We start from the raw sequence: 104,136 nt of genomic DNA on the forward strand, positions 1-104,136 counted from the left end.
ATTTTGTTTCTAACGATATTTAATTTCGATTAGAACGGGCTTATGTATACCAAAATTAAAAAACTCAATAAGTGAGTCACCTTGTTAGGAATAATCCATTTCTAGCAAATTTATTATTTTAAATGTCTTCGTCCTTTATATTTCAGGAAACAAAAAGATGAAATTAAATAAATTAGCATTAGTTCTAGGTTTAGGTTTATCTGTTGCTGCTGGTTCTACTTTCGCTGCTGATCCAGTAAAAGACCAAGGTCATGGTACAGTCAAATTTGTTGGTTCTATTATTGACGCTCCATGTTCAATTACTCCTGATACAGAAAATCAAACTGTTCCATTAGGACAAGTTGCTACTTCTGCATTAAAAGACGGTGGTCGTAGTAATTCTCGTGATTTTAAAATTTCTTTAACTAACTGTACAACTGAAACTTATAAATCAGTTCAAACAACTTTCACTGGTTCTGAAGCTACTGACATTTTAGCAGGTTCTTTAGGCATTGAAGGTATTGCTAAAAATGCTGCAGTTGTTATCACCGATGCTGGTGGTCAACAAATCAAATTAGGCACACCAAGTGCTGCTCAAACTTTACGTGATGGTAACAACGACCTGAACTTCGCTGCTTACTTACAAGGTTCTACAGCAGAAGCAGCTGTTCCAGGTGACTTTACTGCTATTGCAACTTTCGCACTGACTTATCAGTAAGAAAAAGCAGCTCTGTATAGGGACATACAGAGCTTTATTTCCTGTGTCTATTTTTTAACGATTTTTCTTACGGAGAAAAATATGAATCGCAAGATGACACCACTGTTGCTATGTCTTGCCGTCAGTTTATTCACTGAACAAGCATTAGCAAGTGATGTAAAACAAGATAAGAAAATGCATCAGCGATTTGGGGCACTCAATCTTCAGGGGACCATTTTAGAACCAACATGCGCTATTTCGGCAGGAAGTCGTTATCAGGTGATCCCGCTAACTACGGTATCTATTCCTACCTTAGTGACTCAAGGTAGTGGGCCGATTGATTATTTTTCTATCAGACTAACCGAATGCACACTTGTAGAACAAAAAGGTAAAGAAGCAGATAACCCTCGTTTTATTGCAACATTTGAGGGGCCTTCTCAAAGTGGCAATTTTCAGCTTTTTGGTGATGCCAAAGGTGCTTCATTAATGATAGCAGACCGTTATGGTCGGCAAGCAATTCCGGGGCAGCCTTTACCCGCAGTTGGCATCGACTCTAAATCGATGGCCTTACTTTATCAGGCGCGAATAGTAAAAAATAACGACATACCAAAGGCAGGAAACTACCAAACAACGCTGCGCTTTAAGCTGGAATATTATTAAATGGGTCGGGTTGGATTATTTATGGCTAAATCATTCAAAACCGTTTGTTTAGGGACGGAAAAAAAGAAAAAACAATATGCTATTCGGCCTGTTGCTGCACTGATCTATTTAATTATTTCTGGTATTTCAAGTTCAGCTTTAGCAAATAGCGACATTGAATTTAATGCCGATATTTTGGATCTCAAAGACAAACAAAATATTGATTTATCGGATTTCTCTCGTGCTGGCTATATTATGCCCGGCAAATATGAATTTATTGTTCGAGTTAATAACAATGAACTGGCTGATATCTATAACATCGAATATATCGTTCCAGAAAACGATCCTAAAGCCAGTGAACCTTGTCTTCCTCCTGAGTTAGTCCATCAATTAGGCTTAAAACCTGAATGGGCTGAAAAAGTTAAATTTAACGATGATGGGACTTGTCTTGATATTTCATCATTACCAGGAATGACAGTCAGTGCGAGTTTAGGTAGCGGTAATTTATTACTGACCATTCCTCAGGCTTATCTTGAATATTCAGCACCGAATTGGGATCCACCTTCTCGCTGGGATAACGGTATTTCAGGGCTTATTTTTGACTATAACGTTAATGCCAATGTGACAAATCCAGCCAATGGTAAGCAACAACAACAGCTTACGGGTATGGGGACGATGGGGGCTAACCTTGGTGTATGGCGTTTTCGTGCCGATTGGCAGGGAAGTTACCGTCATGTAACCGGCGTTCCTGATAGTACCGAAAATAACTGGAAATGGAGCCAATATTACCTTTATAGAGCAATCACCGAATGGGGTGCTCGTTTGGTCATGGGGGAAACATTCTCTCGCTCTGATATTTTCGATAACTTCCGTTTTACTGGGATTAACTTGGCAACGGACGACAATATGTTGCCACCTAACTTACGGGGTTATGCGCCAGAGGTAACAGGTGTCGCTAAAACGAACGCTAAAGTAACTATTAGTCAGCAAGGCCGGGTCATTTATGAAACGCAAGTAGCACCGGGGCCTTTCCGTATTCAAGATATTAATGATGCTGTTAGCGGTAAACTTGATGTTCGTGTTGAAGAACAAGATGGCTCGGTTCAAGAGTTCCAAATGGATACAGCAAGTATCCCGTATTTAACTAGACCTGGCAGAGTGCAATATAAGATCTCGGCAGGTAAACCGTCTGACATTGACCATAATACAGAAGGCCCTGTTTTTGGTATGGGTGAGTTCTCATGGGGGATCAGTAACGGTTGGTCTCTTTATGGTGGTTCGCTAGTTTCTGGTGACTATAACTCTGCGGCCATTGGTATTGGTCGAGATCTGATGGCGTTAGGTGCTATCTCTTTTGATGCCACGCACTCATGGGCAAGAATTCCAAGTGATGATAAACGTTATCACGGTGGCTCATATCGACTGAGCTACTCAAAACGTTTTGAAGCCATTAATGGACAGGTGACATTTGCGGGTTATCGCTTCTCTGAACGTGACTTTATGAGCATGAATCAGTACTTAGATCGTCGTTATCGCGATGGTACTGAAGATCACAATAAAGAGCTGTATACCATTATGTTTAGTAAGCAGTTTCCTGAATGGGGGCTGAGTGCTTACTTAAACTATAGTCATCAAACTTATTGGAACAAGCCAAACAACGACAGCTATAACTTATCGTTAGCAAAAACAATGGATATTGGTAGTTATAAAAACATCAATATCAGCATGTCGGCTTTCCGTAATAAATTCAACGGCACAAATGACAACGGCTTATATATGAACGTTAGTATGCCTTGGAGTGATCGCGCCACAATCAGTTACAACACAGTCATTAATAGACATGGTAACTCTCATAATGTGAGTTATTACGACCGTCTTGATGAAAACAATAGTTATCGTTTAGGTACAGGTATTAGCAGTAACGGTAAAGCTTCGGCCGATGGCTATTATTTACACTATGCCGATGCGGCATTAGTGACTGCAAGTGCAAGTTATATTGATGGTGAACATACGTCAGCGGCATTGTCATTACAAGGTGGTGCAACGCTAACACCTGAAGGCGGCGCTTTACACCGCATAAACAGAACCGGTAGTACGCGTTTGTTAGTTGATACCGATGGTATAGCCGATGTTCCAGTTAAAAGCATCGGTGCTATCTCACGCAGTAACTATTTTGGTAAGGCCGTTCTGCCAGATATTAATGATTATTATCGCAGTAGCGCCAGTATCGACCTTGAACAATTACCCGACAACGTTGAAGCACTGCGTTCGATTCAACAATTAACGCTGACTGAAGGCTCAATAGGTTATCGCCGCTTTGATGTTGTAACGGGGCAAAAAGCGATGGCAGTTATTCGCCTAAAAGACGGAACTTATCCACCATTTGGTGCTTCGGTGACTACCGAAAAAGGCCGTGAGTTAGGAATTGTCAATGACGGCGGTAATGTTTATCTCAGCGGTATTAATACAGATGAACGCTTACTTGTGCGCTGGAATGGACAAGAACAGTGTCAGATCCGCATTCCTACACTGGTTGATGGGCAATTTATGACTTCACTGTTGCTCACTTGTGGTGATGGTACAGCGTCATCCGGCACAGTAGATAAAAAAGCAGAACCATTATTATCTCAACCTCAATTGACCACAATTGAGAGCAAGTAAGACAAGATTAAAACAACTTCAGACAAAAAGAGTAATTAAAGATGATTTTATCAAAGCGCTCATTGATTGTAGCAACCACATTATTGGCTGGAATAGCATTTACTAGTCAGGCAATGGCAGCAATTGCACTGGATAGAACTCGCGTTATTTTTAATGGTGCAGATAAATCTGTCAGCTTAAATGTGAGTAATCAAAACAAAGAATTACCTTATTTGGCTCAAGGCTGGATGGAAAATGAAAATGGCGAACGTATTGAAAGCCCATTAATCGTATTGCCACCAATCCAACGTATTGAACCTGGTGACAAAAGCCAAGTAAAAGTACAGTCATTACCTGCTATTGCTCAACTCCCTCAAGATAGAGAAAGCGTGTTTTATTTTAACTTACGAGAAATTCCGCCTCGTAGTGATAAACCTAATGTGTTGCAAATAGCATTGCAAACTCGCATTAAATTGTTCTACCGCCCTGCATCTATTTATGCGACTCAAACAGATTTAACGAATCCGTGGCAGGAAAAAATCACCTTAACTAAGAAAGGTGATCGTTATGAAGTGAATAATCCAACACCTTATTACGTCACATTAGTTGATGGGTTAACGGCGCTAAAAGGACAAAGTCTTGATGGTTTTCAGCCATTAATGATTGCACCTAAAAGCACAGGTACATTGAATTTAAATGCTGCTGTATTTGGTGCTTCCCCTGTGCTGAGTTACATCAATGATTATGGTGGTCGTCCTCAACTGAAATTTAGCTGTAATGGCAATGAATGTAAGGTTACAGAAACATCAGCTGGAAACTAAATAGGTCTATTTTATGGTTATGGAACAGCGGTTTAACACAAGCAAAGCAGTGTTGATTTTTATTCTGGCAACATTTACTGGTGGCCTGAGTTCTACTGCTGTTGCGGATCTACCTGCAAGGGCGGCTGCAAAGGATGTTATTCCCGGCATTGTTTATATCAATATTACTGGAAATGTTATTGCGCCACCGCCGTGTGTGATTAACGGTGGGAAAATGATTGAAGTAAATTTTGGTGAAGTCATGAGTACACGCATTGATGGTGTTAATTATAAAAAACCAATCCAATACAGTGCTACTTGCGAAAAAATGCCAACAAATGCCATGAAAGTCTCAGTAGCCGGCAATGCCACTGGTTTTGATAATAATGCTTTACAGACCAATATCACTGGATTAGGTGTTCGTATTCTTTATCAAGGGAAGTTACTCAACTTAGGAAAAACAGTTGATTTTACTTATCCTAATTTTCCTGTGTTAGAGGCAATTCCGGTACGTGATCAGGCAGAAACACTGGTGGGAGGCGATTTTGTCGCTAATGCCACTCTAAGAGTGGAATACCAATAAGGAGCTAACGCCGTGTTTATTAAATTAACGAAAATATGTCTGATTACCTTACTCGGTGGTGCTTCTCTGGCTGCAAATGCAGATGATCCAAATATGAAATTATTTGGCACTTTATTAGTGCCACCACCTTGTGTGATCAGTGACGACGGCGTTATTGATGTTTATTTCGGTCATAACGTCGGGATCCACAAAGTTGATGGTATTAATTACACCGAAGCGGTGAATTATAAATTGGTGTGCGATCCCAATTTAAAGGGATGGGATCTAGGACTCTCTATTATTGGGCCTAAAAGCCAGTTCGATGAGGCGGCATTACAAACCAATATTACAGATTTGGCTATTCATCTTACGCAAAATGGACAACCTTTTATTTTAAATAAGCGGATTGCAATATCGCCAGACAGTCCCCCTGTTATTCAAGCTGTACCTGTAAAAAGACCTGGTAGTACTTTGCCTGAAGGTGCGTTTGAGGTGTCTGCCACTTTATTAGCTGAGTACCAATAGGAGCGTATTAATGAACATAAAAAGCGTATCGCTTCCTTTTATTTTTGGGTTAGCTACTTTTGTTGGATTAAGTGCGACAGCGCTTAGTGCGAAAGACAATATGTATTTTCACGGAATATTAGTTGATGAGCCTTGCACGATTAAACCGGGAGATGAAACGGTTGAACTAGATTTCGGTAATATTCCCGATAAAAACCTGTATGCCTATCAAAGAACACCAAGTAAGCCATTTCAAATACGCTTATCTGAATGTGATCTCACTATTGGTAAAAATGTCAGGATCACGTTTAAAGGTGATGAAAATCAGGCGATGGCAGGGCAAGGTTTTTTAGCGATAAGCCCTGCAAGTCAAGCATCAGGTATTGCTGTTGGATTGGAATCTGAAAATGGCAATGCGTTACCTGTTAATAAAGAAACAGACAAACTTTCATTGAACGCGAATGACACTATTTTGCATTTTTATGCCTTTATTCAAGGAGAGCCGGATGCTATTGCCAATCAGGCGATTAAACGAGGGCCGTTTAGTGCAATAGCTACATTCCATTTGAATTATGACTGATTATTAGAATTGAGGTTTTACATGTTCATATTGAAACGATTCCCGGCTCTATTTATCACGATAGGCTTGCTATTTTCAGCGCCTGCAATGGCGTCTATCTTCTCTTATATTACGCATTCTGAAGGTGAACCTGCTCACGCAACTTATACCTATGTTATTCAACGCTGGGATCCGGAACCAGACAACACACCAAACCCTTGTTATGGATGGAGTCAATGCTGGATCACAATCAACCATAAGCATGATGCCAATGGTTCTCCGGGGTCTGCTGTAAGAAGTATTGTACGAGTTGAAAAAGAACGCTATTTATCTGGTGTACGTGCAGCAGTGATGAGTGTTGAAAGTTTTCCCATTCAAGGTACAGCACGACACGATGGTGATCCTCTTACCTCTAACCAAGAGTGTGTAGGGTTATTTTATGAATCTAAAGAAGGGGGATGGTCACCTAATGGTCGCTTATTGCCAGGATCATTATGTGGTATTGCACCACCACCAGTTGGTGCCTGCAAAATAACAGAAGGCGCTGTAAATCTTAATTACGGTGATATTGATGAAGTGAGTTTAGAAAATGCCGCACGAGCACAAAACATCAACATTACTTGTAATTTAGCAATGAAAGTATTGGTGATTGCATCTGGTTCTGATAGTGGACGAGTACCATTACGAACAGATAATAGCTTATACGCCGATTTATTTCTCGATGGCAACCCAGGTGAAAAAGGCTCAGTAATAAATGTTCCTAAAAATGGCACTATACCTGTAGAGGTTAAATCAATTCTACATACTAATGGTCGTGTAGCCCCAGGGCATTTTTCTGGTTCGGGTTCAATTATTTTAACAATGCCTTAATCATGATAATGGTGAATATTATGATGAATTACGATTTTATAGATAATATTGATGTTAACGCGTTAGTAGGTAAACGGATCCAGAAAAAGCGTAAAGAATTGGGTTATACCGGTATGCAAATTGCTGAGAAAATAGGGGTTAGCCAACAGCAATTCTCTCGCTATGAACGAGGCATGAATAAAATCGATTTAAGTTATTTAGTTACTCTAGCGGTGCATTTAAATACACCTATTTATTGGTTTTTTGAGGACTGTTTTATTCCTAAAAAATCGTCAGAAAGTAAACGTCTTGATAAATGCAACCGTGTTATTGCAGATGCAACGCCTGATATATTTTCATATTAATAAATATATCAGGCACTAAATTCGCTTTTTGAATATACATTGCATATTTTTGATTGATTACCTTGTTGGTAGGGCAAAGGAAACTTTGCCTTTTTTTTATTCTATTTTTTACATTTTAGTTTTTATTCTCTTTTTCTATTTCTTGATTTCGTTATTTTTTACGTTGATTCATTTCAAATATTTCACCTCTTTTTAAGATTACATGTAATGAAAATGACACGTGTAAATTTTTTATTTCTTATTTTTCACAGATAAATAGTAATTTCATCTGTGATTATCAGGTTTAGCAGAGTATTTAATAGCTCTTATTCGGTTTTCAAAGAGAGTTTTAAACTAGTAAAGGTTAAAAAAAAGGCGACAATTTGTTAAAAAATGTTAACTTATACACACTTTTTGATTTTAGATATTATAAATTAATTTTAATGTTAGTTGGTTATAATTATATTATATCAATATAACACTATGATTTATAATGGTAATTATATATTTAAAATTATTCTTATGTTCTTTGTTCGTTAAAAATGAGTAAAAAGAAGTGGTATTTACAGATAGTAAAAACAAATTTGGTTGTGTAATGTGCATTTTCTGTTTTTTTTTATAAAAAGGATAAATGATGCAAACAAAAAAACAGGGAGGAAGTCGCTTTCTACGTACTGTAGAATGGCTAGGTAATGCACTACCACATCCCGTTATTTTATTTATTATTTTAATTGCTATATTACTTGTCTCTTCAGCAGTTGGTGAATACTTCGGCGTCACTGTTCAAGATCCTCGTCCAGAAGGTGCAAAAGGGCGGGCAGAAGATGGTTATATACATATCATCAGTTTATTAGATGCCGATGGTATTCGTCGCATTCTGGCAAATATCGTGACTAACTTTACTGGTTTCGCACCTTTAGGGACGGTGCTGGTGGCGTTATTAGGTGTCGGTATTGCGGAGCGAGCAGGGCTGTTATCTGCGGTAATGCGTTTAGTGGTTATGAAAGCACCTCGCAAAATGACCACGATGGCCATTGTTTTTGCTGGTATTATGTCTAATACGGCTGCTGAATTAGGCTATGTAGTGTTAATACCATTATCAGCAATTATTTTCCACTCATTAGGTCGACATCCATTAGCGGGACTTGCAGCGGCGTTTGCAGGGGTATCTGGGGGTTATTCTGCTAACTTACTACTTGGAACTATCGATCCACTGTTATCTGGTATTACTCAACAAGCTGCGCGTATTATTGATCCAACCTATGTCGTAGGTGCTGAGGCAAACTGGTATTTTATGTTTGTTAGTACCTTCTTAATTACATTCTTAGGTTACATCATCACAGAAAAGATCGTTGAGCCGCAACTTGGGCCTTACAACAGTGATCATCTCGATGAGGAAGAAAATGATTTAAAGAACGCAGCAGAAGTGACGCCTATTGAACGAAAAGCGTTATGGGCTGCAACGGCAACCTTTGCTGTCATGGCGGCTATTTTAGCGTTAACCGTTATTCCTGAAAATGGCATGCTAAGAAACCAAGAAACAGGATTAATTGGTAATTCACCGTTCTTGAAATCGATAGTTGTCTTTATTTTTCTGTTCTTTGCTATTCCTGGTATTGTTTATGGCTGGGTGGCAAAAACAATGCGTACAGATAAAGATATTGTTGATGCTATGGCAAACTCAATGAGTACGCTGGGGCTTTATTTAGTTATTATTTTCTTTGCTGCACAATTTGTCGCTTTTTTTGGCTGGACGAATATTGGGCAAGTTATTGCGGTTAAAGGTGCAGCATTATTAAATAGTATTGATATGCCAGGTGGTGTGTTATTTTTTGTCTTCATACTCATTTGTGCCTTTATTAACTTAATGATTGGTTCTGCATCTGCGCAGTGGGCTGTAACTGCGCCTATTTTTGTACCAATGTTAATGTTGGCAGGTTATGCTCCAGAGACAATTCAAGCGGCTTATCGTATCGGAGATTCTGTAACAAACATTATCACACCGATGATGAGTTACTTTGGCCTAATATTAGCGGTTGCCACCAAATATAAGAAAGACACAGGTATAGGAACCATGATTTCAATGATGTTGCCATACTCTGTTATTTTCTTAATTGGTTGGTCATTACTATTTTATTTTTGGGTATTTGTATTTCAGCTGCCTGTTGGCCCTGGTTCTCCTATTTATTACACTCCAACAGCAGGATAAATTCTCTTGTAGTTACCCAGTGTAGTTATTTAGTGTAGTTATTTAGTATAGTTATCCAATATTGTCATCCAAGCTCATACAGGGATGTATGGGCTTTATTTATTTAATCTTTATACCGTATTAGCACAATTTTATTTTTCATGTTTAGCTAATTTTTCAGTCAACTGAATAGCATAATCAGTATGTAAAAACTGGGTATCCATACCAGCTTGTTGTAGTTTTAATTCCAATAAATTTAGGCGTTTTTTCAATTGTTCATTTTCAATGCCAGTTTCAGAAAATGAGCCTAAGATTTCAGCTAAAGATAATGCTTCTTTTCTCTGTTGCATTTCTGGCGGTAAAAATCCGGCATTTTTAAGTAAGTGATAACTTGCTCTAAGCACTTCGGGAACATGACTATTATCATCAAGTATTAAAGGTTTGCCTTCTCCTTTTAAAGATGAAAGTTCGCCCTCTTTTAGTGCTTTTTCAATATGGCGTTCAGCCCACTCATCCAAAATTGACATTTTGACTCCTGACTATTACATCGAAATATTTTTACAGAAATAATTAGACTTGATCAAACTACATTATTTGATATTATGTTTTTATATTATATAAAAACATATATTGTTGAGGTGTAGCATGGGCAAGTATCAAGAAATAGTAGCAGATATTGCAGGTAATATGGGGGCGGTATCACAGAATATCCCTGAAGTTATGAAGTCATTTATGAGTACGACTAAAGCAGCTTCAAAAGATGGTGCACTAGATGCTAAAACTAAAGAATTAATTGCTATTGCTATTGCTGTAGCAAATCGTTGTGATGGATGTATTGGTTTTCACACAAAAACATTAGTTGAATTAGGAACTACAGAGCAAGAATTAGCAGAAACACTGGGTGTTGCTATCTATATGGGGGGTGGGCCTTCAGTAATGTACGCAGCTAACACTATGGGTGCTTTTAAAGAGTTTAATAAATAATTAATTTTAATAAAAAATATTTTTTAATGATCAAAACCAGAAGCTATTATTCTGGTTTTTTTGATTCTCATTATCAAAAAATCTTGCTTAACTTTATTTTTGTTTTTCTGACTATAGGAATAAAGCTAATATTTTTATCTAAATTACAATTAATTTATTCTTAATAAACCTTAACTTCTATAAATTATAAATAAAAATAAAATAACTAAAGGTAAGTAAAAAATATTTTCATTTTATCTTATAGTTATGATTTATATAAACTTTTATTCCGATAATATTATTTTCGTCTATTGAAATTTAAAGTGATATGCTTTTTTAGTTAAGAATAAATTAATCAATAATAATTGAATTTTTTATAAGATCACTTTTCTAATTGATGCGATAGAGCATTATTTTAAAATTGGGAAATTTATGAACGCTGAAGTAACAGAAAAATACAAATGGTTATTACTTTTTCTTTTTGTGTTATTAACTTATTTTATTCCCTTAGAATCTAGGCTGCTCTGGCAACCAGATGAAATTCGCTATGCTGAAATTAGCCGAGAAATGTTAGTATCAGGTAATTGGTCTGTGCCTTATTTACTTGATGTTCGCTATTTTGAAAAACCCGTATTAGGTTATTGGCTTAATAGTATTGCTCAATGGCTTTTTGGTGATGGGCATTTTGCTGTTCGTATTGTTGTCGTTAGCTCGACTTTACTAACGGGGATGTATATTTACCGCGCCGCAATGCTTGCTTGGAATAATAGTAATATCGCATTTAATGCGGTTATGGTGTTTCTTTCTACTTTTCTTGTTTTTGCTATAGGTGCTTATAATATTCTTGATCCTATCGTGACATTTTTTGTCACTGCATCAATGTATTATTTTCTCTTAGCATTATCTGCAAATAATAATAAGGTGAAAGTTAAAGCCTATATCCTTATTGGTGTTTTCTGTGCGTTAGGTTTTTTAACAAAAGGGTTTATTGCTATTGTATTACCAGCTTTAGTTTTCTTTGTTACCGCGATTAGCAAGTCACGATTTAAAGAGACGTTATATTATTTTCCTATCACACTTTTATCGATGGTTGCTGTTGCGGGTCCGTGGGTATTTTCTGTTGCAACACAAGCTCCTGATTACTGGAATTACTTTTTTTGGGTAGAACATGTTCAGCGTTTTATTGCCAAAAACTCCGCAAGAGCACAACCCATGTGGTTTTATGTACCTATTATTATTGTTGGGCTTGTTCCTTGGTTAGGATTTCTCTTTGGTGCTTTAAAATCAGCACTTAGCTTAAAAAAAGGAACACTCTATTTTCTTTTTTGGTTTACTATCTTTTTTAGTTTTTTTTCGGCATCTAAAGGAAAATTATTAACATATATGTTCCCTTGCTTTGTGCCATTATCCCTATTAATTGCACATTATATGGAAGAATTAAATATTCAAAATAATGAACGAGTACATAAAATTAATGCAATTATTAATACAGTTTTCGGATTGATAGGCCTCTTAGCGCTTATTTATTCACTCTATTCTTATAAACAGATACTGTATCAAGCGGAAGAAAAAGCCAAAATACTTTTGGCATTTATAGGATTTTCATTTTGGTGCTTAGTCAGTATTAGATCGTTTTTTACGCAAAATAAATATCTAACGATGTTTTGTTCTGTGGGACTAAGTTTACTTATAGGTTTTGCAATTCCTAATAAAGTAGAAAGCAAAAATACACCAGAAAATGTATTAAGCTACTATTCTGAGCAGCTAAAAAATACGCCCTATATACTGACCGACGAAGTAGGAATTGGTACTTCACTTGCATGGGTGCTAAAACGAACGGATATTCGCTTAACAGAAACAAAAGGGGAGTTAGCTTACGGATTGGAATACCCTGATGTTAAGAATAAATACTATAGTCTTACTCAGTTAATTTCGCTTATTGAACAAAATCAATATCAAGGTGTTGCGATAGTTTTAGTAAGACCTGAAAGAAAAGAAATATTGTCGTTATTGCAGAACTTAAAAATTAAGCCAATAGTCGAAAAACAAGGCGATTTAACGTTTGTTTTCTTCAATTAGCTGATTGTTATTATATTTTTAACTTGAGCAAAAGAACGAGACCAAATATATTGAGTATTTTGTAAGATGAAAATTTGATTTTTTGTGTTGTTTTTATGTGATCTAGATTAAAAAATAGATTATGTGAATAAATTTATTTTGCTCTTTTTCTTTTTAATGGTAGGTTTAAATTGTGTCCATTAAATCGGAGTTAGTTAAGCGCTATATGACAAGTCACTTTACTTTATCAGAACCCCCACCCACACGAAATGTACTTATGATTGGGGGTAATTTATGCTGATTTTCTTAGTCGAATGTTTTATCGGTCTAGCATCAATTGCTCTTACTCACCGTGTATTAATGTTGTACGGTAAAAAGAAGTGATATGAAGAGCTTGCTAAAAAAGTATTTTAATCAAGATTGATTTATATAAGCCCTGTTAGTGAAATGCTAACAGGGCTTAATTATATAAATTTTTTTATTATTTCTCTTTAGCCTTATTGAAAATAACTCTCTATCACTTTTATTTTTTCAATATCCAATGTATTAGTATATTGATGTAATAGTGCCCATGCTTGAAGATAATCATATTTAGCTTTTATTAAATCTTGTTGAGCTCGATAAAGTAACTCTTCAGCGTTCAATACATCTACCATAGTTCTTTGCCCACCAATATAGCTTTTTTGCGTTGCTTTTAATTGTAGCTGAGCTGAAGCAAGAGATTGTTCGTAGGCTTTTAATTTAATATTACTGGTAGTACAGATTTGATATTGATGACGCAATTCTTGCATAATTGTCTGGATAATTGCATCTCTTTCAAAGGCACTCATTTGATATAATGCAGTTGATTGGCGCATTGATGCAGTTGTTCTTCCGCCATTAAATAATGGTAAACTTACATAAAAGCCAATATTTGCAGCTTGATATTGCTGGTTTACGGTATTGTTGCTATCAGAATCACTATTTGAATAAGAAGCATAAAGCTGTACTGTAGGGAAAAATTCCGCCCGTTGTTTTTCAACTTCATGTTTTGCTATAGCCATTTCATAACGCGCAGTCTGTATATTTATATTATCTTGAATAACACTTTTTTCCCATGAATCGTAATCATTGGGAATAATAGCTTGTAAAATAAATTTATTATCACTAAGTTTAGCAATATGTTCCGTATAAGGGAGTGGGGTTCCAATCATAGAACTTAATTTATTTTTAGCATTTTCTAATTCTAGATAAATATCGGTATATTGTGATTGAGTTAAATAAAGTCGAGTTTCAATTTCTGATATATCGGTTTTTGTACCTTCACCTAGTTCAAATAAACGTTGGCTAGAAATTAATTGCTTATTATAAATATCTTGTTGTGAAATATTTAATTGTAACTTATCTTGTGCATATGCTAATTGTATATAATTATCTATTAATCTAATAACTAATTCAGAAAACTTTGCTTGATAACGACTATCAGATAACAATGTTTCAATAACAGATGATTTATATTCACTAAATGCAGCGTAATCAAATAATGGCTGGCTTATGATAACATTAACTGAATGACTTTGATAATTTTGATATTCAGTTCTTTTTGTTTCACCTTGATAAGTGTTAATAGGATAGACTTTTCGTTGCCAATTTCTTGGTGAATTTTGATAATTTACATGAATACTGGGTAATAATTGAGATAAGCCTATATTCTCAAATTCTTTTCCTGCTATTTGCTCTTTTATTGCGGCATTAAAAGTTGGATCATTTTTAACTGCTAAATAATAGAGATCTGACAGCGTAATGGCAAATGCTGTGCAACTAAGCATCCAAATAAATATAATGGCAGAGAGTTTTCTTATTAGCATAATTATTCTTCCGTCAATGAAGTGTGGATCCTATCTAATACAGGCTTAAATAAATAATTTAATAAAGAACGATCCCCTGTGTTAATAAAAACATCAACAGGCATTCCAGCTTTTAAAGTGTTTTTCTTTTCTGTTAATAAAGTCGTGTCAGTAACATTAATAAATACTTGATAATAAGGTTCAGAACTTCTTTCATCAATTAATCTATCCGCAGAAATTAAGGCAACTTCACCAGGAATTTTTGGCGTTGTATTTTGGTTAAAAGCACTAAACATCAAATCAACAGGAAGACCAAGTGTGACTTTATCAATAAGATGTGGTGCTAAACGTGCTTCTATGACTAATTGATGATCATTAGGTACAATTTCCATAAGTGTTTGCCCGGTTCTGACAACACCACCTTGAGTAAATATAGATAAATCCATTACAGTGCCAGAAATAGGTGCCATAACTTGCATTTTAGTCAATTTATCTTTCTCAATAATAAGTTGTTTTTCAGTTTCACTTAGTTTTAGTTGAACTTGATTTAGCTCTGTACGAGTCTCTTGAAAAAAACGAGCACTACGTTGCAGTATGCGTTGCTCATATTCTAATTTTTGTTTTTCTAATGTACTGATTTGCCCCAAAGCTTCATTTAATTGATGGTCGTTTTCAGCTAATTCACGTTCAACCTCTTGATAACGATGGCGTGGTATATAACCTTCATTAGCTAATATTTGTAAGTCTTTTATTTGTGATTGTAAGCTATTGATTTGTGCTTTTTTATTTAGTAATGATTTTCTAAGATGGATTAAACGATTTGAAATACCATCAATAACAGCATGGTAACCTTTTATTTCACTATTTAATTCAGCGTTTTTTTCATTAAGTAATTGATTTTGTAGTAGCGTAATTTTCTTTATATTCTCAACAGGAGAATAATAAACCTCGTGAGGATCTAATATAAATTCTGTAGCAGAATTTAGTTCTGCATTTAATCTTTGCTGTGTGATGACTAAGTTGTCATATTGTTCTGATAATGATTTTACTAATGCTTCAGATTGTATCGGGCTTAATTTAACAAGCGTTTGTCCAGCATTAATCTGATCACCATTATTAACTAATATTTCAGTAATAACGCCTTCTGTAGGTGATTGAATGCTTTTCTTATTTCCAGATATAGAAACATTGCCTGTAGCAGCAACACCTTTATCAAGTGGAGCAAAAGCAGCCCAAAAAATAAAAATAGAGAGCCCAAATAAAATGACTAACCACCCAATAATTAAATAGCGTTTAGGATCATCTGAGATATTTTCTAATAAATTATCGCTGTTTTTATCTTTAGTCATGATTATTTTCCAAGATATTATGCATTGCTACCAGCAACAGGTGCTGTAGATGGAACATGAGTATTCGGTGTTGCCGATGATTTATTTAATTCATTAATAACTGCGGTGGTAGAACCAAATAACTTGGTATTTCCATCAACTAAGACTAAAAGTTTGTTAGTAACAGAAAGCAACTGTTTTTGATGTGTGATTAAAATAACTGTTTTTTTATTTTGTTTTAGCGTTTGGATAGCATGTACTAACGCCTTAATACCTATATCATCTAAATTTGAATTAGGTTCATCTAAAACAATAAGAGATGGATTGCCATATAAGGCTCTAGCTAATGCAATTCTTTGTCGTTGACCACCAGAAAGACCTTCACCATGCGCACCAATTAATGTTTCATAACCTTGAGGAAAACGTAGGATCATTTCATGTACATGAGCCATAGTTGCTGCTTGAATAACTTTTTGCGGATCTACTTTTGAGAATCGTGCAATATTTTCAGCAATAGTACCTGGAAATAATGCTATTTCTTGTGGCAAATAACCAATATATGGCCCAACTTCATTTTTGTCCCATTGGAATATATCGGCATTATCTAATCGAACAGTTCCTTTTTTAACTTGCCATATACCAACAATAAATTTAGCCAAAGAAGATTTCCCTGATGCACTTGGGCCTATAATACCTAGCACATCGCCAGAATTGAGTGAAAAATGAATATCACTTAATAATATTTTTTCACTTTGTGGATATTGTGCTTGTTGAATATCAATGGATAACTGGCCTATAGGGGCAGGTAATGCCATTTTTTTATTTTCTTCAGGATAACTTTTTAATAATAGTATTAGTCGGTTATATGCGGCTTTACTACTATCCCAACTTTTCCATGCTCCAATAACTTGTTCGATAGGTGCTAAAGCTCGACCTAATAATATTGAGCCGGCGATCATCATTCCGGGACTAATAATATTATCGATAGCTAACCATCCACCTAAACCTAGCATTAAAGATTGGAGGGCCATTCGTGTTACTTTTGTTACTGCGTTAATACCTGCGGCATTATCACTTGCATGTGTTTGTGCTTGTAAATACTGTAAATGAGATAATTGCCATTGTTTACGTAATTGGCTTAGCATTCCCATCGCTTCAATAGGCTGAGTATGCTCAAAATGATGTCCTTGCGTTATTTGAGCTTGATTAGCAAATTCATTTGCTTTTTTTAAAGGGCTTCTCGATAAATATTCATTAACAAAAGCGAGAATAAATAAAACTATGGCACCACATAATGCAAATAATCCTAACCAAGGATTAAATAATGTGATGACTAAAAGATAAATAGGAAACCAAGGGAGATCAAAAAAAGCGAATAGGGCATGACTGGTGATAAATTGACGTATGGTTATTAAATCATTTAATGCCAAAGAAGGGTTAATACCAGGTGTTTTATTGAGCTTTGCTTGATATGCAGCAGTATAAACACGTGAATTAAGCGATAAATCGAACTTATTACTCATTCTAATGACAATAATGCTTCTTAAATATTCTAATCCTCCCATAAAAACAAAAAGAGCTAGCATAATCAGTGATAACATTAATAATGTCATTTCGTTTCCAGAAGGTAAAACGCGATCATAAACTTGTAGCATATAAATGGAAGGGACTAACATTAGAATATTTATTAAAGCTGTAAATATACCAATAGAAAAAAAAACACGTTTTCTCTCTTTGATAATATTCGTTACTTCATTATTATATTTATCTGTTGGCATGGTATTATCCTGAGTTATTACTTATTTTACTAATACTTACTGTTTTTATAAAATATAATTTATATTAATAAGCTGTTTAATTTATCATTATCAAATAATAGCGATATAAAAAAACAGCTTAATAAATCTCAACTGAAAAATAGGAGAAGAGAACTACTCCTATTAACAATTAATTAAACAATAAAATCAGTTTCGTAATTTACCGTACCAACAATATCAATTTTGAATTCAGGATTATATCCATTATAAATATTGATTAGAAGTTCACTAGATTTTGTCGATTGATCATAGTTAATTGTTGCTTCACCCGCTTTACCTGTCAGTTTATCAACAAAATTAATAAACTTCTGACCAAAACTATTTTCAATTAATTCAGACAAATCAATTTTATCTATTCCAGTTTCAAAATCCATGATTTTATCTGGGGAATGTGAATAAGAGTCGGAGGCTTCTTTATAAACAAAAGTATTACTACCTGATCCGCCGTATAAAATATCTTGGCCACCGCCACCTATAATAATATTATCTGCATTATTACCATGGATAATATCATCACCAGAACCACCAATGGCATTTTCTATTATTACACCTTTTGCGATAGAAACATTCTTCTGTAATCCGCCGACATCTGAAAAATAACCATCGCGTAAATCAATAACTTGATTTTGGTGAAATCCAGAGAAATCGAATGTATCGTTACCACCGCTATCCCAAACTGAGAATATTAATTTGTCATTACTACTTGTTGCCGTGTAATAATCAATGCCAGTATTTGAATTAAAGCCATAAACATCATCGCCTGTTCTTGTTTCAGTATTTGCACCGTAGAGATATTGAATGGCTGAAATATCATGAAGTAAAGGTGCACCCGCATAAGCACCTTGGAAATGAGCACCTGTTTCATACTCTTCCCAGTAACTCATCACAGTATATTGGCGACTGTCTTCAGCATAATCAGATTTTAAGTATCCAGGTACATTTTGACCTGCATTATAATCACCAGGATGCATTAAACCAAGTGTATGACCAATTTCGTGGATTAATGTTAAACGGCCATAATTACCTAATTCAGGTGTTGTATTACCAGCATAATAGTTGTCACTAAACCATGCTTGACCTGAAAGATCACGACCATAATGGTAAGTATTTGGTAATGTGGCATAAGCTTGGAATTTACCATTTGGGTCAGTAATATTTCCAAAGGTAAGATCTGATTGAGCATTCGGGCCAACTTCAATAAATTTAATATTGGCGACATCCGCCCATGCATCTAAAGATAATTTTGCATGTTCTTTCTGTGCTGAATTAAACTGGTAGGGGTTTTTATCACCAAAGTCATTAAACTTCTTACCTTCCCAAGTAGGAAACGAATAAGTAACGGTTGCGCTTTGACCAATAACATATTTACCATTCCATGTGGAGTCTTCACGGGCAATATGTTTTCCTGCTTTATCATAATCAAAAGATAGCAAGTTATTTGCCGAATAGTTATAGAAAACGCCACTCTTATCTAATAAGTCAGATATATTTGATAATCCAGCTGTTTTTTTAAATAAAGAAGAACTCATAATATCCTCCGGATATTAAATTTAATTTAAGTTATTTTCATATTGAAAATAGTTTTTTCTGGCGAGTGCCAGACTTAATAAAGATAGACATTTATCTGTTTTAATCCAGAGGCGAAAATATGATTTTAAATAATTGTGAAGTAAGGTGTGTTTTAAATACTAATAGTTTAATAAAGTAAATAAACTAGAATGTTATCTTAACGGAGGAGATCTTTTTTAGTGTGATTATTTATGGTTGATATTTAAAATATATTTAAGTTTTGTTTTGCTTAAATTAAATTTTATTAGAGTGTTATTAGACCTAAATTTTAATTTAGGCCATGTTATAGTCTACTCGCTTTATCTTTTCATTGGGGATTTTTACTATAATAATTAATTAAATAAGTCCTCGTAATTAAATTCTCCTAAAATCTCTACTTTTAAAATAGACAAACTCAAGTTTTTTTTGTTGTTTAATACTATCGTTGTTATATTATCTATCTCTTGATAATTCATTGATAAATAAATTTCATTATTTGATATTAATTTATCAATATTTAAGTTAATTCCATCCTCATCAACAAATACAATAAAATCGTCATTTTTTTCAAAATCTCTAATTATATTTTGGCTATTGCTTTTATTATAAAAATTGAATATAAATATATCACGACCTTCTCCACCACTGAGTTCATTAATACCATTACCACCACAAAGTATATCATTACCACTATTACCATAAAGAAAGTCATTATCTTCACCGCCATAAAGCGCATCACCACCATTTCCTCCATACAGTGTGTCGTTTCCATTATGACCAAAAAGAATGTTGTTACCTTCGCCCCCATAAAGACAGTTATTTATTTCATTACCATAAATTGTATCATCTCCCATTCCTCCTATCGCATTTTCAATAATAGAATCGTATGCAATTGAAATATTACCTCGTAATCCTCCTATGTCAGAAAATGCACCTTGATTAAGATCTATTTTTTGTACATGGTTATATTGAGAAAAATTTAAGGTATCAATACCACCAGCATCCCAGATGCAAGAAACTAATTCATCTTTAGGTGATTTTAAAGTATAAAAATCTCTTTGAGTATTTGAAAAAAAACCATAAATAGTATCATCTATTCTTGTTGACATATTTTTACCATAAAATTTTTGGATAACATAAATATCAACTAACATTGGGCTCATAGGATAATTAAAGTTAAAATTGGCATCTTTTTCTTTTGGATAGTTATAGGCCATAACAGAATATTTTAAGCTATTTTGCTCAGAATATTTAAACTCTTCTCCAGATTTAAATGTATGTGGTAGGCCAAGTGCATGACCTAATTCATGCCTATATGTACATTCTTTATAGCTACCTTTTTGGGGCGCCAATATATCGTTATTAATGTGTGCATTACTATTTTTATTTATATATAGAATAATTCTGTCATTAATTTCTTCAAAATAAGTAGTTATATCATCTGAGTTTTCTTTAAATTTATTTATTTTTATTCTTTGATGTTCAGTCATCTCTGATTTTTTTATTATTTTTAATAAATAAGTTTCAGAGATATTTAGCCAAATTTGCCCTCCTTTACTATAATCTTCAACTTTAGCTATTTTTTTATTTTTATTGATATTGTTTTGAGGAAAAAAAGTGGCTCCACCAATGGAATGATGAGTATCATTCGTTAGTTCATTTATATTATTATAAACGCCAAATTTAATATTAGTATCATGGCTATTATTCTTTTCAATGAATTTTATATTAGCGATATCTGACCATTGTTGTAAAACATACTTTGCCAGATCCTGTTGAGATTTATTCAATGTTGTTATTGTTTTATATTTATTCTCTCTTAAAACACTCCAATTTGGAAAGCTGAATGTGATTTCTGTAAAATCATCTTGAGATTCATATTTAATCCATCTTTTAAGTGGCTTAAAACTTTTAATTAAATTAATAATATTATCAAATTCTAATGGTTTCTTTTTATGATTATCACTCATAATATATAATATCCTTATTATATTATTATAAAATAATTAACTAGCTATGTTTTGATTTGTATTTTAAAGATAATTATTCTTTAAATAAAGAAAAAACATTGTTTTAATTTTGAGGTTATTAATTTTATTTATATAAAAGATATTCAAATAAAAAATGATAATAAATCTTTTATGGATTTATTATCATTTAAATTTAAACAACGAAAGTATCAATATTTACGATTGTATCGTTTATGCATAAGTTTTATTTTCTTTCTCTTTAAATGCAAATGTAAATATAATTGCTAATATTAATGTATATGAAGCAAAAATTAACCATATGGATTGCCAATCTTTTACACCATTTATAGTGAAGTGGTCAATAATCATCCCGCTAATAATTGCACCAGCATAAGCACCCACACCATTTACCATGGTCATAAATAGTCCTTGAGCACTTGCTCTTATTTCTGGTTTAACTTCATTTTCAATATAGATAGAGCCTGAAATATTAAAGAAGTCAAAAGCACATCCATAAACAATCATTGAGAGCATTAATAGAACAAAGCCCCAAGGTGATGGGTCGCCATAGGCAAAGAAACCAAAACGTAGAGTCCAGGCAATCATACTAATTAGCATGACTTTTTTAATACCAAAACGTTTAAGGAAAAAAGGAATTGCCAGAATAAAGGCAACTTCAGCCATTTGTGAAACAGATAATAAAATAGAAGGGTATTGAACAATTAAACTATCTGCGAATTCCGGATTTTTAGCAAAATCATGAATAAATGGACTACCAAAAGTATTGGTAATTTGAAGAACGGCACCTAATAACATGGCAAATAAGAAAAATACTGCCATAACTGGTTTTTTAAATAATACAAATGCATCTAAGCCTAAACGTGAAGCCCAAGATGTTGATTGTTTATGTTGTGCTGTAGGAATTTTAGGTAAACACAATGAGTAGAGAGCTAAACATAATGATGCAAAAGCAGCAATATATAATTGTATATTACTTAATTCGAGTTTGAATAAACTCACACACCACATTGCAATAATAAAACCTATAGTGCCAAAAACGCGAATAGGTGGAAAATTAGCAATAGAATCAAGATTATGTTTATTTAAACAAAAATAACCAATTGAATTAGATAAAGCAATAGTAGGCATAAATGCCATTGCATTAATTAACATTACCCAAAACATGATAGAAGGATCTGTAACAGAAGCAGCATAGAATAAAGCAACAGCACAAATAAGATGACAAATTATATATAAGCGATTAGCAGGAATAAATTTGTCGGCAATTATACCTAATAAACCGGGCATAATAAGGGCTGCAATGCCTTTAGAGCCATAAACTAATCCAACTTCTACACCCGTAAATTTTAGAGTTTGCATCATGTATGCACCTAGGGTTATTAACCAACTTCCCCAGATAAAATATTGCATAAACATCATGCCTTTAAGCTGTAATTTTATTCCCATAACAATCTCCACTGTTGGGGATATAGAGTTAAGAAAATCTCAGGCAGCTATCTGAGATCTTCTTTTTCTTTTATTGATATAAAGTTATAGGCGGGCAATGACTTCAGTAATTAATTTTAAAAATGTCGATTTTACTCGTTCTGCGGTTTCAATAACTTCATCATGGCTAAGAGGTTGTTCTAAAATACCACATGCCATATTGGTTAAACATGAAATACCAATAGTATCAATACCTGAATGGCGAGCGATCAAAGCTTCAGGTACAGTAGACATACCAACAGCGTCAGCACCCAGTGTTCTAATCATGCGGATTTCGGCAGGCGTTTCATAAGTAGGGCCTGTCCACCATGCATAAACGCCTTGGCGCAATGTGATCTCTTGTTCTTTGGCGATATTGATTACAGTTTGTCTCATAGCCTTGTTATAAACTTCACTTACATCAAGAAAGCGAACACCTAATTCTGAATTGTTTGGCCCCATTAATGGGTTGTTAGCAGTAAGGTTGATATGATCAGTTATTAACATCAGATCACCTGGGTTAAAATCTGTATTAACCGCTCCACAAGCATTGGTAATAATTAATTTTTCTACGCCAAGTGCTTTCATTACTCGCACAGGAAAAGTAACATCATCTAGTGATACACCTTCGTAGTAATGAAAACGTCCTTTCATTGCTACAACCGTTTTACCTGCAATTTTTCCTATCACTAATTCATTAGCATGACCAACAGCACCTGAAGCGGCAAAGTGTGGAATGTTGTTGTAAGGAATATGTACAGCGTCTTCTAATGTGTCAGCAAATGGCCCTAAACCCGATCCTAAAATAATGCCAATTGTTGGTTTGTGTGAAGTATGGGATTGAACATAGGCTTTAGCTTCATTGATATCTGTAATCTGGTGCATGTTATTTCCTCAGGGTAAATAGTCATTAATTCTTTAAGTCAGTATTAACGATACTTTGCCTGATAAATAGAAATGGACAACTTACTTTTTCTCATTTTGAGATTAAGATCATGTTGCTGCTTTAGATTAAGGAACTATTGCTTTTTTTACAGTAAGATAGCGACATCTCTTGAGTTTTATATTTGATAATTTTATAAAGGAAATAGTTATGCTATTGAAAAACTTAAAGGAACTTCAATCTTCGAAGCAATCAAAAGCATTAAAATTAAAGATCCTTTATAAACTTATCGCAGAAAATGGCCCGATAAAAACAGAAACATTAACCGAATTAGCGCAAATGAAACCAGCAACATGCGCACGACTACTTGATGAGCTTTGCCATTTGGAATTAATTACTACTGCAGAATTAGGCGAATCCACCGGTGGAAGAAAACCTATTTTATATAATATTAATACTGAAGGGGTGTTTTTAATTGGTATTGAGTTAAGTAAAGTTTATTCCACTCTTGTGTTGATGGATCTAAAACTTAATATGTTAGATAAAATAAAGTTAGCACCAGAGCCTTATTTGTCTGCATCCGAGATGACCCAGCGACTTCTGCCACAAATAGATAGCTTATTACTAAAAAATAATACGAGTTATCACCAAGTATTAGGATTAGGTATTTCAATTGAACATGTTGTTGAACATCGACTTGCATTTAAATCATTAGATGAAGAGTTTCGCGAGTTTGAAACATTATTACGTAAAGAAATTCCAACTTACGTTACTGTTGGCAGTGGTGTTAATTTTGCTGCACTAGCTGAATATCGTTTATATTATCGTCAAAAAACTCAACGTTTTTTATTTACCTCTTGTGATACGGAAGTAAGAGGATGCGCTATTATTGGTAATCAGTTTTTAACAGATACTTCTCGTGCAATAAATTGCTTTGGACATATGACTATTGATGTGAAAGGCTCTCTTTGTGAATGTGGCTCGTATGGTTGTTTAAATACACTTTGTTCTTTAGATGCAATAAAAGATAATGTTACACATCAAATACGTCGTGGAAAAGATTCAGTATTAACATCATTAATTGATAAAGACGAAGAAATAACTTATCACGCAATATTTCAAGCGATAGAAATGTGTGACCCACTTTGTATTGATGTATTAGAAGAGGCGGCTTATTTTTATGGGCTTGCTATTGCAAATTCAATTTTAATGCTTCAGCCTGATATTGTTGTTTGTGGTGGTACTTTGATCCCTAAACACAATTTCTTTTCTACTGTTAAAAAAACAATTGAAAATAAATTAACGCTATTTCCAGAGATTAAAACACAAATTTATCCTGCAAATCATGCTTATGAAATTGTATCGCAAGGTGCAGGAGCAATGGTATTAGAGCATTTAGTTAATTAATTAGAAAAGGCGTTGTAAATTGATCACAACGCCTTTCTAGTTTTTTATTATCGTATTTTTTATAGCATAAACCCTGGTGGTTTTGCCCCTGAGGAGGCATTTTCTGTTGTATTGACAATATTTAGGATTAAAACTCCTTTAATTTATCTCATTGTGAAGAAGATGATTCTTTTTATTTTTTGTTTAATTTAAACTACTCAAATCAACATACTGTTATGTTCGTTCCTTTACCCCGATGCCTCTGAGCATTTTGGAGCAGATGAAAACATGCCTTATATTCCCAGAGAAAAAATTGATTACCAAGCTATTGGTTATCGACTTCGCGCTTATCGCATTGCATCTTCACTAAAAGCTGAAGATATCGCAGAAAATTTAGGTATTTCTCGCGCTGCTGTTTATCGGTTAGAAAAAGGCGAAATTGTTAAAATTGAAACTCTCGATAACCTTGCTCGATTATTAAATACCTCTTTGAGTAGTTTATTGGGTATTAATACAGAGTATTACTCTAGTGCTAATGGTTTTTTTGAGCGAATGCGTCAATTAGAGTCTCAATCTTCACATATTTATACCCACTTCGAACCTTTTTCTTATTTATTAACATCAGATACTTATGATAAAACATTAGTTGAAATGCTGACCGAAGCTTCACCTTTAAATTTGTTATCAGAAAAACAAGAAGAAGTTTTATCTATCTTAAAAGAGCGAAAAAAGCACCAGTCATTACATTCTCCACATATTTATAACCTAATTAGCCAACAGCAAATTGAAAAGTTTCTTTATGTCGGCATGTTGGGTTCGGTTAATTTAACTAAATCTGTGCAGTACGAAAGAAAGCAACGAGCAAAAAATGAAATTATCCATTTAATTGAAAAATTAGAGCAAAAAAATAGTTATCTTAATATTGCGATAATTTCAGATACGATGCCGTCTCTTACATTCCAACTTTTTTATCAGGATAAATCGCCACTTTCGTTAGCCGTCAGCCCGTTCCGTTTAGGTGAATTTCCTAATGTTAGTACGGGCATTGCGACGGTAACTTCATCAACCGAAGCCATCTCTCAATATCAATCTCTCTTTGATAAGTTATGGTTAAAGGCAACAAAAGGGAATGATGCAATTAACTTATTAAAAGAGATTGTAAAAGATTACTGATTAGCCAAAGTACCTAAGGTTTCAGCTAATAAATCAGCGGCTACAGCGATATCTTTAAATTCAGTAAATTCATCTGGATGATGGCTAATGCCAGCAACAGATGGTGTAAAGATCATCGCTGTTGGATAAAGTGATGCCATGTTCATTGAGTCATGTCCTGCGCCACTTAGCATGGTCATATAGCTGATTTCATTTTTCTGACATAAGCTTTCGATAACTTGGCAAATTGAATCATCTAATTTAACTGGGGATTCAGCAGAAACGGGTTGAACATCAATAGATACACCAAAGTCTTTTACTGCTTTTTCTACGCTATTATTTAAACGTTCGACTACACGCTGAATACTTTCTGTATCGATACCACGTATATCAACAGAGAATTTAACTTGCCCAGGAATAACGTTCATGGAGTTAGGAACAACGTTGAGTTTGCCCACCGTTCCTACCGTGCCATATACCGCTTCTGTACAGGCCGCGTGATTAAGGTCAGTGATAATGCCAGCACTTGCTACTAACGCATCTTGACGTTGATACATTGGTGTTGCACCAGAGTGATCAGCATGGCCGTTTACAGTAACTGAAAAGCGAGTAGGGGCAGCAATACCGTTGACAATGCCCACTGTTTTTTTATCGTTTTCTAAACGTTTACCTTGCTCAATATGAAGTTCAACAAAAGCACTATAGCGGTCTGGTTTCACTAAACAACTTGTTAAATCATCATGCTGATAACCTAATGATTTTAAAACTTCAAAATAGTTATTACCGTCGTCATCTTTGTTATTTTCCCAACGTGCACGGTCAATTTTACCTGTTAATACTTTGCTGCCAATGCAGGAAAAACCGAATCGACTGGACTCTTCAGCACGAAAAACAACTAATTCAAGGTCGCGATTAAGTTGTTGCGGCTTGTATTGCATTAAAGCATAAAAGCCCGCAATAACACCTAATGCGCCATCGTAAGCACCACCTTGTGGCACTGTATCAAGGTGTGAGCCTGTACCAACAGCAGGAAGTGAACGATCTTTTCCTGGTAAGCGCGCATAAAGCGTACCAATACCATCACGATAAACTTCCAGTCCTGCTTCTTTCATTAAACTAGCAAGATAAAGGTGAGCGGCTTCGTCCTCTTCGCCATAGGCAATTCGAGTTATTCCTTTGCCACTGTTATCTTTTTTGTAGATTTTCATTGATTCAATCAATGCTTTCATGTCATCAATTGAATAGTTATTTGCTGTATTTTGTTGAGTCATAATCGGCTCTCCCGTGGTTTTTTTAAAATTTAGTCTAAAAAATGAGACAGTTTTAAGATTAAAAAAGCCATCTTTAGAGATGGTCACTATTTTTATAATCAATGCCTATTATATTTACTGATTAGTTTTTATTTCGTCAATGATAAATAATGTGAATTTTATATTATGTGAGGTAGGTTTTAATTAAAAAGCTATATATAGCTAGGTTATTTCTTAAATGAACTTAAATTGTATGATAAATGTTATAAAAGCGATCTCTTTTTTTATTTTAAATATATTTAAAGCTATGCTTTTGATTTGTAAATAAAATAACAATTAATAATGATGGCTGTTTTATAATTTTAATTACAGTTTTTTCTTAATAAAAAAGAGCACTTAAGGATATTTTAATATAAAATTTTATTTATATAATTAAGTTTTTAATTATTAAAAAATATGCTCTGTATTATATATTCGAACTTATAGTCTTTTTTTATTTTTATTTTTATTTTAGCTTGATGGGATTTTGTTTTTCTACTAAGTAGAAAATTAACTTTACGCTATTGATGTGAACTTTTAAATATTACGCTATAATGTCCAATAAATAGGGTGGGGATTTATTAAAATTATTATATTAAATAAGGATATTAAATAAGGATATTAAAAAGATGTCCGAGCTTGAACTAGACTATAGTTACAGTGATATATATAGAGATATATTAAAAAGAGAATCTATTTATTTAAGAAAAACAGCAACGAAATTTTCCTATCAATATATTGGTGATGCTTCAGTAAGAATGGTGTTTTTAAATTAAATAGAACAACTTATTGCTAGAACATAGTTAGAGGTAAATAGTTACTGCTTAATTTTATCAACAGGGTTAGATAATATTTCTGATGAATTTGAAAGATTAGAATTACAGGATAACTTACTAAAAAAGCGAAGTGTAATGCAATATACCGTTCTTGAAACAATACGTGAAAAGAAGAAAGCGAAAAAACAGTAAGTTAGTACTAAAACAAGTGGGCTTTGTAAGTGGGGTCTATTGAGGCATTATGCCAGTATTTTAGAAGTTGGAATGGTCTCTCAGTATGATTGAAAATGGATATTATTTATTATTCAGAGAAGATTATAACGCCCCTGTAAGAAAGGCATATAGAGCAGCTGCTAAAACGGTAGGTTATGGTGAGAATGAGTAGTGGCATAGATTTATCAAAATGTTTGGTTATAGAAAGAGGAGCATGGCTTAAATTTTTTCTTCTCGATATATCAAATGTAGATGCTATAACTAATATTTCATTTAAGTGAGAGCTTTGGTGTTTATTGCCTAGTGTGTGTATGAAGAATATTCGGCTGAAATATTTCTTTGAACATTTCCATTTATTCTTAAATAAATATTATTAGACATTAATTTTTCCATTTTTATATAATTAAACTTCATGTTTATCTAAAGCTAAATTTATTTTAAGTTACTCTTATTAGATTAATTTAAAAAATCATTATATTAAAAAGAGGATGGGTTACTATCTAAATACTGTAGCCACTCATAGGATGTAATCACCATAACATTTAAATAACTTAAAGGAAAAATGACATTTTGAGTGAGTAAGCTAAAAAGTAATGTGATAAAAGAGATTTTGAGTTCTAGGAAGGCGCGGAGATTAATCATTGAAAATGATGAAACTCCAAAAGCAAAAAACCAGCCCTAAGGCTGGTTCTTCTAAATAGTGGTGCCCGGACTCGGAATCGAACCAAGGACACGGGGATTTTCAATCCCCTGCTCTACCGACTGAGCTATCCGGGCAACGGGGCGTATTAAACCCGATAACAGCTTGCTCGTCAACGTTATTTATCACAAAATCGTTTGATTGCTGTTTTTTTAAACTTATTGATTAATAAAACGCTAGTTTTATTAAAAAAAGATAAAAAATAGAGCTAAAAATATTTTTTGTATGATAAGAAAATCGCAAAATAGAAGTTTAGTGAGAAAATAATTATGTATCAGTTATAAAAAAGCTTACCCAAATTACGTTGGGTAAGCTTTATAAGTAGTTATTGAGTAGCAATTAACGGTAATTTCGTTGTGCTGTACTCACTTTTTCTAAGTAACGACGAGATTGATCAGCAGGGTGCTTATTACGTAATGTTGTATAAACTTCAGTAGGCTCTAGTTTGTTAATTATTACAGCCGCTTGTTTTTTATCACTATGGAAGACACGTAATACACTTCCTGCACCGCCATTATAAGCCTGTATGACTGCGTAACGACGCGATACGGGATCTTTGATATCACCAAGGTAACTATTTTGTAATATCGAAATATAAGCAGCACCAGCATCGATATTATTAGCGGGGTCAAACAAATAACTACGGCTTGGTTGCCCTGATTTACCTTGCATACGGAAAACATCACGACCTGCCGTTGCTGGCATAATCTGCATTAATCCCAATGCATCAGAGCTACTGACAGCGTAAGGGTTAAAACTAGACTCAATTTGCATAATAGCGAGGATCAGTGAAGGCTCTACGCCATATTTTGCCGCCGCTTGTTGAACTAGAGGTAAATATTTATGAGCACGTTGGTCAAGGTGATTTGGGACTAAATTCAGGGTAACAAACCAAATGGTATTACCGCCTGATTGGCGTTTTTGTAATTTATTAGCAATAAGATAATCTGCAAACTTACTCGCCCGCCATTCCCAACGTATAGATTGCCCCGTATTATCAAGTACCTGACCTAATAAGAAAGGCTCTGTACTATGAGGAATATTATTAACGTCGGAATAGAGATCGATAGAGCCGGGGTCTTCACCCATAAGTAGAGTAGTTACAATAGCTTTATGTAATTGGTATTGAGGCGCATCATTACCTAATGTTTCAATAGTAATAGTTCCCGCTTCAAAATTAATATGACTACGAGTTTTATAAGCATCCGTATATTTGACGTAGTCTTTAGGCCCTGCGATTAAAACTTCCTTCATACCCCAAATCATTTCGATATTATTAGCAAATTGGCCCATTAGAATATCAAAAGCATTAGTGTCTTTGGTGTAATCTGGCTCAAATGTTTTTGTCGGCTTACTACTACATGAAATGAGTAGCGGGGCGATAATGAGCAAGAGAAGGATTTTTTTCATAGTCAATTACATCGCTCTGGTGAATAAAAGACCAGAGCCTTAGAGGCTCTGGAAAAGTGATTATTATTTTTCAGGAGGGGTGTAGCCGTCAATCTGAATATCATGGCCTTCGAATAAAAATCGCACCATTTCTTGTTCTAATAATTTACGATCTTCAGGGTTCATGGTGTTAAGTTTTTTTTCATTAATAAGCATGGTTTGCTTGGTCATCCATTGTGTCCATGCTTCTTTTGATATTTCATTGAAAATGCGCTTTCCAATTTCTCCTGGGTACAACTGAAAATCAAGTCCATCAGCTTCTTTGTTTAGGAAAGTACAAAAAATAGTTCTGCTCATAATAAATCCTCAATATCGCAGGGATTAGCTTAGGCTAATTGTCTAAGTAAATTCTCTACAGGTGCTGCAAGCCCTACGGTTGCAGGTGTCTGTAAGTTATACCAAAGTCCTTTTTGCGCCTCCATCATAGAAGTCAACGTTGAGAGTTTTACGCAAATTGGCACAATATCTAAATGAAAGTGGCTAAAGGTATGTCGAAATGAAATCAGTTGTTCAGTTTCATTATTATCGAGCCCATGTTCGGTTAACCACTGTTCTAAAAGCATTTTTGTTTCAAACTGAGGAAATGCAAAAAGCCCTCCCCATATACCCATTGGTGGTCTTTTATCCAGCCAGACAAGGTTATCATACTGTAAAATAAGAAAATAAGTTGTTTTCTCAGGGATGGTTTTTTTCGGTTTTTTCCCCGGAAAATCAGCCCAATTACTTTTAGCATAAGCAATACAACCGGTATTTAATGGACATAATTCACATTTAGGTTTGCTACGAGTACAGACCATAGCCCCTAAATCCATCATTGCCTGATTAAAATATTGTACACCTTCAGCTGGTGTGACTTGTTCGCTAATTTTCCATAACTGGTTTTCAACTTCTTTCTTACCTGGCCAGCCTTCTACGGCATAGCATCGAGCTAAAACGCGTTTAACATTACCATCAAGAATAGGATAGTGCTTATTAAGTGATAACGATAAAATCGCGCCAGCAGTAGAGCGACCAACTCCGGGTAATGCACAAACGTCATCAAAGGTATCAGGAAACAGCCCTTGGTGTTTATCTACAATGTGTTGTGCTGCTTTATGTAAGTTTCTTGCTCTCGCGTAATAGCCAAGGCCGGTCCATAGATGTAGGACTTCATCAAGAGGTGCTTGTGCTAATGCTTGAATATCAGGAAAGCGTGCAATAAAACGCTCAAAGTAAGGGATAACAGTCGCAACTTGTGTCTGTTGCAACATAACTTCTGATAACCAGACATGGTAGGGCGTTTTTTCTTGCTGCCACGGTAACGTTTTACGCCCGTATTTATGATACCAATCCAGTACGACGTGCGAAAATTGCAGTGCTTCCATCATATTTTGTTTTATTAACTCATCTTCTAATTAAGGGTAAGATTGCACCACAGAGTGAATAAACTGTAAACACTCTTAATATTTATCTTATAGAGTGGTGCTTATAAAGGCGACTCTTGCTAAACTTAGGGATCTTTGGATAATGTCGGCTAAGTTTATTGTGCAACGACATTATAACGGTATTAAGTAAACAATTGGCCTAACGACTGACAGTATTAGACATGATCAATAATGTAATTTCTCCGGAATTCAATGAAGAGGGCCGTGCTTTACGGCGTGTGCGTAGCTTTGTTCGTCGCCAAGGGCGACTAACACCTCGTCAACAGCAGGCTTTAGATACACAATTACCTATTTTTGGCATTGAATATCAACCGGAGCCCATCGACTTCAGTCAGGTTTTTGGACGCGAAGCTCCCGTTATATTAGAAATTGGCTTTGGCATGGGCGCTTCGCTTGTGACAATGGCAAAAAATTCGGCTGAAAATAATTATCTCGGTATTGAGGTTCATGCCCCGGGGGTGGGAGCATGTCTTGCAACTGCGCAAGAAGAACAAGTCAGTAATCTGCGAGTTATGTGTCATGATGCTATTGAAGTGCTCAATAACATGATCCCAGATAACAGCTTAAAAATGGTTCAGTTGTTTTTCCCTGATCCGTGGCACAAAGCGCGTCATAATAAACGACGCATTGTTCAAGTGCCGTTTGCAGAATTAATTTTAAGAAAACTAACATCAGAAGGTGTTTTTCATATGGCAACAGATTGGCAGCCGTATGCAAAACACATGCTTGAAGTGATGACAAGTGTTGATGGTTATCAGAATTTGTCAGAAACTCAGGATTATGTACCGCGCCCAGAAACCCGTCCTGTGACCAAGTTTGAAAAACGTGGTCATCGCTTAGGGCATGGGGTATGGGATCTTATGTTTAAGAGGGTAAAATAATGGCTAAACAACGTAGTCGCCGTTTACGCAAAAAGTTGCGTATCGATGAATTTCAGGAATTAGGTTTTTCAGTTAAATGGAGTTTTCCAGAAAATACCCCAATTGACGAAGTCGATAGCTTTGTTGATGAGCTGATCCTCAATGTCATTGAGCCTAATGGGCTAGCATTTGATGCAAGTGGCTACCTGAGTTGGGAAGGTTTAATTTGTTTACAACAAATTGGTAAATGTACAGAAGAGCATCGCCAACTTGTTGAAAAATTCCTCAAAGAGAAAAATATGCAAGATGTACAAACATCTGAATTATTCGATGTTTGGTGGGATTGATTTAATTTTATAAATTTAGAAATAATAACAAGGGCATCCAATTGGGTGCCCTTGTCTGTATAGGGATGGGATTGTGATTACAACGTTATCTAACGCATTACTGTCAGATATACTGCAACAAATTCGGCCATTAATAGGACAAGGAAAAGTAGCAAATTATATTCCTGCCCTTGCTCAGGTGCCTCCCGAACAGTTAGCAATGGCGGTATATACCGTTGATGGCGAGCTTTATCAGTCGGGTATGGCGGATAAACGTTTTTCTATTCAATCCATTTCTAAAGTATTAAGTCTTACATTGGCATTAACTCGTTATGAAGAAAATGAAATTTGGCAGCGAGTAGGTAAAGAACCTTCTGGCTTACCTTTTAATTCATTAATACAGTTAGAAATGGAAAAAGGTATTCCTCGAAATCCCTTTATTAATGCGGGTGCGATTATTATCACAGATATGTTGCAATCACGTTTAAGTGCGCCTAAGCAAAGAATGCTAGAGGTTATTCGTTTTCTTACTGATACACAGGATATTTGCTATAACTCCGTTGTGGCTAAATCAGAAATGGAACATCTTAGTCGTAATGCTTCTATTGCTTATTTAATGAAATCTTTTGGTAATTTCGATAACGATGTTATTACTGTATTAGAAACTTATTTTCATTATTGTTCTATTGAGATGAGTTGTATTGAATTAGCACGCTGTTTTAGTTATTTGGCAAATCAAGGCGTGAGTGTGGTTAATAAAAATCAGATTATTACGCCAAGACAAACTCGCCAAATAAATGCGTTAATGTTGACGTGTGGAATGTATGATGGTGCAGGTGAGTTTGCATTTCGTATTGGTATTCCCGGTAAATCGGGTGTGGGCGGTGGTATTATCGCGGTTGTACCTGATGCTTTTACGGTTGCGGTGTGGTCACCAGAGCTGGATAAGTCAGGTAATTCCTTAGCAGGTTGTGCTGCGCTTGAGTTATTAGCCAACAAAGTAGGGCGGTCTATATTTTAACCGTTATTTACAGCTATAAATAAAACGTTTTTAGATACGCTTTTCAGGAGAGTTGTTATGGGTTTTAAAAAATTAGTTGTTGCACTGACTTTTGTTGCAACTTCGGCAACAGCTGCACCCAGTTTTGATTGTGCGGTTACACCAAAAGATGATTTACGTATTACCCCTGAGTTTGTCGAAGTTGCGGGTTCTAGTGGATTACTGGTGATTTACCCTGATGGAACGCTACTGCAAAATGAAAAAAGCAAAACACTAACAGCACAACAACAAGCATTAGCAAAAAAATTCCAAGCGACAGTAAGACAAGATATCCCTTGGTTAAGAACAGAAACTGGCGCTAAATTACAAGAGTCTCGTAAAGTATTAGATCAAGTGGTTATTGAGGCCTTTGGTAAAGAAAGTAATATTCTTAATCGATTAAAAACATTAGAAAAAAATCTTAATCAACAAATGGATACAGTGATAACAATAGAGCCAAACAATATTACTTTCCATTCTCAAGCAATTAAACAGGTTGAATTAAAAGGCCGTGAAATAATTGAAAGTAGTCTTGGTGGAATGTTGCAAGATAGCATCAATGAGCTTGGGAAAAAGCAACTGTTAGCCGCCACTAGTGGTGATAGTAAGAAAGCATTGGGTGGGTTATTAGGAAACCTTGAAGGCTTTCAAAAAATTATAGATAAAGAATGGAAACAACAAGAAGCGGCATTTTCTCAGTTTGGTCAGCAAGCTTGTAGCAAAATAACGCAAATGGAAAATCAACGTGTTGAATTAATTAACTCGTTAAAAAAATAGCAATAACACGCTAATAAAAAAGGAAAATAAGGATGATAAGAGCACGAAAATATTATCCTTATAATCAATAAGCTTTATAAATTGATAATTCACATTAATTGAAAATAACAATGAAAATCATTCTTATTCAATTGACTTGTGAGCATAGCCGTTTAGAATGCCCTGTTTGAGTATTCCACTTAAACAGGGCTAAGTTAATGAAAAAGATCCTTCCTTTAGTTATCGCATCTATTTTTTCAGTAACCAGTTTTTCTGCACTCAGTAAAACACCTATCGAATATCAACCTAACCAAATTGTTAACCAACAGAATGACAAATTAGTGATCAAACATGTGTTAGGCGAAACAGCAGTAAATAAAAATCCATCTAAAGTTGTGTTATTTGATTTCGGTTTGTATGACACCTTAGTTCAACTTGGCTTAGCCGATAAAGTAATAGGATTACCATTAGGTAATGCACCTGCTTATATTAAAGGAAGTATTGCAAATAATGTAGTCAATGTAGGTGGCATGAAAGCACCTGACTTAGAAAAGCTGGCTGAAATTAAACCTGATTTAATTATTATCACTGGTCGCCAAGGTGCTTCTTATGAAGCATTAGCTAAAATTGCACCTACAGTTAATTTAGGGACTAATAGCGAGAACTATCTTAATTCTGTCGAAGCTAATATTAAGCTAATGGGTGAGTTATTTAATAAAGAAGAAGCAACTAAAGAGCAAATTTCAAAACTAAATACAGTTATTGAACAAGCTCAAAAGAAAGCAGCAGAGTCTGATAAAAAAGTATTAGTTTTACTGCATAACGCTGGTAATCTAATGCAGAATAATCAAAATGTTGTTTATGATGTAGTAAAAGTGAAAAGAGCAGAATTACCACCTGTTTCTGAAGAAGAAAAAGGTAAACGTCGTGTAGTCACATCTGAAATGATTGCTAAAGCTAATCCTGATGTAATTTTAATTATAGATCGCAGTGAAGCTATCGGTGCTGACAAATTAGAAAAAGCAACATTTGAAAATGATGTAATTAAATCAACATCAGCCTATAAAAAGGGTGGAATTGTTTATCTACAAGCCGACCTTTGGTATCTCTCTGGTGGTGGATTAGATAGCTTAACAAAACAAATTGAAGCGGTAGAAAACGCTCTTTAAGATTAATATTATCAATTACAAAAACACCCATATTGTTTATCTCAGTATGGGTGTTTTTATTTGTCAGTAATTAACTTATTTTACAATAGCGATTATAAAAATAGCTCTAACAGTGAATTAAGGAAAAGCTTACCATGGGGGGTAATTTGCCAATGTGTCTCTGTTTCGCTGATATAACCTAATGCTAAAGCTTCATCAATTTGATGGCGGATAGTGCTTTCTGAAAGCCCCGTATAATCACTAAAATCTTGTCTTGGAAATGCTTCTAATAACCTAAAACGGTTCATAAAAAATTCAAATGGACGGTCATCATTATCAACAAAGTTTTGTTGGTCGAGATAACGTCCTTCCATAAAACCTTTTGGGTGCTTAGTTTTTACTGTTCGCATAATGCGACCATCTTCAAAACTGATTTTGCCATGAGCTCCACAGCCAATACCTAAATAATCGCCAAAACGCCAATAATTAAGGTTGTGTTGACATTGAAAACCGGGCTTACAATAAGCCGAGGTTTCATATTGTTGGTATCCTGCTGCTGTAAGTAATTTATCTCCTTCAGAGAAAATATTCCACAACATATCATCATCAGGTAATTTAGGTGGGCGAGATCCAAATTGAGTATTAGGCTCAATGGTCAATTGATACCAAGAAAGATGAGGTGGTGATAACTCAATAGCTTGCTGTAAATCCGAAAGTGCCTGAGGTAATGATTGATCGGGTAACCCATGCATTAAATCGAGATTAAAGCTACGTAGCCCCAATTGTTTTGCAAGTCGCGCTGCATTTTTAGCTTCTTCTGCGCCATGAATACGGCCTAAGCGAATAAGTTTGTCATCGCCAAAGCTTTGAACACCAATAGAAATACGATTAACACCAGCACGTTGAAAGCCAGCAAAACGCTCGGCTTCAACTGTACCTGGATTCGCTTCCATAGTAATTTCAGCATTAGGGTGAACAGCAATGCGCTGTTTTACGCCATAAAGCAGGTCTGCCATTGATTCGGCACTTAACAAACTGGGAGTACCACCACCAATAAAGATAGTTTGTACTTCACGAGAGCCAATATGAATAAGATCAGCATCTAAATCATTTAATAAATGCTGCACATATTCCTTATGTGGTACTTCACCTTTTAACGTATGTGAATTGAAATCACAATAAGGACATTTTTGTACACACCAAGGAATATGAATATACAAACTAAGTGGTGGCAGCTTAAGCATTCTTAAGGGCATCCAACAGTAATTTTAAGGCTTTTCCACGATGTGAAAATTGATTTTTTTGCTCTCTGGTTAATTGCGCGGCAGTACAGTTTAACTCAGGTAAAAAGAAAATAGGATCATAACCAAAGCCACCTTCACCATGCATTTCTGTAGTTAATACACCATGCCAAATACCATGAAAAATTAATGGAATTGGGTCATTCTCATGGCGCATATAAACTAAAACACAGTTAAATTGCGCTTGGCGTTTTTCCGCTGGAATATCTTTCATTGCTTCAAGCAATTTATCAAGATTTTGCTGATCTGTTGCATCAGAGCCAGAATAACGTGCCGAATAAATACCCGGAGCACCACCTAATGCATCAACAGAAATACCTGAATCATCGGCAATAGCTGGTAACCCAGTAACTTTGGCTGCATGACGCGCTTTAATCAGTGCATTTTCAACAAAAGTTAAACCTGTTTCTTCAACAGAATCAACACCAAGATCAGTCTGAGCAACGATATCTAAGCCAAAATCGGCAAGTAAAGATGCTAATTCTTTTACTTTTCCGGGATTTCCCGTGGCAAGAACAACTTTTTGCATTTGTTTTTCCTTAATAAAGGGTGACACTAAGTAGCCACTGCAAAACATCTACACGTAAATAGTTCAGGGCATAAAGAATAAGAATAACGATCATTGCTGAGAAATCTAATCCACCCATTGCTGGGATTACTCGGCGGATTGGTGCCATTAATGGCTCAGTTAATTGAAATAACAAACTATCAATAGGATTACGTCCTTGGCTTACCCAGCTAAGAATTGCACGAACGATAATTAACCAGAATAGGATTTTACCTACCGCTGTTAATAATTCGATAAATGCGAAAGGCAAGACTAAGGTGAAAGGTATTGCTCCACCAGCGCCAGATAAATAAGATGGAAGAATTATTTCTAAAATAATTAAGATATATGCTAATACTACAGAGGCTGTATCAATAGGCCCTATAGAAGGGATCACTTTTCTTAATGGGCGAATAACTGGCTGTGTAACTTTCACGACAAATTGTGAAAAAGGATTATAAAAATCAGCTCTAACGCACTGCATCCAAACACGTAATAGCAGCACTGCGGTATAGAGTTGAATAATAGTCAGAATGACAAAATTTAAAAAATTCATTAGTTAGCCCTGATGAAATTAAAACTGTTTTTCCATTTCTTGCGCTCGTTGTATCGCAGCCTGCATAGCAGAGGCGACATTTTCGGGCAATTTACCTTCATAAAAACTTGCTAGTGCAGCAGCGGTTGTTCCACCTTTTGACGTTACCTGCTCACGCAGTGTTGAAAAAGGTAATGTGCTTTGTTTTTCAGCTAACGCGGTTGAACCACTCGCAGCTTGTTGCACTATTGCTCTTGCAACTTCAGGAGCAAAGCCAAGACGTTCAGCTTCTTTTTGCATCGACTCCATAAACAAGAAAAAATAAGCCGGTGCACTACCAGCAACGGCGATAATATCATTGATAGCCGATTCTTTCTCTACCCAAACGGTTGAGCCAACACTTTTCATTAGCTCGTCAGCAAATTGTTTATCTTGGGATGAAATAGTGACTTGTGCAAACATACCACTTAAGCCTTTACCTACTAATGCAGGTGTATTTGGCATAATACGGATGAGTTGTAAGGTTGTAGCCAAATAATCATTATAGCGAGCAGCGGGTATACCTGCTGCAATAGTCAGTACTAATTTTTTACTAAAATCGATATTTTGTAATGGCTTACAGACATCCGCCATCATTTGGGGCTTCACTGCGAGTACGATAACATCAGCTTCTTGAACTGCTTTTATATTGTTATCAGTACTATGAATACCAAACTCTTTTTCTAACGGTTCTCGCCTCGTTGCAGAAGGTGCTGTAACAGTGATTTTTTTTGCCGGATATCCACCATTAATAAGTCCTGCAATAATGGCATGAGCCATATTTCCAGCGCCAATAAAGGCGATGCTGCGATGTTCCATATTAACCTCTAGTTTTTACTTGTTGGCGTAATCTCTTGCGCCAAAAATAGCAGTTCCAATACGAACTAATGTTGAACCACAAGCGATTGCGGCTTCCATATCATCAGTCATACCCATAGATAATGTATCAATATTGGGATACTGCATTTGTAACTGTTTGAAAGCGATATTCATTTGTTCTAATACAGCAACTTGTTTGTTGTAATCGCTTTCAGGTGCAGGTATCGCCATTAAACCACGTAATTTTATGCCAGGTAGGATTGAAATTTGTGCTGCTAACCCATCAAGCTCAGTCAATGTAATACCCGATTTACTATTTTCATCACTGATATTAATTTGAATTAATACATTTAATGGTGGTAACGAGCTTGGGCGTTGATCACTTAATCGCTGTGCGATTTTTAATCTGTCGATGGTGTGACACCAGTGAAAATGTTCAGCCACAAGGCGTGTTTTGTTTGACTGTAAAGGACCGATAAAGTGCCAAATAAGTGTGCTGTTATTAGCAAAATAATTGATTTTATCAACACCTTCCTGAACATAGTTTTCACCAAACTCAGTTTGCCCACAGGCAATAGCTTCTTCAATGGCGCTCGTAGGTTTAGTTTTACTTACTGCAAGTAGAGTAACTTCTTTTGGAGATCGGCCGCATTTTTGGATAGCTGCGTCAATGTGTGACCTGACATTGACGAGATTCTGTTTAATAGTATTCATGGCAACTCAGGAGATAATAAGATGAATATGGAAAATTTAATAACCTATAGTGTAAAGCATAACGCTTCCGATCTGCATCTTTGTTGTGGCGATGTTCCGCGATTACGTATTAATGGGATACTTTACCAACAAAATCAATGTAAACCTATTACCTCAGAGATGCTATTAGTGTGGATAATGCCATACCTTAATTCTTCTCAAAAACAGGGCTTCGATGATGAAGGTCAAATAGATATTGGCATTATGCTCTCTGATGGGCAACGATTGCGTGTTAATTTGTTTAGGCAGCAGCAAGGGGTTTCTGCTGTATTCAGAATTATTAATCAACAGATACCAACATTAAATTCACTTCGTGTGCCAGACTCTGTTTCAGCACTGTTAGAGAAATGCCCTCATGGACTGATCCTTGTCACGGGTTCAACCGGAAGTGGTAAGTCATCAACGCTTGCGGCGATGATCAATTATCTTAATCAATATAAACGTCAGCATATTTTAACGTTAGAAGATCCTATTGAGTTTATTCATAGCAATAAACAAAGCGTTATTCATCAACGTGAAGTTGGGCGTGATGTTAGCGATATTCTTAGCGCTATTAAAGCCGCATTACGCCAAGATCCTGATGTCATTATGTTAGGTGAGTTAAGAGATGCACAAAGTATTAAAATGGCATTAATGGCGGCAGAAACAGGGCATTTAGTATTAGCCACATTGCATACACAAGGCGCAGCACAAACGCTTGAACGAGTCACCAATGTATTTAGTGCAACTGAGCGGCAATGGATATCATCTCAACTTGCATGTTGTTTAAAAGCGATTATTTCGCAAGAATTAGTTCCGGCAACAGAAGGTGGGCGCGTAGCACTTTTTGAAATAATGCAAGTTACACAAGGAATTTCTCACCTCATTAGAGAAGGAAAATATCATCAAGTAACAACATTAATACAAACAGGGAGTGAATATGGTATGCAGACCTTCACATTAAGCCGCCAAAGACGGCAACATGAAGGCTTAATAAGCGGATAATACGTTGGTTTATTTAAAGGTAAGCAAGTTTAATATTGTTGCTCAAACCAGCTTTCGAGAATAATAACGGCAGATGTTGCATCGACACTGCCTTTGTCTAACGAGCGATAACCACCGCGCTCGAATAAATGGGCACGAGCTTCTACAGTACTAAGGCGTTCATCATGTAGTGCAATTTGTACACCAAAACGTCCATGAAGCCGATTAGCAAATTTTTTGGCTTGGGTTGTAACCAGTTGCTCTGTGCCATCCATATTTAAAGGAAGGCCAACTACAACTAAATCCGGCAGCCATTCTTTAATGATTTTTTCAATTTGAGTCCAGTCAGGAATACCATCTTTTGCTTTAAATGAAGCTAAGGCTCTGGCTGTTCCTGTGACTTCTTGACCAATGGCGGCACCTATACTTTTGGTACCAAAATCAAAGGCCATAACGGTTCTGTTAGACATTATGCGTGGCCAGCAGTAGGAGAAATGGTATGGATATTGATGCCTATTAATCCAGCTGCTTTATGCCAACGTTCAGCAACAGGGGTATCAAAAATAATTTGAGGTGAGGCTTCAACTGTTAGCCAGCTATTTTCTAAAATTTCTTGTTCTAATTGGCCTTTTTCCCAACTTGAGTAACCTAAAGATACTAAGGTTTTTTCGGGTTGTCTGGCTGTTCCTAAGGTTTCTAGCACATCTTTTGAGGTTGTTATCATCGTGCTATCACTAATTTTGATACTTGAGCTAAAGCCTGAAACGGGAGTGTGTAAAATAAAACCGTGCTCTTCGGCAATAGGACCACCTGACATAACAGGTTTTTGTAGGCTAATTGCTTCATCTCGGTCTGTAGAAAAGATCTCAAGTTGATCTAATACACTCTCAATTGAGATATCTTCAATAGGTTTATTAATAACTAAGCCCATCGCACCGTTTTCATTATGTTCGCATACATAGACGACCGAACGCTGAAATAACGGATCGCTTAATGAAGGCATAGCAATAAGAAAATGGTTAAGTAAATTCATAATAATAATACTATTCCCTGATTATTTTTATTAAAACACCTAGCCCTATCTATGTATTTAAACGCTATATTTCAATTATACAGATTAAATAAAGAGGGGCTAGGTAGATGCTTTTAAACCCTTAAGCAATGATGTTTAAAGGTTAGTTTTTCTTGTTAAGGCGCACTTCAATGGCATCCATCAACATACCTGTCACTGAAACATCAGGGTATGCTGCTTCAATCTCTCGCGCACAAGTTGGGCTAGTAACATTAATTTCAGTTAGTCTGTCGCCAATAACATCTAATCCAACAAAAATAAGACCCTTTTGTTTTAAAATAGGTGCTACTTGACGAGCAATAGCCCAATCACTTTCTGTTAATGGACGAGCTTCACCACGACCACCTGCGGCTAAATTACCACGAGTTTCGCCTTTTGCTGGAATTCGAGCTAAGCAATAAGGAACGGGTTCACCATCCACGACTAAAATACGTTTGTCACCATCAACAATTTCTGGCAAAAAGTTTTGAGCCATACAGAAACGGTGACCATGATCGGTTAAGGTTTCAATAATAACACCCACATTAGGGTCATCTTTCTTCAAACGAAAAATAGACGCTCCCCCCATACCATCTAATGGTTTAAAAATAACATCGCCATGTTTTTGATGGAAGGTTCGCAGGTGTTTAGCTTCGCGGGTCACTAGCGTATCTGGTGTTAACGCTGGGAACCATGCAGTAAATAGCTTTTCATTACAGTCACGTAAACTTTGTGGTTTATTTACAATTAACGTGCCCATATCTTCAGCGCGCTCAAGAATATAGGTGGCATAGATAAATTCAGTATCAAACGGAGGATCTTTTCGCATTAAAATAGTATCAAGTGATCCTAATGCAATATCTTGTTCTTGACTAAATTCAAACCATTTTTCTGGATTTTCTTCAACACTCAGTAAACGAGTACGAGCACGTGCTTCACCTTGTTGCAGGTAAAGATCGTTCATTTCCATATAATGAATTTCCCACCCACGACGCTGTGCTTCTAATAGCATGGCAAAGCTGGTGTCTTTTTTGATTTTGATGGATGAAATAGGATCCATCACAATACCTAATTTAATCATTATTTCTCCTTTATCCCAGATCGCCGAACCGAACCTGCAAAGCGGTGATTGCGGTGAGTGCTGTTGTTTCAGTTCTTAATACACGAGGACCTAATAAAATATCAGTAAAATGGTGCTTTGCCGTCATTGCTATTTCTTCGGGAGAAAGTCCTCCTTCAGGGCCGATAAGTAAACGTACTTTTTTGACAGGCAGTGGCAAGGTATTAATACTTTGGCTGGCTCTAGGATGTAAATTCAGTTTTAAACTATCATCAACTTGTGCACACCATTCCTCTAATGTAATAACTGGCATTAATTGTGGAATTTTATTTCGTCCACATTGCTCACAAGCTGAGATGATAATTTTTTGCCATTGCTGATGTTTTTTTTCTAAACGATTAGGATCTAGTTTAACACCACAGCGTTCAGAGATCAGGGGAGTGATCGTATTTACACCTAACTCAACCGATTTTTGGATAGTAAACTCCATTTTTTCGCCTCTAGAAAGCACTTGTCCTAAATGGAGATCGAGTGGGGATTCTTTATCATCAAGTTGTCCCTCATTAATTTGCACATTAACGGTTTTTTTTGTGCTTTCAATTATTTCAGCATTAAATACGTTATTTGAGCCATCAAACAGCGCGAGTTTTTGACCTGCTGTCATTCTTAATACGCGGCCAACATGGTTTGATGCTTCATCATCTAATGAAGTCTGAGTACCTGCAATGAGTGGTTCTGGATGATAAATGCGAGGAATACGCATAACGTGAAACCCTTACGTAAAAGATAGTTAACCGTGAGAAAAAATATGTGATATGCATCATACGCATGCCATTATGGCATGCAAGTATCACTTTACTTTTGCTGCCTTTCTAATGCCAGTTTTCTGCGAAGCTTTGCGCAAAATAAGATGTTTTCTCTGTAATATTTCGATGTTATCTCGGCATTTTATTCGTTGTATTTTATGCTCATTTTACAAGGATGATGAGCTATCTAAGGAATAGATATTGATGCCATTAATTAAAAATATCATAACCGTAACAAATCTGTTTTCCCTTTTCAGGGGGGGATCTTATTTACTACCATTTTCTGTGTTGTCTTTATTATCAGCATCTAGACAACATCAACTCTGGTTGGCTTTTTTTTGGGTTTGTTTAGGTTGGAGTTTGAGGTTCTCTAGTTTCTCTTGCGTTATTTTACTGTCTATTCTGAGTTTTTATCTCTTAGCTTTATCGTTCTTTGATGCCGATTATTTTCTTTTACCTGACAGCTTAACTTTTGGATTACTTTTTTGGGGTTTTCTCATCAATAGCACTTGTTATGGATTAATTCCATTTAAGGCTTCTTTTAACGGTTTTATCGCCAGTTTTTTACTTTTTTATAGTATCTATTTATTTGGATATTCAGTTTATCAAAACAGTGTTTTAGGATTTGGTGATGTAAAGTTATTTAGTGCATTAGGTGCCTGGTGTGGATTAGATTTATTACCTTATATTCTTTGTATTGCATCCTTATTAGGAATAACTGTTTATGGTGTTTTATTCCTAACAATTAAAATAGCTATAAAGAAAATTGCTTTTGGTCCTTGTCTTGCTTTTGCTGCATTAACTGTTCTATTTATTAAATTGATATAGTCAATATAATAAAAAAGATGTGCAGAAAAGATCTACACATCCTGTTTATAGAATAAAATTTATAATGCTTTTTGTAAAAACTGCCGCCAACGCGGCACATCACCTAAATATTTTTCTGTTGGTACAAGCTGATAAGTTTGGTTGTCTTCAATAAAAAGAGTTGGAAAACCACGCCCATTAACTTGGTTCATTAATTGCTGAGTTTGTTGTAAATGCTGAGTCACTTGTTGTTCACTGATTTGAGTGAATAAAGATGAAAATAACTCAATATCAAAATTTAATTTTTGTGCAATAAATAAGATAACTTTTTTATCGCTAATATTAAGCCCATCAAGGTAATAAGCTTTTTGTAAGGCTTTTAACAATCGAATACCTTGGTTCTCCATATTATCAGCAGCCATTATTGCTGAGATTGGGAGTAATGAATTTAGTGTCATTTGTGTATTCGCAAGGTTATCACGGTATTGTTGGCTAAATAATTGTCCTGATAACTGGCTAATTCTCTCATCAATAGGGGTTACATGTTCTTTCCATGATTGACCACCTGTAACGACTCTTGCAGGAGTAAATAAACCACCACCATGTAACTTTATGGCTTTTGTGAATTCATTACTAACTACATCAATAAGTGGAACAATGCCATAACACCAACCACAGAGTGGATCATAAACATAGTGTAGTATTTTGTTATTGTTTGAATCACTAATTACTGAGGCCATTGCATTTCCCCTTTGAGTACTTTGGCGCTGAGTTCTAGGCTCGATTTATCTGCTAAGTTTGGATAGCTCTTATCCATAGCGGTAATAAATTCATCTGAGTTTTTAGTCACAGTGAGTTTAGCTTCTGCTTCTTTAAGGTAATTGATGGTGAAATCAACAGCACGCATATCATAATTAGCGGTTGGTAAATAATGTCCAGGAATAACTGTTTTGGGTGATAACGTTTTAATTTGTTGTAATGAAGTTATCCAGTGTTGACGTTCAGCTTTTGATTGAGTGTCTGCTAACCAAACATGAATATTCTCAGAAAGTAATACACCACCCATTACCGCATTTAATTTAGGTATATAAAGATAAGTTCTATTAGGCGATTGACCATCTAACCCTTTGATATAGATTTTTTCACCTTCAATTGAAAAACTGTCTCCTGTTACTACTTCAGGAATGATAATTTTTTCAGGGGCATTTTCTTTAAGTACAGGTCCCCAATAGGCGAGTTTTCCTGCTTGGGTTTCGTTAATAGCTTTAATTGTGGGGGCTGATGCAATGACTTTGGCATTAGGAAAAGCGTGAGTGATAACATCTAAACCAAAATAAAAATCAGGATCAGAATGACTAATATAAATGTAAGAAAGGTTTTTTCCTGATGCTTTGATTTTATCAACTAAGACTTGAGCATCATTTTTTTGAAATTGAGCATCAATTAAAACAACATCTTTATTGCCATAAATAATTTCGGAAGAAACAGGAAAAACGCTCGCTTCACCCGGGTTATAGATATCGATAGTTAACTCTGTTGCTATCGCTGAGGTTGCGAAAAGTGTTGTAGTTGCAAGTGCTAACGGAATTAATTTTTTCATCTTTTGTTTTCTCCATAATGTTGATGCTGTCTATAATAGATTGCATATATCGAGAGAAAAACCGTATTTTAGTGAATGCATTGTTGCATAAATCGAGCAAATAACGATGGATAAAATTAAAGCCTCTGAAGTTTTTGTCACTATAGTTAAACAAGGTAGCATGATAAAAGCTGCCGATTACCTTGGTATGTCTAGAGCAATGGTGACTCGTTATTTAAATGAAATGGAAGAATGGGCCGGTGTTAGGTTGTTGCATAGGACAACCCGTAAACAAAGTTTAACCTCAGTGGGCGAACAAGTTTACCAGCAAAGTTTACAATTATTAGAAATGGCTGAGCAGATCCCTGCTAATGTGGTCAAAGAGAGTCATCAAATTAGTGGGCTTGTGCGTATAACTAGCTCACAGTCACTGGCGAATAGTGTTTTATCTGTAGCGATATCAGAATTTATGCTGATTTATCCACTTATTGCGGTTGATTTACAGATAACAAATCAAACCGTTAATTTGGTTGAAGAGCGTATTGATATTGCGTTGCGCATTACTAATCATCTTGAACCTAATTTAATTGCGCGCCCATTAGCAACTTGTATTTCTGTGGTTTGTGCAAGCAACGATTATTTAGCCCAAAAAGGCGTGCCTAAAACACCTGACGAACTTGCCCATCACCAGTGTTTAACTTATCGCTTTTTTGGTCGTAGTTTATGGGAGTTTAATCAAGGTGATGAACGCTTTTCCGTGCCAGTTGAAGGCAATTTAAGTGCGAATGAATCGGTTGTTCTGTTACAAGCAACGTTAAGAAACGCAGGTATTTCATTACAACCTTATTATTCGGTAAAACCTTATCTTGAAAATGGTGAGCTAATTCAAATTTTATCTGATTATCAAGCTCAACCAATGGGGATTTATGCCGTGTTAGCTAGTCGACAAAATATGCCAGCAGCTGTGCGTGCATTATTAGATTTTTTAGTTGAGTGGTTTTCTTTATCTCCTCATTGGAATGCTTTATCGGGCAGTCATTTTTTAAATAATCAGTTAGTGCGAAAAAGCTTGCGTTAATCGCATTGGGTAGTCTTTTATTATGTTTTTCATTTCTTGAATAAAATAATCTATAAGCTGTGATGATGGCCGATGAGAAGGATAAATAAGGCTAACAGTAAACGGAATTTTAAAGCTAAGAGGGCGTAAACAAAGGGATTTATTTTGGTAATCTAACGCAGTAATAGGATTGACAATAGAAATACCTATACCTTCGCTGACCATTGCACAAATTGAAGCAGCACTTTGTGTTTCCATTATTAATTGCCGAGAAACGCCTTCTTTTATAAACAATGCGTCAATAAGTTGTCGATAAGGATCATTACCGGATAGGCTAATAAAACGTTCATATTGAAAATCGTTAGGGTGTAACAACGTTTTTTCACTTAATGGGTGCGCTTTAGGCAAAATTGCGACTTCATTTAAGGTTAATAGCGTTTCTTGTAAGGTACCCGCTGGGGCTTGTGTATGTTCTGTTAACCCTAAATCATAGTGCTGTGCTGATAACCACTCTTCTAATAGTGGCGATTCTTGAGGGACAATGGTGACATTAACATCGGGGTGTTGATTTAGAAATTGACGACAAATAGAGGGAAGCAGTGACTGAGCAAAAGCAGGTAAACAAGTAATATTTAACTCGGCTTGTTTAAAATGACGAATACTCTCTGCCGCATTAATAATACGTTCAAGCCCATAATAAGAACGCTGGACCTCTTCAAAAAAACGTAATCCTTCAGCTGTTGGTTGAAGACGGCCTTTTACTCTATCAAACAATTTAAATGATAATAGATATTCAAGACGAGAAAGTTCTCGACTGACTGTCGGTTGTGACGTTTTTAGTAGCTCAGCGGCTTCAGTAAGATTTTGAGTTGTCATAACTGCGTGAAAAATTTCGATGTGACGCCAACTAAAAACCGTGTTCATAGACTTATTCCTATATCAAATATGAATAGACTATAGCTTATTTGATATTTTTATTCCCGCTCAAGTTGATAAATAATGATCTCATTCTTCTATAGCTTTTATGAGTAAGCATCATGACAACACCTCTCAATTTAATGCAATATCAACTGGCTCAAACCTATGGAACTCCATTATGGGTTTATCAAGGTGAAACTATCACTCAACGTATTGAGCAGCTGAATCGTTTTGATGTCGTTCGTTTTGCTCAAAAGGCTTGTTCTAATATACATATTTTACGCTTAATGCGAGAGCAAGGCGTTAAAGTTGATTCTGTTTCACTTGGTGAAATAGAACGTGCTTTAGTTGCGGGTTATCACGGTGGTCGAAACAAAAGCGAAATTGTATTTACGGCTGATTTACTTGATGAACAAACCATTGCGCGCGTTATTGAATTAGATATTCCTGTCAATGCCGGCTCGATAGATATGTTACGCCAATTAGGTGAGCGTAATCAGGGACATGCTGTTTGGATTAGAGTTAATCCAGGATTTGGCCATGGTCATAGCCAAAAAACAAATACAGGTGGCGAAAACAGCAAACATGGTATTTGGCATGAAGATGTTCCTGAAGCATTAGAGGTTATCCGTCAATATAATTTGGTGTTAATTGGCTTTCATATGCACATAGGTTCTGGTGTTGATTATCAACATCTTTCAACGGTATGTGATGCGATGGTTGAGCAAGTACTTACATCCAATATTGATATTCAAGCTATTTCAGCTGGTGGCGGATTATCAACGCCTTATCAAGAAGGTGATACAAGCGTTGATTTAAAGCATTACTTCTCTTTATGGGATAATGCACGCCAGAGAATTGCTCAACATTTAGGTCATAAAATTGAACTTGAAATCGAACCCGGACGTTTTTTAGTGGCTGAATCTGGTGTATTGATTTCTCAAGTAAGAGCCGTTAAATCAATGGGAAATCGCCATTATGTACTGGTAGATGCAGGATTTAGTGATTTGATGCGTCCTGCGATGTATGGCAGCTATCATCAAATTTCTGTATTGGATAAGAATGGTCAATTGAAAGCAACCGAACATAAGCAAGAGACAATTGTTGCAGGCCCACTTTGTGAATCTGGGGATGTATTTACGCAACAAGAAGGTGGTAGGGTTGCTCCGCGTTTGTTGCCTGATGCACAAGTTGGTGATTACTTAGTTATCCACGATACCGGAGCATATGGTGCTTCAATGTCATCTAACTACAATAGTCGCCCACTTATTCCAGAAGTATTAGTTATTGATAAAAAGCCACAATTAATTAGACGTCGCCAAACAATAGAAGAGCTGTTGGCATTGGAACTAGATATCTAGCATCACGATGTGATAATTAATAGTCGTAATCAATTAAAACACCTCATTAACTGATTAATAATGAGGTGTTTTTTTATTTATCCAATTTGGTGAGTACTTAAATGCGTTTTATTAAGCCGCTTTGTTCGGTTTGATATTTTCAGCTTTAGGCTTTTTTACGGGTACCGCCAAAGCATCAAAATCAAATTCATCGACATTAATACTGCGTAAGCGGCTCTGCTCTGCTTTGCGTAAAATATCCGCTTCTTCGATTGTTACACGTTTATCTGCTAATGCTTTATCTGCTAATTTATCTAATTGAGTGAAGCTAAATTTCTTTTCATAAAGACGACAGATTCGGTCAAAAATAGGTTCAGCAGCTAAAATATCGAGCAGTGCTTCTTCCATTAAGCCATGAGGATTATGCTCCGATGGAGTAAGAAACTGCCCTCTGCCAATGCGATCACGAGTCTCAGAGGGTTGCTGAATAATCTGTGCAACTTTATGATCTAACTTATCTGAAGGTAGCTTCTGCGCTTTGCCAACAGGGAAAATAATTGCGCGCATAGTGCCAGCAATAAAGCGACTAGGAAAGTTGCGTAGCAACTCATCAATGGCATTCTCTGCTTGATAAAGGCACTCTTTAACACTCCAATGCACTAACGGTAAATCAGCAGTATTACGACCTTCATCTTCATAACGTTTTAGCGCCGCAGAGGCGAGGAATATATGGCTTAAGATATCACCTAGGCGCGCTGAAATTCGTTCACGACGTTTTAAACTGCCACCTAAAACGCCCATTGAAACATCAGATAATAAAGCCATATTTGCACTGAGTCGGTTAATTTGTTGATAATAACGACGGGTTTCATCATGCGTTGGTGTTGGGCTTAAACGACCATTAGTGATACCTAACCAAATACTGCGCAATGTGTTACTTGCTACGTGTCCAAGATGACCGAATAAAGCACGATCAAAATCATGTAAGTTGCTATCTCTTGCAGCAGCCATTTCATCTAAAACATAAGGGTGGCAGCGAATTGCACCTTGTCCGTAAATTATCATACTGCGAGTTAAGATATTGGCGCCTTCAACAGTTATCGCGATAGGTGAACCTTGATAAGAGCGAGCAACGAAGTTTGAAGGACCAAGACAAATACCTTTACCACCAACAATATCCATTGCATCAATAATTCCGCGCTGTCCCCTGTGAGTACAATGATATTTGACGATAGCAGAGAGTACTGCGGGTTTTTCACCTAGCATAATACCCGTGGTAATTAAAGTGGATGCAGCATCCATTAAATAAGCATTACCAGCAAGGCGTGCTAATGGTTCTTCAATACCTTCCATTTTTCCAATAGGAATTTTGAATTGGCGGCGAATGCGTGAATATGCACCTACAGCCATTGCTGCGCTTTTTAAGCTACCTGTTGAGTTAGATGGCAGAGTAATACCACGGCCAACAGATAAACACTCAACCAGCATTCTCCAGCCTTGTCCTGCCATTTTTGGACCACCGATAATATAATCGATAGGAACAAAAACATCTTTTCCGCGTGTAGGGCCATTCATAAATGGTACGTTTAATGGGAAGTGTCGTGAGCCAATCTCAACACCTTTTACATCGGTTGGAATTAAAGCACAGGTGATCCCCGGATTTTCATCATTACTTAACAGGTGCTCGGGATCGCGTAATTTAAAGGCTAAACCTAACACGGTTGCGATAGGGGCAAGGGTGATATAGCGCTTATTCCACGTTAAACGAATACCTAATACTTGTTCACCTTGCCATTCCCCCATACAAACAACGCCACTGTCAGGAATTGCGCCTGCATCAGAACCGGCTTCTGGGCTAGTTAACGCAAAGCAAGGGATTTCATCACCTTTTGCTAAACCAGGTAAATAACGTTTTTTCTGCTCATCAGTACCATAGTGTTGTAGTAATTCCCCAGGGCCTAATGAGTTAGGAACTCCAACAGTGATGGCTAAAATACCTGATACGCCAGCCAGTTTTTGTAACACACGAGACTGCGCATAAGCCGAGAACTCTAATCCGCCATACTCTTTTTTAATGATCATCGCAAAAAAACGATGATCTTTTAGGTATTGCCAGATCTCTGGCGGTAAGTCAGCAAGTTCATGAGTGATTTCAAAGTCATTTGTCATGCGACAAACTTCTTCTACTGGGCCATCAAGGAATGCTTGTTCTTCTGCGGTTAGTTGAGGTTTTGGGTAATTGTGGAGTTGTTTCCAATCTGGAGCACCTCGGAAAAGCTCACCTTCCCACCATGTTGTTCCCGCATCTATCGCTTCTTGTTCTGTTTTAGACATAGAAGGCATGACTTTTTGAAATGCCTTAAGCGCAGGCGCTGATATATACGCTTTTCGGATTGATGGAAGCGTTAAAGGCAATAAGACTATCGCGACTGGAAGAAGTAACCAATAGCTCCAAATATTAGCGAGTCCCATTACAAAGGTATAAGCAATAATAAGGATACTGCTAACGACAAGGCTATATTTGCGATAACTAAGTATGCCGATTAAAACTAAAAAAAGCACAATACTGAGTAGGGTCATAATAAAACTCCTGTATTTTGCAAGACGTCAGAGGTCAGACCTGTTGTTTGTTCTTTAGATCTAATCTAGTTACTAGTTTTTATCAATATTTTTACATTCTAATTACAATATAGCTCACAAATTATTCGTAAATGAGATAAGTTAGCATTTGCTGATAAGCAGCATCTTCTTTCATGGCATTGGATCCGTTACACTGAGAAACAGAAATTTTCGATTACCCTTTCTGGAGTAAAAATCCTATGTACCAAGATCTTATCCGTGGTGAATTAACAGAAGCAGCAGATACACTTTCACGTTTTCTGCAAGATGACGCTAATATCGACGCTATCCAAAAAGCAGCAGTATTACTTGCAGACTCATTTAAAGCTGGTGGCAAAGTATTATCTTGTGGTAACGGCGGCTCTCATTGTGATGCTATGCATTTTGCCGAAGAGCTTACAGGGCGTTATCGTGAAAATAGACCCGGCTATCCTGCAATTGCCATTTCTGATGTCAGTCATATTTCGTGTGTGAGTAATGACTTTGGATACGAATATGTATTTTCACGTTATGTGGAAGCGGTAGGCAGAGAAGGCGATGTGTTACTGGGGATCTCAACTTCAGGTAACTCAGGTAATATTATTAAAGCCATTAGTGCTGCGCGTGAAAAAGGCATGAAAGTCATCACGTTAACCGGTAAAGATGGCGGTAAAATGGATGGTACAGCAGATATCGAAATTCGAGTTCCTCATTTTGGTTATGCTGATCGCATTCAAGAAATTCATATTAAAGTTATTCATATTCTTATCCAATTAATTGAAAAAGAAATGGAAAAATAATTCGCTGTTGATATCGCTGTAAAAGAGTATTTTTAGTCTTAGCAAGAAGGAGTGAGCGATGTGTGAACTGTTAGGCATGAGTGCCAATGTACCAACAGACATTAATTTCAGTTTGAGTGGATTGATCCCTAGAGGTGGCAAAACGGGACCTCATAAAGATGGTTGGGGAATTACTTTCTATGAAGGACTGGGGTGTCGTACATTTAAAGATCCTCAAGCCAGTGCTGTATCACCTGTCGCTCGCTTTGTGCAGGAATATCCGATTAAATCAGAGGCAGTCATTGCACATATTCGTCAAGCAAATCGTGGAAATGTTTCTTTAGAAAATACTCATCCATTTACTCGCGAATTATGGGGTAAAAATTGGACTTATGCACATAATGGACAGCTAAAAGGCTATCAATCGCTTGATTCAGGACGTTTTAGAACAATTGGACAAACGGATAGTGAAAAGGCGTTTTGCTGGATTTTAAATCAGCTTGAAAACCGTTATCAGCGTACTCCTGCTAATTGGCCTGCTGTCTTTCGTTATATTGCTATACTAGCGGATCAACTAAGGCAAAAAGGCGTATTTAATATGCTGTTATCAGATGGGCGATTTGTAATGGCCTATTGCTCAACTAATTTGCATTGGATTACACGTAAAGCCCCTTTCGGTAAAGCTAAATTACTTGATCAAGATGTAGAAATTGATTTTCAGCAACATACTCAGTCTGATGATGTTGTTTCTGTTATTTCAACGCTACCTCTTACTGGTAATGAATCTTGGCAACGTATTCCAGTTGGAGAGTTTGTTTTATTTGATCGCGGTGTGAGAGTTCTCTAGCCATTTAAGTGGTGTGTTTTTAGGTAATGTATTTTGCGATAAGTTAAGTGTGGGGGGGATATCAGTATTATTGACAAAATAACGCCCTCTATTAATGGTAATAGCCGGTATTTTATGGCGCTCTTCTACATAATGATAAGCAGGTGCTAGTTGTTGCCAGAAATCAATATTAACGGAATATTGATGTTTTCTCATATTTTCAGCGGTCATTTTAAATGGGAAAATATGAATATTTATTGTGTTTTGCCCCTTCTGTAATGCTAACTCTGCATATTGATAAATCTCGTCCATAACTTTATCTGTCATCGCATAACAACCTACTGATTTACACGCTCCGTGGATCATTAAAAAGTCGCCTGTATATCCTTGGGATTTATCATATTGGTTGGGAAAGCCTAAGTCTATTGATCGGTAAAATCGACTATTCGGATTTAATTGGCGATTATTTACTTGATAAAAGCCTTCTGGGCTTTTTAAATCACCTTGAAACTTTTTAGGCCCTAATCCGCCGGAATAGCTACAGATAGGGTAACTACGTATTTTTTCTAATTGTCCATCTGGATTTTCAATATAAAGTTCAAGCAAGCTTTCTTCTTTGAAAATTTGAATATAGATTGGCTTTCCAGTACTTTTTTCTATCGGATCTATAAGAAATTTTGAACTATTATCTGCGTTAACTAACAAGCTTATTAACATTAATGTTAAAAAAGTGATTAACTGTTTTGCGTGATTGGTCATGGTTTTATCAGTAAAATAGCTTAATATTTGTTGATAAAGTAGGTGTTAGATTGCGATGAAGCAATAAATTTGTAAATAAAAATATAATATGAAACTTTTTAATTTACAAATTATTCTGTATGAATTTTAATCTAACGACGATAAATGTGATATTTTAATTCGGTTTATACGAGTTGTTAACGTTTCAGTCAAAATAATATTCCTATTTGCTTGAGCTAAATCACTCGAATAGTCAGACAGCTTTAAACTGAGATGATAAAATTCAGGTCGGCAGAATAAGAGAAAATAGTAACAATTATCGGAGATAAATAACTTAAGGCTTCAAAGTGCCTTAAGGTGCTTTTATTACAGAGTCGCTACATTTTCGGGGTGAATTTGTAGCTTAGGGTTTAACTGATAAACTTGTGCAAATCTTATGATTAAAATTAAAAAAGGACTCGACCTCCCAATTGCAGGAGCGCCTGCCCAAGTAATAGAAGACGGACCCACAATTCGACGCGTAGCATTGCTAGGTGAAGAATATGTTGGTATGCGTCCTTCTATGGTGGTTTCGGAAGGTGAGCATGTTAAGAAAGGGCAGGTTCTTTTTGAAGATAAAAAGAATCCTGGTGTTATTTTCACCAGTCCTGCTTGTGGTAAAATTGTCGAAATTAACCGTGGTGAGCGTCGTGTATTTCAATCTATTGTTATCGAAATTGATGGCGACCAAGAAATCACTTTCAATCGTTATGATAGCGCATCACTTTCATCGCTCACGCGTGAACAGGTTGAACAAAATCTAGTTAATTCTGGAATGTGGACTGCGCTCAGAACTCGTCCTTATAGCCGTACACCACATTTAGGTAGCTCACCAGCTGCTATTTTTGTTACTGCAATGGATACCAATCCACTTGCAGCAGATCCTATGGTTATTATTCAAGAACACGAAAAAGCCTTTAATGATGGCTTGGTGATTTTAGGTAAATTAACCGAAGGCAAAGTTTATGTTTGTCATGGTGAGTCATCACCAACTAAATTAAATGACGGACAAATTAGCTATAACCAATTTGTAGGGCCACACCCTGCGGGGCTTGCTGGTACACATATTCATTTCTTAGAACCAGTAAGTGCTAAGAAAATGGTTTGGCAATTAAATTACCAAGATGTTATCGCTATTGGTTATCTGTTTACTACAGGATCTTTATATACTGAACGTGTTATTGCATTAGGTGGCCCTCAAGTTAAGTCGCCTCGCTTGCTACGCTCTCGTTTAGGGGCTGATCTCTATGAATTAACTCAAGATCAGCTGATTGATGATGAAAATCGTATTATTTCTGGCTCTGTATTATGGGGATGGAAATCTGATGAGGCTCATCATTACCTCGGACGTTTTCATAACCAAGTTTCTGTATTGCGTGAAGGTCGCGATAAAGAACTCTTTGGTTGGGGAATGCCAGGATCTGATAAGTTTTCTATTACCCGTACCACGATTGGTCACTTCCTTAAAAATAAACGCTTTGCATTTACCACAACAATGAATGGTGGTGAGCGTTCAATGGTTCCAATTGGTAACTATGAGCGTGTAATGCCGTTAGACATTATGGCAACGCATTTATTACGTGATTTATTGGTTGGCGATACTGACAGTTCTCAAGCATTAGGTTGCTTGGAATTGGACGAAGAGGATTTAGGATTATGTACTTATGTTTGTCCAAGCAAATATGAGTATGGTCCAGCACTGCGTCAAGTATTGACCAAAATTGAGCAGGAAGGATAACTCATGGGTTTGAAAAATTTATTTGAAAAAGTAGAGCACCATTTTGAGCCCGGCGGCAAATATGCAAAGTGGTATGTGCTTTATGAGGCAGTTACCACGGTGTTTTATACACCGGGTACAGTAACGCGAAATGGAGGTCATGTTCGCGATACTATCGATTTAAAACGTATGATGATCCTTGTTTGGCTATCTGTCTTTCCAGCGATGTTCTGGGGCATGTATAACGTAGGTCATCAAGCCATTCCTGCACTTAATCAGTTATATAGTGGTGCTGAATTACAGCAAATTATTGCTTCAGATTGGCATTACCGTTTAGCTGAGTTTCTAGGTGCATCACTTCATGCAGAGGCTGGATGGGCAAGTAAAATGTTGCTAGGCGCAACTTACTTTTTGCCTATCTATCTTGTGGTTTTTGCTGTCGGTGGTTTCTGGGAAGTGTTGTTTGCCTTTATTCGTGGTCATGAAATCAACGAAGGATTCTTTGTTACATCAATCCTTTTTGCATTGATTGTGCCACCAACACTACCGTTATGGCAGGCTGCATTAGGTATTACCTTTGGTGTGGTTATTGCGAAAGAAGTTTTCGGTGGTACAGGTCGTAACTTCTTAAACCCAGCATTAGCAGGGCGCGCCTTTCTATTCTTTGCTTACCCAGCACAAATATCAGGCGATTTAGTCTGGACTGCTGCTGATGGTTTTTCAGGTGCAACGCCATTATCGCAATGGTCCGTTTCTGGCGAAAGCGCATTAATGAATGTGGTGACAAATCAACCTATTTCTTGGATGGATGCTTTCTTAGGAAATATACCAGGTTCTATTGGCGAAGTTTCCACACTAATGATCCTTATTGGTGGTGCTGTCATTCTCTTTGCTCGTATTGCTTCATGGCGTATTGTCGCCGGCGTGCTGGTGGGAATGATCGCGATGTCATACTTGTTTAACTTTATTGGTTCTGACTCTAATTCATTATTCTCTATGCCTTGGCATTGGCACCTAGTATTAGGTGGTTTTGCGTTTGGTATGATGTTTATGGCAACAGACCCAGTATCAGCATCGTTTACTGATAAAGGTAAATGGGCTTACGGCATTCTGATTGGCGTAATGGCTGTGCTTATTCGTGTCGTCAATCCGGCTTATCCAGAAGGTATGATGCTGGCAATCTTATTCGCAAACTTATTTGCGCCACTGTTCGATTATGTGGTTGTTCAGGCGAATATTAAGCGGAGAAAAGCTCGTGGCTAAAGAAAAAAACAAAGATAGCGTCGGAAGAACGTTTCTCGTTGTATTTATTCTGTGTCTTGTCTGTTCCGTTGTGGTAGCAGGTTCTGCGGTTGGATTAAAATCCAAACAAGAAGAACAAAAACTACTGGATAAACAACGTAATATTCTTGATGTTGCTGGTTTACTTGCTCCAAAAATGAGTGCAAGTGAAGTATTGAAAGTGTATGACTCTCGTATTAAAGCGAAAATTGTTAACTTTCAAACAGGTGAACTGACAGACAGTAAAGGTGCTTTCGATTTAAATACAGAATTGCGTAGTGATGAAACTTCTATCGCATTATCACCTGCTGAAGATATCGCCAAAATTCGCCGCCGCGCTAATACCGCAGAGGTTTATTTTGTTTTAGATGAGCAAGGCAAAACCACTGAAGTCGTACTACCTGTTTATGGATCTGGTTTATGGTCTGTAATGTATGCCTTTGTTGCTGTTGATATTGATGGTGTGACTTCAAAAGGTATTACTTACTATGCTCATGGTGAAACACCTGGCTTAGGTGGCGAAGTTGATAATCCACAGTGGAAAGCACAATGGAAAGGTAAACACCTGATTAATGAAGAAGGTGTACCTGCAATTAAGATTGTTCGTGGGGGCGCAACTGATAGCCCTTATGGCATTGATGGTCTTTCTGGTGCAACACTAACGTCTAATGGTATCCAGCATATGTTCGATTTCTGGTTAGGCGACAAAGGTTTCGGCCCATTCCTGAAAAAAGTACGTGAAGGAGAGATAAATGGCTGATACAAAAGAAATTAAACGAGTCCTTCTTGGGCCGTTATTAGATAACAACCCCATTGCTTTACAGGTACTTGGTGTCTGTTCTGCATTAGCGGTAACAACAAAACTCGAGACAGCATTAGTGATGACAATTGCAGTAACATTAGTTACGGCATTTTCAAACTTCTTTATTTCACTGATCCGTAATTTCATTCCTAGTAGTGTGCGTATTATTGTTCAAATGGCAATTATTGCATCGCTAGTTATTGTTGTTGACCAAATTTTACAAGCTTACGCTTATGAAATTTCAAAGCAGCTTTCTGTTTTCGTTGGCCTTATTATTACTAACTGTATTGTTATGGGCCGGGCTGAAGCTTATGCAATGAAATCGCCACCAATTGAAAGCTTTATGGATGGTATCGGTAACGGTTTGGGATATGGTGTTATCTTGATCCTTGTCGGGTTTTTACGTGAGCTATTTGGCTCAGGAAAATTATTCGGCATCACTGTGATGGAATCTATTCAAAACGGTGGTTGGTATCAGCCTAACGGCTTGTTCTTATTAGCACCGAGTGCGTTCTTTATTATCGGTTTGCTAATTTGGGGATTACGTACATTAAAACCAGCACAGGTTGAAGAGGACTAATCACCATGGAACATTATATAAGCCTATTTGTTAGAGCGGTTTTTATTGAGAATATGGCACTCGCATTCTTCTTAGGAATGTGTACTTTTATTGCCGTATCTAAAAATGTAAAAACAGCTTTTGGTTTGGGTGTCGCAGTAACCGTTGTATTAGGTCTTTCTGTGCCATTGAATAACCTGGTTTACAACTATGTGCTACGTGATAACGCATTGATGGAAGGAGTTGATTTAAGTTTCTTAAATTTCATCACTTTTATTGGTGTAATTGCGGCATTAGTGCAAATCCTTGAAATGATTTTAGACCGTTATTTCCCTTCGCTGTATAACGCGTTGGGGATCTTCTTGCCACTTATAACCGTTAACTGTGCCATTTTCGGTGGTGTGTCATTTATGGCGCAGCGTGACTATAACTTTAGTGAATCTATAGTTTATGGTTTCGGCTCTGGAATTGGTTGGATGTTAGCCATCGTATTACTGGCTTCTATCCGTGAGAAAATGAAGTACGCGGATGTACCGGCAGGTATGAAGGGATTAGGCGTTACTTTTGTCACCACAGGGTTGATGGCATTAGGTTTCATGTCCTTCTCTGGTGTTCAGCTATAAAGGGTGAGAAGAACTCATGGATATAATTATTCTAGGTGTTGCGATGTTTACCCTGATTGTATTGGTGCTAACTGCTTTGATTTTGTTTGCAAAATCAAAGTTGGTCAATACAGGGGATATTGAAGTAGAGGTCAATGGCGACCCCGAAAAAAGTTTTCATGCACCAGCAGGTGATAAATTACTCAATGTTTTATCAAACGAAGGTATTTTTATCTCGTCAGCGTGTGGTGGTGGTGGTTCTTGTGGCCAGTGCCGAGTAAAAGTACTTGATGGTGGTGGTGATATTTTACCCACCGAACTTTCTCATATTAACAAACGTGAAGCTAAAGAAGGGTGTCGTTTAGCTTGTCAGGTAAACGTCAAAAATAACCTGAAATTAGAACTACCAGAAGAGATTTTTGGTGTTAAAAAATGGGAATGTGAAGTTGTCTCTAATGATAATAAAGCAACGTTTATTAAAGAATTAATACTCAAAATTCCAGAGGGTGAGGTTGTTCCTTTCCGTGCTGGTGGCTTTATTCAAATAGAGTGTCCACCTCATACAGTACGTTACGAAGATTTTGATGTACCTGAAGAGTACCGTGAAGATTGGGATAAGTTTAATTTATTCCGTTATGTTTCTGATGTAAAAGAGACAACGGTTCGTGCATATTCTATGGCTAATTACCCTGAAGAGCACGGTATTATCATGTTAAATGTGCGTATTGCAACGCCACCACCTCGTAATCCTGATGTACCACCAGGAATTATGTCATCTTATATTTGGTCGTTAAAACCGGGTGATAAAGTGACAATTTCCGGACCATTTGGTGAGTTCTTTGCTAAAGAAACCGATGCAGAGATGATCTTTATTGGTGGTGGTGCAGGTATGGCACCAATGCGTTCTCATATCTTTGATCAGTTAAAACGCTTACATTCTAAGCGCAAAATTAGCTTCTGGTATGGTGCTCGTTCTGTGCGTGAAATGTTCTACACCGAAGATTTCGATATGCTTGCAAAAGAAAACGAAAACTTTACTTGGAATGTCGCGCTTTCTGATGCACTACCTGAAGATAATTGGACTGGTTACACTGGCTTTATTCATAATGTGCTTTTTGAAAATTACCTCAAAAATCACCCTGCACCAGAAGATTGTGAATTCTATATGTGTGGGCCACCAGTGATGAATGCAGCAGTTATTAAAATGCTGAAAGATTTAGGTGTTGAAGATGAAAATATTATGCTTGATGACTTTGGTGGTTGATCCAAATTCTCTATAAAGCATGAATGAAATGACAAGCGCCCACATCTGTGGGCGCTTATGATCAGAAGAGAGAGTTATGTTAAAAACAAAGATGATAAATTGGATAGTGATGGTGTTTGCGCTGGTATTATTATCTGCATGTGGTGAAAAACAGCAGGTATTAGAAGGCGAAACAATGGGAACTTATTACTCGATTAAATATGTTCCTGATAGTAATTCACCTCCACAGGCCGTCTTACAGACAGAAATTGATCGTATTCTTGAAGAAGTTAATGATCAGATGTCAACATATCGTCCTCATTCTGAATTAAGTCGTTTCAACCAAAGCCGTGAAATCAATACACCATTTCCTGTTTCAGCAGCAACCGCAAAAGTGGTGAGTGAAGCCATTCGCATTAACAAAATGACTGATGGCGCATTAGATGTCACCGTTGGGCCTTTGGTTAATTTATGGGGGTTTGGTCCCGAAGGCCGTTTTACTCATCAACCTTCAGAAGATGAGTTAGAAAAACGTAAACAGTGGATTGGTATTGATTATCTAACAGTGGAAGGTAACTCATTAATTAAAAAAATTCCTGAGCTTTATGTCGATTTATCTTCTATTGCTAAAGGTTATGGTGTTGATGTCGTTGCAGAGTATTTGATCTCTCAAAATATCACTAATTATATGGTGGATATTGGTGGAGAAGTAAGAACTCAGGGCGTGAATGGTAACGATAAACGCTGGCGTATCGCGATAGAAAAGCCAGCTAATGACGGTACCAATCAAAGCGTACAATTAATAATTGAACCGGGTGATAATTCAATTGCCACCTCTGGTGATTATCGTAATTACTTTGAAGAAGATGGAATACGTTTTTCTCATACTATTGACCCAACAACTGGCCGTCCTATTAAGCATAACCTTGCGTCAATTACAGTGATTGTACCAAATTGTATGAGCGCTGATGGCATTTCAACAGGGTTAAACGTATTAGGGCCAGTAAAAGGCTTAGAAGTCGCGAATGAGCTAAATATTCCTGTCTTTATGATAGTTAAAACTGAAAAGGGGTTTGAAGAGCGTTATAGTAAGGCATTCGCCCCATTTTTGAAAAAATAGAATTTAAGGAGAGAAGGTTATGTTAAAAATATTTCTTTTTGCCTTCATCTTGTTCCTGCTGGCATTTTTTGGCATGGCGTTAGGTTATATTGTTAAACGCAAAAGTATTCAAGGTAGCTGTGGTGGTTTAGGTTCTATTGGTATTGAAAAAGAGTGCGATTGTCCAGAACCTTGTGATGCACGTAAAAAGCGAATGGCAAAAGAAGCTGCTCGTCAGGAAGTATTAAATAAAAATCGTATTTTATAAATTGAATTGAAAGTGATAGATAAGTAAATAGTTTGGTATCGCCGCTATTATTTAATCGATCAACATAAATCAAATAAAAAGAGTGACGCTAATATTTAACGTCACTCTTTTTTCTTATAAATAATTGGAAATGTTATAACTAAAATATTAATCTTTTTTAAAGCTCTTCATATTCGCAGGCGAATCAACCATAACGGCGTCAGCACCTAATTGTGTGGCTTGATCATAGTCTTTTTCTGTGTTGATACCAAACAGAACGATATGTGCATTGCCACCCGCACGAAAACAAGACATAGCATCTTTATTCCAACTTAAAACAGATGCTGATTTTGCTTCGCCTAATGTGTATTTTTCTACGACTTCAACTTTACGGTGTAGTTCTAATCCGTACCAACGAGTCACATCAAGATTTTCTGGTAACAAGCAAATTTGCCCCATTGTAATGTTTGCCAGAATGTCACGAGTGACATCTCGGCTTTCAAACCGCTGTACATTATCAGGTAATGCATCAAGGAATTTGGTATTCGTTGAATAAACGCGGGTACGATGTAGTGCATTATTGCGATTTAATACAGTTGCTAATGCATTACCTTGTCTGACAGGATCAGCATCAGGTGATTTTAAATCGAGATAGAATTGCGTGTTTGGGAACTGAGTTAGAATATATTCTAACGTTGGGATAGTAATGCCCTTGTTACGATAAGGGTATTGTTGTTTTTCACCGTATTGATAGCCCGCGTCTAATTTTGCTAACTCTTCAGCTGTGAATTGAGAAATAACACCTTGTTCATTTGTTAGGCTCTTTAAATCACTCGGTCGATAAAGCACAGGGATATTATCTTTTGATAATTGTAGCGTTATCCAAATGGCATCCGCTTGGTTATTGAGCGCTGTTTTTATAGCGATTTCAGTATTTTCAGGGGCGTCCGCAGCGCCCCCTCTATGTGCAATAATTTTAGGAGAGGCCATAAGAAAAATAGAATAAAAAAAGAGAGAAGTTGCGATGAATAATTTAACCATGAAAATTCATTTCCTTGTTTTATATGGTTATTTACATGAATGTATGAATAACAAAAAATAAATTCAGAGCAAGTAAGGCAGCAAAAAACAATCTATCATCTCTTTGTGACAATTCTATAACTAAACGGACTTATTCAGAGTTTTATGAGAAAAACACCCTAAATGAGGGAGCATAAACAAGGATAAAAATTGTAGTTAATATTCAATTGCTGTATATTTAAACAGTAAATTATTGAGAGTGAATTGTATGCGTAAAATTATTCATGTTGATATGGATTGTTTCTATGCTGCGATTGAAATGCGAGATAACCCAGCATTAAAAGATATTCCTATTGCTGTGGGAGGAAATGCATCTAGGCGTGGCGTTATTTGTACTGCAAATTATCCTGCACGCCGTTTTGGTGTACGTAGCGCGATGTCTACAGCCAATGCCCTTAAGCTTTGCCCTCACTTAACCGTATTACCGGGTAGAATGGCACTATATAAAGAAACATCAGTAAGGATCCGCCAAATTTTCTCTCGTTATACTGATCTCATTGAGCCGCTTTCACTTGATGAAGCTTACCTTGATGTTTCCGATAGTGTGCACTGTCAGGGGTCAGCGACGTTAATTGCTCAAACGATCCGCCAACAAATTTTTGATGAATTACATTTAACCGCATCTGCTGGAATAGCACCGATTAAGTTCTTAGCCAAAATTGCCTCTGATATTAATAAACCCAATGGACAATTTGTTATTACACCAGAACAAATGGACGACTTTATTTTAACGTTACCACTGAATAAAATTCCTGGGGTAGGTAAAGTGACTTTTACGCGATTACAAGAAATGGGATTAAAAACTTGTGCTGATATTCGCCGTACTGACGTTATTTCTTTAGTTAAAGCGTTGGGAAAATTTGGACAGAATTTATGGGAGCGTAGTCATGGCATTGATGAGCGTTTAATAAATCCAGATAGGTTAAGAAAATCAGTTGGCGTAGAACGTACTTTTGCTGAAGATATTAATTCATGGGATGAGTGTCGTAAGTTACTTGATGGGCTATATGACGAATTAGAAAAACGATTAATAAAAGTAAAACCGGATTTACGCATTGCTAGACAGGGTGTAAAACTAAAGTTCGATGATTTTCAATTAACTACACAAGAACATACGCATCCTATTTTAGAAAAAGAAGATCTCGTTAAAATTGCTTATCAAGCTTGGCATGAACGTAGAAATGGGCGAGGAGTGAGATTAGTTGGATTTCATGTCACATTACAAGATCCTCAAATCGAACGGCAACTTCTTTTAGCGTTATGAATATTAAAATAAAACCCGCAATTGCGGGTTTTATTTTGGCTACAGCTCAGTGTTATTATTTAGCAGGGATTGCTTTTAAAATTGCTGTTAATAACTGCCAGTATTGACCTACGCTCTTAATATGAACGCGTTCATCTGGTGAGTGTGCACCACGAATCGTTGGACCAATAGAAACCATATCCATATCTGGGTAAGGTTTTTTGAATAAGCCACATTCAAGACCTGCGTGGATCACCATGATGTTTGGCACTTTATCAAATAATTGCTGATAAGTGTCACGCACTAGGTGCATTACAGGAGAATCCGCATCCGGTTTCCAACCTGGGTAGCCACCTTTGCTTTCGATATCTGCTTTAGCAAGTTTTGCTAATGCTGTCAGCATACTAACAACATAAGTTTTACCACTATCAATCAGAGAGCGAATTAAACAAAGGATCTCAATTTTATTATCAACAATGCTGACAACACCTACGTTTAATGAGGTTTCAACGACACCTGCAACGTCATCACTCATACGAATAACACCATTTGGCATTGCATTCAGTAGATTGATAAAACGTTGTTGGCAATCAGCAGAGAAAGCTTGTTTATCTGTAGTGGTATCAATTAATTCAACTTTTAGATTTTTTTCAGCAATAGCTAATTCGCTTTTTAATAAAGCTTCAAATTTTTCTTTAAGCGCTTCTAACTTGCTAACGTTTTCAGATGGAACAGCAAATACAATATTCGCTTCACGAGGAATAGCATTACGCAGTGTACCACCGTGGAAATCAATTAATTTCAGTGATAATTCGTCTGCATGACCCGCTAAGAATCGCGCTAATAATTTATTAGCGTTACCTAAACCTAAATGGATATCACCACCAGAGTGACCACCGTTTAAGCCTTTTAACACGAGTTGTTTTACGACATGATTGGCAGGAATAGCGTCATAAGAGAGGCTTACTGTGGTTTTAACATCAATACCACCAGCACAACCCATATAGATTTCGCCTTCTTCTTCTGAGTCAGTGTTGATCAGGATATCTGCTTGCAACCAACCTGGTTGTAAACCGAAAGCACCATCCATACCCGTTTCTTCGGTCATGGTTAAAAGTACTTCTAATGGGCCGTGTTTTACAGTGTCATCAGCCAGTACAGCAAGTGCAGATGCCATACCTACGCCGTTATCCGCACCCAGTGTAGTACCTTTTGCTTTGATCCACTCACCATCAACATAAGGTTGAATCGGATCTTTAGTAAAATCGTGTTCAGTATCGTTATTTTTTTGTGGCACCATATCTAAGTGTGCTTGTAAAACAACGGTTTTACGATCTTCCATGCCTTTGGTTGCTGGCTTGCGAATTAAAATATTACCGACAGCATCACGTTCAGCAAAAAGGCCTTTTTCAGCGGCCCAAGAAAGAATATGAGAGGCTAAGGCTTCTTCATGATGTGATGGATGTGGAATAGAACAAATTTTTGCAAAAATATCCCATAGTGGTTGTGGGGATAGAGTAGATAGTTCAGACACGATGAATCTCCTATAACAGCATCTGTGTTATGAATAGCCTACCGCTTTATTTAAGGGTTAGCTTTATTATTCTGAGCGTTATACGCCAATGTAACCGAGAATATCATTTTATTTTGAGGAATGCGTCATTCTATTCATATCTCTATCTAAGAAATTAGATCTCTATGTAAGATTAATATTTTATATAGTTTGTTTTATAGTCAAAAAAAGACTTGTTAGTAAAAAATGAGAATAATCTCGTCAGATTTCACCTTTTCTCTGGTTTTTAGGTGCTTAAATCACTATAATCTCGCGCAACCTTTTTTTCCGCAAAAAAGCTTCTCTCGAATTCAAGTAGCTAGGATCACAATATTATGAGCGAAAAATATGTTGTAACGTGGGATATGTTGCAAATACATGCCCGTCAATTGGCGCAACGTTTATTACCAGTCGAACAATGGACAGGCATTATAGCTGTCAGCCGCGGGGGATTAGTTCCTGCTGCATTACTTGCTCGTGAATTAGGTATCCGTCATGTGGATACTGTCTGCATTTCTAGCTATGATCACGATCATCAGCGTGACCTCAAAATCTTAAAAAAAGCAGAAGGCGATGGTGAAGGCTTTATCGTCGTTGATGATTTAGTCGATACTGGCGGCACAGCTAAAGTTATTCGTGATATGTATCCCAAAGCCCACTTTGTGACTATCTTTGCTAAGCCTGAAGGTAGCCCATTAGTTGATGATTTTGTGATTTCTATTCCACAAAATACTTGGATTGAGCAACCTTGGGATATGGGTGTTGCTTTCATTCCACCAGTATGTGACCAAAAATAAATTCTATAGCGAGTCATTAATTTAAATTACAAACTAATGACAGTTATGAAAAAGTCCTCGCATTTCTTTAATGTGGGGATTTTTTTTACTTGTTTACCTGACTGCCTATTTTTATCCTTATCAATATTATGCTTGAGTGCTGTCGAATGGTGTGATTAGCACAGTACAAGCTGATTTCATGCTATGATGAATTCAGACATTTTATCCCCTTTTTATTGGATACCCACTGATTGATGAGTGATATGGCAAACAATACAAACCTTTCTGAAACACTGTTTAAACCTCGTGCAAAACATGCAGAAACATCAACGTTAATACAGTACACACACCCAAAAACGAATATCAATACGCATTCAATACTCAATGGGACGAGTCAACAGAATTGGTATCGTACTATTCAGCGATTATTGTGGATTTGGCGTGGTATTTCTCCAATTGAAATAGAAGAGGTACTGAGTCGAATCGCCGTTCTTGATGCACCTCGTAGTGATGAAAAATTTATTGATACTGTTGTGGGGTATCGCCGCGGTGGTTGGTCGTTTGAGTGGTCACACCAAGCGATGATTTGGCAACAAAAAGCGTTGAGAGAAGAATCTGGTGATGCAGCAGCAGATTGTTGGTTACGCGCTGCTAATCTTTATAGTATTGCCGCTTATCCATTTATTAATGGTGATTTTCTTGCTGATCAAGCCGTTGTTTTAGCAATGAAAGCATTTGAAAACTCAATGAAGTTTTCTTCTTTTGAAGTGAAAAAATTAACGTTCAAATTAGCAGGCAAAGGAAATACAACCGGTTTTCTTCATCTACCTAAAGATTGCCGAGGGCCTTATCCAACAGTGATTTTTTGTGGTGGATTAGACGGTCTTCAAAGTGATTATGTTAGCTTTTTTAGAGATTACCTTTCACCTAAAGGTATCGCAATGCTGACGTTAGATATGCCTTCAATTGGTTATTCATCAAAACAGAAACTCACTGAAGATACTTGCCAACTTCAAGGTGAAGTATTGACTCAACTTTCTGAAATACCTTGGGTTGATCATACCCGTATCGGTGTAATGGGGTTTCGCTTTGGTGCAAATATTGCCGTTCGTTTGGCATATATTTATCCGAAGTTAATTAAAGGTGTGGTGGCATTAGGACCTCTTATTCACGCTTTCTTTACCCAAGCAGAGTTACAGAAAAAAATTCCAGTTATGTATCTTGATGTTTTAGCGAGCCGATTGGGGTTATGGAATATAGATGAAAATAACCTACGTTTATCATTAAGTAGCTATTCGTTGAAAAACCAAGGATTAATTGGCAGAAGAATTCCTGTGCCTATGATGGGGGTGTATTGGAAAGGGGATGAAATTAGCCCTAAAGAGGATTCTCAGCTAATTGCTCGCTCTTCAATGGATGGCGATATTCTTGCTATTAATGAAAAACCGCTTTATGAGGGGTTAGAGTTAGCGTTACAAAAGAGTGCAGATTGGATCTATAATAAATTAATATAATTAATTTTAAACAATAACTTGCTAATTATATTAGATTAGATAACAGTAGGGTCTCTAAGGAGACTGAATTTATGACTTTATCTTTGAACCCTACCCAAGGTAAGTTGTTGAAGCGTTTTGCTCAAATTGGACCTTATATCCGAGAGCAACAATGCAAAGATAGCCAGTTCTTTTTTGACTGTTTAGCTGTTTGTGTTAATAAGAAAGCCGCACCAGAAAAACGTGAGTTTTGGGGCTGGTGGATGGAATTAAAACGCAACAATGAGCAACTTGTTTATTATTATCAAGTTGGGCTATTTGATAAAAATGGTGACTGGATTAATCAGACCATAAATAAAAGTGATGTTACAGAATCAATAAATGAAACACTCATTCGTTTTCATGGTTTCTTGCAAACAGCTGTAAGCGAATTAGAGATGTCATTGTCACCCGATGAAAAAATGAACAAATTTCCTCTTCCCCTTAAGCCCTAATTTTGTGTTAGGGCAACTTTTCATAGATTTTGCGTTATGTCGGTTGGCATAACGCTTCTCTCCTGATAAAACTGTGTATGATCTTTTAAATCAACAAAAATGGTAAATGTTATGAGTAGCAGCCAAACGCTGGTTGTTAAACTAGGGACAAGTGTACTTACTGGTGGTTCACGACGTCTGAATCAATCTCATATTGTTGAGTTGGTTCGCCAATGTGCAAAACAACACGAACAAGGGCACCGCATTATTATTGTTACTTCTGGCGCAATTGCTGCTGGACGCGAGTATTTGAATTACCCCGATTTGCCAGCAACTATTGCTTCTAAGCAGTTATTAGCAGCAGTAGGACAAAGTGCATTAATTCAAGTATGGAAACAACTCTTTGCAATTTACGGCATTCATATTGGGCAGATGTTATTAACACGTGCTGATATTGAAGACAGAGAGCGTTTTCTTAATGCGCGAGATACGCTGAATGCTTTATTAGATAACCGTATTATTCCTGTTATCAATGAAAATGATGCTGTAGCAACCGCAGAAATTAAAGTGGGTGATAACGACAATCTTTCGGCTCTAGCGGCTATTTTAGGTGGCGCTGATAAACTGTTATTACTTACAGATATCGAAGGCCTTTATACCGCAGATCCTCGTAGTAATCCTGATGCTAAATTAATTCCAGAAGTTTTTGATATTAATGATGAATTACGCAAAGTAGCTGGTGATAGTGTGTCTGGTTTAGGAACAGGTGGTATGGCGACTAAACTTCAAGCTGCAACAGTAGCAGGGCGCGCTGGCATTGATGTTGTTATTGCAGCGGGTATTCAACCTGAAGTTATTGCAAAAGTCATTAATGATGAGCCTGTTGGAACGTTATTTCATGGCCTAAAAAGTCCTCTTGAGACACGTAAAAGATGGATTTTTGGCGCACCTATAGCGGGTGTTATTGTGGTAGATGAAGGCGCAGAAAAAGCAATTAAAGAGAAGGGCAGTTCTTTATTACCAAAAGGTATTAAAGAAATTAAAGGTGATTTTTCCCGTGGATCTGTTATTCGCATTCAAAGCTTACAGGGAAAAGATCTTGCTCATGGTGTCGCTCATTATAATAGTGATGCATTACGCTTAATTGCAGGGCATCATTCACAAGAGATCAGTCAAATATTAGGCTACGAGTATGGCAGTGTAGCTGTACATCGTGATGATATGATAGTCAGTTAAGGGTTCATCAATATGTTAGAACAAATGGGTAAAGCCGCAAGAGAAGCCTCTTGGCACTTAGCGCAGCTTTCAACAGAACAGAAAAATCAGGCATTATTAATGATGGCTGATTTACTAGAGCAACAAGAAGCACAAATCTTAGCGGCAAACGAAAAAGATATGCAAGCGGCTCGTGATGCGAATATCAATAGCGCAATGTTAGATCGTTTATTGCTAACCACTGAACGCCTAAAAGCAATCGCTGATGATGTGCGCCAAGTTTGTCGCTTAGAGGATCCTGTTGGTCAAGTTATTGATGGGCGTATATTAGATAGCGGATTACGTTTAGAACGCCGCCGTGTTCCATTAGGTGTTGTGGGTGTTATTTATGAAGCTCGGCCTAATGTCACCATTGATGTCGCCTCTTTATGCCTAAAAACAGGTAATGCTGCCATTCTTCGTGGTGGTAAAGAAACGCATCATACTAATCAAGCTGTTGTTGCTGTTATTCAACAAGCTATGGAACAATGTGGTATTCCTGCGGCTGCGGTTCAAGCTATTGATAAACCAGATCGTGAATTAGTCGCGCAAATGCTAAAAATGGATCAATATATTGATATGTTGATCCCTCGAGGTGGTGCAGGATTGCATAAATTATGTCGTGAACAATCCACCATCCCTGTTATTACGGGCGGAATTGGTGTTTGCCATACTTTTGTGGATGAAAGTGCTGATTTAGACAAAGCGTTAACGGTGATTGTTAATGCAAAAGTACAACGTCCAAGTGCCTGTAATTCACTCGAAACTTTATTGATTCATGAAAACATTGCAGCCGATTTTTTGCCGCTATTAAGTGATGCAATGGCGGCTGAAAATGTGACTTTGCATGCAAGTGAAAAAGCACTTGCAGGGCTGAAAAAAGGTAATGCAAAGATTGTTGATGTAAAAGATGCTGATTATTGTGATGAATGGTTATCTTTGGATCTCAATGTTGAAGTTGTTAGCGACTTGACGGCTGCAATTCAACATATTCGCCATTATGGTACAGCGCACTCTGATGCGATTTTAACGCAGTCTATCGCTAATGCAGATCGATTTGTACGCCAAGTAGATTCTGCGGCTGTTTATGTTAATGCGAGTACTCGATTTACTGATGGTGGCCAATTTGGTTTAGGTGCTGAGGTTGCGGTGAGCACACAAAAACTTCACGCAAGAGGCCCTATGGGATTAGATGCGCTGACAACTTATAAGTGGATTGGTTACGGCGATAATACCCTACGCCGCTAATAGCCAGTGTCTTATATTGAGCCATGCTTTTTATAAAGTGTGGCTTTATTTTTTTTTATTGTTAGGTATGATGTTTTACACTTTACATATTGTAAATTATTAATTACACCCTAAAAGGGGCACACACTATGGAGATAGTGCATTTTATGGAAAATATCGTTTACCTTATCGGTCCACGAGGTGCAGGAAAAACAACAGTAGGTAAAGCGCTTTCTCTCTCTTTAAATCATGAGTTTATTGATACAGATTATTGGATAACTAATAAATATCAACAAACTATATCATCCATGGTGGAGAATAAAGGCTGGGATTTTTTTCGCAAAATAGAATCGGAAGCATTAATCCAAGTTAGCCAACCAAATAGAGTGATTTCTACTGGCGGTGGAATGATATTAGCCGATAATAATCGTACTTATATGAAATCTAGGGGTGTCACAATTTATTTACAGGCGTCATTGGAAACACTAGTCTCTCGTTTATCAGATGATCCTAATGTAGCCCAAAGGCCAAGTTTAACGGGACAAACATTATTGAGCGAAGTACAAAGTGTGCTTACAGAGCGTGAGGCATTATATTTACAATGTTCTGATATTATTGTTGATGCGGGATTATCAATAAGCGAAATTATTAAGACAATTCTCATAAAATTACCAAAATAATTAAGAAGTCGTCTGATTCAAGGGTAAAAAAGACCATATCTATTTTATTTTCATCATATCCTATTTATAGTAAGGCTAATTATAGCAAAATGAGATATGGATATGATGTTGATAGCGTTTTTTAAAACACTATTTAAATTCTTATTTAGAGTAAGAATTGAAGGACTTGTTAACCAGTTTTCACAATATGAAAAATGTATAATTACGCCGAATCATACTTCTTATATTGATGGAATATTATTACGCTTATTCTTACCTATTAATCCTGTATTTGCTGTTTATACCTCTGTTGCAACTGCTAAAACGACGAAATGGTTAGGTCGTTATGCGGATATTGTACCTCTCGACCCCGCGAATCCAATGGCAGTGCGTCAACTTGTAAAAGAAGTTGAAAAGGGTCGTCCCGTTGTTATTTTTCCAGAAGGAAGAATTACAGTAACGAATGGATTAATGAAAATTTATGAAGGGGCTGCGTTCATTGCTGCAAAATCTGGTGCTAAAGTGGTTCCCGTTAGAATTGAAGGTGCTGAATTTAGTTATTTTTCGCGAGTACGCAAAAGTCTTAATATGAAGTGGAAGTTTTTTCCCCAATTCATCATAAAAGTATTACCTGCCGTTGATTTACCTATGCCTGATGCAGAAAAATCCTCAGAACGTCGTCGATTAGCGGGTGAAATGCTACGTGATATTATGATGGACGCTATCATGCAAACTCGTGCTGAAATTACACTTTATGAAGCCTTTTTACGAGCAATGTCCCAATATGGACGCTTTAGCCCTTTAATTTCAGATATCAACCTAAAAGAAGATACTTACAATGGGTTGTTGAAAAAATCATTAGGTATGAGTCGGTTAATTGAGCGCTACACTCAGCCAAATGAACGCGTTGGTTTATTACTACCCAATACGACAGTAACGGCGGCTGCACTATTTGGTGCGACTATGCGCCAACGGGTTGTTGCAATGCTGAACTACACCGCAGGAAGTCTTGGTGTACAAAATGCGATGAAAGCGGCATCTATTAAAACGATTTTTACCTCACGCCAGTTTTTAGAAAAAGGGAATTTATTACATATTCCTGAGCAAACGCCAGAAGCAAACTGGATCTATCTTGAAGATTTAAAAGATAGTGTAACCAGTGAAGATAAACGCTGGATCGCGAAACATCTTTTAATGCCACATAAAGCAATGTTGCCGCAAAAAGCAGAAGATGCTGCGGTTATCTTGTTTACTTCAGGTTCTGAAGGCACACCCAAAGGGGTTGTTCACAGCCATTCAAGTTTACTTGCTAACGTGGATCAAATTCGTGCTATTGCGGATTTTTCTCCGCGAGACCGTTTTATGTCGGCATTACCGTTATTCCATGCATTTGGATTAACCGCTTGTCTATTAACACCTATTTGTTTAGGTGCCAGGGTATTCCTTTATCCAAGCCCATTGCATTATCGGGTGGTTCCTGAATTAGTTTATGACCAAAATTGTACAGTGCTATTTGGTACTTCAACATTTTTAGGCAACTACGGTAAATTTGCTCACCCATATGATTTCACTCGTGTGAGATATGTCGTTGCTGGGGCTGAAAAACTGTCAGAAGCAACTCGTTTGTTATGGCAAGAAAAGTTTGGCATCCGTATTTTAGAAGGGTATGGCGTAACAGAATGTGCGCCAGTCGTTTCTATTAACGTACCAATGAGTGCAAAAACACATACTGTTGGACGTTTATTACCAGCAATGGAGTGGCGACTAATTTCTGTTTCAGGAATTGCACAAGGGGGACGTTTGCAATTACGCGGTCCTAACGTAATGAAAGGCTACTTAAGAGTAGAAGCACCTGACAAATTAGAAGTGCCTGTAGCAATAAATGCTGAAGGTATTGAAGAAGAAGGTTGGTACGACACAGGTGATATCGTCACAATTGATAGCGAAGGATTTTGCACGATAAAAGGTCGTGTAAAACGTTTTGCAAAAATAGCAGGTGAAATGGTTTCTCTTGAAGGGGTTGAGCAACTAGCTCGTAAAGCATCTTCAGGTGAACATGCTGCTGTGACTATTAGTGATGTACGCAGAGGTGAATCACTAGTGCTATTTACTACAGATAAGCAGCTCGATAGAAGTCAACTTTCGACAATAGCCAAATCAGAAGGTGTCGCTGAAATTGCTGTTCCAAGAGATATCCGTTTTATCAAAGACATTCCTGTTTTGGGAAGTGGGAAAACGGATTTTGTTTCATTGAAAAAACTCGCTGAACAGGGAATTAGCTAATGTCAGAAAATATCAGCCAGCTTCCTTTAATGAGTAAGGGAATGAAAGCTGTTCTTTTATCGCAATTTCTTTCAGCCTTTGCTGACAACGCGTTACTTTTTGCGATATTAGCTCAGTTTAAATCAGCTCTTTATCCTGAATGGAGCCAACCTGTTTTACAAATGGTTTTTGTGCTGGCTTTTATTTTATTAGCCCCTTTTGTTGGACAGGTTGCAGATCGTCACCCTAAAGGTAGGGTGATGCTGAGCGGAAATATTCTAAAGTTTGTTGGCGCATTTCTTATTTGTGTTGGCTCTGATCCTTTCTTGGGATATGCCTTAGTTGGTATTGGTGCGGCGGTTTATTCTCCTGCTAAATATGGCATTTTGGGTGAATTAACAGATGGTGAAAGACTCGTTAAAGCAAATGGGCTGATGGAGGCCTCAACAATTGCTGCTATTTTATTAGGTTCAGTCATTGGTGGGCTGTTATCTGATTGGAGCATTGTATTCGCATTGGGCGTTTGTGCTGCAATGTATGCATTAGCGGTATTTTTCAACTTTGGCATTCCTAAATTATCAGTGGCTCAAATTGGTCGAGGCTGGAACATTAAAAAAATGTTCACTCAATTTATTGAGGCTTGTAAAACATTGTGGAGCGATAAAGAAAGTCGTTTTTCTTTAGTCGGTACCAGTATGTTTTGGGGCGCCGGCGTCACCTTACGCTTTTTACTGGTACAATGGGTGCCTATCGCATTGGGTATGACGGATAATACAACGCCAACTGTTTTAAATGCGATGGTGGCTATTGGCATAGTGGTTGGTGCTGGATTAGCGGCTAAGTTTGTTACATTAAAAACGGTTCGCCGCTGTATGCCTGCGGGTGTATTAATTGGTCTTGGCGTGGTTTATTTCTCACTACAAACCACTATCATTCCATCTTATTTAATTTTAATTATCATTGGTATTTTTGGTGGTTTCTTTGTGGTTCCATTAAATGCGTTATTGCAAGACAAAGGAAAACACAGCGTTGGTGCGGGTAATGCAATTGCTGTGCAAAATCTTGGCGAAAACTCAGCCATGCTATTAATGTTAGGGCTATTTTCCCTTGTGACTAGTTTCGGCGTTTCAGTTGTGAGCATTGGTATTGGTTTTGGGGCGATATTCGCACTAGCTATTGGTGGATTGTGGATATGGGATTACACAAGAAAGAAATCTTAACTATTGAATTTTGAATAGAGGTCAACATTACCTTAATGATAAATAATGATGAAATGACTCGCCTTAGTATTGAGGTGGGTAAAGTATTAATCGAAAAAAAAAGTACATTAACAACAGCAGAATCTTGTACAGGTGGATGGATTGCCAAAGTCATCACAGATATAGCAGGAAGTTCTGACTATTATCATCGAGGCTTTGTGACTTACAGCAACGAAGCCAAACATGAAATGATTGGTGTTAATGAACAAACTTTACTTGAATATGGTGCTGTTAGCGAAGAAGTCGTTTGCCAAATGGCAAAAGGTGCATTATTAGCGGCAAATGCTGATTTTGCAGTCTCTGTTAGCGGCATAGCTGGCCCTGGTGGCGGAAGTGCAGAAAAACCTGTTGGACTGGTTTGGTTTGGTTTTGCAGCAAGAACCGTAAAGGGTATTCATGTGAGTGCAAAACACTGTATATTTGCAGGTTCTCGTGAGCAAGTAAGAGCGCAATCCGTTGTTTTTTCTTTAAAATCAATGCTTAAAGAAATTATCAATAATTAACTTGATACTGTATGATTATACAGTATAATAAATTTCAACAAGCAAAATCATATACGTTTTAATGGTAGTGAACCCAACTTTTATGCTTCACTGCCCAGAGGGAGATAACATGGCTATTGATGAAAACAAACAAAAAGCACTGGCCGCAGCACTTGGCCAAATTGAAAAACAATTTGGTAAAGGGTCTATCATGCGTCTGGGTGAAGATCGTTCAATGAACGTTGAAACCATCTCTACAGGTTCTTTATCATTAGACGTTGCATTAGGTGCTGGTGGTTTGCCTCGTGGTCGTATTGTTGAAATCTATGGGCCAGAATCTTCAGGTAAAACAACATTAACATTACAAGTTATCGCATCCGCTCAACGTGAAGGTAAAATCTGTGCTTTTATCGATGCTGAACACGCATTAGATCCAATTTATGCACAAAAGCTAGGTGTTGATATTGATAACCTATTATGTTCACAACCCGATACGGGTGAACAAGCTCTGGAAATTTGTGATGCGTTATCTCGCTCTGGTGCTGTCGATGTTATCGTTGTTGACTCCGTTGCTGCATTAACACCAAAAGCTGAAATTGAAGGCGAAATAGGTGACTCACACGTTGGTTTAGCTGCTCGTATGATGAGCCAGGCTATGCGCAAATTAGCGGGTAACCTGAAAAACTCTAACACACTCCTTATTTTCATTAACCAAATTCGTATGAAAATTGGTGTGATGTTTGGTAACCCTGAAACAACAACTGGCGGTAATGCACTTAAGTTTTATGCTTCGGTTCGTTTAGATATCCGCCGTATTGGTTCAGTGAAAAATGGTGATGAAGTTGTTGGTAGCGAAACTCGCGTTAAAGTCGTTAAAAATAAAATCGCAGCACCATTTAAACAAGCTGAATTCCAAATTATGTACGGTGAAGGAATTAACACATTTGGTGAATTAATCGATTTAGGCGTGAAACATAAATTGGTTGAAAAAGCAGGTGCTTGGTATAGCTACAATGGTGAGAAAATTGGTCAGGGTAAAGCTAACTCAACCAATTATTTAAAAGAACACCCAGAAATGTACAATGAATTAAACACTAAATTACGTGAAATGTTATTAAATCACGCGGGTGAATTCACGAGTGCAGCTGATTTTGCTGGCGATGATGCTGGTAAAGATATTGAAGAAACTGAAGAATAATCTTTATATGAGACAAATATTGTTGCGTTAATACTATAAACTCTACATTGTTATAAAAATAACAACATTTTATTAGTTAATTAACGTGATATTGATTGTTTTAGAAAAAGGCGCATGAAAATGCGCTTTTTTGTTTTTGTATATTGTCATTTTATTGATTATTTTTCTTTTGTCTATTTTAAATTCTTATGTTTTTTGTTTTTGTGGTTTTTACTGTTGCAATGCTAACAATAACGATATTTTAATCTAATGGTTGGAGGTATTGTTATATAAATCAATATATAGTGAAATATTAATGATATATTATCTTAAGTTATTAATGAAAATGATAACTATTAATGATTTTATATTCTAAATGTATTGAAATTTTTGATGCGTTAATATTAATAACAACAATATATTTGAATGCTTTGATGTTGTTTTTTTAGCTACATTTTTTTATTTTATTAATTGTATGATAATAAATTCTTTAAATTTATATAGTTAACGCTATCATTTTTTATTTATTAACAATAACAAATGGTGTTTTCTTTCTTTAGAACAGTAAAAGAAAAAATAAATGTGAATCAGAGATGGCTATTTAATTAATAATGAGATAAACCTTAATAAGAAATACTTTTTAATAATTACAAAATGAAAATATTTTTATTGCCTTCGCTAGTTTTGCTTTATTTCTTCTTATTTCAATAAAAGTATCATTCTTGGTACACAATCCTACTTTCAGAAAAAAACTAGACGATTTACAATGTCAACACGAATAAGTTTATCGGGGGTTTTACTTCTGACCGAAGAAATTCTATCTTATCCCTACTTATATATTCGTTGGTTAAGTAGAGGTAACAATAACCTCCTCTTACTAAATTTCTAATTTCTGTTTTTCCAGCTTGATTTCGGGATAATTATGAGCAAAAGCACCGCTGAGATCCGTCAGGCGTTTCTCGACTTTTTTCATACTAAAGGACATCAAATAGTACCAAGCAGTTCTTTGGTTCCAAATAACGATCCAACATTGCTGTTTACGAACGCAGGGATGAACCAATTTAAAGATGTATTTCTTGGATTGGACAATAGACCTTATTCCCGAGCGACAACCGCGCAACGCTGTGTGCGTGCGGGTGGTAAACATAATGATTTAGAAAATGTGGGTTATACTGCGCGTCACCATACTTTTTTTGAAATGCTTGGTAATTTCAGCTTCGGTGACTATTTCAAACATGATGCAATCAACTTTGCGTGGGAATTATTAACTGGCAAAGAGTGGTTTAATTTACCTAAAGAAAGACTTTGGGTAACAGTTTATGCCAGCGATGATGAAGCATATGATATTTGGAATAAAGAAATAGGTATTCCACAAGAACGTATTATCCGTATTGGCGACAATAAAGGTGCGCCATTTGCATCCGATAACTTCTGGCAAATGGGCGACACAGGGCCTTGTGGCCCATGTACTGAAATATTTTATGATCATGGTGACCATATTTGGGGCGGCCCTCCAGGATCACCTGAAGAAGACGGCGACCGTTATATTGAGATCTGGAATATCGTCTTTATGCAATTTAACCGTAAATCAGATGGCACAATGGATCCATTGCCAAAACCTTCTGTTGATACGGGAATGGGGCTAGAGCGTATTACGGCAGTCCTACAGCATGTAAATTCTAACTATGATATTGATTTATTCCGTTCATTAATTGAATCTGTCGCAAAAGTAACTAATGCTTCAGATTTAAGTAATAAATCACTACGCGTTATTGCTGACCATATTCGTTCATGTTCATTCCTGATTTGTGATGGTGTTATCCCTTCAAATGAAGGTCGTGGATATGTTCTACGCCGAATTATTCGTCGTGCTGTACGTCATGGTTATATGTTGGGCGCGAAAGATACTTTCTTCTATAAATTAGTTGCTCCATTAATTGATGTAATGGCAGAAGCGGGTGAAGAACTTAAACGTCAGCGTGTTACTGTTGAAAAAGTTCTACAAACAGAAGAAGAACAGTTTGCACGTACCTTAGAGCGCGGTCTTCAATTATTAGATGATGAACTTGCACAATTAACGGATAATGTTCTTCCAGGTGAAACAGCATTCCGTCTTTATGATACTTATGGTTTCCCTCTTGATTTAACTGCTGACGTTTGTCGCGAAAGAAATATCAAAGTTGATGAAGACGGCTTTGAAGTGGCAATGGAAGAGCAACGTAAGCGTGCTCGTGAATCAAGTGGTTTTGGTACTGACTATAATGATTTAATCAAAGTTGATAGCCGTAGTGATTTCTCTGGTTATGAGCATAATGAACAGCAGGGTACAATCACTGCGATTTTCCATAATGGTCAAGCTGTTACGGAGCTTAAATCGGGTGAAGAAGGTATTATCTTCTTAAATAAAACCTCATTTTATGCAGAATCTGGCGGTCAGGTTGGTGATAAAGGTCTATTAATTGGCAAAGATAGCCAATTTGAAGTGACTGATACGCAAAAATACGGTAAAGCTATTGGTCATATTGGTAAGGTTAATTCAGGTTCATTTATTGTTAACCATAAAATTAATGCCACTATTGATGTTGCACGCCGTGATGCTATTCGTTTAAACCACTCTGCAACTCACTTATTACATGCTGCATTGCGCCAAGTATTAGGTACGCATGTAACGCAGAAAGGTTCTTTAGTTAGCGATAAATACCTGCGTTTTGACTTCTCGCATTTTGAAGCGGTAAAACCAGAACAATTACGTGAAATTGAAGATATCGTCAATGCTCAAATCCGTCTAAATTCACCTGTTGTTACAGAGTTGATGGATCTTGAAGATGCCAAAGAAAAAGGTGCTATGGCACTCTTTGGTGAAAAATATGATGAACGTGTTCGTGTTTTAACGATGGGTGATTTTTCTACCGAGCTTTGTGGGGGGACTCATGCATCTAGAACGGGTGATATTGGTTTATTCCGTATTACCAGTGAATCAGGCACAGCGGCTGGCGTCCGTCGTATTGAGGCAATTACTGGTGTGGCTGCCATTGAGAGCATTCATGAACAATCTGATTTGATTTCTCTTGTTGCTCAGGTTCTAAAAAGTGATGGTACAAACTTGGTTGAAAGAATTAAAACTGTCCAAGAAAAATACCGTGTATTAGAAAAAGAACTCCAACATTTGAAAGACCAACAAGCAGCTCAAGAAAGTTCTTCGTTGGGACATCAGGCTAAAAATGTGAAAGGTATCAAACTTTTAGTTCGTGAGCTGAATAATGTCGAGCCAAAAATGTTAAGAACAATGGTTGATGATTTAAAAAATCAATTGGGTTCAGCAATAATTGTGCTTTCTACTATTTCTGATGGTAAAGTGAGTTTAATTGTTGGGGTCACTAAGGATTTGACTGCTAAAGTTAAAGCTGGTGAATTGATTAGTTTTGTAGCACAGCAAATCGGTGGTAAAGGCGGTGGTCGCCCTGATATGGCTCAAGCAGGCGGTACAGATGTAAATGCATTACCTGCTGCTTTAGCGAGTGTTGACGAGTGGGTTGAATCGCATCTTTAAGCGATGACTACCTGAAAAAAGGCGTTATTCCCTATTTTATAGGGATAATGCCTTATAGAGATGTTGAAGATTCGTTAAATATTCAATGAGAAAATTTATATTTTGTTATGAAGTATAAGTGACTTGTGATAAATAATGATTATACGAATTGACAATGTATGATGGATAATGGCCGGGAAATTCTAGAGACCCGACTCTTGTAAATTTTCAAGGAGCAAAGAATGCTTATTCTAACTCGTCGAGTTGGTGAAACGCTTATGATAGGCGATGATGTAACCGTAACCGTTTTAGGGGTTAAGGGTAATCAGGTACGGATTGGCGTAAATGCACCCAAAGAAGTCTCTGTCCATCGCGAAGAGATCTATCAACGAATTCAGGCCGAGAAATCTCAGCCTACAGATAACTACTAAACGATATCCAATTATTAGCTAGTTATAATTCATTCGTAAGCGTCCACACTTTTGCCGGGTCTGGGCGCTTTTCTCTTTATAGGACTTTTTATTCCTTTCTTTGTTCCTACCTTTGCTCTTCCTGAGCTGTATTTATTATTACACTATCCGTTTATTCTGATTGACAGAATTGAAAGTCTTTTTACCGCTAATCATTCGATTCATAATTATTTGTCGGGTGAATAAAATTTTTTGTGTAATGAATAAAATACTTGAATGATTTTTCACCAGCGATATCATTATGTTTAGTTCTTTTTGGGGCTTTCTTGCTGATAAACGCATCAGTTTGTTTGTGAAGTGTTCAAACAGACGTGTATTCGTAAAAAGTTGAGAAAAATCGTTTGACTTCTTAGGCTGAGAAAGTAATATGTGCGCCACACAGAGACGAGATGTTCAGTAAGAACTTCTTCGAGTGGTTCTAAATATGGTGAGATGGCCGAGAGGCTGAAGGCGCTCCCCTGCTAAGGGAGTATGCGGTCAAAAGCTGCATCGAGGGTTCGAATCCCTCTCTCACCGCCATTTAGATTTGCACCCTTAGCTCAGCTGGATAGAGTACTCGGCTACGAACCGAGCGGTCGGAGGTTCGAATCCTCCAGGGTGCACCATCTTCTAACCCCATGATTAATGTATGGGGTTTTTATTTTGGTGCTAACAGTGAATTTTGGGCATCAAAAGAGTAAAGTAACAGTATTACCACGGCGCACCCTTAGCTCAGCTGGATAGAGTACTCGGCTACGAACCGAGCGGTCGGAGGTTCGAATCCTCCAGGGTGCACCATTTATTGCTTGCTTAAGCTATCGCTAAAGTGAGAAAAAAAGATAATGAGAGCACCCTTAGCTCAGCTGGATAGAGTACTCGGCTACGAACCGAGCGGTCGGAGGTTCGAATCCTCCAGGGTGCACCATCTTAGCTTATAAGCAGTCTGATTATCTTAAAAATTTTAGTACGATCCGCACCCTTAGCTCAGCTGGATAGAGTACTCGGCTACGAACCGAGCGGTCGGAGGTTCGAATCCTCCAGGGTGCACCATCTTTAAAGCCTCGCTATAAGCGAGGCTTTTTGCTTTCTACCTATTTATTAATTCTTAATATGTTACAGCTTTGTTTAGCACCAACTAATAACGCTAACATCATCTAATCAGCGACAATTTAGTGACTTTGCGATAAAGTAACTCCTATCTATTTATTAACCTTAATCACACGGGAGGTCACTTTTGATCCCGGACGTATCTAAAGCGCTTTCTTGGTTGGAAGCACATCCTAAAGTTTTATGCGGTATCCACCGTGGTATAGAGCGCGAAACCTTAAGAGTTACTCCTGAAGGTCATCTTGCATCTACAGAACACCCGATTGCATTAGGTAAGTCGTTAACCCATAAATGGATTACGACAGATTTTGCAGAGTCTCTATTAGAATTTATTACGCCTGTTGACGATAATATTTCAAACACACTGCATTTTTTAGGTGACTTACACCGTTATACTGCACGCCGTTTAGATAATGAACGTATGTGGCCAATGAGTATGCCTTGCTTTATTGAAGCTGAAGATAAAATTACTTTAGCTCAGTTTGGCACATCTAATGTGGGGCGTTTTAAAACGCTTTATCGTGAAGGGCTTAAAAATCGCTATGGTGCGTTAATGCAAACTATTTCAGGTGTGCATTACAACTTCTCTCTTCCTATCGAATTTTGGCAAGCTTGGGCGAATGTAAAGGATGAAGTTAGTGGTAAAGAAGCCATTTCTGATGGTTATTTACGTTTGATTCGTAATTACTATCGCTTTGGATGGATTATTCCATTTTTCTTTGGTGCTTCACCTGCAATTTGTGGTTCATTCTTAAAAGGGCGAGAAACTAATTTACCTTTTGAAAATACACCAAAAGGGGCGAAATACTTACCTTATGCAACTTCATTAAGATTAAGTGACCTTGGTTATACCAATAAGTCACAAAGTGATTTAGACATTACCTTTAATCATTTAGATACTTATGTAAAAGGGCTTAAAAAAGCTATTCATAAGCCTTCTGAAGAGTTTGCAAAATTAGGTACCAAAAAAGATGGCAAATATGTTCAGCTAAATACTAACGTACTGCAAATTGAAAATGAGCTATATGCTCCAATTCGTCCTAAACGTGTTGTAAAAGGCGATGAGTCACCTTCAGATGCATTATTGCGTGGTGGTATTGAATATATTGAAGTTCGCTCGTTAGATATCAATCCATTTACGGCTATTGGTGTTGATGAAACACAAATTCGCTTCTTAGATTTATTCTTAATTTGGTGTGTATTAGCGGATGCACCAGAAATGAGTGCATCTGAATTAGCGTGTTGTCGTTCAAATTGGAATAACGTTATTCTAGAAGGGCGTAAGCCTGGGCAAATTATTGGCATGGGATGTGGTGAAAGAAAAGAGCCGTTAGCCCAAGTTGGTAAATCACTATTTGCTGATTTACAGCGAGTTGCTAAAGTTCTTGATAGCTGCTCAGGAACAAAATATCTGGAAGTTTGCCTTAAGTTAGAGGAAATGTTCGATAATCCTGAATTAACCTTCTCAGGTAGACTATTAGAAAAAATAAAAGAACAAGGTATCGGCGGTTATGGTTTGTCATTGGCCGAACAGTATTACCAAGAATTGGTCAAAACACCTTACGAAACATTAACTGAAGATGCGTTTGATCATGAGAGAATTTCATCCATTAAACGTCAGGAAGATCTAGAAAAGAGTGATACCATTTCTTTTGATGAGTATTTGAAGATCCATGCTGGCCCAAATAACGAAGGTATGGCTTCCTGAACTTAGGATAGAAAAAAGCCACACTAAAATTTGTGTGGCTAAAAAAGATTCTATAGAGAAATAGGGATGATAACATTTTGCGCGTATTCATAACTAAGACAGAGTTGCTCGTAGAAAGTTTCATTTTCTCTTAAAAATATTTAAAAATTTTCTTCGGAGGTTTTTTATGCCTTTATTGGATAGTTTTACTGTTGATCATACACGTATGTCTGCACCCGCGGTACGTGTCGCTAAAACCATGAATACACCATCAGGTGATACTATTACAGTTTTTGACTTACGCTTTACTGTACCTAATAAAAAAGCTATGCCTGAGAAAGGAATTCATACCTTAGAACATTTATTCGCAGGTTTTATGCGTAATCACCTCAATGGTAATGGTGTCGAAATTATCGATATTTCGCCAATGGGATGCCGCACGGGTTTTTATATGAGCTTAATTGGTCAGCCAGAAGAACAACGTGTTGCTAATGCATGGAAAGCTGCAATGGAAGATGTTTTGAAAGTAAAAGATCAAAACCAAATTCCTGAACTAAATGTTTATCAGTGCGGTACTTATGCTATGCACTCATTAAACGAAGCACAAGACATTGCACGCGATATTTTATCTCATACCATTGGTATTAACCATAATGATGAGTTAGCGCTTCCTGAAGAGACACTGAAAGAGTTACATATCTAGTTAATCTTAATAGCCAAGCTTTAAAAGATAAAATACTGTAGGGGACAATAGATCAAGAAATTCGCATCCTGATTTATTGTCTCTTTATTTATTCGATCTCTCTTTTTATTGTTATTGCCTTTCTCATTGCATATCTCTGTTTCTTTTTTATTTTATTATCTTATTTTCCAATCTTCTTATATTCTTAGGTAATAATGGATTTAATTTATTTTTGCTACATGGAGTGCATTTTATTATGGAAAATCAACAGTTCTCATCCCCAAAACTCGTGTTAGAGTTTTTTGTTCGCGAGTTTTATTTTTTTGGTAAAAGTACAATACGTACTCAGTTACCAAAAGATGCATTTTTCTATATGGGATTATCTAAAGCACAGGAATATCGCTATTTTGAGTGCGTACATAAAAAGTATGTAAAACGCAGTACTGATAATTCTGAATTAATAATAAAGCCAGATACCTTACTCCTTTCATCACAAATAAATCCTGAATTATTAGCGAAAATTGACAAGCCAGAAACTAATACACTAATAAAAATAGCGGGAGATTATCTGTATAAAGAAGATGAACAATATCGTTGGTATGCACAAAAAAATGAAATTAAAACCAACAGTTATAGTGGTAAAAACACAGAACTGAAATATGAAAATATTCGTAGCTTAGCTCCGCATCATTTTAATATTGAAACAGTTGAGCCCAATGGCTCTATAATCACCAATTTTCCACGTAAAGCGCTTTCTCTAACGATTAATGAAGGTGAAACCGCTTGTTTTATCTGTCGTCGCGAAGAGTATGGTTATTCATATTCCAGTGAACCCGCACTTAATTTAGTTATGTGGGTTAAAAATCACGGTTTTTATTCTGATTATCAGTTAATTAAAAATAGTGTCCTGCATCAAGAGCAAGCAATAGCGCCTTTTTATATGTCGTCTGCTAGAGAATTTGATTTTCGTAAGAGTAAATTACGTTTTGAATTAGGTTAAATGAGAGAGAAAGATAAAAAATAAAGCACTTAAAAAAGTGCTTTATCAAAAGGACTAATGATGAGGGATGGCAAGATTACGTATCATCGCTTTTTTAATTATATTATCTTGCACTTCTAAGATCTCAAACTCATATTCATTAATTTGAATTTTATCGCCAACAACGGGTAAATCACCCAATTCTTCGCTAATAATACCATTAATAGTACGGGCCTCATCTTCTGGCAAATTCCAACCAAAAGCTTTGTTGATATCACGAATATTGGTTGTACCGTCGACTAAAAGAGAACCATCTTTTTGAGGTAATACTTCTTCAGCTAAAGAAGGCGACATGGAAGTTGTAAAATCACCCACAATTTCTTCAAGAATATCTTCAACGGTGACTAAGCCTTGAATTTCACCATATTCATCAACCACAATACCGGCTTTTTCATTGTTACGCTGGAAATTGACCAGTTGTAAATTAAGTGGTGTGCTTTCAGGGATAAAATAGACTTTATCCGCTGCTTTGATCAGAATTTGTTTAGTAAATTCTCTTTTCTCTGTCATTAAACGATACGCTTCTCGAACACGCAACATGCCAATCGCATCGTCTAAAGTATCTCGATATAACACAATCCGGCCATGAGGTGAGTGTGTTAATTGTCGGATTATTGATTTCCATTCATCGTTAACATCAATACCAAAAATTTCATTTCTTGGCACCATAATATCGCCAATTGTCACTTTTTCTAAATCAAGAATAGACAACAACATATTCTGATTTCGTTGTGAAAGCTTGGATTTAGATTCGTTAACAATGGTTCTTAACTCTTCTTTTGAAACTGCATTACCTTGTATTACAGGTGATTTTATTCCTAACAAGCGCATTAACATTAAACTAATTCTATTAAAAAACCAGACAACAGGTAACATTAGTTTTTGCAACGGTGAAAGAATAACACTGCTTGGATAAGCAATTCGTTCTGGATAAAGTGCTGCAACAGATTTTGGTAAAACTTCTGCAAAAATAAGGATAATAAAAGTTAATACCCCTGTCGCAATTGCAACCCCAGCATTGCCATATAATCGAATTCCGATAATAGTAGCAATGGCAGAAGCCAAAATATTAATAAGATTATTGCCAATAAGAACAAGACTAATAAGTCTGTCTGGGCGCAGCAATAATTTTTCTACGCGTTTTGCTGAACGATTTCCTTGCTTAGCGGCGTGACGAAGGCGATAACGATTTATTGTCATCATGCTCGTTTCAGTCGCAGAAAAATAAGCTGATGCGATAACCATACCTATAAGTATGATAATGAGCGTTGCTGTTGAAACATGCTCCAAAATTGAGGTCCTTTTGCTACCTTAAAATAAAAAATTAATTGATCATTAGCTCTTGTAATAAACGATTACCAAAAAAAGCTAAAGTCAGAATGATTGCACCAATAAGGTTAAAAATAATTACTTTCTTGCCTCTCCAACCTTCGCGGAAATGTCCCCAAAGCAAAATGATATAGACAAACCAAGCAATAATAGAAAAAATAGATTTATGAATATTCTCTTTACCAAAAATATTATCCATATATACCAAACCGGTACAGAGAGTTAATGTTAATAACACAACACCAACTTGTGTGATATGAAACATTTTACGCTCAATTGTCATTAATGGTGGCATTTGAGGTGAGAATTTTAGTTTTTTATTTTTTAGCTGGTAGTCGAGCCAGCTTAGTTGTAAAGCATATAATGCTGCAATTAACAAAGTCGCATAACTTAATAATGCAAGCCCGATATGAATAAAGAGTGCTGAACTACTTTCAAGATGGGTGACAAACTCACCCGGCATTAATGCGGCTAACACCAGATTAACTATGGCAAAACAGTAAACTATAGGCAGTAAATACCATGCTCTACCTCGAGATGCGACAATAGTCATGATAACGCAAACCATTAGGCTAACAATGGCGCCTAAATTGGTAAATGAGAGATTCTGTCCACTGTGTGGGCGGAAAATTAAAAATTTTAATGAAATAGCATGCGCAACAAGCGCAATGACCGCAAATAGAAGAGCTAATCCGCGGTATCCATTCTGCTCTTTTCGCAACAGACTGGGGAGAATTAGCACCAGACTGAGTAAATAAGCGCAGACAGCGACGATAGAGATTGATATAACGGGCATAGTTTCGCTTACATATAGGGTTTGAATAACTTCCTAGTATAGCGCTAGGTGCATACGGCTCCAACTATTGAAGTCATTAAATCTCTATGCAGAGATCTGCGAGCCATCGTGATATAATCGGCGGCATACATGACCGACAAGCCCAACTTTAACACTGAGCTAAGATAATGTTTGAGAATTTAAGTGACAGATTATCGCGCACATTGCGCAATATAAGCGGTCGGGGAAGACTGACTGAAGAGAACATTAAAGAGACATTGCGTGAAGTACGAATGGCTTTATTAGAAGCAGACGTCGCTTTACCTGTTGTCCGTGATTTTATTGCGCGAGTAAAAGAAAGCGCAGTAGGTCATGAGGTTAACAAAAGCCTGACCCCAGGTCAGGAGTTTGTCAAAATTGTTCAAAATGAACTCGTCAATGCGATGGGGGAGGTCAACACTGATTTAGATCTTTCAGCACAGCCGCCAGCGGTTGTGTTAATGGCGGGTCTTCAAGGTGCGGGTAAAACCACCAGTGTTGCTAAGCTAGGTAAATTCTTAAAAGAGAAAAAGAAGAAAAAAGTTCTGGTTGTTTCTGCTGACGTTTATCGTCCAGCGGCAATTAAACAGCTTGAAACTCTAGCTGAATCCGTTGGTATTGATTTCTTCCCATCAACCGTTGAAGAAAATCCAATTACTATCGCTAGCAATGCATTAAAACATGCTCAATTGCAGTTTTATGATGTATTACTGGTGGATACTGCGGGTCGTCTACACGTAGATGAATCCATGATGGAGGAGATTCAAAACCTTCATAAAGCCATTAACCCAGTAGAAACGCTTTTTGTTGTTGATGCCATGACAGGGCAAGATGCAGCAAATACCGCAAAAGCATTTAATGAAGCGTTGCCATTAACTGGTGTGGTTTTAACCAAGGTTGATGGTGATGCGCGTGGTGGTGCTGCGTTATCTATTCGCCATATCACCGGTAAGCCAATTAAATTTCTTGGTGTTGGGGAAAAAACAGAAGCGTTAGAGCCTTTCCATCCGGATCGTGTGGCATCACGTATCTTAGGAATGGGCGACGTTCTCTCCCTAATCGAGGATATTGAGAGCAAAGTTGACCGAGCTCAGGCTGAAAAACTCGCCACTAAACTGAAAAAAGGCGATGGTTTTGACTTAAATGATTTCTTAGATCAGTTAAAACAAATGCGTAACATGGGCGGCATGGCAAGTATGCTGAGCAAAATGCCGGGTATGTCGCAGGTTCCTGATGCTGTGAAATCACAAATGGATGACTCTGTTTTAGTGAAAATGGAAGCAATTATAAACTCCATGACACGAAAAGAGCGCCAAAAACCAGAAATCATCAAAGGTTCTCGAAAACGTCGTATTGCGACGGGGTCAGGAACGCAAGTGCAAGACGTTAACCGCTTATTAAAGCAGTTTGACGATATGCAACGTATGATGAAAAAAATGAAGAAAGGCGGTATGGCTAAGATGATGCGTGGCATGAAAGGTATGATGCCACCGGGCTTCCCTGGCCGCTAAAACCAAAAAGACTGAAAAAAAGTACGCTTTGGATTGCTTTTTTCGCCAAAGTGAGTAAACTTTTCGGGCTTTTTATATGACAACCGGACTCCATTCCTCGATGGCGTCTGGTTGTTTTATTAACTAATGAGGATGTTATGGTAACAATTCGTTTAGCTCGTGGCGGCGCAAAAAAGCGTCCGTTCTACCAAGTAATCGTGACCGATAGCCGCAACGCGCGTGATGGTCGTTTCATTGAACGTTTAGGTTTTTATAACCCACTGGCAACTGGTCAAGCAGAAACACTGCGTTTAGATGTTGACCGTGTTGAACATTGGGTAGGTCTGGGTGCAACTGTTTCAGAACGTGTTGCTGGCCTGATCAAATCAGCGAAGAAAAGCGCTTAATCTGTCGCGGTGGTAACAATGAGCGAACAAATAACCTTAAAAGAGCCCGCAGAACCTATTGTGATGGGTAAGTTGGGCTCACCTTACGGGATCCGTGGTTGGCTCAGAGTTTTTTCTTCCACCGAACATGCCGAAAACATTTTTGAATATCAACCGTGGTTTATTCAGCGACATGGACAATGGGAAACCATTGAAATAGAAGCTTGGAAACACCACAACCAAGATATTATCGTCAAACTGAAAGGTGTTGACGACAGAGATGCTGCAAACATTCTGACTAATTTTGAAATTGTCGTGAATGCTTCACAACTACCAGAGCTTGACGGTGAATATTACTGGAAAGATCTGATGGGTTGTCAGGTTGAAACTGACAAGGGCTATGATCTTGGTGTCGTCAGCGACATGATGGAAACAGGCTCGAATGATGTCATGGTTATTAAAGCAAATTTGAAAGATGCATTCGGTATTGGGGAACGGTTAGTTCCGTTTCTTGATGGGCAGGTTATCAAGAAAGTCGATCTCTCAGCGAGAAAAATTATCGTTGATTGGGATCCTGGTTTTTAGATTATCCGGTTAACGGTTCTCAATAGTGGGACACTAAAATGTGGATTGGGGTAATTAGCCTATTTCCAGAAATGTTCCGCTCTATAACCGAGTACGGGGTGACTGGTCGGGCAGTTAAGCATGGTCTGCTCAGTGTGGAGTGTTGGAGTCCTAGAGATTTCACATATGACAGACACCATACCGTTGATGATCGTCCTTATGGCGGTGGTCCAGGTATGTTGATGATGGTGCAACCTTTAAGGGAAGCGATTCATCAGGCTAAAGCTGCGGCAGGTGATGGAGCAAAGGTGATTTATTTATCACCTCAGGGACGCAAACTCGATCAACAAGGTGTTTGCGAGCTGGCAACGAATGAGAAGTTAATTCTGGTTTGTGGTCGGTATGAAGGTATAGATGAACGTGTCATACAGACTGAAATCGATGAAGAGTGGTCTGTGGGTGATTACGTACTAAGTGGTGGGGAATTACCTGCCATGATAATGATAGATGCAGTTGCACGCTTTGTTCCGGGGGTTCTCGGACATGCAGACTCCGCTCAAGAGGACTCTTTTGCGCAGGGATTACTGGATCATCCTCACTATACTCGCCCAGAGGTTTTAGATGGTATGGAAGTGCCCGCAGTTTTGCTGTCAGGCAACCATGCTCATATTAATCGCTGGCGTTTGAAACAATCATTAGGCCGAACCTGGCTAAGAAGACCTGAGCTTCTGGAAAGCCTAGCTCTGACTGACGAGCAAAGAGTGCTGTTAGCTGAGTTCAAAAATGAACATCAGCAGAGAACAGCAGAGTAAGTCTGACAAAAAATGTCATTAATATCAGTTTACCTAGGGTAAGAGAGTTATTATGAGCAATATCATTAAACAAATCGAACAAGAACAGATGAAGCAAGATGTTCCTTCATTCCGTCCTGGTGACACTTTAGAAGTTAAAGTATGGGTTGTTGAAGGTTCTAAAAAACGTCTGCAGGCATTCGAGGGCGTGGTTATCGCTATTCGTAACCGCGGTCTGCACTCTGCATTCACTGTTCGTAAAATTTCTAATGGCGAAGGTGTTGAGCGTGTATTCCAAACTCACTCCCCAGTCGTAGACACCATCACAGTTAAGCGTCGTGGTGCGGTTCGTAAAGCTAAACTGTACTACCTGCGTGAGCGTTCTGGTAAGGCTGCACGTATTAAAGAGCGTCTTAACGCTAAATAATACGCTTTCGCACATCCGAGAGTTAACGTTAAAGGCCAGCTTATTGCTGGCCTTTTTATTTAAACTGATTAGTGTTTTTTCTTTTTTCTTTTTTCTTTTTTCTTTTTTCTTTTTTCTTTTTTCTCTTTTTACTTCTTATGTTTTATTTTAATCCTCTATTTTTATTTTATCTTATTCTTTATTTTATGAATTAGATGTAAATTTTTATTTACATTATTGCGGTTTTTTATAATGATACTCACGATAACTTGAAATCTATTTAAATTTATAAACTGATGAATTAAATGAAAAAATATTCATATATTATTTTAATGTAATTATATATTTACACTGTTGTGTTTTTTTATTAAAAATGGATTGAATTCTTTACATTGCGTGTTATCTTATCTTTCAGACAGAAAAAATCACAATGACAGCGATAAAGATAAAAAGGTAAAGACTATGATCATGCAAAAAGATGCACTCAATAATGTAAATATCAGTGAAGAACTGATTTTAATTACTCCAGAAGAGTTAAAACAAAAATATCCATTGAGTCGCAATGATCTGCATGTTATTGCAAATTCACGACAAACCATCTCTCAAATTGTCCAACGTCAAGATCCTCGTTTACTCGTGGTATGTGGTCCATGTTCTATTCATGACGTTGATGTGGCACTTGATTACGCTAAGCGTCTAAAAGTACTGGCGTCTGAATTGAGTGATAGTCTGTACATTGTGATGCGAGTCTACTTTGAAAAACCTCGTACAACTGTGGGTTGGAAAGGACTAATTAGCGATCCATTTATGGATGGCAGTTTTGAAATGGAAAAAGGGCTTCATATTGCACGCAAATTATTAACTGAGTTAGTGCAGCTAGGCCTACCTTTGGCAACTGAAGCATTAGATCCTAATAATCCTCAATACTTAGGTGATCTATTTAGTTGGTCCGCAATTGGCGCAAGAACAACAGAATCACAAACGCATCGTGAAATGGCATCTGGGCTTTCTATGCCCGTTGGATTTAAAAATGGTACCGATGGTAATTTAGATACCGCAATTAATGCAATGAAAGCCGCATCGATGCCACATCGTTTTATGGGAATTAATCAATCAGGGCAGGTTTGTTTATTACAGACACAAGGTAATCCCGATGGGCATGTTATTTTGCGTGGTGGAAAAACACCAAATTATCATGCTGAAGATGTAGAACAATGTGAAGCTCATATGCTTAAAGCAGGTTTAAAACCATCATTAATGATTGATTGTAGTCATGGCAATTCAAGTAAAGATTTTCGTCGCCAATCTACCGTAGTCGATTCTGTGATCGAGCAAATCCTTAATGGAAACCAATCAATTACAGGTATTATGCTTGAGAGTCATATAAATGAAGGGAATCAGTCATCAGAGCAACCTCGTAGTGAAATGAAATACGGTGTTTCCGTGACCGATGCATGTATTAGTTGGGAAACAACCGAATCTGTGTTAAGAAATCTACATCAGCAAATTTCACCTATTTTAGCTGAACGTGAAGCATTATTAAAAAAAGTCGGTTAATAAGCGTAATTAGAAAGGAGGCAAGCATCGATGGCAGAAGAACTACAAGGTTTGCGTGAGCAAATTGATCAGGTGGATAAATCATTACTTTCTTTATTAGCAAAAAGAATGCAATTAGTTGCAGCAGTAGGTGAAGTTAAAAATCGTCATGGTTTACCTATATATGCGCCTGATAGAGAAGCTGCTATGCTTGCTTCTCGTCGCGAAGATGCTCAAAAAATAGGGATTTCTCCTGATTTAATTGAAGATGTATTGCGTCGAGTTATGCGAGAATCTTATACCAAAGAAAACGATAAAGGGTTTAAAACACTTAATCCTCAGTTGGGGGATATCGTCATTATTGGTGGTAATGGGAAAATGGGTAAATTATTTTCTCGTTTATTTACTCTTTCTGGTTATCAAGTTAAAAGCTTGGAAGCGGATGAATGGAACACAAAATCACCCGCTATTTTTGCTAATGCTGGCATGGTCATTGTGAGTGTACCTATTCATTTAACTGTTGATGTTATTGCTCAATTACCTCCATTGCCTGAAAACTGTTTATTGGTGGATTTAGCGTCAATTAAAAAAGCACCTCTCGATGCAATGTTAAAAGCGCATAAAGGGCCTGTATTGGGATTGCATCCTATGTTTGGGCCGGATGTTCCGAGTTTAGCAAAGCAAGTAGTTGCCTATTGCGAAGGTCGAGACCATCAAGCATTTGAATGGTTGCTAGAGCAGCTAATGGTTTGGGGGGCAAAAATAGAAGCGATAATGCCAGAAGAACATGATAAAAATATGAGTTTTATCCAGGCGCTCCGACACTTTACAACATTTGCCTATGGTCAGCATTTAGCGAAAGAAAACGTTGATTTAGCCAGTTTATTAAGGCTTTCATCACCGATTTATCGATTAGAATTAGCGATGATAGGGCGGTTATTTGCGCAAGACCCGCAACTTTATGCGGATATTATTTTATCATCGCAAGAAAATATTGAGTTAATTCGCCGATATCACCAGTCACTAGGACAAGCGATAGAGCTACTAGACCTAAATGCTAAGGATGAATTTATTCATTCATTTAATAATGTCAGTAATTGGTTTGGTGACTATGCATCACAATTTATGAAAGAGAGTGGTGTGTTATTACAGAAAGCAAATGATAGTCGTATATAATCAGAATATGAATTAAATGAAAATCCCAATGTTGATATCTCACATTGGGATTTTTTCATTTAAAAATGATTATTCTTCAATTCATCATCATAAGGGGGCCAAACACAGCGAATTGATTCGATTATTTGTGGAATATTCAATAACATCCTATTATTCGTCATAGTGGTATGAGAATAACAGGATATAGAAAATGTATGGCTGCTAAATAGTATTAATGTTATTAAAATAAAATGTTTATCATTTTAATATCCTATATTGCTAAAGGATTAATAGTCTTTTAAGTCTGGGTAATGACTTGTAATTTAAAATAATTAATTATCTTTATAGTTGTTATCTCCATAATATGTTTCGGTGAAATGATCTAATAGTTCTTCTGTTATTATTAAATTAATTTATTTTTCAATGGATTGCTGTTTTTAAATAGTATAAGTACTGATGTTCATTTTACTAAAAATAGGGTTTATTTTTAGTGGTGAGATGAAGATACATAGGTTTAAATAAAGCCAGGTATTCTTATCTTTATTAACATTATGATTCTACTTATTTTGTAAAATATATTGATGGATTGATTAGTGTAATAAATATCTAACATTTTCCTTTGTTATTGAAATGTTATTAATGCGTTTAATTAAATATGCATAAATGTTCATGTTTGTCTCTGAACATAAATTATTTGTTGATGAGATCTTAAATTTGAATAAAAAAGATAGGGTTATATTAAAACTATAACAGTGATCAAAAAATAGAATATAACAGTTGCGTAAATTAAAATTTATAAGCAACGATTTTACCAAGAATACTCAATATTCAATTGTATTATTTTATATTTTATATTCCGCAGTATTATTCAAGGGGTAAACTATGGATTTTATAATACAACTAGCCATTATATTAGTGTGTTTATTTTATGGGGCAAGGAAAGGAGGAATTGCATTAGGGTTGTTAGGTGGTGTTGGTTTAGTTATTTTAGTCTTTATTTTCCACTTACCGCCCGGTAAGCCGCCTGTCGATGTAATGCTGGTTATTATTGCTGTTGTTTCTGCATCAGCAACGTTACAAGCATCTGGTGGTTTAGATGTTATGTTGCAAATAGCGGAAAAGCTATTACGTAAAAATCCTAAGTATATTTCAATTGTTGCGCCTTTTGTTACTTGTACGCTAACAATTTTATGTGGTACGGGGCATGTTGTTTATACGATATTACCAATTATTTATGATGTTTCAATTAAGAATAATATTCGACCTGAGAGGCCTATGGCGGCTAGTACTATTGGTGCTCAAATGGGAATTATTGCCAGCCCAGTTTCTGTTGCCGTCGTGACATTAGTTGCAATGCTAGGTAATGTTACTTTTAATGGTAAGCACCTTGAATTTCTAGATCTATTAGCAATTACTATTCCTTCGACCTTTATTGGTATTTTAGCAATAGGTATCTTTAGCTGGTTTAGAGGAAAGGATTTAGATAAAGACCAACGTTTCCAAGAATTTATTTCAGTACCTGAAAACCATGATTATGTTTATGGTGATACAGCTACATTATTAGATAAAAAGCTTCCTATGAAAAACTGGGTAGCAATGTGGATATTTTTAGGTGCGATAGCCATAGTGGCGATATTAGGTGCATTCTCTGAAATACGGCCTGAATTTAATGGTAAACCATTATCAATGGTACTCGTTATTCAGATGTTTATGTTATTAGCCGGCGCAGCTATTATTATTATTTGTAAAACAAATCCTTCTTTAATTTCTAAAAATGAAGTTTTCCGCTCAGGAATGATAGCTATTGTTGCAGTTTATGGTATTGCTTGGATGGCAGAAACCATGTTCGCGGCGCATATGAAAGAAATAGAAGCAGCATTAGGGCAATTAGTAAGAGAATATCCTTGGGCCTATGCGGTCGTCTTATTATTAGTCTCTAAGTTTGTTAACTCACAAGCTGCTGCATTAGCTGCAGTTGTACCCTTAGCCTTAGGTATTGGTATCGACCCTGCATATATAGTTGCCTCTGCGCCAGCTTGTTATGGTTATTATATTCTTCCTACGTATCCTAGTGATTTAGCAGCAATACAATTTGACCGCTCTGGTACGACAAAAATAGGGCGATTTGTGATTAACCATAGCTTTATTTTACCTGGTTTAATCGGGGTAACGGTTTCTTGTATCTTTGGCTGGGTATTTGCTGCACTTTATGGTTTTTTATAATTAGCCATAAAGTAGAAATAAAAAATAGAAGAAACAGAAGAAATAAAAAGCCAGATAGCAAAAAACTATCTGGCTTATTTTCATTTATTAGTAAGATTATTTTACTTCAACAGGAACAACATTCTCTGAAGGGTAACAACCTAATATTTTTAATGAGCGGGTTGTTAAAGACAAATCATGTAATGCTTTTTGCATATTTATATCGCGTAAGTTTGCCTGAACATCAATATAAAACATCTCTTCCCAAGGCGTGCCATTAATTGGGCGTGATTCTAATTTTGTCATAATAATATCGTATTGTTTTAAAATCATTAATGCATCAACTAGAGCACCAGCTTGTTGTCCTGTTGCCATTAAGAAGGTTGTTTTTGCAGGAACTTGTTCTGATACATCAATTGCTTTACGCGCAATAACAATAAAGCGAGTGACGTTGATTTGTTGATTGGCCAAATTGTTCGCTAGAGGCTGTAAACCATAAAGTGAACCACCAGCTTCGCTGCCTATTGCCGCTACATGTGGCGATTGTGCCAGTGTTACTTTTTCCATTGCTGCGGCAGTGCTTTCACAATACTCAATTTTCCAATTTGGATATTGATTTAAATAATGGCTGCATTGTTGAAAAGGTTGAGGGTGACTATAAATAGTATGCAGTTCTTCTGCTGTTGTATTTACCGCAGTTAATAAACAGTGATTAATAGGAATACGGATTTCACCGACAATAGAAAGCGATGTAGTTTGCAATAAATCGTAAACATCATTTATTGCACCAGAACTCGTATTTTCTATTGGTAATAAGCCATAGTCAGCTTGACCTGTATCGACGAGTGTAAAAATATCTTCAAATTTATGGCACGCACAATCTTCAATGCTATCAAAATGGCGAGCTGAGTATTGACGAGCTGCAATATGGGAATATGAACCTTTAGGACCCAAATAAGCAATTCTTGCAGATTCATTAGGCGTGCAATTAAGGTGCTGTTGTAAGATGGCTTGTTGTGTTAAAACAGAATCTTCAATAATCATTTGGAAAATACGACTAATATAAAAACCGTCTAATCCAACTTTTTTACCTTTATCTATCAGCAAATCGAGTAATTCACGCTCACGATTTTTATCTCTAATAGGGCGATGTGTATTCAATTTAAATTGCGCGACATCAGCAGATAATTGACGTCGTTTTGCTAACAGTGTCAGTAATTCGGCATCAAGCGTTGTAATTTTATCTCTGATTGCCAATAAATCGAGTTTTTCCATATTAAGCCCTATACCTTTGCATCTTATCGTCAATAAATAAAAAAGCCTCCGTGGAGGAGGCTCTTGTCGTTCTTATTTTTCTTTCTGGAATGACAACGCCTCTTAATAAAAGAGTAAAAAGAAAAAGAAGAATGGCAAAAAGGATTTATTGAACATTATTTAAGTTGATTTTCTTGGTTAATAAAGTTTTTTAACATCTTGCTATCAGACATGATGATGTAGAGAGTGTCAAGAAAAAAGCAATAAAAAGCGCATCACGAGGATGCGCAGAGGCAAATGAGTCAGTGAATTATTCTAGTTTTTAACTTCAGTTTACTATTTAAATTTCGTCAACAAGTAAATTTTCTTCTTTCAAGCTATTATCTGCTCGGCGAGCTTCATTTTTATGTTGAACTTTATTTAATTGACGACCCAATTTTGCTAACAGGTCGTTGATCGCGGTATACATATCAGAGTGTTGGGCATTCGCAATTAATTGTCCATTTGGTATATGAATGCTGGCATCAACACTAAAGCCTTTCGGATCTTTGGTCAGAATGATATGAGGATTGATTAAATTCACCTGCCATTTATTAAGTTTAGTTAGACGGCTTTCAATGTGTTCACGTAGTGCTGGGGTAATCTCCATTTGCTTACTAGTAATATTTATAATCATATAGTTACCTCTTTATTACTCCGCCTTCGATGACTTCAGAATATCGCGATATACAATTAAAAACATGATCAAAATCACTTTTTGTTAGAAAGGTGTGTAAGTCGTAATAGAAACGTGACAAATGATAAATAGCTGAAAAAGAGCGCTTGTTATGTTGGCTTTCTTCGGTCATATTAAGAAGGTTGGGCTGATGAAAAGTAAGAGACTTATTAGTAAAAACACAGTAATAAACTAGACGAAAGAATAAAAAAACAGCAGCGATAGGCTGCTGTTTTTAATTGAAAAGAAATAACTAAGCTGGATTAGCTGCAATCAAAGCAGAAACTTTATCTGCTTCTTGAGTTAATCCTAATTCTTTATAAGCATTTTCCATATACTTAAGCGCATCACGAGTGGCTTGTGTATCAGGATAATTACGCATCATTTGTTCAACTCTATTAATAACCGCGACATAAGCCCCTCGTTTAGTATAGAATTTCGCAACAGACAGCTCATACTTTGCTAAACGGTTTTTAAGAAAGACAAGGCGTTTAGTTGCATCAGCAGTATAAAGGCTATCAGGATAGTAACGAACGAGTTGGCTGAAGTCTTTGAATGCAACTATCGCATGCTGAGGATCACGGTCAGAACGGTCGATACCAAAGAATCCTTGTAATGCGCTATCATCTAATGCTTGTGCTGTAAGCCCGCGCATATAAAGAACATAGTCAATATTTGGATGGGTTGGATTTAACCGCATAAAACGGTCGATAGCAGAAATCGCCATTGGTAATTCTGCTGATTTATAATAAGCATAAATCAAATCGAGCTGGACTTGTTGTGAGTAGGGGCCAAAAGGATAGCGATTATCGAGAGACTCTAATTGTTTGATAGCCGCTCCATAATTGCCATCTAGCAATTTTTCCTGACTGGTTGCATAAAGCTCAGAAGGAGACATATCCGCAGTCGCGTCTTTGTCTGAACTGGAACAGCCAGAAAGTAACAGGCTTACAGTGGCTGCTGCCACTAGGTATTTAATGCGTCTCATCACGTATTGATTATCCTCTGAATAGGTTTGGGGTGTCTGCGCGTGAAGCTCCCCTAAAATCGGTTACACTATAACTCATTTTAAATGAAACGGCTGTGCCGTCAAAACACTAACTTAATTAATAGAAAACTATTTATGTCTCAACAAATACGACTTAATGCTACAGTCGCAGATTCACAGCTTGGTCAACGCTTAGATCAGGCTTTGGCGGAATTGTTCCCTGATTATTCAAGATCTCGTATAAAAGAGTGGATCTTAGACAATAGAGTGCAGGTTAACGATAAAATCATCAATAAGCCAAAAGAAAAAATGCTTGGCGGTGAAAAAGTTGAAGTCGATGCCTTAATTGAAGAGGAAGCCCGCTGGGAGCCTCAGAATATTCCGTTAAATATCGTTTATGAAGATGACGATATTTTGGTTATCAATAAGCCAAGAGATCTTGTTGTTCACCCAGGAGCAGGTAATCCTGATGGTACAGTGCTAAATGCATTACTTTATCGCTACCCAGAGATTATTAATGTTCCTCGTGCGGGTATTGTCCATCGTTTAGACAAAGATACAACAGGTTTAATGGTTGTTGCGAAAACAGTACCTGCTCAAACGCATTTAGTTGAAGCATTACAGCGTCGTGAAATTACTCGTGAATATGAAGCTGTTGCAACAGGAAGAATGACAGCGGGTGGATTAGTTAATGAGCCAATTTCGCGTCATCCAACTAAACGCACACATATGGCGGTTCATCCAATGGGTAAACCTGCGATAACACATTATCGCGTTATGGAGCATTTTCGTGCTTCTACCCGTTTGCGTTTGCGTTTAGAAACTGGCCGTACTCACCAAATTCGTGTGCATATGGCTCATATTCATCATGCATTAATTGGTGATCAGCTATATGGTGGTAGACCTCGCCCACTGAAAGGGGCGTCAGAAGAGTTTCGTGAAACCTTACGTCTATTTGATAGACAAGCTTTACATGCAACGATGCTACGTCTTTATCACCCTATTTCAGGTATTGAGATGGAATGGCATGCGCCATTGCCTGATGATATGGTTAATCTGATAAATGTATTGAAAGACGATGCTGAGCAATTTAAAGATGAAATGGATTGGTAAATGACTTCATTAATTTTTCCTGATTGGCCACAGCCTGACAATGTCGGTGCATGTAGTACCTTGAGAGACGGCGGGATTAGTTTGCCGCCTTATAATAGTCTCAATCTTGGCACTCATGTAGGGGATAACATTCAATCTGTCGAGCAAAATAGACGATTGCTTTGTGAAGACGCTCAGCTCCCTGAAATGCCTTTATGGCTTCAGCAGGTACATGGCACTCATGTTGTAACATTGAGTTCACAGGAAAATAAGGAAGTTGAAGGTGATGCCCTTTATACCTCCACAGAAAAGAAAGTCTGCGCCATTATGACCGCTGACTGTCTACCTGTACTTTTTACGACAATAGATGGAAGTGAGATAGGTGCCGCTCATGGTGGGTGGCGAGGGCTTTGCCAAGGCGTTTTACAAAATACATTATCCCAATTTAAAGCACCTAAGCATCAAATAATGGCATGGTTAGGTCCAGCTATTGGACCAACGGCTTTTGAGGTTGGTGTAGAGGTTCGCCAAGCTTTTCTTGAACAAAATCGTTTATTTGAATCTGCATTTATTTCCCACAATGGTAAATATTTAGCTAATATCTATATGTTAGCGAGAATAATTTTACGGGAAAATGGAATTACTCAGATTTATGGTGGTGATTTTTGTACTGTTACGGATGAGTCGCGTTTTTTCTCTTATAGACGAGAACAGACTACAGGACGTATGGCATCATTAATCTGGATTAAATAAACTCCCCCAACGTTTTTCCCGCTTATCTTAAATATTGATAAATATTTTAGCTCAAAAATTTCTATTTTGAGCTTGAATATTGTCAATATGACCTCATCTATTCTCCAGCGACAAATTTTAATTTGAATTTTACTTGGAGGTGTTATGCGTCTGGATAAATTAACCAATAAATTCCAGCAAGCTCTCGCAGACGCCCAGTCATTGGCACTTGGGAACGATAATCAATTTATAGAACCCATACATTTACTGAGTGCGTTATTTAATCAACAAGGTGGATCAATTCGCCCATTATTAACATCAGCAGGTGTTAATGCATCACAATTTAGTGAACGAGTTAATGAAGCCCTAACACGATTACCTAAAGTCGAAGGCGCTGGTGGCGAGGTTCATCCCTCAAATGATTTAATTAAGCATCTTAACTTGTGCGATAAATTGGCACAGAAAAAAGGTGATGAATTTATTTCGTCAGAGCTCTTTCTTTTGGCTGCGATAGAAATTGGTGGTCAAGTTGCTGACATGCTAAAAGCAGCAGGAACAAACAAAGCAAGCCTTGAGATAGCCATTGAAAAAATACGTGGTGGAGAAACAGTGAAAGATCAAAATGCAGAAGACCAACGTCAGGCATTGAAAAAATATACTGTGGATTTAACAGAAAGAGCAGAACAAGGCAAGCTCGATCCTGTGATTGGTCGTGATGAAGAAATAAGAAGAACCATTCAGGTTTTACAACGCCGTACTAAAAACAACCCTGTGCTTATTGGTGAGCCAGGTGTCGGTAAAACCGCTATTGTTGAAGGTTTAGCTCAACGAATTGTCAATGGCGAAGTACCAGAGGGTTTAAAAAATAAACGTGTACTTTCATTGGATATGGGCTCGTTATTAGCGGGTGCAAAATATCGTGGTGAATTTGAAGAACGTTTAAAAGCAGTCTTAAACGATTTATCTAAACAGGAAGGCAGCGTTATTCTGTTTATTGATGAGTTGCACACTATGGTGGGTGCGGGTAAAGCCGAAGGTGCTATGGATGCAGGTAATATGTTGAAACCTGCATTAGCTCGAGGTGAATTACATTGCGTGGGTGCAACAACTCTTGATGAGTATCGTCAATATATAGAAAAAGATGCAGCATTAGAGCGTCGTTTCCAAAAAGTATATGTTGCCGAACCAACAGTAGAAGACACAATTGCTATTTTACGTGGCCTGAAAGAGCGTTATGAATTACATCATCACGTACAAATTACAGATCCAGCAATTGTTGCGGCTGCAACGTTATCACATCGCTATATTTCTGACCGTATGTTGCCAGATAAAGCGATAGACTTAATTGATGAGGCGGGTGCAAGTCTGCGTATGCAAATGGATTCAAAACCAGAGGCATTAGATAGACTTGATCGACGCATAATTCAGCTGAAACTTGAACAGCAAGCACTGCAAAAAGAGTCTGATGACGCAAGTAAAAAGCGTTTAGAAATGCTTAATGAAGAATTGGCTGAAAAAGAGAAAGAGTATTCTGCATTAGATGAAGAGTGGAAAGCTGAAAAAGCAGAGCTTACTGGCACTCAACATATTAAATCAGAATTAGAGCAGGCTCGTATCTCATTGGAACAGGCGCGGCGTAGTGGTGATTTGGCAAAAATGTCAGAGATCCAATATGGTCAAATTCCTGTACTAGAAAAACAGCTTGCAGAAGCCAACAAAGCTGAAGACAAGCATATGAAACTGTTACGCAATAAAGTAACAGATGCAGAAATTGCAGAGATTTTAGCACGTTGGACAGGTATTCCTGTTTCTCGAATGTTAGAAGGTGAGCGCGATAAGTTATTGCGTATGGAACAAGAACTACATAGACGCGTTATTGGACAATCGGAAGCTGTAGAGGCGGTATCTAATGCGATTCGTCGTAGCCGTGCTGGGTTATCTGATCCAAATCGTCCTATTGGTTCCTTCTTATTCTTAGGGCCAACAGGTGTTGGTAAAACCGAGCTATGTAAAGCGTTAGCAAACTTTTTATTTGATAGCGATGATGCAATGGTACGTATCGACATGTCCGAGTTTATGGAAAAACACTCAGTGTCTCGTTTAGTGGGTGCACCTCCAGGATATGTAGGCTATGAAGAAGGGGGATATCTAACAGAAGCTGTTCGTCGACGCCCTTATTCAGTCATCTTATTAGATGAGGTTGAGAAAGCGCACCCTGATGTATTCAATATCTTATTACAAGTATTGGATGATGGTCGTTTAACTGATGGACAAGGCAGAACTGTTGATTTTCGTAATACGGTTGTGATTATGACATCCAACTTAGGTTCTGATTTAATTCAGGAACAATTTGGTACGCTTAATTATCCTGAGATGAAAGGAATGGTCATGGATGTTGTTGGCCATCATTTTAGACCTGAATTTATTAACCGTATTGATGAAGTCGTGGTATTCCATCCATTAGGAAAAGAGAATATTGCCGCTATTGCTCAGATACAGTTGCGTCGTTTATATCAGCGTTTAGAAGAACGTGGATATCATGTCACTATTACTGGTGCTGCGTTAGAAAAACTGAGTGAAGTTGGATTCGATCCAATCTATGGTGCGCGTCCATTAAAACGTGCTATTCAGCAAGAAGTGGAAAATCCATTAGCGCAGGATATTTTGTCAGGCAAATTATTACCAGGTAAAGAAGTTATCTTAGATTTGGATAATGATAAGATAATTGCTAAACAGTAATTGAAATTCTCTTTCTATTACTAAATAGAGTAAAAGTGACAACATAAAGTAAAAAGAGGCTTATATAAGCCTCTTTTTTTATATTTATAAATCTATTGAGGATATTTTAAATGAAAGCAAAAAGAATATTGATAGGGTTGAAGGTTTTCTAATCAAAAAATGTCTGTTACATATACTAAAACACGGCCTTTGATTATAAATTATCCACTTGGTGAGTTTTTTTAAAATAATACTTGTCAGGTTCAGAAAAC

95 protein-coding genes, 6 tRNA genes and 1 other annotated feature are annotated in these 104,136 nt (G+C 37.0%); of the genes, 67 read left to right on the top strand and 34 right to left on the bottom strand.

All coding sequences use genetic code 11. The annotated features are described in order from the left end of the window. Window positions 1-157: 157 nt before the first annotated feature. The 10 genes from M997_RS05830 (at window position 158) to M997_RS05875 (ending at window position 9,782) form a co-directional block, all read left to right on the top strand. Window positions 158-697 (top strand): fimbrial protein, encoded by a 540-nt coding sequence (locus M997_RS05830; protein WP_064719176.1) that lies wholly within the window; start codon window positions 158-160, stop codon window positions 695-697. Window positions 698-778: 81 nt separating this feature from the next. Beyond that, window positions 779-1,336 carry a fimbrial protein gene (locus M997_RS05835; protein WP_064719177.1) on the top strand — a complete coding sequence of 186 codons (558 nt, stop codon included), beginning with the start codon at window positions 779-781 and terminating at the stop codon, window positions 1,334-1,336. 21 nt (window positions 1,337-1,357) lie between these two features. Next, entirely contained in the window at window positions 1,358-3,976 is a 2,619-nt protein-coding gene (locus M997_RS05840) for an outer membrane usher protein (RefSeq protein ID WP_064719263.1), read from the top strand. A 41-nt stretch (window positions 3,977-4,017) separates the two neighbouring features. Next, a complete protein-coding gene (locus M997_RS05845; RefSeq protein WP_064719178.1) occupies window positions 4,018-4,776 on the top strand; it encodes a fimbria/pilus periplasmic chaperone in 759 nt (252 codons plus the stop codon). Window positions 4,777-4,789: 13 nt separating this feature from the next. After that, on the top strand, window positions 4,790-5,338 hold the full coding sequence (locus M997_RS05850) for a fimbrial protein (protein ID WP_082918393.1): 549 nt from the start codon (window positions 4,790-4,792) through the stop codon (window positions 5,336-5,338). 12 nt (window positions 5,339-5,350) lie between these two features. Then, a complete protein-coding gene (locus M997_RS05855) occupies window positions 5,351-5,842 on the top strand; it encodes a fimbrial protein (protein ID WP_420874850.1) in 492 nt (163 codons plus the stop codon). A 10-nt stretch (window positions 5,843-5,852) separates the two neighbouring features. Next, window positions 5,853-6,401: a fimbrial protein gene (locus tag M997_RS05860; RefSeq protein WP_064719179.1), complete on the top strand. Its 549-nt coding sequence runs from the start codon at window positions 5,853-5,855 to the stop codon at window positions 6,399-6,401. Between the two features lie 21 nt (window positions 6,402-6,422). Next, complete coding sequence (locus tag M997_RS05865; protein ID WP_064719180.1) at window positions 6,423-7,250, top strand: MrpH family fimbial adhesin; 828 nt, start codon at window positions 6,423-6,425, stop codon at window positions 7,248-7,250. A 20-nt stretch (window positions 7,251-7,270) separates the two neighbouring features. Then, a complete protein-coding gene (locus tag M997_RS05870; protein WP_064719181.1) occupies window positions 7,271-7,594 on the top strand; it encodes a helix-turn-helix domain-containing protein in 324 nt (107 codons plus the stop codon). Between the two features lie 613 nt (window positions 7,595-8,207). Further along, window positions 8,208-9,782, top strand: a complete 1,575-nt coding sequence (locus M997_RS05875) for an AbgT family transporter (protein WP_064719182.1) — start codon at window positions 8,208-8,210, stop codon at window positions 9,780-9,782. Window positions 9,783-9,913: 131 nt separating this feature from the next. Here M997_RS05875 and M997_RS05880 read toward each other — a convergent pair whose 3' ends face one another. After that, window positions 9,914-10,288, bottom strand: coding sequence for a DnaJ family domain-containing protein (locus tag M997_RS05880; RefSeq protein WP_064719183.1), 375 nt, complete (start codon window positions 10,286-10,288; stop codon window positions 9,914-9,916). A gap of 118 nt (window positions 10,289-10,406) precedes the next feature. Between M997_RS05880 and M997_RS05885 the strand changes: the two genes are divergently transcribed. Both M997_RS05885 and arnT read left to right on the top strand, forming a co-directional pair. Beyond that, window positions 10,407-10,745 carry a carboxymuconolactone decarboxylase family protein gene (locus M997_RS05885; RefSeq protein WP_064719184.1) on the top strand — a complete coding sequence of 113 codons (339 nt, stop codon included), beginning with the start codon at window positions 10,407-10,409 and terminating at the stop codon, window positions 10,743-10,745. A 411-nt stretch (window positions 10,746-11,156) separates the two neighbouring features. Continuing rightward, complete coding sequence (arnT, locus tag M997_RS05890) at window positions 11,157-12,803, top strand: lipid IV(A) 4-amino-4-deoxy-L-arabinosyltransferase (protein ID WP_064719185.1); 1,647 nt, start codon at window positions 11,157-11,159, stop codon at window positions 12,801-12,803. A 476-nt stretch (window positions 12,804-13,279) separates the two neighbouring features. Here the strand turns inward: arnT and M997_RS05895 are convergent, their stop codons facing one another. The 7 genes from M997_RS05895 to M997_RS05925 form a co-directional block, all read right to left on the bottom strand. Next, complete coding sequence (locus tag M997_RS05895) at window positions 13,280-14,629, bottom strand: TolC family outer membrane protein (protein WP_239994720.1); 1,350 nt, start codon at window positions 14,627-14,629, stop codon at window positions 13,280-13,282. Between the two features lie 2 nt (window positions 14,630-14,631). Further along, on the bottom strand, window positions 14,632-15,957 hold the full coding sequence (locus M997_RS05900; RefSeq protein WP_064719187.1) for an HlyD family type I secretion periplasmic adaptor subunit: 1,326 nt from the start codon (window positions 15,955-15,957) through the stop codon (window positions 14,632-14,634). A 17-nt stretch (window positions 15,958-15,974) separates the two neighbouring features. After that, entirely contained in the window at window positions 15,975-17,714 is a 1,740-nt protein-coding gene (locus tag M997_RS05905) for a type I secretion system permease/ATPase (protein WP_064719188.1), read from the bottom strand. Between the two features lie 173 nt (window positions 17,715-17,887). Beyond that, window positions 17,888-19,282, bottom strand: a complete 1,395-nt coding sequence (zapA, locus tag M997_RS05910; RefSeq protein WP_064719189.1) for a ZapA family metalloprotease — start codon at window positions 19,280-19,282, stop codon at window positions 17,888-17,890. 372 nt (window positions 19,283-19,654) lie between these two features. Further along, window positions 19,655-21,271: a M10 family metallopeptidase C-terminal domain-containing protein gene (locus M997_RS05915; RefSeq protein WP_064719190.1), complete on the bottom strand. Its 1,617-nt coding sequence runs from the start codon at window positions 21,269-21,271 to the stop codon at window positions 19,655-19,657. A 231-nt stretch (window positions 21,272-21,502) separates the two neighbouring features. After that, window positions 21,503-22,738 (bottom strand): nucleoside permease, encoded by a 1,236-nt coding sequence (locus M997_RS05920; RefSeq protein WP_064719191.1) that lies wholly within the window; start codon window positions 22,736-22,738, stop codon window positions 21,503-21,505. A gap of 84 nt (window positions 22,739-22,822) precedes the next feature. Next, window positions 22,823-23,641 (bottom strand): purine-nucleoside phosphorylase, encoded by an 819-nt coding sequence (locus M997_RS05925; RefSeq protein ID WP_064719192.1) that lies wholly within the window; start codon window positions 23,639-23,641, stop codon window positions 22,823-22,825. Between the two features lie 208 nt (window positions 23,642-23,849). Here M997_RS05925 and M997_RS05930 point away from each other — a divergent pair, with 208 nt between their 5' ends. Both M997_RS05930 and M997_RS05935 read left to right on the top strand, forming a co-directional pair. Then, window positions 23,850-25,046: an ROK family protein gene (locus tag M997_RS05930; RefSeq protein WP_064719193.1), complete on the top strand. Its 1,197-nt coding sequence runs from the start codon at window positions 23,850-23,852 to the stop codon at window positions 25,044-25,046. Window positions 25,047-25,313: 267 nt separating this feature from the next. Continuing rightward, complete coding sequence (locus M997_RS05935; protein WP_064719194.1) at window positions 25,314-26,198, top strand: helix-turn-helix domain-containing protein; 885 nt, start codon at window positions 25,314-25,316, stop codon at window positions 26,196-26,198. On the opposite strand, the gene M997_RS05940 is transcribed toward M997_RS05935, so the two are convergent. Further along, the gene (locus M997_RS05940) at window positions 26,192-27,448 is read right to left on the bottom strand and encodes a M20 family metallo-hydrolase (protein ID WP_064719195.1); all 1,257 of its coding nucleotides are present in this window, start codon (window positions 27,446-27,448) and stop codon (window positions 26,192-26,194) included. The two genes, M997_RS05935 and M997_RS05940, sit on opposite strands and share 7 nt — an antisense overlap. 647 nt (window positions 27,449-28,095) lie before the next feature. Here M997_RS05940 and M997_RS17430 point away from each other — a divergent pair. Together M997_RS17430 and M997_RS17925 are read left to right on the top strand one after the other, a co-directional pair. Then, window positions 28,096-28,242: a hypothetical protein gene (locus tag M997_RS17430; RefSeq protein WP_156510809.1), complete on the top strand. Its 147-nt coding sequence runs from the start codon at window positions 28,096-28,098 to the stop codon at window positions 28,240-28,242. 277 nt (window positions 28,243-28,519) lie between these two features. Next, on the top strand, window positions 28,520-28,627 hold the full coding sequence (locus M997_RS17925) for a DUF4225 domain-containing protein (RefSeq protein ID WP_074379337.1): 108 nt from the start codon (window positions 28,520-28,522) through the stop codon (window positions 28,625-28,627). A 529-nt stretch (window positions 28,628-29,156) separates the two neighbouring features. Here the strand turns inward: M997_RS17925 and M997_RS05945 are convergent. The 4 genes from M997_RS05945 to mutY all read right to left on the bottom strand — a co-directional run bounded on the left by M997_RS05945 (window position 29,157) and on the right by mutY (window position 31,971). Continuing rightward, window positions 29,157-29,232: transfer RNA gene (locus M997_RS05945), tRNA-Phe, on the bottom strand. 262 nt (window positions 29,233-29,494) lie between these two features. After that, window positions 29,495-30,565 (bottom strand): membrane-bound lytic murein transglycosylase MltC, encoded by a 1,071-nt coding sequence (mltC, locus tag M997_RS05950; RefSeq protein WP_064719196.1) that lies wholly within the window; start codon window positions 30,563-30,565, stop codon window positions 29,495-29,497. A 63-nt stretch (window positions 30,566-30,628) separates the two neighbouring features. Further along, a complete protein-coding gene (locus tag M997_RS05955; RefSeq protein WP_064719197.1) occupies window positions 30,629-30,901 on the bottom strand; it encodes an oxidative damage protection protein in 273 nt (90 codons plus the stop codon). Between the two features lie 29 nt (window positions 30,902-30,930). After that, on the bottom strand, window positions 30,931-31,971 hold the full coding sequence (gene mutY / locus M997_RS05960) for an A/G-specific adenine glycosylase (RefSeq protein WP_064719198.1): 1,041 nt from the start codon (window positions 31,969-31,971) through the stop codon (window positions 30,931-30,933). Between the two features lie 218 nt (window positions 31,972-32,189). Here mutY and trmB point away from each other — a divergent pair, with 218 nt between their 5' ends. From trmB to M997_RS05985, 5 genes are all read left to right on the top strand, one after another. Further along, window positions 32,190-32,909, top strand: coding sequence for a tRNA (guanosine(46)-N7)-methyltransferase TrmB (gene trmB / locus M997_RS05965; protein WP_064719199.1), 720 nt, complete (start codon window positions 32,190-32,192; stop codon window positions 32,907-32,909). Continuing rightward, complete coding sequence (locus M997_RS05970; RefSeq protein WP_064719200.1) at window positions 32,909-33,235, top strand: YggL family protein; 327 nt, start codon at window positions 32,909-32,911, stop codon at window positions 33,233-33,235. The genes trmB and M997_RS05970 overlap by 1 nt, the downstream gene beginning before the upstream one ends. 73 nt (window positions 33,236-33,308) lie before the next feature. Then, window positions 33,309-34,235 (top strand): glutaminase B, encoded by a 927-nt coding sequence (gene glsB / locus M997_RS05975; protein ID WP_064719201.1) that lies wholly within the window; start codon window positions 33,309-33,311, stop codon window positions 34,233-34,235. 57 nt (window positions 34,236-34,292) lie between these two features. Then, window positions 34,293-35,030 carry a DUF2884 family protein gene (locus tag M997_RS05980; RefSeq protein ID WP_064719202.1) on the top strand — a complete coding sequence of 246 codons (738 nt, stop codon included), beginning with the start codon at window positions 34,293-34,295 and terminating at the stop codon, window positions 35,028-35,030. A gap of 197 nt (window positions 35,031-35,227) precedes the next feature. Further along, window positions 35,228-36,178: a siderophore ABC transporter substrate-binding protein gene (locus tag M997_RS05985; RefSeq protein ID WP_064719203.1), complete on the top strand. Its 951-nt coding sequence runs from the start codon at window positions 35,228-35,230 to the stop codon at window positions 36,176-36,178. 92 nt (window positions 36,179-36,270) lie between these two features. On the opposite strand, the gene hemW is transcribed toward M997_RS05985, so the two are convergent. From hemW to M997_RS06010, 5 genes are read right to left on the bottom strand one after another with little or no spacing between them, the layout of a single operon-like run. After that, window positions 36,271-37,401 carry a radical SAM family heme chaperone HemW gene (gene hemW / locus M997_RS05990; RefSeq protein WP_064719204.1) on the bottom strand — a complete coding sequence of 377 codons (1,131 nt, stop codon included), beginning with the start codon at window positions 37,399-37,401 and terminating at the stop codon, window positions 36,271-36,273. Further along, entirely contained in the window at window positions 37,394-37,987 is a 594-nt protein-coding gene (locus M997_RS05995) for an XTP/dITP diphosphatase (protein WP_064719205.1), read from the bottom strand. Before M997_RS05995 ends, hemW begins: the two co-directional genes overlap by 8 nt. A 10-nt stretch (window positions 37,988-37,997) precedes the next feature. Next, entirely contained in the window at window positions 37,998-38,561 is a 564-nt protein-coding gene (locus M997_RS06000; protein WP_064719206.1) for a YggT family protein, read from the bottom strand. Window positions 38,562-38,579: 18 nt separating this feature from the next. Further along, on the bottom strand, window positions 38,580-39,398 hold the full coding sequence (gene proC, locus M997_RS06005; RefSeq protein ID WP_064719207.1) for a pyrroline-5-carboxylate reductase: 819 nt from the start codon (window positions 39,396-39,398) through the stop codon (window positions 38,580-38,582). A 15-nt stretch (window positions 39,399-39,413) separates the two neighbouring features. After that, window positions 39,414-40,112 (bottom strand): YggS family pyridoxal phosphate-dependent enzyme, encoded by a 699-nt coding sequence (locus M997_RS06010; protein WP_064719208.1) that lies wholly within the window; start codon window positions 40,110-40,112, stop codon window positions 39,414-39,416. 21 nt (window positions 40,113-40,133) lie between these two features. Here M997_RS06010 and M997_RS06015 point away from each other — a divergent pair, with 21 nt between their 5' ends. Then, complete coding sequence (locus M997_RS06015) at window positions 40,134-41,135, top strand: type IV pilus twitching motility protein PilT (RefSeq protein WP_064719209.1); 1,002 nt, start codon at window positions 40,134-40,136, stop codon at window positions 41,133-41,135. A gap of 29 nt (window positions 41,136-41,164) precedes the next feature. Here M997_RS06015 and ruvX read toward each other — a convergent pair whose 3' ends face one another. The 4 genes from ruvX to rsmE all read right to left on the bottom strand — a co-directional run bounded on the left by ruvX (window position 41,165) and on the right by rsmE (window position 43,988). Next, the gene (ruvX, locus tag M997_RS06020; RefSeq protein WP_064719210.1) at window positions 41,165-41,584 is read right to left on the bottom strand and encodes a Holliday junction resolvase RuvX; all 420 of its coding nucleotides are present in this window, start codon (window positions 41,582-41,584) and stop codon (window positions 41,165-41,167) included. Beyond that, on the bottom strand, window positions 41,584-42,147 hold the full coding sequence (locus tag M997_RS06025; RefSeq protein WP_064719211.1) for a YqgE/AlgH family protein: 564 nt from the start codon (window positions 42,145-42,147) through the stop codon (window positions 41,584-41,586). The genes ruvX and M997_RS06025 overlap by 1 nt, the downstream gene beginning before the upstream one ends. A gap of 142 nt (window positions 42,148-42,289) precedes the next feature. Continuing rightward, window positions 42,290-43,246 (bottom strand): glutathione synthase, encoded by a 957-nt coding sequence (gene gshB, locus M997_RS06030; protein ID WP_064719212.1) that lies wholly within the window; start codon window positions 43,244-43,246, stop codon window positions 42,290-42,292. A 10-nt stretch (window positions 43,247-43,256) separates the two neighbouring features. Continuing rightward, the gene (gene rsmE, locus M997_RS06035; protein ID WP_064719213.1) at window positions 43,257-43,988 is read right to left on the bottom strand and encodes a 16S rRNA (uracil(1498)-N(3))-methyltransferase; all 732 of its coding nucleotides are present in this window, start codon (window positions 43,986-43,988) and stop codon (window positions 43,257-43,259) included. Window positions 43,989-44,235: 247 nt separating this feature from the next. Here rsmE and M997_RS06040 point away from each other — a divergent pair, with 247 nt between their 5' ends. Then, a complete protein-coding gene (locus M997_RS06040; RefSeq protein ID WP_064719214.1) occupies window positions 44,236-44,859 on the top strand; it encodes a prepilin peptidase in 624 nt (207 codons plus the stop codon). Between the two features lie 59 nt (window positions 44,860-44,918). Here the strand turns inward: M997_RS06040 and M997_RS06045 are convergent, their stop codons facing one another. Then, on the bottom strand, window positions 44,919-45,578 hold the full coding sequence (locus M997_RS06045) for a DsbA family protein (protein WP_064719215.1): 660 nt from the start codon (window positions 45,576-45,578) through the stop codon (window positions 44,919-44,921). Beyond that, a complete protein-coding gene (locus tag M997_RS06050) occupies window positions 45,566-46,438 on the bottom strand; it encodes an MBL fold metallo-hydrolase (RefSeq protein WP_064719216.1) in 873 nt (290 codons plus the stop codon). Before M997_RS06050 ends, M997_RS06045 begins: the two co-directional genes overlap by 13 nt. A 106-nt stretch (window positions 46,439-46,544) precedes the next feature. On the opposite strand from M997_RS06050, the gene M997_RS06055 reads away from it, so the two are divergent. Continuing rightward, complete coding sequence (locus M997_RS06055; RefSeq protein ID WP_064719217.1) at window positions 46,545-47,495, top strand: LysR family transcriptional regulator; 951 nt, start codon at window positions 46,545-46,547, stop codon at window positions 47,493-47,495. Here M997_RS06055 and M997_RS06060 read toward each other — a convergent pair. Further along, window positions 47,472-48,398, bottom strand: a complete 927-nt coding sequence (locus tag M997_RS06060; protein WP_064719218.1) for a LysR family transcriptional regulator — start codon at window positions 48,396-48,398, stop codon at window positions 47,472-47,474. The genes M997_RS06055 and M997_RS06060 overlap by 24 nt on opposite strands. A 113-nt stretch (window positions 48,399-48,511) precedes the next feature. Here M997_RS06060 and lysA point away from each other — a divergent pair, with 113 nt between their 5' ends. Beyond that, complete coding sequence (gene lysA, locus M997_RS06065) at window positions 48,512-49,753, top strand: diaminopimelate decarboxylase (protein WP_064719219.1); 1,242 nt, start codon at window positions 48,512-48,514, stop codon at window positions 49,751-49,753. Between the two features lie 111 nt (window positions 49,754-49,864). Here lysA and fadE read toward each other — a convergent pair whose 3' ends face one another. Then, window positions 49,865-52,312 (bottom strand): acyl-CoA dehydrogenase FadE, encoded by a 2,448-nt coding sequence (gene fadE, locus M997_RS06070; RefSeq protein WP_064719220.1) that lies wholly within the window; start codon window positions 52,310-52,312, stop codon window positions 49,865-49,867. A gap of 239 nt (window positions 52,313-52,551) precedes the next feature. Between fadE and lpcA the strand changes: the two genes are divergently transcribed. Then, complete coding sequence (gene lpcA, locus M997_RS06075; protein WP_064719221.1) at window positions 52,552-53,130, top strand: D-sedoheptulose 7-phosphate isomerase; 579 nt, start codon at window positions 52,552-52,554, stop codon at window positions 53,128-53,130. Between the two features lie 58 nt (window positions 53,131-53,188). Next, a complete protein-coding gene (locus tag M997_RS06080) occupies window positions 53,189-53,956 on the top strand; it encodes a class II glutamine amidotransferase (protein ID WP_064719222.1) in 768 nt (255 codons plus the stop codon). Here M997_RS06080 and M997_RS06085 read toward each other — a convergent pair. Then, the gene (locus M997_RS06085) at window positions 53,927-54,694 is read right to left on the bottom strand and encodes a L,D-transpeptidase family protein (RefSeq protein ID WP_064719223.1); all 768 of its coding nucleotides are present in this window, start codon (window positions 54,692-54,694) and stop codon (window positions 53,927-53,929) included. The two genes, M997_RS06080 and M997_RS06085, sit on opposite strands and share 30 nt — an antisense overlap. Before the next feature lie 415 nt (window positions 54,695-55,109). On the opposite strand from M997_RS06085, the gene M997_RS06090 reads away from it, so the two are divergent. The 8 genes from M997_RS06090 to nqrM all read left to right on the top strand — a co-directional run bounded on the left by M997_RS06090 (window position 55,110) and on the right by nqrM (window position 62,283). Then, window positions 55,110-56,450 (top strand): Na(+)-translocating NADH-quinone reductase subunit A, encoded by a 1,341-nt coding sequence (locus tag M997_RS06090; protein WP_064719224.1) that lies wholly within the window; start codon window positions 55,110-55,112, stop codon window positions 56,448-56,450. A gap of 3 nt (window positions 56,451-56,453) precedes the next feature. Next, a complete protein-coding gene (locus M997_RS06095; protein WP_064719225.1) occupies window positions 56,454-57,692 on the top strand; it encodes an NADH:ubiquinone reductase (Na(+)-transporting) subunit B in 1,239 nt (412 codons plus the stop codon). Beyond that, window positions 57,685-58,470, top strand: coding sequence for a Na(+)-translocating NADH-quinone reductase subunit C (locus M997_RS06100; protein WP_064719226.1), 786 nt, complete (start codon window positions 57,685-57,687; stop codon window positions 58,468-58,470). Before M997_RS06095 ends, M997_RS06100 begins: the two co-directional genes overlap by 8 nt. Beyond that, entirely contained in the window at window positions 58,463-59,092 is a 630-nt protein-coding gene (locus M997_RS06105) for an NADH:ubiquinone reductase (Na(+)-transporting) subunit D (protein ID WP_064719227.1), read from the top strand. The genes M997_RS06100 and M997_RS06105 overlap by 8 nt, the downstream gene beginning before the upstream one ends. Window positions 59,093-59,097: 5 nt before the next feature. After that, complete coding sequence (gene nqrE, locus M997_RS06110; protein WP_064719228.1) at window positions 59,098-59,694, top strand: NADH:ubiquinone reductase (Na(+)-transporting) subunit E; 597 nt, start codon at window positions 59,098-59,100, stop codon at window positions 59,692-59,694. A 16-nt stretch (window positions 59,695-59,710) separates the two neighbouring features. After that, on the top strand, window positions 59,711-60,937 hold the full coding sequence (gene nqrF, locus M997_RS06115; RefSeq protein ID WP_064719229.1) for an NADH:ubiquinone reductase (Na(+)-transporting) subunit F: 1,227 nt from the start codon (window positions 59,711-59,713) through the stop codon (window positions 60,935-60,937). Window positions 60,938-61,013: 76 nt separating this feature from the next. Next, complete coding sequence (locus M997_RS06120) at window positions 61,014-62,036, top strand: FAD:protein FMN transferase (RefSeq protein WP_064719230.1); 1,023 nt, start codon at window positions 61,014-61,016, stop codon at window positions 62,034-62,036. Window positions 62,037-62,055: 19 nt separating this feature from the next. Continuing rightward, window positions 62,056-62,283: a (Na+)-NQR maturation NqrM gene (gene nqrM, locus M997_RS06125; RefSeq protein WP_064719231.1), complete on the top strand. Its 228-nt coding sequence runs from the start codon at window positions 62,056-62,058 to the stop codon at window positions 62,281-62,283. Between the two features lie 147 nt (window positions 62,284-62,430). Here nqrM and M997_RS06130 read toward each other — a convergent pair whose 3' ends face one another. Beyond that, window positions 62,431-63,303 carry a glycerophosphodiester phosphodiesterase family protein gene (locus M997_RS06130; protein WP_064719232.1) on the bottom strand — a complete coding sequence of 291 codons (873 nt, stop codon included), beginning with the start codon at window positions 63,301-63,303 and terminating at the stop codon, window positions 62,431-62,433. A gap of 247 nt (window positions 63,304-63,550) precedes the next feature. Between M997_RS06130 and dinB the strand changes: the two genes are divergently transcribed. Further along, window positions 63,551-64,606 carry a DNA polymerase IV gene (gene dinB / locus M997_RS06135; protein ID WP_064719233.1) on the top strand — a complete coding sequence of 352 codons (1,056 nt, stop codon included), beginning with the start codon at window positions 63,551-63,553 and terminating at the stop codon, window positions 64,604-64,606. A gap of 55 nt (window positions 64,607-64,661) precedes the next feature. Here the strand turns inward: dinB and pepD are convergent, their stop codons facing one another. Beyond that, complete coding sequence (pepD, locus tag M997_RS06140) at window positions 64,662-66,119, bottom strand: beta-Ala-His dipeptidase (protein WP_064719234.1); 1,458 nt, start codon at window positions 66,117-66,119, stop codon at window positions 64,662-64,664. A gap of 353 nt (window positions 66,120-66,472) precedes the next feature. Between pepD and gpt the strand changes: the two genes are divergently transcribed. The 20 genes from gpt (at window position 66,473) to M997_RS06240 (ending at window position 85,653) form a co-directional block, all read left to right on the top strand. Continuing rightward, on the top strand, window positions 66,473-66,934 hold the full coding sequence (gene gpt / locus M997_RS06145; protein WP_064719235.1) for a xanthine phosphoribosyltransferase: 462 nt from the start codon (window positions 66,473-66,475) through the stop codon (window positions 66,932-66,934). Window positions 66,935-67,176: 242 nt separating this feature from the next. After that, entirely contained in the window at window positions 67,177-68,427 is a 1,251-nt protein-coding gene (frsA, locus tag M997_RS06150; protein ID WP_064719266.1) for an esterase FrsA, read from the top strand. Window positions 68,428-68,498: 71 nt separating this feature from the next. After that, a complete protein-coding gene (gene crl, locus M997_RS06155) occupies window positions 68,499-68,900 on the top strand; it encodes a sigma factor-binding protein Crl (RefSeq protein WP_064719236.1) in 402 nt (133 codons plus the stop codon). Between the two features lie 111 nt (window positions 68,901-69,011). Then, window positions 69,012-70,115 carry a glutamate 5-kinase gene (gene proB, locus M997_RS06160; protein ID WP_064719237.1) on the top strand — a complete coding sequence of 368 codons (1,104 nt, stop codon included), beginning with the start codon at window positions 69,012-69,014 and terminating at the stop codon, window positions 70,113-70,115. Window positions 70,116-70,127: 12 nt separating this feature from the next. Beyond that, window positions 70,128-71,381 carry a glutamate-5-semialdehyde dehydrogenase gene (gene proA / locus M997_RS06165; protein ID WP_064719238.1) on the top strand — a complete coding sequence of 418 codons (1,254 nt, stop codon included), beginning with the start codon at window positions 70,128-70,130 and terminating at the stop codon, window positions 71,379-71,381. Window positions 71,382-71,527: 146 nt separating this feature from the next. After that, window positions 71,528-72,040 (top strand): shikimate kinase AroL, encoded by a 513-nt coding sequence (aroL, locus tag M997_RS06170; protein WP_064719267.1) that lies wholly within the window; start codon window positions 71,528-71,530, stop codon window positions 72,038-72,040. Window positions 72,041-72,142: 102 nt separating this feature from the next. Beyond that, window positions 72,143-74,302, top strand: a complete 2,160-nt coding sequence (gene aas / locus M997_RS06175) for a bifunctional acyl-ACP--phospholipid O-acyltransferase/long-chain-fatty-acid--ACP ligase (RefSeq protein WP_082918394.1) — start codon at window positions 72,143-72,145, stop codon at window positions 74,300-74,302. Next, complete coding sequence (gene lplT, locus M997_RS06180) at window positions 74,302-75,501, top strand: lysophospholipid transporter LplT (protein WP_064719239.1); 1,200 nt, start codon at window positions 74,302-74,304, stop codon at window positions 75,499-75,501. Before aas ends, lplT begins: the two co-directional genes overlap by 1 nt. 35 nt (window positions 75,502-75,536) lie before the next feature. Beyond that, window positions 75,537-76,043: a nicotinamide-nucleotide amidase gene (gene pncC / locus M997_RS06185; protein WP_064719240.1), complete on the top strand. Its 507-nt coding sequence runs from the start codon at window positions 75,537-75,539 to the stop codon at window positions 76,041-76,043. Between the two features lie 109 nt (window positions 76,044-76,152). Then, window positions 76,153-77,220: a recombinase RecA gene (gene recA / locus M997_RS06190; protein WP_064719241.1), complete on the top strand. Its 1,068-nt coding sequence runs from the start codon at window positions 76,153-76,155 to the stop codon at window positions 77,218-77,220. A gap of 901 nt (window positions 77,221-78,121) precedes the next feature. Continuing rightward, window positions 78,122-80,749, top strand: coding sequence for an alanine--tRNA ligase (alaS, locus tag M997_RS06195; protein ID WP_064719242.1), 2,628 nt, complete (start codon window positions 78,122-78,124; stop codon window positions 80,747-80,749). 221 nt (window positions 80,750-80,970) lie between these two features. After that, window positions 80,971-81,159 (top strand): carbon storage regulator CsrA, encoded by a 189-nt coding sequence (gene csrA, locus M997_RS06200; RefSeq protein ID WP_064719243.1) that lies wholly within the window; start codon window positions 80,971-80,973, stop codon window positions 81,157-81,159. A 465-nt stretch (window positions 81,160-81,624) separates the two neighbouring features. Then, window positions 81,625-81,717 (top strand) — tRNA-Ser (locus M997_RS06205). A gap of 9 nt (window positions 81,718-81,726) precedes the next feature. Next, window positions 81,727-81,803, top strand: a tRNA-Arg gene (locus tag M997_RS06210). Between the two features lie 95 nt (window positions 81,804-81,898). Continuing rightward, window positions 81,899-81,975 (top strand) — tRNA-Arg (locus M997_RS06215). 50 nt (window positions 81,976-82,025) lie between these two features. After that, a tRNA-Arg gene (locus tag M997_RS06220) sits at window positions 82,026-82,102 on the top strand. Window positions 82,103-82,150: 48 nt separating this feature from the next. Beyond that, a tRNA-Arg gene (locus tag M997_RS06225) sits at window positions 82,151-82,227 on the top strand. 184 nt (window positions 82,228-82,411) lie between these two features. Further along, window positions 82,412-83,992 (top strand): glutamate--cysteine ligase, encoded by a 1,581-nt coding sequence (gene gshA, locus M997_RS06230; RefSeq protein WP_064719244.1) that lies wholly within the window; start codon window positions 82,412-82,414, stop codon window positions 83,990-83,992. A gap of 166 nt (window positions 83,993-84,158) precedes the next feature. Further along, the gene (luxS, locus tag M997_RS06235) at window positions 84,159-84,674 is read left to right on the top strand and encodes an S-ribosylhomocysteine lyase (RefSeq protein WP_064719245.1); all 516 of its coding nucleotides are present in this window, start codon (window positions 84,159-84,161) and stop codon (window positions 84,672-84,674) included. A 235-nt stretch (window positions 84,675-84,909) separates the two neighbouring features. Further along, window positions 84,910-85,653 carry a hypothetical protein gene (locus tag M997_RS06240; RefSeq protein ID WP_064719246.1) on the top strand — a complete coding sequence of 248 codons (744 nt, stop codon included), beginning with the start codon at window positions 84,910-84,912 and terminating at the stop codon, window positions 85,651-85,653. Between the two features lie 54 nt (window positions 85,654-85,707). On the opposite strand, the gene M997_RS06245 is transcribed toward M997_RS06240, so the two are convergent. Together M997_RS06245 and M997_RS06250 are read right to left on the bottom strand one after the other, a co-directional pair. After that, the gene (locus M997_RS06245; RefSeq protein WP_064719247.1) at window positions 85,708-86,982 is read right to left on the bottom strand and encodes a CNNM domain-containing protein; all 1,275 of its coding nucleotides are present in this window, start codon (window positions 86,980-86,982) and stop codon (window positions 85,708-85,710) included. A 34-nt stretch (window positions 86,983-87,016) separates the two neighbouring features. Then, a complete protein-coding gene (locus M997_RS06250; protein ID WP_064719248.1) occupies window positions 87,017-87,817 on the bottom strand; it encodes a cytochrome C assembly family protein in 801 nt (266 codons plus the stop codon). 167 nt (window positions 87,818-87,984) lie between these two features. On the opposite strand from M997_RS06250, the gene ffh reads away from it, so the two are divergent. The 8 genes from ffh (at window position 87,985) to M997_RS06290 (ending at window position 96,386) form a co-directional block, all read left to right on the top strand. Then, complete coding sequence (ffh, locus tag M997_RS06255) at window positions 87,985-89,346, top strand: signal recognition particle protein (protein WP_064719249.1); 1,362 nt, start codon at window positions 87,985-87,987, stop codon at window positions 89,344-89,346. Window positions 89,347-89,483: 137 nt separating this feature from the next. Next, the gene (rpsP, locus tag M997_RS06260; RefSeq protein WP_064719250.1) at window positions 89,484-89,732 is read left to right on the top strand and encodes a 30S ribosomal protein S16; all 249 of its coding nucleotides are present in this window, start codon (window positions 89,484-89,486) and stop codon (window positions 89,730-89,732) included. Window positions 89,733-89,750: 18 nt separating this feature from the next. Beyond that, the gene (gene rimM / locus M997_RS06265) at window positions 89,751-90,296 is read left to right on the top strand and encodes a ribosome maturation factor RimM (RefSeq protein WP_064719251.1); all 546 of its coding nucleotides are present in this window, start codon (window positions 89,751-89,753) and stop codon (window positions 90,294-90,296) included. A 38-nt stretch (window positions 90,297-90,334) separates the two neighbouring features. Further along, entirely contained in the window at window positions 90,335-91,087 is a 753-nt protein-coding gene (gene trmD, locus M997_RS06270; protein ID WP_064719252.1) for a tRNA (guanosine(37)-N1)-methyltransferase TrmD, read from the top strand. Window positions 91,088-91,139: 52 nt separating this feature from the next. Then, complete coding sequence (rplS, locus tag M997_RS06275) at window positions 91,140-91,493, top strand: 50S ribosomal protein L19 (RefSeq protein WP_064719253.1); 354 nt, start codon at window positions 91,140-91,142, stop codon at window positions 91,491-91,493. A gap of 441 nt (window positions 91,494-91,934) precedes the next feature. Next, window positions 91,935-93,029 carry a 3-deoxy-7-phosphoheptulonate synthase gene (locus M997_RS06280; protein WP_064719254.1) on the top strand — a complete coding sequence of 365 codons (1,095 nt, stop codon included), beginning with the start codon at window positions 91,935-91,937 and terminating at the stop codon, window positions 93,027-93,029. Window positions 93,030-93,059: 30 nt separating this feature from the next. After that, a complete protein-coding gene (gene tyrA / locus M997_RS06285) occupies window positions 93,060-94,184 on the top strand; it encodes a bifunctional chorismate mutase/prephenate dehydrogenase (protein ID WP_064719255.1) in 1,125 nt (374 codons plus the stop codon). 861 nt (window positions 94,185-95,045) lie between these two features. Then, entirely contained in the window at window positions 95,046-96,386 is a 1,341-nt protein-coding gene (locus M997_RS06290) for an anaerobic C4-dicarboxylate transporter (RefSeq protein ID WP_064719256.1), read from the top strand. Window positions 96,387-96,482: 96 nt separating this feature from the next. On the opposite strand, the gene pheA is transcribed toward M997_RS06290, so the two are convergent. From pheA to bamD, 3 genes are all read right to left on the bottom strand, one after another. After that, a complete protein-coding gene (gene pheA / locus M997_RS06295) occupies window positions 96,483-97,640 on the bottom strand; it encodes a bifunctional chorismate mutase/prephenate dehydratase (protein WP_064719257.1) in 1,158 nt (385 codons plus the stop codon). A gap of 35 nt (window positions 97,641-97,675) precedes the next feature. Then, window positions 97,676-97,791, bottom strand: a sequence feature (Phe leader region). 168 nt (window positions 97,792-97,959) lie between these two features. Further along, entirely contained in the window at window positions 97,960-98,295 is a 336-nt protein-coding gene (raiA, locus tag M997_RS06300) for a ribosome-associated translation inhibitor RaiA (protein ID WP_064719258.1), read from the bottom strand. Window positions 98,296-98,587: 292 nt separating this feature from the next. Beyond that, window positions 98,588-99,322, bottom strand: a complete 735-nt coding sequence (gene bamD, locus M997_RS06305; RefSeq protein WP_064719259.1) for an outer membrane protein assembly factor BamD — start codon at window positions 99,320-99,322, stop codon at window positions 98,588-98,590. 135 nt (window positions 99,323-99,457) lie between these two features. On the opposite strand from bamD, the gene rluD reads away from it, so the two are divergent. The 3 genes from rluD (at window position 99,458) to clpB (ending at window position 103,885) form a co-directional block, all read left to right on the top strand. After that, a complete protein-coding gene (rluD, locus tag M997_RS06310; RefSeq protein ID WP_064719260.1) occupies window positions 99,458-100,435 on the top strand; it encodes a 23S rRNA pseudouridine(1911/1915/1917) synthase RluD in 978 nt (325 codons plus the stop codon). Beyond that, the gene (gene yfiH, locus M997_RS06315) at window positions 100,436-101,167 is read left to right on the top strand and encodes a purine nucleoside phosphorylase YfiH (RefSeq protein WP_064719261.1); all 732 of its coding nucleotides are present in this window, start codon (window positions 100,436-100,438) and stop codon (window positions 101,165-101,167) included. A gap of 144 nt (window positions 101,168-101,311) precedes the next feature. Next, complete coding sequence (gene clpB, locus M997_RS06320; protein WP_064719262.1) at window positions 101,312-103,885, top strand: ATP-dependent chaperone ClpB; 2,574 nt, start codon at window positions 101,312-101,314, stop codon at window positions 103,883-103,885. The last annotated feature ends 251 nt before the right edge of the window (window positions 103,886-104,136 follow it).

Origin of the sequence: Proteus hauseri ATCC 700826 (assembly GCF_001654965.1) — a bacterium.
Lineage (GTDB): Bacteria > Pseudomonadota > Gammaproteobacteria > Enterobacterales > Enterobacteriaceae > Proteus > Proteus hauseri.

What these genes read in the sequence shown, in the direction of transcription:
- M997_RS05860 (WP_064719179.1), top strand. Translation starts at nt 5,853, where the DNA reads ATGAACATAAAAAGCGTATCGCTTCCTTTTATTTTTGGGTTAGCTACT.
- lysA (WP_064719219.1), top strand. Translation starts at nt 48,512, where the DNA reads ATGACAACACCTCTCAATTTAATGCAATATCAACTGGCTCAAACCTAT.
- M997_RS05900 (WP_064719187.1), bottom strand. Translation starts at nt 15,957, where the DNA reads ATGACTAAAGATAAAAACAGCGATAATTTATTAGAAAATATCTCAGAT.
- gpt (WP_064719235.1), top strand. Translation starts at nt 66,473, where the DNA reads ATGAGCGAAAAATATGTTGTAACGTGGGATATGTTGCAAATACATGCC.
- M997_RS05865 (WP_064719180.1), top strand. Translation starts at nt 6,423, where the DNA reads ATGTTCATATTGAAACGATTCCCGGCTCTATTTATCACGATAGGCTTG.
- lpcA (WP_064719221.1), top strand. Translation starts at nt 52,552, where the DNA reads ATGTACCAAGATCTTATCCGTGGTGAATTAACAGAAGCAGCAGATACA.
- M997_RS17430 (WP_156510809.1), top strand. Translation starts at nt 28,096, where the DNA reads ATGTCCGAGCTTGAACTAGACTATAGTTACAGTGATATATATAGAGAT.
- zapA (WP_064719189.1), bottom strand. Translation starts at nt 19,282, where the DNA reads ATGAGTTCTTCTTTATTTAAAAAAACAGCTGGATTATCAAATATATCT.
- hemW (WP_064719204.1), bottom strand. Translation starts at nt 37,401, where the DNA reads ATGCTTAAGCTGCCACCACTTAGTTTGTATATTCATATTCCTTGGTGT.
- M997_RS05940 (WP_064719195.1), bottom strand. Translation starts at nt 27,448, where the DNA reads ATGACTCAACAAAATACAGCAAATAACTATTCAATTGATGACATGAAA.
- M997_RS05925 (WP_064719192.1), bottom strand. Translation starts at nt 23,641, where the DNA reads ATGCACCAGATTACAGATATCAATGAAGCTAAAGCCTATGTTCAATCC.
- M997_RS05830 (WP_064719176.1), top strand. Translation starts at nt 158, where the DNA reads ATGAAATTAAATAAATTAGCATTAGTTCTAGGTTTAGGTTTATCTGTT.
- M997_RS05905 (WP_064719188.1), bottom strand. Translation starts at nt 17,714, where the DNA reads ATGCCAACAGATAAATATAATAATGAAGTAACGAATATTATCAAAGAG.
- ruvX (WP_064719210.1), bottom strand. Translation starts at nt 41,584, where the DNA reads ATGTCTAACAGAACCGTTATGGCCTTTGATTTTGGTACCAAAAGTATA.
- M997_RS05915 (WP_064719190.1), bottom strand. Translation starts at nt 21,271, where the DNA reads ATGAGTGATAATCATAAAAAGAAACCATTAGAATTTGATAATATTATT.
- M997_RS06025 (WP_064719211.1), bottom strand. Translation starts at nt 42,147, where the DNA reads ATGAATTTACTTAACCATTTTCTTATTGCTATGCCTTCATTAAGCGAT.
- M997_RS05970 (WP_064719200.1), top strand. Translation starts at nt 32,909, where the DNA reads ATGGCTAAACAACGTAGTCGCCGTTTACGCAAAAAGTTGCGTATCGAT.
- M997_RS05885 (WP_064719184.1), top strand. Translation starts at nt 10,407, where the DNA reads ATGGGCAAGTATCAAGAAATAGTAGCAGATATTGCAGGTAATATGGGG.
- alaS (WP_064719242.1), top strand. Translation starts at nt 78,122, where the DNA reads ATGAGCAAAAGCACCGCTGAGATCCGTCAGGCGTTTCTCGACTTTTTT.
- nqrE (WP_064719228.1), top strand. Translation starts at nt 59,098, where the DNA reads ATGGAACATTATATAAGCCTATTTGTTAGAGCGGTTTTTATTGAGAAT.
- luxS (WP_064719245.1), top strand. Translation starts at nt 84,159, where the DNA reads ATGCCTTTATTGGATAGTTTTACTGTTGATCATACACGTATGTCTGCA.
- rimM (WP_064719251.1), top strand. Translation starts at nt 89,751, where the DNA reads ATGAGCGAACAAATAACCTTAAAAGAGCCCGCAGAACCTATTGTGATG.
- M997_RS06055 (WP_064719217.1), top strand. Translation starts at nt 46,545, where the DNA reads ATGGATAAAATTAAAGCCTCTGAAGTTTTTGTCACTATAGTTAAACAA.
- pncC (WP_064719240.1), top strand. Translation starts at nt 75,537, where the DNA reads ATGATAAATAATGATGAAATGACTCGCCTTAGTATTGAGGTGGGTAAA.
- M997_RS06015 (WP_064719209.1), top strand. Translation starts at nt 40,134, where the DNA reads ATGAATATGGAAAATTTAATAACCTATAGTGTAAAGCATAACGCTTCC.
- proA (WP_064719238.1), top strand. Translation starts at nt 70,128, where the DNA reads ATGTTAGAACAAATGGGTAAAGCCGCAAGAGAAGCCTCTTGGCACTTA.
- M997_RS05840 (WP_064719263.1), top strand. Translation starts at nt 1,358, where the DNA reads ATGGCTAAATCATTCAAAACCGTTTGTTTAGGGACGGAAAAAAAGAAA.
- M997_RS06095 (WP_064719225.1), top strand. Translation starts at nt 56,454, where the DNA reads ATGGGTTTGAAAAATTTATTTGAAAAAGTAGAGCACCATTTTGAGCCC.
- M997_RS06050 (WP_064719216.1), bottom strand. Translation starts at nt 46,438, where the DNA reads ATGAAAAAATTAATTCCGTTAGCACTTGCAACTACAACACTTTTCGCA.
- frsA (WP_064719266.1), top strand. Translation starts at nt 67,177, where the DNA reads ATGGCAAACAATACAAACCTTTCTGAAACACTGTTTAAACCTCGTGCA.
- bamD (WP_064719259.1), bottom strand. Translation starts at nt 99,322, where the DNA reads ATGAGACGCATTAAATACCTAGTGGCAGCAGCCACTGTAAGCCTGTTA.
- M997_RS05880 (WP_064719183.1), bottom strand. Translation starts at nt 10,288, where the DNA reads ATGTCAATTTTGGATGAGTGGGCTGAACGCCATATTGAAAAAGCACTA.
- trmB (WP_064719199.1), top strand. Translation starts at nt 32,190, where the DNA reads ATGATCAATAATGTAATTTCTCCGGAATTCAATGAAGAGGGCCGTGCT.
- M997_RS06290 (WP_064719256.1), top strand. Translation starts at nt 95,046, where the DNA reads ATGGATTTTATAATACAACTAGCCATTATATTAGTGTGTTTATTTTAT.
- proC (WP_064719207.1), bottom strand. Translation starts at nt 39,398, where the DNA reads ATGGAACATCGCAGCATCGCCTTTATTGGCGCTGGAAATATGGCTCAT.
- crl (WP_064719236.1), top strand. Translation starts at nt 68,499, where the DNA reads ATGACTTTATCTTTGAACCCTACCCAAGGTAAGTTGTTGAAGCGTTTT.
- M997_RS05870 (WP_064719181.1), top strand. Translation starts at nt 7,271, where the DNA reads ATGATGAATTACGATTTTATAGATAATATTGATGTTAACGCGTTAGTA.
- yfiH (WP_064719261.1), top strand. Translation starts at nt 100,436, where the DNA reads ATGACTTCATTAATTTTTCCTGATTGGCCACAGCCTGACAATGTCGGT.
- mltC (WP_064719196.1), bottom strand. Translation starts at nt 30,565, where the DNA reads ATGAAAAAAATCCTTCTCTTGCTCATTATCGCCCCGCTACTCATTTCA.
- raiA (WP_064719258.1), bottom strand. Translation starts at nt 98,295, where the DNA reads ATGATTATAAATATTACTAGTAAGCAAATGGAGATTACCCCAGCACTA.
- dinB (WP_064719233.1), top strand. Translation starts at nt 63,551, where the DNA reads ATGCGTAAAATTATTCATGTTGATATGGATTGTTTCTATGCTGCGATT.
- recA (WP_064719241.1), top strand. Translation starts at nt 76,153, where the DNA reads ATGGCTATTGATGAAAACAAACAAAAAGCACTGGCCGCAGCACTTGGC.
- M997_RS06090 (WP_064719224.1), top strand. Translation starts at nt 55,110, where the DNA reads ATGATTAAAATTAAAAAAGGACTCGACCTCCCAATTGCAGGAGCGCCT.
- rplS (WP_064719253.1), top strand. Translation starts at nt 91,140, where the DNA reads ATGAGCAATATCATTAAACAAATCGAACAAGAACAGATGAAGCAAGAT.
- M997_RS05895 (WP_239994720.1), bottom strand. Translation starts at nt 14,629, where the DNA reads ATGCTAATAAGAAAACTCTCTGCCATTATATTTATTTGGATGCTTAGT.
- M997_RS05955 (WP_064719197.1), bottom strand. Translation starts at nt 30,901, where the DNA reads ATGAGCAGAACTATTTTTTGTACTTTCCTAAACAAAGAAGCTGATGGA.
- M997_RS05845 (WP_064719178.1), top strand. Translation starts at nt 4,018, where the DNA reads ATGATTTTATCAAAGCGCTCATTGATTGTAGCAACCACATTATTGGCT.
- M997_RS06040 (WP_064719214.1), top strand. Translation starts at nt 44,236, where the DNA reads ATGCCATTAATTAAAAATATCATAACCGTAACAAATCTGTTTTCCCTT.
- M997_RS06085 (WP_064719223.1), bottom strand. Translation starts at nt 54,694, where the DNA reads ATGACCAATCACGCAAAACAGTTAATCACTTTTTTAACATTAATGTTA.
- M997_RS06080 (WP_064719222.1), top strand. Translation starts at nt 53,189, where the DNA reads ATGTGTGAACTGTTAGGCATGAGTGCCAATGTACCAACAGACATTAAT.
- ffh (WP_064719249.1), top strand. Translation starts at nt 87,985, where the DNA reads ATGTTTGAGAATTTAAGTGACAGATTATCGCGCACATTGCGCAATATA.
- M997_RS06000 (WP_064719206.1), bottom strand. Translation starts at nt 38,561, where the DNA reads ATGAATTTTTTAAATTTTGTCATTCTGACTATTATTCAACTCTATACC.
- M997_RS05920 (WP_064719191.1), bottom strand. Translation starts at nt 22,738, where the DNA reads ATGGGAATAAAATTACAGCTTAAAGGCATGATGTTTATGCAATATTTT.
- nqrM (WP_064719231.1), top strand. Translation starts at nt 62,056, where the DNA reads ATGTTAAAAATATTTCTTTTTGCCTTCATCTTGTTCCTGCTGGCATTT.
- M997_RS06060 (WP_064719218.1), bottom strand. Translation starts at nt 48,398, where the DNA reads ATGAACACGGTTTTTAGTTGGCGTCACATCGAAATTTTTCACGCAGTT.
- aroL (WP_064719267.1), top strand. Translation starts at nt 71,528, where the DNA reads ATGGAAAATATCGTTTACCTTATCGGTCCACGAGGTGCAGGAAAAACA.
- M997_RS06045 (WP_064719215.1), bottom strand. Translation starts at nt 45,578, where the DNA reads ATGGCCTCAGTAATTAGTGATTCAAACAATAACAAAATACTACACTAT.
- M997_RS05930 (WP_064719193.1), top strand. Translation starts at nt 23,850, where the DNA reads ATGCTATTGAAAAACTTAAAGGAACTTCAATCTTCGAAGCAATCAAAA.
- M997_RS05835 (WP_064719177.1), top strand. Translation starts at nt 779, where the DNA reads ATGAATCGCAAGATGACACCACTGTTGCTATGTCTTGCCGTCAGTTTA.
- M997_RS06105 (WP_064719227.1), top strand. Translation starts at nt 58,463, where the DNA reads ATGGCTGATACAAAAGAAATTAAACGAGTCCTTCTTGGGCCGTTATTA.
- M997_RS05935 (WP_064719194.1), top strand. Translation starts at nt 25,314, where the DNA reads ATGCCTTATATTCCCAGAGAAAAAATTGATTACCAAGCTATTGGTTAT.
- nqrF (WP_064719229.1), top strand. Translation starts at nt 59,711, where the DNA reads ATGGATATAATTATTCTAGGTGTTGCGATGTTTACCCTGATTGTATTG.
- fadE (WP_064719220.1), bottom strand. Translation starts at nt 52,312, where the DNA reads ATGACCCTACTCAGTATTGTGCTTTTTTTAGTTTTAATCGGCATACTT.
- M997_RS06120 (WP_064719230.1), top strand. Translation starts at nt 61,014, where the DNA reads ATGTTAAAAACAAAGATGATAAATTGGATAGTGATGGTGTTTGCGCTG.
- aas (WP_082918394.1), top strand. Translation starts at nt 72,143, where the DNA reads ATGATGTTGATAGCGTTTTTTAAAACACTATTTAAATTCTTATTTAGA.
- M997_RS06130 (WP_064719232.1), bottom strand. Translation starts at nt 63,303, where the DNA reads ATGGTTAAATTATTCATCGCAACTTCTCTCTTTTTTTATTCTATTTTT.
- clpB (WP_064719262.1), top strand. Translation starts at nt 101,312, where the DNA reads ATGCGTCTGGATAAATTAACCAATAAATTCCAGCAAGCTCTCGCAGAC.
- M997_RS06280 (WP_064719254.1), top strand. Translation starts at nt 91,935, where the DNA reads ATGATCATGCAAAAAGATGCACTCAATAATGTAAATATCAGTGAAGAA.
- M997_RS05980 (WP_064719202.1), top strand. Translation starts at nt 34,293, where the DNA reads ATGGGTTTTAAAAAATTAGTTGTTGCACTGACTTTTGTTGCAACTTCG.
- rpsP (WP_064719250.1), top strand. Translation starts at nt 89,484, where the DNA reads ATGGTAACAATTCGTTTAGCTCGTGGCGGCGCAAAAAAGCGTCCGTTC.
- M997_RS06250 (WP_064719248.1), bottom strand. Translation starts at nt 87,817, where the DNA reads ATGCCCGTTATATCAATCTCTATCGTCGCTGTCTGCGCTTATTTACTC.
- M997_RS17925 (WP_074379337.1), top strand. Translation starts at nt 28,520, where the DNA reads ATGATTGAAAATGGATATTATTTATTATTCAGAGAAGATTATAACGCC.
- tyrA (WP_064719255.1), top strand. Translation starts at nt 93,060, where the DNA reads ATGGCAGAAGAACTACAAGGTTTGCGTGAGCAAATTGATCAGGTGGAT.
- gshB (WP_064719212.1), bottom strand. Translation starts at nt 43,246, where the DNA reads ATGATTAAATTAGGTATTGTGATGGATCCTATTTCATCCATCAAAATC.
- lplT (WP_064719239.1), top strand. Translation starts at nt 74,302, where the DNA reads ATGTCAGAAAATATCAGCCAGCTTCCTTTAATGAGTAAGGGAATGAAA.
- rluD (WP_064719260.1), top strand. Translation starts at nt 99,458, where the DNA reads ATGTCTCAACAAATACGACTTAATGCTACAGTCGCAGATTCACAGCTT.
- trmD (WP_064719252.1), top strand. Translation starts at nt 90,335, where the DNA reads ATGTGGATTGGGGTAATTAGCCTATTTCCAGAAATGTTCCGCTCTATA.
- proB (WP_064719237.1), top strand. Translation starts at nt 69,012, where the DNA reads ATGAGTAGCAGCCAAACGCTGGTTGTTAAACTAGGGACAAGTGTACTT.
- M997_RS05985 (WP_064719203.1), top strand. Translation starts at nt 35,228, where the DNA reads ATGAAAAAGATCCTTCCTTTAGTTATCGCATCTATTTTTTCAGTAACC.
- M997_RS05995 (WP_064719205.1), bottom strand. Translation starts at nt 37,987, where the DNA reads ATGCAAAAAGTTGTTCTTGCCACGGGAAATCCCGGAAAAGTAAAAGAA.
- arnT (WP_064719185.1), top strand. Translation starts at nt 11,157, where the DNA reads ATGAACGCTGAAGTAACAGAAAAATACAAATGGTTATTACTTTTTCTT.
- pheA (WP_064719257.1), bottom strand. Translation starts at nt 97,640, where the DNA reads ATGGAAAAACTCGATTTATTGGCAATCAGAGATAAAATTACAACGCTT.
- csrA (WP_064719243.1), top strand. Translation starts at nt 80,971, where the DNA reads ATGCTTATTCTAACTCGTCGAGTTGGTGAAACGCTTATGATAGGCGAT.
- mutY (WP_064719198.1), bottom strand. Translation starts at nt 31,971, where the DNA reads ATGATGGAAGCACTGCAATTTTCGCACGTCGTACTGGATTGGTATCAT.
- M997_RS05875 (WP_064719182.1), top strand. Translation starts at nt 8,208, where the DNA reads ATGCAAACAAAAAAACAGGGAGGAAGTCGCTTTCTACGTACTGTAGAA.
- M997_RS05850 (WP_082918393.1), top strand. Translation starts at nt 4,790, where the DNA reads ATGGTTATGGAACAGCGGTTTAACACAAGCAAAGCAGTGTTGATTTTT.
- rsmE (WP_064719213.1), bottom strand. Translation starts at nt 43,988, where the DNA reads ATGCGTATTCCTCGCATTTATCATCCAGAACCACTCATTGCAGGTACT.
- M997_RS06010 (WP_064719208.1), bottom strand. Translation starts at nt 40,112, where the DNA reads ATGAATACTATTAAACAGAATCTCGTCAATGTCAGGTCACACATTGAC.
- M997_RS06240 (WP_064719246.1), top strand. Translation starts at nt 84,910, where the DNA reads ATGGAAAATCAACAGTTCTCATCCCCAAAACTCGTGTTAGAGTTTTTT.